The 113,858-nt window shown below is 61.4% G+C and carries 106 protein-coding genes (2 of these 106 cut by a window edge); 58 read left to right on the top strand and 48 right to left on the bottom strand.

The window, feature by feature from the left end:
• The 4 genes in view from gyrB to dnaA are tightly spaced (at most 49 nt apart) and all read right to left on the bottom strand, a layout consistent with a single transcriptional unit that may run on beyond the window.
• Positions 1–725: the beginning of a DNA topoisomerase (ATP-hydrolyzing) subunit B gene (gene gyrB, locus C1949_RS01620; RefSeq protein WP_104736714.1), read on the bottom strand. It extends 1,690 nt beyond the left edge of the window; 725 of the gene's 2,415 nt are visible here — the first part of the coding sequence; its start codon is at positions 723–725; its stop codon lies off the left edge, out of view.
• Between the two features lie 18 nt (positions 726–743).
• Entirely contained in the window at positions 744–1,838 is a 1,095-nt protein-coding gene (recF, locus tag C1949_RS01615) for a DNA replication/repair protein RecF (RefSeq protein ID WP_104736713.1), read from the bottom strand.
• Between the two features lie 6 nt (positions 1,839–1,844).
• Positions 1,845–2,948 (bottom strand): DNA polymerase III subunit beta, encoded by a 1,104-nt coding sequence (gene dnaN / locus C1949_RS01610; RefSeq protein ID WP_104736712.1) that lies wholly within the window; start codon positions 2,946–2,948, stop codon positions 1,845–1,847.
• Between the two features lie 49 nt (positions 2,949–2,997).
• A complete protein-coding gene (gene dnaA / locus C1949_RS01605) occupies positions 2,998–4,485 on the bottom strand; it encodes a chromosomal replication initiator protein DnaA (protein WP_104736711.1) in 1,488 nt (495 codons plus the stop codon).
• A gap of 598 nt (positions 4,486–5,083) precedes the next feature.
• Between dnaA and rpmH the strand changes: the two genes are divergently transcribed.
• The 5 genes from rpmH to mnmE all read left to right on the top strand — a co-directional run bounded on the left by rpmH (position 5,084) and on the right by mnmE (position 9,025).
• Positions 5,084–5,218 (top strand): 50S ribosomal protein L34, encoded by a 135-nt coding sequence (gene rpmH / locus C1949_RS01600; RefSeq protein ID WP_074496262.1) that lies wholly within the window; start codon positions 5,084–5,086, stop codon positions 5,216–5,218.
• A 14-nt stretch (positions 5,219–5,232) separates the two neighbouring features.
• Positions 5,233–5,628, top strand: coding sequence for a ribonuclease P protein component (gene rnpA / locus C1949_RS01595; protein WP_104736710.1), 396 nt, complete (start codon positions 5,233–5,235; stop codon positions 5,626–5,628).
• A complete protein-coding gene (gene yidD / locus C1949_RS01590; protein WP_104736709.1) occupies positions 5,621–5,872 on the top strand; it encodes a membrane protein insertion efficiency factor YidD in 252 nt (83 codons plus the stop codon). The genes rnpA and yidD overlap by 8 nt, the downstream gene beginning before the upstream one ends.
• Positions 5,869–7,581 carry a membrane protein insertase YidC gene (gene yidC / locus C1949_RS01585; protein WP_104736708.1) on the top strand — a complete coding sequence of 571 codons (1,713 nt, stop codon included), beginning with the start codon at positions 5,869–5,871 and terminating at the stop codon, positions 7,579–7,581. Before yidD ends, yidC begins: the two co-directional genes overlap by 4 nt.
• A 73-nt stretch (positions 7,582–7,654) precedes the next feature.
• The gene (gene mnmE / locus C1949_RS01580) at positions 7,655–9,025 is read left to right on the top strand and encodes a tRNA uridine-5-carboxymethylaminomethyl(34) synthesis GTPase MnmE (protein WP_104736707.1); all 1,371 of its coding nucleotides are present in this window, start codon (positions 7,655–7,657) and stop codon (positions 9,023–9,025) included.
• A gap of 3 nt (positions 9,026–9,028) precedes the next feature.
• On the opposite strand, the gene C1949_RS01575 is transcribed toward mnmE, so the two are convergent.
• The 4 genes from C1949_RS01575 to codB form a co-directional block, all read right to left on the bottom strand.
• A complete protein-coding gene (locus C1949_RS01575) occupies positions 9,029–10,366 on the bottom strand; it encodes an MFS transporter (protein ID WP_211287034.1) in 1,338 nt (445 codons plus the stop codon).
• Between the two features lie 86 nt (positions 10,367–10,452).
• Positions 10,453–11,709 (bottom strand): cytosine deaminase, encoded by a 1,257-nt coding sequence (gene codA / locus C1949_RS01570; protein WP_104736705.1) that lies wholly within the window; start codon positions 11,707–11,709, stop codon positions 10,453–10,455.
• Positions 11,706–12,461, bottom strand: coding sequence for a PucR family transcriptional regulator (locus tag C1949_RS01565; protein WP_229744314.1), 756 nt, complete (start codon positions 12,459–12,461; stop codon positions 11,706–11,708). The genes codA and C1949_RS01565 overlap by 4 nt, the downstream gene beginning before the upstream one ends.
• A complete protein-coding gene (gene codB / locus C1949_RS01560) occupies positions 12,458–13,741 on the bottom strand; it encodes a cytosine permease (RefSeq protein ID WP_104736704.1) in 1,284 nt (427 codons plus the stop codon). The genes C1949_RS01565 and codB overlap by 4 nt, the downstream gene beginning before the upstream one ends.
• Before the next feature lie 592 nt (positions 13,742–14,333).
• On the opposite strand from codB, the gene mnmG reads away from it, so the two are divergent.
• From mnmG to C1949_RS01475, 17 genes are all read left to right on the top strand, one after another.
• Positions 14,334–16,232: a tRNA uridine-5-carboxymethylaminomethyl(34) synthesis enzyme MnmG gene (mnmG, locus tag C1949_RS01555; RefSeq protein ID WP_104736703.1), complete on the top strand. Its 1,899-nt coding sequence runs from the start codon at positions 14,334–14,336 to the stop codon at positions 16,230–16,232.
• A 5-nt stretch (positions 16,233–16,237) separates the two neighbouring features.
• On the top strand, positions 16,238–16,873 hold the full coding sequence (gene rsmG / locus C1949_RS01550; protein ID WP_104736702.1) for a 16S rRNA (guanine(527)-N(7))-methyltransferase RsmG: 636 nt from the start codon (positions 16,238–16,240) through the stop codon (positions 16,871–16,873).
• Positions 16,874–16,890: 17 nt separating this feature from the next.
• On the top strand, positions 16,891–17,694 hold the full coding sequence (locus C1949_RS01545) for a ParA family protein (protein ID WP_104736701.1): 804 nt from the start codon (positions 16,891–16,893) through the stop codon (positions 17,692–17,694).
• Between the two features lie 17 nt (positions 17,695–17,711).
• A complete protein-coding gene (locus C1949_RS01540) occupies positions 17,712–18,572 on the top strand; it encodes a ParB/RepB/Spo0J family partition protein (RefSeq protein WP_104736700.1) in 861 nt (286 codons plus the stop codon).
• A 302-nt stretch (positions 18,573–18,874) separates the two neighbouring features.
• Positions 18,875–19,273, top strand: a complete 399-nt coding sequence (locus tag C1949_RS01535) for a F0F1 ATP synthase subunit I (protein WP_104736699.1) — start codon at positions 18,875–18,877, stop codon at positions 19,271–19,273.
• 18 nt (positions 19,274–19,291) lie between these two features.
• On the top strand, positions 19,292–20,167 hold the full coding sequence (atpB, locus tag C1949_RS01530; protein WP_104736698.1) for a F0F1 ATP synthase subunit A: 876 nt from the start codon (positions 19,292–19,294) through the stop codon (positions 20,165–20,167).
• A 71-nt stretch (positions 20,168–20,238) separates the two neighbouring features.
• On the top strand, positions 20,239–20,493 hold the full coding sequence (gene atpE / locus C1949_RS01525; RefSeq protein WP_088275884.1) for a F0F1 ATP synthase subunit C: 255 nt from the start codon (positions 20,239–20,241) through the stop codon (positions 20,491–20,493).
• A gap of 65 nt (positions 20,494–20,558) precedes the next feature.
• Positions 20,559–21,029 carry a F0F1 ATP synthase subunit B gene (locus C1949_RS01520; RefSeq protein ID WP_088275883.1) on the top strand — a complete coding sequence of 157 codons (471 nt, stop codon included), beginning with the start codon at positions 20,559–20,561 and terminating at the stop codon, positions 21,027–21,029.
• Positions 21,030–21,040: 11 nt separating this feature from the next.
• Complete coding sequence (locus tag C1949_RS01515) at positions 21,041–21,577, top strand: F0F1 ATP synthase subunit delta (protein ID WP_104736697.1); 537 nt, start codon at positions 21,041–21,043, stop codon at positions 21,575–21,577.
• 29 nt (positions 21,578–21,606) lie between these two features.
• Complete coding sequence (gene atpA / locus C1949_RS01510) at positions 21,607–23,151, top strand: F0F1 ATP synthase subunit alpha (RefSeq protein WP_104736696.1); 1,545 nt, start codon at positions 21,607–21,609, stop codon at positions 23,149–23,151.
• A gap of 76 nt (positions 23,152–23,227) precedes the next feature.
• A complete protein-coding gene (atpG, locus tag C1949_RS01505; protein ID WP_104736695.1) occupies positions 23,228–24,091 on the top strand; it encodes a F0F1 ATP synthase subunit gamma in 864 nt (287 codons plus the stop codon).
• A gap of 35 nt (positions 24,092–24,126) precedes the next feature.
• Positions 24,127–25,503 carry a F0F1 ATP synthase subunit beta gene (gene atpD, locus C1949_RS01500; RefSeq protein WP_104736694.1) on the top strand — a complete coding sequence of 459 codons (1,377 nt, stop codon included), beginning with the start codon at positions 24,127–24,129 and terminating at the stop codon, positions 25,501–25,503.
• Positions 25,504–25,545: 42 nt separating this feature from the next.
• On the top strand, positions 25,546–25,989 hold the full coding sequence (locus tag C1949_RS01495; protein ID WP_104736693.1) for a F0F1 ATP synthase subunit epsilon: 444 nt from the start codon (positions 25,546–25,548) through the stop codon (positions 25,987–25,989).
• A 209-nt stretch (positions 25,990–26,198) separates the two neighbouring features.
• The gene (glmU, locus tag C1949_RS01490) at positions 26,199–27,560 is read left to right on the top strand and encodes a bifunctional UDP-N-acetylglucosamine diphosphorylase/glucosamine-1-phosphate N-acetyltransferase GlmU (RefSeq protein ID WP_104736692.1); all 1,362 of its coding nucleotides are present in this window, start codon (positions 26,199–26,201) and stop codon (positions 27,558–27,560) included.
• Between the two features lie 110 nt (positions 27,561–27,670).
• On the top strand, positions 27,671–28,855 hold the full coding sequence (gene cfaB, locus C1949_RS01485; protein ID WP_104736691.1) for a C17 cyclopropane fatty acid synthase CfaB: 1,185 nt from the start codon (positions 27,671–27,673) through the stop codon (positions 28,853–28,855).
• A 93-nt stretch (positions 28,856–28,948) separates the two neighbouring features.
• Positions 28,949–29,806, top strand: a complete 858-nt coding sequence (locus C1949_RS01480; protein ID WP_104736690.1) for a flagellar brake protein — start codon at positions 28,949–28,951, stop codon at positions 29,804–29,806.
• Entirely contained in the window at positions 29,803–30,258 is a 456-nt protein-coding gene (locus C1949_RS01475) for a DUF192 domain-containing protein (RefSeq protein ID WP_104736689.1), read from the top strand. Before C1949_RS01480 ends, C1949_RS01475 begins: the two co-directional genes overlap by 4 nt.
• A 1-nt stretch (position 30,259) precedes the next feature.
• Here C1949_RS01475 and C1949_RS01470 read toward each other — a convergent pair whose 3' ends face one another.
• The 10 genes from C1949_RS01470 to C1949_RS01425 all read right to left on the bottom strand — a co-directional run bounded on the left by C1949_RS01470 (position 30,260) and on the right by C1949_RS01425 (position 41,215).
• Positions 30,260–30,613, bottom strand: coding sequence for an NADH:ubiquinone oxidoreductase (locus C1949_RS01470; RefSeq protein ID WP_104736688.1), 354 nt, complete (start codon positions 30,611–30,613; stop codon positions 30,260–30,262).
• Positions 30,614–30,638: 25 nt separating this feature from the next.
• On the bottom strand, positions 30,639–31,610 hold the full coding sequence (locus C1949_RS01465) for a CobW family GTP-binding protein (RefSeq protein WP_104736687.1): 972 nt from the start codon (positions 31,608–31,610) through the stop codon (positions 30,639–30,641).
• Positions 31,611–31,667: 57 nt separating this feature from the next.
• Entirely contained in the window at positions 31,668–32,051 is a 384-nt protein-coding gene (locus C1949_RS01460; protein ID WP_170062976.1) for a DUF3301 domain-containing protein, read from the bottom strand.
• Between the two features lie 31 nt (positions 32,052–32,082).
• Positions 32,083–33,288, bottom strand: a complete 1,206-nt coding sequence (locus C1949_RS01455) for a GGDEF domain-containing protein (protein WP_104736685.1) — start codon at positions 33,286–33,288, stop codon at positions 32,083–32,085.
• Between the two features lie 160 nt (positions 33,289–33,448).
• Positions 33,449–34,150: a tRNA (N6-threonylcarbamoyladenosine(37)-N6)-methyltransferase TrmO gene (gene tsaA, locus C1949_RS01450; protein WP_104736684.1), complete on the bottom strand. Its 702-nt coding sequence runs from the start codon at positions 34,148–34,150 to the stop codon at positions 33,449–33,451.
• Positions 34,147–35,085, bottom strand: coding sequence for an alpha/beta hydrolase (locus C1949_RS01445; RefSeq protein ID WP_104736683.1), 939 nt, complete (start codon positions 35,083–35,085; stop codon positions 34,147–34,149). Before C1949_RS01445 ends, tsaA begins: the two co-directional genes overlap by 4 nt.
• 91 nt (positions 35,086–35,176) lie before the next feature.
• Positions 35,177–35,707, bottom strand: a complete 531-nt coding sequence (locus tag C1949_RS01440) for a DUF3299 domain-containing protein (RefSeq protein WP_104736682.1) — start codon at positions 35,705–35,707, stop codon at positions 35,177–35,179.
• Between the two features lie 78 nt (positions 35,708–35,785).
• Positions 35,786–36,775: an HD domain-containing phosphohydrolase gene (locus C1949_RS01435; RefSeq protein WP_104736681.1), complete on the bottom strand. Its 990-nt coding sequence runs from the start codon at positions 36,773–36,775 to the stop codon at positions 35,786–35,788.
• 4 nt (positions 36,776–36,779) lie between these two features.
• Entirely contained in the window at positions 36,780–40,436 is a 3,657-nt protein-coding gene (locus tag C1949_RS01430) for a PAS domain S-box protein (RefSeq protein ID WP_104736680.1), read from the bottom strand.
• Positions 40,437–40,561: 125 nt separating this feature from the next.
• The gene (locus C1949_RS01425) at positions 40,562–41,215 is read right to left on the bottom strand and encodes a TetR/AcrR family transcriptional regulator (RefSeq protein WP_170062975.1); all 654 of its coding nucleotides are present in this window, start codon (positions 41,213–41,215) and stop codon (positions 40,562–40,564) included.
• Positions 41,216–41,375: 160 nt separating this feature from the next.
• On the opposite strand from C1949_RS01425, the gene C1949_RS01420 reads away from it, so the two are divergent.
• The 3 genes from C1949_RS01420 to C1949_RS01410 all read left to right on the top strand — a co-directional run bounded on the left by C1949_RS01420 (position 41,376) and on the right by C1949_RS01410 (position 44,155).
• Positions 41,376–42,596, top strand: coding sequence for an acyl-CoA dehydrogenase family protein (locus C1949_RS01420; protein ID WP_104736678.1), 1,221 nt, complete (start codon positions 41,376–41,378; stop codon positions 42,594–42,596).
• Between the two features lie 100 nt (positions 42,597–42,696).
• A complete protein-coding gene (locus C1949_RS01415; protein WP_104736677.1) occupies positions 42,697–43,665 on the top strand; it encodes an alpha/beta hydrolase in 969 nt (322 codons plus the stop codon).
• A gap of 88 nt (positions 43,666–43,753) precedes the next feature.
• Positions 43,754–44,155, top strand: a complete 402-nt coding sequence (locus C1949_RS01410) for a hypothetical protein (protein ID WP_104736676.1) — start codon at positions 43,754–43,756, stop codon at positions 44,153–44,155.
• Positions 44,156–44,231: 76 nt separating this feature from the next.
• Here C1949_RS01410 and C1949_RS01405 read toward each other — a convergent pair whose 3' ends face one another.
• From C1949_RS01405 to C1949_RS01385, 5 genes are all read right to left on the bottom strand, one after another.
• On the bottom strand, positions 44,232–45,314 hold the full coding sequence (locus C1949_RS01405) for a 5-(carboxyamino)imidazole ribonucleotide synthase (RefSeq protein ID WP_104736675.1): 1,083 nt from the start codon (positions 45,312–45,314) through the stop codon (positions 44,232–44,234).
• Between the two features lie 10 nt (positions 45,315–45,324).
• The gene (purE, locus tag C1949_RS01400; protein WP_096005017.1) at positions 45,325–45,816 is read right to left on the bottom strand and encodes a 5-(carboxyamino)imidazole ribonucleotide mutase; all 492 of its coding nucleotides are present in this window, start codon (positions 45,814–45,816) and stop codon (positions 45,325–45,327) included.
• Positions 45,817–45,982: 166 nt separating this feature from the next.
• Entirely contained in the window at positions 45,983–46,690 is a 708-nt protein-coding gene (locus C1949_RS01395) for a carbonic anhydrase (protein ID WP_104736674.1), read from the bottom strand.
• Between the two features lie 128 nt (positions 46,691–46,818).
• Positions 46,819–48,630 carry a sodium-extruding oxaloacetate decarboxylase subunit alpha gene (oadA, locus tag C1949_RS01390; RefSeq protein ID WP_104736673.1) on the bottom strand — a complete coding sequence of 604 codons (1,812 nt, stop codon included), beginning with the start codon at positions 48,628–48,630 and terminating at the stop codon, positions 46,819–46,821.
• Between the two features lie 44 nt (positions 48,631–48,674).
• Positions 48,675–50,090, bottom strand: a complete 1,416-nt coding sequence (locus C1949_RS01385; protein WP_104736672.1) for an acetyl-CoA carboxylase biotin carboxylase subunit — start codon at positions 50,088–50,090, stop codon at positions 48,675–48,677.
• 217 nt (positions 50,091–50,307) lie between these two features.
• On the opposite strand from C1949_RS01385, the gene C1949_RS01380 reads away from it, so the two are divergent.
• Entirely contained in the window at positions 50,308–51,258 is a 951-nt protein-coding gene (locus C1949_RS01380; RefSeq protein WP_104736671.1) for a LysR family transcriptional regulator, read from the top strand.
• Here the strand turns inward: C1949_RS01380 and C1949_RS01375 are convergent.
• The gene (locus C1949_RS01375) at positions 51,252–51,458 is read right to left on the bottom strand and encodes a PA3496 family putative envelope integrity protein (protein WP_104736670.1); all 207 of its coding nucleotides are present in this window, start codon (positions 51,456–51,458) and stop codon (positions 51,252–51,254) included. The two genes, C1949_RS01380 and C1949_RS01375, sit on opposite strands and share 7 nt — an antisense overlap.
• A 95-nt stretch (positions 51,459–51,553) precedes the next feature.
• On the opposite strand from C1949_RS01375, the gene C1949_RS01370 reads away from it, so the two are divergent.
• The 3 genes from C1949_RS01370 to C1949_RS01360 all read left to right on the top strand — a co-directional run bounded on the left by C1949_RS01370 (position 51,554) and on the right by C1949_RS01360 (position 56,056).
• Positions 51,554–52,660, top strand: a complete 1,107-nt coding sequence (locus C1949_RS01370; RefSeq protein ID WP_104736669.1) for a sugar diacid recognition domain-containing protein — start codon at positions 51,554–51,556, stop codon at positions 52,658–52,660.
• 892 nt (positions 52,661–53,552) lie between these two features.
• Positions 53,553–54,911 carry a GntP family permease gene (locus C1949_RS01365; RefSeq protein ID WP_104736835.1) on the top strand — a complete coding sequence of 453 codons (1,359 nt, stop codon included), beginning with the start codon at positions 53,553–53,555 and terminating at the stop codon, positions 54,909–54,911.
• Positions 54,911–56,056, top strand: coding sequence for a glycerate kinase (locus C1949_RS01360; RefSeq protein WP_104736668.1), 1,146 nt, complete (start codon positions 54,911–54,913; stop codon positions 56,054–56,056). The genes C1949_RS01365 and C1949_RS01360 overlap by 1 nt, the downstream gene beginning before the upstream one ends.
• A gap of 3 nt (positions 56,057–56,059) precedes the next feature.
• Here the strand turns inward: C1949_RS01360 and C1949_RS01355 are convergent, their stop codons facing one another.
• From C1949_RS01355 to C1949_RS01340, 4 genes are read right to left on the bottom strand one after another with little or no spacing between them, the layout of a single operon-like run.
• Complete coding sequence (locus tag C1949_RS01355; RefSeq protein WP_104736667.1) at positions 56,060–56,365, bottom strand: DUF2149 domain-containing protein; 306 nt, start codon at positions 56,363–56,365, stop codon at positions 56,060–56,062.
• The gene (locus tag C1949_RS01350; RefSeq protein WP_104736666.1) at positions 56,365–56,868 is read right to left on the bottom strand and encodes a MotA/TolQ/ExbB proton channel family protein; all 504 of its coding nucleotides are present in this window, start codon (positions 56,866–56,868) and stop codon (positions 56,365–56,367) included. Before C1949_RS01350 ends, C1949_RS01355 begins: the two co-directional genes overlap by 1 nt.
• 14 nt (positions 56,869–56,882) lie before the next feature.
• Positions 56,883–60,785 carry a cobaltochelatase subunit CobN gene (gene cobN / locus C1949_RS01345; RefSeq protein ID WP_104736665.1) on the bottom strand — a complete coding sequence of 1,301 codons (3,903 nt, stop codon included), beginning with the start codon at positions 60,783–60,785 and terminating at the stop codon, positions 56,883–56,885.
• Positions 60,785–62,737 carry a TonB-dependent receptor domain-containing protein gene (locus C1949_RS01340; protein WP_104736664.1) on the bottom strand — a complete coding sequence of 651 codons (1,953 nt, stop codon included), beginning with the start codon at positions 62,735–62,737 and terminating at the stop codon, positions 60,785–60,787. The genes cobN and C1949_RS01340 overlap by 1 nt, the downstream gene beginning before the upstream one ends.
• 213 nt (positions 62,738–62,950) lie before the next feature.
• Between C1949_RS01340 and C1949_RS01335 the strand changes: the two genes are divergently transcribed.
• Positions 62,951–63,643 carry a DUF1294 domain-containing protein gene (locus C1949_RS01335; protein WP_229744315.1) on the top strand — a complete coding sequence of 231 codons (693 nt, stop codon included), beginning with the start codon at positions 62,951–62,953 and terminating at the stop codon, positions 63,641–63,643.
• A gap of 27 nt (positions 63,644–63,670) precedes the next feature.
• Here C1949_RS01335 and C1949_RS01330 read toward each other — a convergent pair whose 3' ends face one another.
• The 4 genes from C1949_RS01330 to C1949_RS01315 form a co-directional block, all read right to left on the bottom strand.
• Positions 63,671–65,881 (bottom strand): TonB-dependent receptor domain-containing protein, encoded by a 2,211-nt coding sequence (locus C1949_RS01330; RefSeq protein ID WP_104736663.1) that lies wholly within the window; start codon positions 65,879–65,881, stop codon positions 63,671–63,673.
• Between the two features lie 248 nt (positions 65,882–66,129).
• The gene (locus C1949_RS01325) at positions 66,130–67,719 is read right to left on the bottom strand and encodes an ABC-F family ATPase (protein WP_104736662.1); all 1,590 of its coding nucleotides are present in this window, start codon (positions 67,717–67,719) and stop codon (positions 66,130–66,132) included.
• 122 nt (positions 67,720–67,841) lie between these two features.
• Positions 67,842–68,462, bottom strand: coding sequence for a flavin reductase family protein (locus C1949_RS01320; protein WP_104736661.1), 621 nt, complete (start codon positions 68,460–68,462; stop codon positions 67,842–67,844).
• A 135-nt stretch (positions 68,463–68,597) separates the two neighbouring features.
• Positions 68,598–69,686, bottom strand: a complete 1,089-nt coding sequence (locus C1949_RS01315; protein WP_104736660.1) for an NADH:flavin oxidoreductase/NADH oxidase — start codon at positions 69,684–69,686, stop codon at positions 68,598–68,600.
• Between the two features lie 98 nt (positions 69,687–69,784).
• On the opposite strand from C1949_RS01315, the gene C1949_RS01310 reads away from it, so the two are divergent.
• The gene (locus tag C1949_RS01310; RefSeq protein ID WP_104736659.1) at positions 69,785–70,096 is read left to right on the top strand and encodes an ArsR/SmtB family transcription factor; all 312 of its coding nucleotides are present in this window, start codon (positions 69,785–69,787) and stop codon (positions 70,094–70,096) included.
• Between the two features lie 73 nt (positions 70,097–70,169).
• Entirely contained in the window at positions 70,170–70,835 is a 666-nt protein-coding gene (locus C1949_RS01305; RefSeq protein ID WP_104736658.1) for a restriction endonuclease, read from the top strand.
• Here C1949_RS01305 and modC read toward each other — a convergent pair.
• Genes modC through modA form a run of 3 tightly spaced genes read right to left on the bottom strand, consistent with a single transcriptional unit; the run spans position 70,828 to position 73,348 of the window.
• The gene (gene modC / locus C1949_RS01300; protein ID WP_104736657.1) at positions 70,828–71,904 is read right to left on the bottom strand and encodes a molybdenum ABC transporter ATP-binding protein; all 1,077 of its coding nucleotides are present in this window, start codon (positions 71,902–71,904) and stop codon (positions 70,828–70,830) included. The genes C1949_RS01305 and modC overlap by 8 nt on opposite strands.
• Positions 71,901–72,596, bottom strand: a complete 696-nt coding sequence (gene modB, locus C1949_RS01295; RefSeq protein WP_104736656.1) for a molybdate ABC transporter permease subunit — start codon at positions 72,594–72,596, stop codon at positions 71,901–71,903. Before modB ends, modC begins: the two co-directional genes overlap by 4 nt.
• A gap of 2 nt (positions 72,597–72,598) precedes the next feature.
• Complete coding sequence (modA, locus tag C1949_RS01290) at positions 72,599–73,348, bottom strand: molybdate ABC transporter substrate-binding protein (protein WP_104736655.1); 750 nt, start codon at positions 73,346–73,348, stop codon at positions 72,599–72,601.
• A gap of 71 nt (positions 73,349–73,419) precedes the next feature.
• Here modA and C1949_RS01285 point away from each other — a divergent pair, with 71 nt between their 5' ends.
• Positions 73,420–74,181 carry a TOBE domain-containing protein gene (locus C1949_RS01285; protein WP_104736654.1) on the top strand — a complete coding sequence of 254 codons (762 nt, stop codon included), beginning with the start codon at positions 73,420–73,422 and terminating at the stop codon, positions 74,179–74,181.
• A gap of 32 nt (positions 74,182–74,213) precedes the next feature.
• Positions 74,214–74,759 (top strand): DUF1003 domain-containing protein, encoded by a 546-nt coding sequence (locus C1949_RS01280; RefSeq protein ID WP_104736653.1) that lies wholly within the window; start codon positions 74,214–74,216, stop codon positions 74,757–74,759.
• A gap of 9 nt (positions 74,760–74,768) precedes the next feature.
• Here the strand turns inward: C1949_RS01280 and C1949_RS01275 are convergent, their stop codons facing one another.
• The gene (locus C1949_RS01275; protein WP_104736652.1) at positions 74,769–75,929 is read right to left on the bottom strand and encodes a benzoate/H(+) symporter BenE family transporter; all 1,161 of its coding nucleotides are present in this window, start codon (positions 75,927–75,929) and stop codon (positions 74,769–74,771) included.
• A gap of 123 nt (positions 75,930–76,052) precedes the next feature.
• Here C1949_RS01275 and C1949_RS01270 point away from each other — a divergent pair, with 123 nt between their 5' ends.
• Complete coding sequence (locus C1949_RS01270) at positions 76,053–76,634, top strand: helix-turn-helix domain-containing protein (RefSeq protein WP_104736833.1); 582 nt, start codon at positions 76,053–76,055, stop codon at positions 76,632–76,634.
• On the opposite strand, the gene C1949_RS01265 is transcribed toward C1949_RS01270, so the two are convergent.
• Together C1949_RS01265 and arsB are read right to left on the bottom strand one after the other, a co-directional pair.
• Positions 76,622–76,900, bottom strand: a complete 279-nt coding sequence (locus C1949_RS01265; protein WP_104736651.1) for a peptidylprolyl isomerase — start codon at positions 76,898–76,900, stop codon at positions 76,622–76,624. The genes C1949_RS01270 and C1949_RS01265 overlap by 13 nt on opposite strands.
• An 18-nt stretch (positions 76,901–76,918) precedes the next feature.
• Positions 76,919–77,977 (bottom strand): ACR3 family arsenite efflux transporter, encoded by a 1,059-nt coding sequence (arsB, locus tag C1949_RS01260; protein ID WP_104736650.1) that lies wholly within the window; start codon positions 77,975–77,977, stop codon positions 76,919–76,921.
• A gap of 98 nt (positions 77,978–78,075) precedes the next feature.
• Here arsB and C1949_RS01255 point away from each other — a divergent pair, with 98 nt between their 5' ends.
• The 3 genes from C1949_RS01255 to arsJ all read left to right on the top strand — a co-directional run bounded on the left by C1949_RS01255 (position 78,076) and on the right by arsJ (position 80,742).
• Complete coding sequence (locus tag C1949_RS01255) at positions 78,076–78,432, top strand: metalloregulator ArsR/SmtB family transcription factor (protein WP_280527923.1); 357 nt, start codon at positions 78,076–78,078, stop codon at positions 78,430–78,432.
• Between the two features lie 70 nt (positions 78,433–78,502).
• Positions 78,503–79,510, top strand: coding sequence for an ArsJ-associated glyceraldehyde-3-phosphate dehydrogenase (locus tag C1949_RS01250; protein ID WP_104736648.1), 1,008 nt, complete (start codon positions 78,503–78,505; stop codon positions 79,508–79,510).
• Positions 79,510–80,742 carry an organoarsenical effux MFS transporter ArsJ gene (arsJ, locus tag C1949_RS01245; RefSeq protein ID WP_104736832.1) on the top strand — a complete coding sequence of 411 codons (1,233 nt, stop codon included), beginning with the start codon at positions 79,510–79,512 and terminating at the stop codon, positions 80,740–80,742. The genes C1949_RS01250 and arsJ overlap by 1 nt, the downstream gene beginning before the upstream one ends.
• Here arsJ and hexR read toward each other — a convergent pair.
• Complete coding sequence (hexR, locus tag C1949_RS01240) at positions 80,717–81,586, bottom strand: transcriptional regulator HexR (protein WP_104736647.1); 870 nt, start codon at positions 81,584–81,586, stop codon at positions 80,717–80,719. The two genes, arsJ and hexR, sit on opposite strands and share 26 nt — an antisense overlap.
• A 162-nt stretch (positions 81,587–81,748) precedes the next feature.
• Between hexR and zwf the strand changes: the two genes are divergently transcribed.
• The gene (gene zwf / locus C1949_RS01235) at positions 81,749–83,188 is read left to right on the top strand and encodes a glucose-6-phosphate dehydrogenase (RefSeq protein WP_104736646.1); all 1,440 of its coding nucleotides are present in this window, start codon (positions 81,749–81,751) and stop codon (positions 83,186–83,188) included.
• Between the two features lie 6 nt (positions 83,189–83,194).
• Here zwf and C1949_RS01230 read toward each other — a convergent pair whose 3' ends face one another.
• Positions 83,195–86,062, bottom strand: coding sequence for a putative bifunctional diguanylate cyclase/phosphodiesterase (locus C1949_RS01230; RefSeq protein ID WP_104736645.1), 2,868 nt, complete (start codon positions 86,060–86,062; stop codon positions 83,195–83,197).
• Positions 86,063–86,269: 207 nt separating this feature from the next.
• Here C1949_RS01230 and uvrD point away from each other — a divergent pair, with 207 nt between their 5' ends.
• The 5 genes from uvrD (at position 86,270) to C1949_RS01205 (ending at position 91,588) form a co-directional block, all read left to right on the top strand.
• Positions 86,270–88,444: a DNA helicase II gene (gene uvrD / locus C1949_RS01225; protein ID WP_104736644.1), complete on the top strand. Its 2,175-nt coding sequence runs from the start codon at positions 86,270–86,272 to the stop codon at positions 88,442–88,444.
• A gap of 173 nt (positions 88,445–88,617) precedes the next feature.
• Entirely contained in the window at positions 88,618–89,718 is a 1,101-nt protein-coding gene (locus C1949_RS01220) for a TRAP transporter substrate-binding protein (protein WP_104736643.1), read from the top strand.
• 245 nt (positions 89,719–89,963) lie between these two features.
• Positions 89,964–90,641 (top strand): lipopolysaccharide kinase InaA family protein, encoded by a 678-nt coding sequence (locus C1949_RS01215; protein ID WP_104736831.1) that lies wholly within the window; start codon positions 89,964–89,966, stop codon positions 90,639–90,641.
• 26 nt (positions 90,642–90,667) lie between these two features.
• Positions 90,668–91,069, top strand: coding sequence for an MAPEG family protein (locus tag C1949_RS01210; protein WP_104736642.1), 402 nt, complete (start codon positions 90,668–90,670; stop codon positions 91,067–91,069).
• 36 nt (positions 91,070–91,105) lie between these two features.
• Positions 91,106–91,588: a GNAT family N-acetyltransferase gene (locus C1949_RS01205; RefSeq protein WP_104736641.1), complete on the top strand. Its 483-nt coding sequence runs from the start codon at positions 91,106–91,108 to the stop codon at positions 91,586–91,588.
• 15 nt (positions 91,589–91,603) lie between these two features.
• Here C1949_RS01205 and C1949_RS01200 read toward each other — a convergent pair whose 3' ends face one another.
• Positions 91,604–93,277, bottom strand: coding sequence for a 2-isopropylmalate synthase (locus C1949_RS01200; protein WP_104736640.1), 1,674 nt, complete (start codon positions 93,275–93,277; stop codon positions 91,604–91,606).
• A gap of 260 nt (positions 93,278–93,537) precedes the next feature.
• On the opposite strand from C1949_RS01200, the gene C1949_RS01195 reads away from it, so the two are divergent.
• From C1949_RS01195 to C1949_RS01180, 4 genes are all read left to right on the top strand, one after another.
• Positions 93,538–94,344 (top strand): AraC family transcriptional regulator, encoded by an 807-nt coding sequence (locus tag C1949_RS01195; protein WP_104736639.1) that lies wholly within the window; start codon positions 93,538–93,540, stop codon positions 94,342–94,344.
• 95 nt (positions 94,345–94,439) lie between these two features.
• Positions 94,440–94,892 carry an RDD family protein gene (locus tag C1949_RS01190; protein ID WP_104736638.1) on the top strand — a complete coding sequence of 151 codons (453 nt, stop codon included), beginning with the start codon at positions 94,440–94,442 and terminating at the stop codon, positions 94,890–94,892.
• 13 nt (positions 94,893–94,905) lie between these two features.
• Positions 94,906–95,313: a thiol-disulfide oxidoreductase DCC family protein gene (locus tag C1949_RS01185; protein ID WP_104736637.1), complete on the top strand. Its 408-nt coding sequence runs from the start codon at positions 94,906–94,908 to the stop codon at positions 95,311–95,313.
• A gap of 16 nt (positions 95,314–95,329) precedes the next feature.
• Entirely contained in the window at positions 95,330–95,695 is a 366-nt protein-coding gene (locus tag C1949_RS01180; protein WP_229744316.1) for a DoxX-like family protein, read from the top strand.
• Positions 95,696–95,698: 3 nt separating this feature from the next.
• On the opposite strand, the gene C1949_RS19355 is transcribed toward C1949_RS01180, so the two are convergent.
• A complete protein-coding gene (locus tag C1949_RS19355) occupies positions 95,699–95,887 on the bottom strand; it encodes a hypothetical protein (protein WP_170062974.1) in 189 nt (62 codons plus the stop codon).
• On the opposite strand from C1949_RS19355, the gene lepB reads away from it, so the two are divergent.
• On the top strand, positions 95,881–96,741 hold the full coding sequence (lepB, locus tag C1949_RS01175) for a signal peptidase I (protein ID WP_170062973.1): 861 nt from the start codon (positions 95,881–95,883) through the stop codon (positions 96,739–96,741). The two genes, C1949_RS19355 and lepB, sit on opposite strands and share 7 nt — an antisense overlap.
• Before the next feature lie 4 nt (positions 96,742–96,745).
• Here lepB and C1949_RS01170 read toward each other — a convergent pair whose 3' ends face one another.
• The 3 genes from C1949_RS01170 to C1949_RS01160 are packed head-to-tail and all read right to left on the bottom strand — an operon-like array spanning position 96,746 to position 100,147.
• The gene (locus tag C1949_RS01170) at positions 96,746–97,459 is read right to left on the bottom strand and encodes a dual specificity protein phosphatase family protein (RefSeq protein WP_104736634.1); all 714 of its coding nucleotides are present in this window, start codon (positions 97,457–97,459) and stop codon (positions 96,746–96,748) included.
• Positions 97,446–98,189 (bottom strand): phosphatase PAP2 family protein, encoded by a 744-nt coding sequence (locus tag C1949_RS01165; protein ID WP_170062972.1) that lies wholly within the window; start codon positions 98,187–98,189, stop codon positions 97,446–97,448. The genes C1949_RS01170 and C1949_RS01165 overlap by 14 nt, the downstream gene beginning before the upstream one ends.
• Positions 98,186–100,147, bottom strand: coding sequence for an LTA synthase family protein (locus tag C1949_RS01160; protein ID WP_104736633.1), 1,962 nt, complete (start codon positions 100,145–100,147; stop codon positions 98,186–98,188). The genes C1949_RS01165 and C1949_RS01160 overlap by 4 nt, the downstream gene beginning before the upstream one ends.
• A gap of 114 nt (positions 100,148–100,261) precedes the next feature.
• Between C1949_RS01160 and C1949_RS01155 the strand changes: the two genes are divergently transcribed.
• From C1949_RS01155 to C1949_RS01130, 6 genes are all read left to right on the top strand, one after another.
• A complete protein-coding gene (locus C1949_RS01155) occupies positions 100,262–100,939 on the top strand; it encodes a response regulator transcription factor (protein ID WP_104736632.1) in 678 nt (225 codons plus the stop codon).
• Positions 100,936–102,198 (top strand): sensor histidine kinase, encoded by a 1,263-nt coding sequence (locus tag C1949_RS01150; RefSeq protein WP_104736631.1) that lies wholly within the window; start codon positions 100,936–100,938, stop codon positions 102,196–102,198. Before C1949_RS01155 ends, C1949_RS01150 begins: the two co-directional genes overlap by 4 nt.
• Positions 102,199–102,337: 139 nt before the next feature.
• Positions 102,338–103,030, top strand: coding sequence for a class I SAM-dependent methyltransferase (locus C1949_RS01145; RefSeq protein WP_104736630.1), 693 nt, complete (start codon positions 102,338–102,340; stop codon positions 103,028–103,030).
• A complete protein-coding gene (locus C1949_RS01140; protein ID WP_104736629.1) occupies positions 103,027–103,737 on the top strand; it encodes a lipopolysaccharide kinase InaA family protein in 711 nt (236 codons plus the stop codon). Before C1949_RS01145 ends, C1949_RS01140 begins: the two co-directional genes overlap by 4 nt.
• Complete coding sequence (locus tag C1949_RS01135; RefSeq protein ID WP_104736628.1) at positions 103,727–104,131, top strand: diacylglycerol kinase; 405 nt, start codon at positions 103,727–103,729, stop codon at positions 104,129–104,131. The genes C1949_RS01140 and C1949_RS01135 overlap by 11 nt, the downstream gene beginning before the upstream one ends.
• Positions 104,132–104,157: 26 nt before the next feature.
• Positions 104,158–106,221, top strand: a complete 2,064-nt coding sequence (locus C1949_RS01130) for an LTA synthase family protein (RefSeq protein WP_104736627.1) — start codon at positions 104,158–104,160, stop codon at positions 106,219–106,221.
• Between the two features lie 45 nt (positions 106,222–106,266).
• Here C1949_RS01130 and C1949_RS01125 read toward each other — a convergent pair whose 3' ends face one another.
• From C1949_RS01125 to C1949_RS01115, 3 genes are read right to left on the bottom strand one after another with little or no spacing between them, the layout of a single operon-like run.
• On the bottom strand, positions 106,267–107,643 hold the full coding sequence (locus C1949_RS01125) for a TRAP transporter large permease (RefSeq protein WP_104736626.1): 1,377 nt from the start codon (positions 107,641–107,643) through the stop codon (positions 106,267–106,269).
• Positions 107,643–108,203: a TRAP transporter small permease subunit gene (locus tag C1949_RS01120; RefSeq protein WP_104736625.1), complete on the bottom strand. Its 561-nt coding sequence runs from the start codon at positions 108,201–108,203 to the stop codon at positions 107,643–107,645. Before C1949_RS01120 ends, C1949_RS01125 begins: the two co-directional genes overlap by 1 nt.
• 40 nt (positions 108,204–108,243) lie before the next feature.
• Positions 108,244–108,636: an acyl-CoA thioesterase gene (locus tag C1949_RS01115; protein WP_088275800.1), complete on the bottom strand. Its 393-nt coding sequence runs from the start codon at positions 108,634–108,636 to the stop codon at positions 108,244–108,246.
• A gap of 247 nt (positions 108,637–108,883) precedes the next feature.
• Here C1949_RS01115 and C1949_RS01110 point away from each other — a divergent pair, with 247 nt between their 5' ends.
• From C1949_RS01110 to pstA, 3 genes are all read left to right on the top strand, one after another.
• Positions 108,884–109,852 carry a PstS family phosphate ABC transporter substrate-binding protein gene (locus tag C1949_RS01110; RefSeq protein ID WP_104736624.1) on the top strand — a complete coding sequence of 323 codons (969 nt, stop codon included), beginning with the start codon at positions 108,884–108,886 and terminating at the stop codon, positions 109,850–109,852.
• 117 nt (positions 109,853–109,969) lie between these two features.
• Complete coding sequence (locus tag C1949_RS01105; RefSeq protein WP_104736623.1) at positions 109,970–112,246, top strand: ABC transporter permease subunit; 2,277 nt, start codon at positions 109,970–109,972, stop codon at positions 112,244–112,246.
• A 71-nt stretch (positions 112,247–112,317) separates the two neighbouring features.
• Positions 112,318–113,858 carry the 5' portion of a phosphate ABC transporter permease PstA gene (gene pstA, locus C1949_RS01100; RefSeq protein ID WP_104736829.1) on the top strand. 76 nt of this gene lie beyond the right edge of the window, so 1,541 of the gene's 1,617 nt are visible here — the first part of the coding sequence; its start codon is at positions 112,318–112,320; the stop codon falls past the right edge of the window.

Here is a 113,858-nt window from a genome sequence, read left to right as displayed (position 1 = left end):
AAGTGGAACACCGAGTTGATGGTGCTCTTGTTCAGGTTCAGATAGTCGACGAAGGCGCGCAATCCACCTTCGTAGCGGAAAAGCTCGTGCTTGCCGGAGCGCTCGTCACGCAGATTGATACCAACGCCAGAGTTCAGGAAAGACAGTTCGCGCAGGCGCTTGGCAAGAATATCCCAGCTGAATGAGATGCTGCTGAAAGTCTCGGACGATGGTTTGAAGTGGATCTGGGTACCGGTGCTATCGGTATCGCCGACCGCCTGCAATGGGGCCTGAGGAACACCGTGCACATAGGTCTGCTCCCAGACCTTGCCTTCGCGACGGATGGTCAGAACCAGCTTTTCGGAAAGAGCGTTCACCACCGACACACCCACACCGTGAAGACCACCGGAGACTTTGTAGCTGTTATCGTCGAACTTACCGCCGGCGTGCAGAACAGTCATGATGACCTCTGCTGCGGACACCCCTTCCTCGTGCGCATCGACCGGAATACCGCGTCCGTTGTCTCGAACACTGATCGATTCGTCAGTGTGGATGGTGATGTCGATATCGCTGCAGTAACCAGCCAGGGCTTCATCGATCGAGTTATCGACGACTTCAAAGACCATGTGGTGAAGGCCGGTACCGTCATCGGTGTCACCGATGTACATACCGGGACGCTTACGCACCGCATCAAGGCCCTTCAGAACCTTAATACTCGATGAATCATAGGCTTTGTTATCGGTCATCTTAAGTCACTCCAGACTTCATTCGGTCTGCACAATGTGCCCATGTTCCACGTGGAACATGGATAAGGGTGTGTCTGCTTGCCAGCATTCACTCAGCGAATCCGCATCGACGCAGCTGATAAACACCTGACAATCGAGCGATTCGAGCAAGCGGCAAAGCGCTTGCCGGTGGTGACGATCCAGCTCAGAGGGAAGGTCGTCGACCAAAAATACACAATCTCGCTGCCGTTCCATCAGACTAAGCAGGCGTCCCTGAGCAATCTTCATTGCACAGACGACCAGCTTCTGCTGACCGCGAGACAGCACTTCCGCTGCGTTCATCCCGTTCACCCGCAAGCGAAGATCCGCTCGCTGCGGTCCGGCCTGGGTGTGCCCAAGCGCAAGATCGCGGTCGAACTGGGAGTCCAGCACCTCAGCCAACCCTCGTTCGCGGTCCCATCCGCGAAAGTAACTGAGCGTCAACCCATCGATATCAGCCAGTTCCCCCAAAACCGATTCGAACACGGGCTTGAGTTGCTGCAGGTACTCCTGCCGGAAGGCGTCTATCTGCTCGCCAGAGGCGACCAGCTCGGCCTCCCAGGGGGCTAGCAGCGAACGTTCAATTCTACCACGTCGGAGCAGCGAATTCCGTTGTTTGAGGCTCTTTTGCAGACGTTGCCACGCGGGGAGAAAACGATGTTCCACGTGGAACACCCCCCAATCGAGATACTGACGGCGCTGCTTGGGAGCACCTTCGAGCAAGCGGAAGCTGTCGGGGTTGATCAATTGCAATGGCAGTACATCAGCAAGCTCGGAGGTACCACGCGCGTTCTGGCCGTTGATGCGAATTTCGTAGTCTGCCTGGCGATTACGTGAAATGCCTATCTTGCTGACACCACCCGCAACCTGAGAAACCTCGCCAAACACCGTACAGCTGTCCTGTTGATACTGAATGACCGGCTGCAAACGAGTACTACGAAAAGAACGGGCAAGACCCAAAATATGAATGGCCTCAAGCAAGCTCGTTTTGCCACTGCCATTGGGGCCTGAGATGAGATTAATGCGGGGAGAAGGGAGAAGGGTCACCGGGTGCAGATTACGCACCGCGGTGACCGACAAACGAGAGAGCGGCATCGCGCGTCAGAGACGCATCGGCATGACGACGTAGAGGCTTTCGTCCGACTCGGCTTCCTGAACCAGCGCGCTGCTGTTGGCATCAGACAGCACCAGCTTCGCCTGCTCGTGGCCAAGTACGTTCATGACGTCCAGCAGATAGCTGACGTTAAAGCCGATCTCCAGCGGCGCGCCGCTGTAGTCAACCACGACCTCTTCTTCCGCTTCTTCCTGCTCGGGGTTGTTAGCTTGAATCTTGAGCTGACCCGATTCGAGCGTCAGGCGAATACCGCGGTACTTTTCGTTGGAAAGGATCGCAGTGCGGCTAAACGCGTCGCGCAACGTATGACGATCAGCAACAACGATCTTGTCGCCGCCCCGCGGCAACACGCGCTCGTAGTCAGGGAACTTGCCGTCGACCAGCTTGGAGGTAAAGGTAAAGTCGCCGGTTGTAGCGCGAATGTGGTGTGTACCCAGCACCACGTTAACCAGATCGTCAGCCTCGCCGAGCAGGCGCGCCAACTCAAGCACACCCTTGCGAGGAACGATCAACTGGTAGCGCTCCTGGTAATCAATATTGGCGTCTACGGTGCACATCGCCATGCGGTGACCGTCGGTAGCAACTGCACGCAACTGACCGTTGTTAATTTCAAGCAGCAGACCATTCAAGTAATAGCGAACATCCTGCTGGGCCATTGCAAAACTGGTGCGATCGATCAGCCGACGCAGTTTCCCCTGGCTGACGGCAAAGCTCATTGCGCCTGGACCGTCTTCAACATTGGGGAAATCGTTGGCGGGCAACGTGGCGAGAGTGAAGCGACTGCGACCCGCCTTGATCAGAGCCTTGCCGTCTTCAACCTTGAAGTTGAGTGTGGCGTCGTCCGGCAGCGATTTACAGATATCCATCAGCTTGCGAGCAGGTACGGTAATCTCGCCGTCTTCACTGGCTTCTTCCAGTGCGATACGGCCAACCAGTTCGACCTCCAGATCGGTACCGGTCAATGACAGAGTATTGCCATCGACCACGAGCAGAACGTTGGACAGAACTGGAAGGGTCTGGCGGCGTTCCACAACACCCGCAACCAGTTGCAGGGGCTTCAACAGAGCTTCTCGCTGAATGGTGAATTGCATTGTCTTCCTTCGACCTCGTGCTGGTTGGCAGTGATGTGGGCTGACGAACTCAGGTCGTCAGCGTCCTCAACAAATTCTTGTAGTCCTCACGGATATCCGCATCCGTTTCACGCAACTCGGCAATCTTGCGCGTGGCGTGTAATACCGTCGTGTGATCACGCCCGCCAAAGGCATCGCCAATCTCCGGCAAACTGTGATTGGTCAGCTCTTTGGCTAACGCCATCGCGACCTGGCGTGGCCGGGCAACGGAACGTGAACGACGCTTGGACAACACGTCGGCCACCTTGATCTTGTAGTACTCGGCAACGGTACGTTGAATATTATCGATACTGACCAATTTATCCTGCAAGGCCAGCAAATCCTTCAACGATTCGCGAATCAGTTCAATGGTGATGTCGCGTCCCATGAAATGCGCGCTGGCAATCACCCGCTTGAGCGCACCTTCCAGCTCACGCACGTTGGAGCGGATACGCTGGGCAATAAAGAACGCAGCATCGTGTGGCAGGTCCACCCGCGACTGCTCGGCCTTTTTCATCAGAATTGCGACGCGGGTCTCCAGCTCGGGCGGCTCAACCGCAACGGTCAGCCCCCAGCCAAAACGCGACTTGAGACGTTCTTCCAGACCATCGATCTCTTTCGGGTAACGGTCGCTGGTCAGAATAACCTGCTGCCCGCCTTCAAGCAGGGCATTGAAGGTGTGGAAGAATTCTTCCTGAGAACGCTCCTTCTTGGCGAAGAACTGGATGTCATCAATCAACAGCGCATCCACCGAACGATAGTAACGCTTGAAGTCGTTGATTGCGTTCATCTGCAGAGCCTTGACCATATCGGCAACAAAACGCTCGGAATGCAGATAGACGATGCGGGCGGCTGGGTTCTTCTTGAGCAGGTGATTACCGACCGCATGCATAAGGTGGGTCTTACCCAAACCAACCCCCCCATAAAGGAACAGGGGGTTGTAACCATGCTTGGGATTGTCTGCGACCTGCCAAGCTGCTGCGCGCGCCAACTGGTTCGATTTCCCCTCAACGAAGTTCTCAAAGGTAAAGCTGCGATTGAGCAAGCTGGTGTGCTTGATCAGGGCAGGTGGGCTTTGAGGTGGTTCCGAAGGGGTTCCAGCGAGCTCTGCTGCCGCCTGGGCGCTACCGCTGTGATCAACCAGCGTTTGTTGAGGCTGAGACTCAACCACCACCGGCGTCACTGGTGCGGCAACCGGGATAGGTGCCGGTGCTGCTGCCGGTCTGGACGCAGGAGCGCTGGCAGGGGCAGCAGAAGCCGCAGCGGGCGAAGCACGACGGCTGCCAATCAGCAACGACACCATCGGCGCCTGTCCCTGAGACAGGTCATCCATCAGCTCCTGAATACGATTCAGGTACTTGTCGTTCACCCAGTCGAGCACAAAGCGGTTCGGTGCATACAACCGAATTTCAGCTTGATCGCCGTCAACCTGCAACGGGCGAATCCAGGTATTGAACTGTTGAGATGGTAGCTCATCACGCAAAAAATCGATGCATTGCTGCCAAAGTGCAACAGACACTGAATTCCCCCGGGACCACTGACATCAGCGGCTTTTATTGAATACAAAACGGACCGTTGCCAACTGTGGAAAGCGGCGCTGGCAGAGCGCTCTATTCTATCTGCTCCCCCCCTACTTATCCACACGCGTGCCCGTACTAGCGACAAAAAGTCCCGCCTCTGCAAACGGGTCGACGGCGGGAAAGAATCAGGAAAAACCCGTAATCCCACGAAAATAGCGCGCCGTGGACACTGTGGAAAACCTGCCTTCAAGTCTGTTGGCAACAGAGGGGGGAGGCTGGTGATAACTCCGCCTGTGGATAACAGGTCATCTTGTCCACAGGCAAGCCACAGGAGTGCATGCCATCTGGCAACGGCTTCTCAACACCCTTGTGCTTTCGCCAACCTAATGATCCAAAAGGAAAAAACGGGGTTACCCACAGAAAAGGTCGCCCTTATATATAACTATATCTTTAATCTTTCTAAAATTCTCTTTTCATAAATATTTCTATCTTCACGAACAGCAGAAAGGAAATTGACCTTGGGATCCTTTTTCTCTAGAATTGCCGGTCCCTCGAAGGGGCACTTTGCTCTGATGTAACTTACTCAGGTATCTGACGATGAAAAGAACGTTCCAACCCAGCGTACTGAAGCGCAAGCGCAACCACGGTTTCCGTGCACGCATGGCCACCAAGAACGGCCGTGCTGTTCTGGCTCGCCGTCGTGCCAAAGGCCGTGCACGCCTGTCAGCCTAAGACCCGGTAACCAGGTGGATCTCGGATTCGGCCCTGAATACAGGTTACTCAAACCTGCTCAGTTCAAGACCGTATTCGATGGAGCCACCTGTAAAGCCTCAGGACCCAGTCTGCTGCTGTTGGCCAGAGAAAACTCTCTGAGCCACGCGCGACTGGGTTTGGTCATTGCCAAAAAAAATGTCCGGCACGCGGTGGACCGTAACAGGGTCAAACGCATTGCCCGCGAATCGTTCAGACAGCATCGCGCTGAGCTGGGCAATCTGGACATTGTCGTACTTGCCCGCAAGGGAGTAGGCGACTTGGACAATACTGCGTTACATGCCCTGTATCAGAGTATGTGGCGCAGGCTGATCAAATCTGCTGCCAAAAACCGCTCACGTGACCCTGGACTCCCATCATCCAATGCGTAGCATCGCGTTAGGGCTGATCAAGGTTTACCGCTACGCTATCAGTCCCATGATGGCCAGTCACTGCCGTTTCTATCCCTCCTGTTCCTGCTACGCCCAGGAAGCCATCGAACAACATGGTCTTCTCAAGGGAGGCTTGCTCAGTGCTCGCCGCCTTGGACGTTGTCACCCATGGAACCCCGGTGGATATGATCCGGTACCCCCAGCTTCTGCCAACCGACCGACCCGAATGGCCAACAAACCATGAACCTCCAACGAAATATCCTCATTGGTGCTCTGCTGGTTATCACCTATCTGATGGTGGTGCAGTGGAACAAGGATTTTGTTCAGCAGGATCTTGCTCCCGCAGCCCAAACCCAGGTAGCTCCGCAAGACAGTAGTGACCTGCCCGGTGATGACCCTGCTGCTGTTGCTGATCACACCAACAGCGACGTGCCTGAAGCGATCAATGCCGATGGTGAGGCGCTGGCTCAGGTTCCGGTGGCGACTCCGTCCGCCGATGGTCAGCTGGTTCAGGTCGAGACCGATACCCTCAAGCTGAGCATCAACCCGATTGGCGGCGACATCGTCTCGCTTTCGCTGCCCGAGTATCCGACTCGCAAGGACCGTCCTGATCTGCCGTTCCAGTTGCTGGAGCAATCAAGCAACCGTACCTACGTTGCCCAGAGCGGTCTGACTGGCCAACAGGGCCCGGACAAGGCAACAGGCCGCGCGCGCTACAGCGTCGAGCAGAACAGCTACAAACTGGCTGACGGTCAGGAACAGCTGGTCGTTGACCTGAAAACCTCCAGTGACGGCGTTGCTTTCACCAAGCGCTTCACCTTTACCCGCGGCAGCTATCTGGTTGATGTCAGTTATCTGATTGACAACCAGAGTGCACAAGTCTGGAGCGGCAGCCTGTTCGGCCAGCTCAAACGTGACGGCAGTGGTGATCCATCCAGCTCGACCGCAACCGGTATGGCCACCTTCCTCGGTGCTGCTTACTGGAGTGCAGATGGCTCCTACACCAAGCTGAAGCTGTCCGAACTGGACGACATGCAGCAGAAGAACAGCCAGTTGAAGGAATCTGTGACCGGCGGTTGGGCTGCCTGGCTGCAGCACTACTTCGTTAGTGCCTGGATTCCAAGTGCTGATGGCACCCACACCTATCGCACGTTGAAGGATCGCGCGGGTAACTACATCATCGGTTTCACCAGCCCGGCCGTTCAGGTACCTGCAGGCGAACAACGCACCATTTCTGCCGAGTTCTATGCTGGTCCGAAGATTCAGGACGATCTGAAAGCCATCTCCCCCGGCCTGGACCTGACCGTCGATTACGGTTTCCTCTGGTGGATTGCCCAGCCGCTGTTCTGGGTTCTCAGCCTGATCCACGGCTTCGTCGGCAACTGGGGTTGGAGCATCATCCTGCTGACCTGCCTGATCAAGCTGATTTTCTTCCCGCTGTCTGCAACCAGCTATCGCTCCATGGCCAACATGCGCCGCGTTGCTCCCAAGCTGCAGGCGCTGCGTGAGCAGTACGGCGATGACCGTCAGAAAATGTCCCAGGGCATGATGGAGCTGTACAAAAAAGAGAAGATCAACCCGCTGGGTGGCTGCCTGCCGATTCTGGTGCAGATGCCGGTCTTCATCGCCTTGTACTGGACCCTGATGGAAAGCGTCGAAATCCGTCAAGCCGAATGGCTGGGCTGGATCACCGACCTGTCGCTGAAGGACCCGTACTTCATCCTGCCGATCATCATGGGCGCGACCATGTTCCTGCAACAGCAGCTGAACCCGACGCCGCCGGACCCGATGCAAGCCAAGGTGATGAAGATGCTGCCGATTGTCTTCACCTTCTTCTTCCTGTGGTTCCCGGCTGGTCTGGTGCTGTACTGGGTAGTCAACAACTGTCTGTCGATCGCACAACAGTGGTACATTACCCGCCAGATCGAAAAGGGCGCTGCGAGCAAGGACTAAGGTTCGGCACACCGCCAGTCAAACGCCCCGTTTACGGGGCGTTTTGCTATCCACTGAAAACACCGGAGTCGCCATGAGCAAGCCTTATCACGCCGATACTATTGCCGCGCTGGCGACGGCCCCCGGCCAGGGTGGAGTCGGCATCATCCGGGTATCAGGCCCCGCAGCCCGAGACATTGCTCAGCGCATCGCCCGCCGCGACCTGCAACCGCGCTACGCCCACTACGGTCCGTTCTGGTCTACTGAGCAGACACTGGACGAAGGCATCGCGCTGTTCTTCCCCGGCCCGCATTCCTTTACCGGTGAAGACGTGCTGGAGCTGCAGGGCCACGGTGGCCCGGTGGTGATGGATCTGCTGCTCAAGGCCTGTCTGGCCGCCGGAGCACGCCAGGCCAGACCCGGTGAGTTCAGCGAGCGCGCCTTCCTCAACGACAAGCTGGATCTGGCCCAGGCTGAAGCCATTGCGGATCTGATCGAGGCCAGCTCCGAGCAGGCCGCGCGCAATGCACTGAACTCCCTGCAGGGCGCATTCTCACAGCGGGTCCACAGCCTGACCGAGTCGCTGATTGCGCTGCGCATCTATGTCGAAGCGGCCATCGACTTTCCCGAGGAAGAAATCGATTTTCTCGCCGACGGGCATGTGCTCAATCAACTGCAGCAGGTGCAAGCTGAACTCAGCCAGGTCCAGCGCCAGGCCGGGCAGGGCGCGCTGCTGCGTGATGGCATGACGGTAGTGATCGCAGGCCGCCCGAACGCTGGCAAGTCCAGTCTGCTCAACGCGCTGGCCGGGCGCGAGAGCGCCATCGTCACCGACATCGCCGGCACCACGCGGGATATCCTGCGCGAACATATCCACATCGACGGCATGCCGTTGCACATCATCGACACCGCCGGCCTGCGCGATACCGAGGATCAGGTGGAGCGCATTGGTGTGCAGCGTGCCATGGCCGCCATCGGCGAGGCAGACCGGATTCTGCTGATGGTCGACGCCAGTCAGCCGGAAGCGAAGAACCCGGATTTGCTGTGGCCGGAATTCCTCGAACAACGCCCTGATCCGGCCAAGGTCACCTTGATCTACAACAAGGTAGACGTCACCGGCGAGCCGGTTGCGCTCGATACCGCCGCCGACGGCTCAGTGGTGTTGCACCTGTCGGCCCGTCAGGGCGACGGCATCGACCTGCTGCGCGACCACCTGAAGGCCTGCATGGGGTTTGAGCAAACCGGCGAGAGCCTGTTCAGCGCGCGCCGCCGTCACCTGGAGGCACTCGAGGAGGCGGCGAGCTTCCTGCAACACGGCCATGATCAGCTGACTCTGATGGGTGCCGGCGAGCTACTGGCCGAAGACCTGCGCATGGCGCAGCAGGCGCTCGGCAAGATCACCGGCGAGTTCTCCGCCGATGATCTGCTGGGACGGATTTTCTCCAGCTTCTGCATCGGCAAGTAACCGTTACCCCGAGCGCGGCTGCTTTAGTCGCAATGTACTGACAGCCGCCGCAAGGCAGGCAAAGCAACCGGCGGCGATCAACGCGGCATGGGTGCCATTGTCGACGAACAGGTTGAACATCAACGCCACCAGCGCCGCACCGCTGGTCTGGCCAACCAGCCTGGCGGTGCTCAGCATGCCACTGGCGCCGCCGCTGCGGTGCAGGGGGGCGGCGGTGATGATGGTGTGATTGTTGGGCGACTGGAACAGCCCGAACCCGGCGCCGCACAGCACCATCCAGCCGAGTATTGCGCCAGTTCCCGGCTTGTCCGGCAATGCTGCCAACCCCCAAAGACCTCCGGCAAACAGCAGCATGCCAATACCACCCAGCAAGCCCGCGTGAAAACGCTCCAGCAGCCGCCCGGCCAAGGGCGCGCTAACCATGGTCGCTAGCGGCCATGGCGTCATCAGCAAACCGGTTTGCATAGCATTGAGTCCAAGCTGCTGCTGGAAATAGAAGGGGATGGAGACCATCGCCAGCATCTGCCCGGCGAACGCGGTGACCGAACTGCCGATAGACAAGGCAAAGATGGGAATGCGCAGCAGATCCACCGGCAGCAACGGCATGCTGCGGCTCAGCTGTCGACGCACGAACAGCCAACCCAGCGGGCCGCCAATCAACAATGGCCCGAGCAACCACCAGCCGGCGTGGCCCTGGGCTACACCGGTAACAGCCATAAAGAAGCAACCCAGGGTAAGTACGTTGAGCACCGCGCTTGGCAGATCAAAGCGCAGGCTCGGAGCACCTGCATTGGCGGGCAGAAACTTCCAGCCCATCAGCAAGGCTAGCAGGCCGACGGGGGCGCTGACCGCGAACAGCCAGGGCCAGCTGGCGAGCGACAAAATGACCGCTGCTACACTGGGGCCGGCAGCAGCGGCCACCGAGACAATCAGGGTATTGAGCGCCACACCGCGGGCCAGGCGCGCACGGGGATAAATCAGTCGGGTCAGGGCGCCGTTGACGCTCATCACCGCTGCAGCGCCCAGCCCCTGCAGCATGCGCGCGAGGGTCAGCTGCAACAGTGAATCACTCAGGGCGCAAACTATCGACATGGCAGAAAACACCGCCAGCCCGATCAGATAGATACGCCGGTAGCTCCACAGGTCGCCAAGCGAAGCCAGAGGCAGCAAGCTGACCGCAATTACCAACTGGTAGGCGTTGACCACCCAGATGGAATTGGCCGCGCTGGCCCCCAGATCATCGGCGATGGTAGGCAACGCGACATTGGCAATCATGCCGTCCAATACGGCCATGGTGACGCCCAGCGCAATCGCGATGATCGCGCCGAGTCGTCTGGGCATGGGTAAACCGTCGTTGCTGGCAGGTGACACAGCGCGCCTCAAGATCGCAGAACCGACCGGTCACCTTAGCATAGAGGCGTGCGTTATCAGTTCCAGCCGGCCACTTCGTGCACCGGTGCGGCACGCTGTACCAGACAGCGACCATCGCGCATCGACGCAAGAACCGGGCTCTGATTCAGCAGTACCTCATACGGCGTTGTGCCGTTGAGCACCATGCAGCGCGCGGGGTTGCCGACCGCGATGCCGTACTCGGCAAGATTGAGCGCCGCAGCGCCGTTATCGGTAACGATTTCCAGCGCGGTTTCTATCCGCTCCATACCCAGCATGTGGCAGGCATGCAGGCCGACATCCAGCGTGCGCAGGAGATTGCCGTTGCCCATTGGGTACCAGGGGTCACGGATCGAATCCTGACCAAAGCAGACCTTGAGACCGGCATCCAGCAATTCGGGTACCCGGGTGATGCCGCGGCGTTTTGGATACCCATCAAATCGGCCCTGCAGGTGCAGATTCTCGGTCGGCAGTGCCACAAAGCGCAGCCCCGACTTGCCGAGCAGGCGGAACAGCCGGCTGCAGTAGGCGTCTTCGTAGGAGTGCATGGCACAGGTGTGGCTGGCGGTAACCCGGCTGCCGTAATCGCGGCTCAGGGCCTCGGCGGCGAGCACTTCAAGAAAGCGCGACTGCGGGTCATCGATCTCGTCGCAGTGCACGTCCACCAGACAATCGTTGGCTTCAGCCAGATCCATCAGCAACTTGACCGACTCCACCCCGTAATCGCGGGTGAACTCAAAATGCGGAATGCCACCAATCACATCGGCACCCACCGTCACCGCTTCACGCATCAGCTCCTTACCGCCCGGGAAGGACAAAATGCCCTCCTGCGGGAAGGCAACAATCTGCAGATCAACAAATTCCCGCACTCGGTCACGTACTTCAACCATAGCCCGCAGCGCGGTCAGCTGCGGATCGGTGACATCAACGTGGGTACGCACGTACTGAATGCCGTGGGCGGCAAACAGCTTCAGCGTCTGCTCGGCACGGCTGATGACATCATCCCGGCTCAGCGTCGCCTTGCGCTCGCCCCAGCACTCGATGCCTTCGAACAGGGTTCCGCTCTGATTCCAGCGCGGCTGGCCGGCGGTGAGCGCAGCGTCCAGGTGAATGTGCGGCTCGACAAAGGGCGGCAGCAGCAGGTTGCCGGCCGCATCCAGCTCGCCGGCTGCTACCGGGGTAACGTCAGCTTGCACACTGATCCGGCTGAACCGGCCAGCGCTGATCTCAACCCGGTGCAGACCACTCTGGCCGGGCAGGCGCGCATTGATGATGGCAGACAGCGTCTGGGTCATGGGGAATCTCCAAAATCGGGTGTAGTGATGGGCTCGTGCAGTAGCACATGAGCCAGAATCAGGTTGTAGATGTCTGTGGGGTTGGCTGGGTCCAGCCCGGTCTCACGGAACAGACGATCGAGGCGGTTACGCACCGAGTTGCGATGGCTGCCCAGCGCCGCGGCAGCCGCGCTGATGTTGCCGCCATGCCGCAACCAGGCATCAACGGTCGGTGCCAGTTGCTGCAACAGCGTCTGATGCTCGGCAAACCAGGGAGCGATAAACTCAGCTCGTGCTTCTACGTCGCCAATGCGTAGCTGCAGCTTCTCCAGCAGGCTGCTCGCTCTGGCCTCGGTTTCGCGCCAGGCCAACTGCTCACGTTGCACGATGGCGCGACTAATCACTTCAGTCACCGTCACCATCGGCAGCGAATATGGCTGCTCAAGCAGCGGCAGCTGATGCTGATCCGCCAGGCGCAGCAGGGCGGCGGGTAGGCGACCGATGTAGGCATCACCGGTCAGGATAACCAGCCCTGCAACCTTGGCTGCGGCCCCCTCGTAAAGCAGTTCAAACAGGTTATCGACGCTATGGTGACGACCAATCCCAGTGATGAACACAAGCTCGCCCCCCTTGATCCACGGGGTAAACGAACGGTTCTCCGCCACATAAGGCCAGCGGACAATGCGCTGCGCACCCGCGTGGCCGGCACGCAGCTGGATGGCTCCGAGCCCAGGCAACGCTGGTACATCGAGGGTGCGCAGCAGCGAACTCACAGATTGCTCAGCTCGGTAGCTCGACGTTCCTTGACCGCGCTGACCACCAGTGCGATCAGCGCATAGGACGCTGCAGCCACCAGCACACCAACCACCGGCGCAATCCAGTTGGAGGTATACGCCACCAGCGAGCCCAGCGCGTAGGCAATCAGACCAACCACATTGAACGCGGGCAGGGTAGTGGAACCCAGATCTGCGTAGCGGCCGCGCCAGGTTACGAAATAGTTGGCCATGATCACGCCACCGACCGGCGGGATGAAGGTACCCAGCAGGATCAGGAAGGGAATCAGCCACTCATACATGCCCAGCACCGCCAGCAGGGTGCCAATCGCCGCGCCGATGACGGTGATGGTGCGGCGACGTTCGGTGCGCAGCAGGTTACAACCGGCCACGGCGAAGTTGTAGACGGTGTTGTCCTGAGTGGTCCAGAGATTGAGGAACAGCATCAGCACGCCCAGTGTGGCCAACCCCTGTGCTACCAGAATGTCGACGATGTCAGCCTGTTGATAGACCAGCGCGCCAAAAGCCCCCACCAGCGTCATCAGACCGTTGCCGATAAAGAACGCTGCCAGGGTCGCAATGACAGCAGCCTTGCCGGATTTCGCGAAGCGCGTCCAGTTGGTCGCCTGGGTACCACCGCTGACAAAGGTACCGAATACCAGTGTAATCGCCGCGGCCACGCTCAGCTCAGAACTGGGGACGATGGCGCCAAGACCGGAGAGACCGCCAGCGTCTTGAGTGGCGATACCCAGACTGACCGCTATCAGAATCAGCATCGCCGGCACCGCGAAACGCGACAATAAGTCCAGACCGCGGTAGCCAACAAAGGCACTGATGCAGAAGCCGAACCCAAAGACCACCATCAGCGGCAGTGTCAGCCCTTCCGGCAAACCGGTCATTTTTACCAGCAGCAGCGCCATGGTTGCTGTACCCCAGGCGTACCAGCCGATCTGGGTAAAGCCGAGAATGAAATCGGACAGCTTGCTGCCAATCTCACCAAAGGCGTAGCGACTCATCAATGCGGTATTCAGCCCCGAGCGCGCAGCGATGTAGCCCAGGATGGCTGCATAAGTGCCGAGCAGCAGGTTGCCAATTAACAGGATCCACAGAGTAGTCGAGAAATCGAAGGCGGCGCCAACGCTGCCGCCAGCCCACATGGTGGCGCTGAAGAAGGTAAAGCCCAGCAGCACGAAGCTCATTGACCACATGCTTTTGCGCGCTGTTTCCGGCACCGGGCTCAACGGGTAATCCGGGTCCGTGGTGTGCTCTGACTGATTCATTGGGTATCTCCGCATGGTGAAAAGGGCGCCTGCAGCCCTGCAGACGTGCATCACCGGTGATATAGCAACCGCTATGCCAGCACACAGCTTTCCCGGCAATAGGCCGGGAGCGAAGCTGAAAAAGGTGTGCAATCTGCACATGATAGCGAGAGGTGTGCACCTGAACAGCGCGAAATATCAAAAAATCAGGCGAATAAAGTCTGTGGAAAACCCGGCCCCAACCCGGTCGATAACCCTGGGGATAGTCTGGGGCGAAACCACCCTGTGGATAACCAACACCTTTACCCACAGGCTACCCCCGGCTTTTACCCCCATCCAACGACCGCTTTCACACAACCTTTTGATTGACGCAAGATTATGATCTATAAATACTTTTATGACTTACCCACAGAAAAGTGGCTGACTATATACATTAACTAATTCAAGGTTTATATAAATCTTTTTTTTCTTATCTATATCTATCTGTCCGTTTTCTCCCCACTCGACCCGCTGTACAAAAAGTGTTCAGTCAAAGCTGCAATTTTTTCCCCTTGGGCCTATAATCAGCCCCTTTTTTCCGCGTCAGGCACAGGCCTGACAATCGAGGTGACAGGTGGATTTCCCCAGCCGTTTTGACGTCATAGTGGTAGGCGGTGGCCATGCCGGTACCGAAGCTGCACTCGCTGCTGCCCGTATGGGGGTAAAAACCCTGCTGCTCAGTCATAACGTCGAAACCCTCGGTCAGATGAGCTGCAACCCGGCGATTGGCGGGATCGGCAAGAGCCATCTGGTCAAGGAGATCGATGCGCTGGGTGGTGCGATGGCGCTGGCTACCGATAAGGCCGGTATCCAGTTCCGTGTGCTCAACAGCCGCAAAGGTCCTGCCGTGCGTGCCACCCGAGCCCAGGCTGACCGCGTGCTGTACAAGGCTGCTATCCGTCATACCCTGGAGAACCAGGAAAATCTGTGGATCTTCCAGCAGGCCTGCGATGACCTGATTGTCGAACAGCAGCAGGTGCGCGGTGTGGTTACCCAGATGGGCCTGCGTTTTCTGGCTGACAACGTGGTGCTGACCACCGGCACCTTCCTTGGCGGCCTGATTCACATCGGTCTGGATAATTACTCTGGCGGTCGCGCCGGTGATCCGCCAGCCATCGCGCTGGCCCAGCGTCTGCGTGAACTGCCGCTGCGGGTGGATCGGCTGAAAACCGGCACCCCGCCGCGCATCGACGGTCGCAGTGTTGATTTCAGCCAGATGACCCCGCAGCCAGGCGATACGCCGATCCCGGTGATGTCATTCATGGGCAATGCCGCAATGCATCCGGAGCAGGTCAACTGCTGGATCACCCACACCAACGAGCGCACTCACGACATCATCCGCGAGAATCTGGATCGTTCGCCGATGTACACCGGGGTCATCGAAGGCATCGGCCCGCGCTACTGCCCGTCGATCGAAGACAAGATCCATCGTTTCGCCGACAAGGATCAGCACCAGGTATTCATCGAGCCGGAAGGCCTGACTACCCACGAGCTGTACCCGAACGGCATTTCCACCTCGCTGCCGTTTGATGTGCAGCTGCAGATCGTGCGCTCGATCAAGGGCATGGAGAACGCGCATATCCTGCGCCCCGGTTACGCCATCGAATACGATTACTTCAACCCGCAGGACCTGAAGTACTCGCTGGAAACCAAGGTCATCGACGGTCTGTTTTTCGCCGGTCAGATCAACGGCACCACGGGTTACGAAGAGGCCGGTGCCCAGGGCCTGCTGGCCGGTCTGAACGCCGCCTTGCGCTCGCAGGAGCGCGACGCCTGGTGTCCGCGTCGTGACGAGGCCTACATTGGCGTGCTGGTCGACGACCTGATCACCATGGGTACCCGCGAGCCCTACCGCATGTTCACCTCGCGCGCCGAGTACCGCCTGGTGCTGCGTGAGGACAACGCCGATCTGCGACTGACTGAAAAGGGCCGTGAGCTGGGTCTGGTCGATGATGAGCGCTGGGCGGTGTTCAATGCCAAGCGCGAAGCCATCGAGCAGGAAACCCAGCGTCTGCGCAGCACCTGGGTACAGCCCGCCAGCGAACAGGGCAAGGCTTACAGCGCCCAGTACGGTACGCCGCTGACCCACGAATACAGCCTGCTGGATCTGCTGCGCCGCCCGGAAGTGGATTACGCCGCGCTGGTTGAACTGACCGGTGCCAGTGACATTCCGGCCGATGCCGCCGAACAGGTCGAGATTCAGGCCAAATACGCCGGTTATATCGAGCGTCAGCAGGAAGAAATCGAGCGTCTGCGTCAGCATGAGCAGACTCGCCTGCCGGACGATCTGGACTATGCCGGCCTGAACGGGCTGTCGAACGAAATTCGCGCCAAGCTGGCCGATGTGCGTCCGCAGACTCTGGGGCAGGCGTCACGTATCCCTGGTGTGACGCCGGCCGCCGTCAGCCTGCTGCTGATCCATCTGAAAAAACGCAACGCCCTCGGCGATAGCTCGCTGGCCCGGGAGGCGTAAGCGCAATGAGTCAACATGCGGTAGAGCTGGCGCAGGGCGCCAAGCAGTTGGGTGTCGCTCTGACGGAGCAGCAACAGGAAAAACTGCTGGGCTACATGGCCCTGCTGAACAAGTGGAACAAGGCGTACAACCTGACCGCGGTGCGCGACCCGAACGAGATGGTCAGCCGTCACTTGCTCGACAGTCTGAGCATTGTCTCGTTCATCGATGGCCAGCGCTGGCTGGATGTCGGCAGCGGTGGCGGTATGCCCGGCGTGATGCTGGCGATCATGTTTCCCGAGCGTGAGTTCACCCTGCTCGACAGCAATGGCAAGAAGACCCGGTTTCTCACTCAGGTGAAAAACGAGCTGGGGCTAGGCAACCTGCAGGTGGTCAACAGCCGGGTCGAGGCGTTCGAGCCAGGCCAGCCGTTTGACGGCATTACCTCACGCGCCTTTGCCTCGTTGGCCGACTTCACTCACCTGACGCGTCACCTTGGTACGACGCAAACCCGCTGGTTGGCGATGAAAGGCGTGTACCCCGACGAAGAACTGGCTGCCATGCCGGTCGACTTCGAACTCGAGAGCAGTGCACAATTGCAGGTTCCCGGTTGCGTTGGCAGCCGTCATCTGTTGATACTGCGACGGATGAATCAGGGCTGATATCAAGGGGGCTGAACGTGGGCAAGGTGCTGGCAGTAGCCAACCAGAAGGGCGGTGTGGGCAAGACCACCACCACGATCAATCTTGCCGCCTCGCTGGCCGCAACCAAGCGCAAGGTGCTGTTGATCGATCTGGACCCCCAGGGCAACGCGACCATGGGCAGCGGGATCGACAAGGCCAACCTGGATAACTCGGTCTACGAGTTGCTGACCGGTCAATGCGAATTTGCCGATGCGGTTTGCCGTTCGGAGCACGGTGGCTATGACCTGCTGCCTGCCAACGGCGATCTGACGGCCGCTGAAGTCGAGCTGATCAACATCAAAATGAAGGAAAGCCGGCTGCGTTACGCGCTGGTTAATGCCCGTGATCATTACGACTTCATCCTGATCGACTGCCCGCCTTCGCTGAATATGCTGACGGTCAACGGGCTGGTCGCCGCCGATGGGGTGGTGATCCCGATGCAGTGTGAGTATTACGCGCTGGAAGGGTTGTCGGCACTGGTCAACACCATCAGTCGGATCAGCTCGGTGCTGAACCCGAGTCTGCAGATTGAAGGCCTGCTGCGGACCATGTACGACCCGCGTAACAGTCTGACGCTGGATGTGTCGGCGCAGCTCAGTGCCCACTTTGGCGACAAGCTCTATCAGACTGTGATTCCGCGCAACGTACGACTGGCCGAAGCACCCAGTTTTGGCATGCCGGCACTGGCCTATGACAAGCAGTCGCGCGGCGCAGTCGCCTATCTGGCGCTAGCCGGCGAAGTTGTACGCCGCAGCAAACAGGCAGCCAAGGCGGCTGCCGTTACCGATTTGAACGATTGACTACAAGGACATCAGGCATGGCGGGCAAGAAACGCGGCTTGGGACGGGGACTGGACGCATTGCTGGGTGCCAGTGTTGCGCCGACAGCGGACGGCGCAAGCCAGGATCAGATTCTCAAGGAGCTGCCGGTCGACCTGGTGCAGCGTGGCAAGTACCAGCCGCGCCGTGACATGGACCCGCAGGCGCTGGAAGAACTGGCTGAATCGATTCGCGCTCAGGGCGTGATGCAGCCCATCGTCGTTCGTCCGATCGGCGAGGGTCGCTACGAAATCATCGCCGGTGAGCGCCGCTGGCGTGCCAGCCAGCTGGCCGGACTCGACAGCATTCCGGCGGTCATCCGCGAAGTACCGGATGAAGCTGCCATCGCCATGGCGCTGATCGAGAACATCCAGCGTGAAGACCTCAACCCGATCGAGGAAGCAATTGCTCTGCAGCGTCTGCAGCAGGAGTTCGAACTCACCCAGCAACAGGTTGCAGACGCCGTTGGCAAATCACGGGTCAGTATTACCAACCTGCTGCGGCTGATGAGCCTGCCCGAAGACGTGAAACTGATGCTCGAACGCGGCGACCTGGAAATGGGCCATGCCCGCGCTTTGCTTGGCCTGCCGCCTGAGCAACAGACCGGCGCGGCCCGTCAGGTGGTGGCCAAAGGATTGACCGTTCGTCAGACCGAAGCGCTGGTCCGCCAGTGGCTAAGCCCGAAAAGAGATGCGACACAACAGCGCACCAATCCCGATATCGAGCGTCTGCAACAGGACCTGGGGGAACGTTTGGGGGCGGAAGTGAAGTTGCAACATGGGGCCCGCGGTAAAGGGCGCCTGGTTATCAGCTACAGCTCGCTTGATGAGCTCGATGGCATTCTTGAGCACATCCGCTAAGCTCGTTTGAGTGCTCAGCCAGCGCCATTGCTGGCTTGGAGCGAGGTCTCCAATTATTACAAAAGATGACCTCAAGACGTCGCAATTCTGATTCAAACCACAAGATGTAGTGCCTGACTCCGGCGCACAACCAAACGCGCGGGGAATGCCGTGCAGATCAGGCAGCATGCGCCTTCGCGGCGTTTCGCTCAGCACGGGCTTGGTTGCCTCTGCGGGGTCGAACACATATAATCACCGGCGCTTTAGAGGCAGCCCGGTAATTTGTTTCACGCATGCACCACCCGCAGGGGTTTTGAGTACTGATGACGACTGTGAAGACCAATGCCATTCGTCGTCCCCCGCTGATCAAGTGGTTCGCGTTTCAGGCTGTCGTTGTGTTTTTGATGGGGGCGCTTTTCTGGATTAAAAGCCCCGTGGCGGCGTATTCCGCCCTGGCAGGAGGCTTCATCTTCCTCCTGCCCAATGTGTATTTCGCGCTCAAGGCTTTTCGGTATACCGGTGCGCGGGCTGCGAAGCAGATCATGGGTTCTTTTTACAAGGGTGAGGCCGGCAAGCTCATCCTTTGCGCTGTCCTCTTTGCGATAGCGTTCAAAAGTATTAAGCCGATAGACGAATCGGCACTGTTTCTTACATTTGCGATCATGCTGGTCACGAACTGGCTAACACCTGCAGTAATGGGTGGAAAAACGCAGCATAGCTAAAGGACCTGAGAGAACGTTATGGCAGGCGCTACCGCATCAGACTATATCAAGCACCACCTTCAGAACCTGACCTATGGGAAACTCCCGGCCGGTTATGAACGTACCGATGGTACCGTTCTGAGCCAGGACACCTGGACCATGGCCCACGGCGCCCAGGAAGCGTCCGACATGGGTTTCATGGCTATCCACGTAGACACCATGGGCTGGTCCCTGTTCCTTGGTGCACTGTTCCTGTTCTTCTTCCGCATGGCCGCCAAGAAAGCCACCTCCGGTGTCCCCGGTGGTCTGCAGAACTTCGTTGAAATGATGGTCGAGTTCGTCGATCAGAGCGTCAAGGAAACCTTCCACGGTCGCAACAAGGTGATTGCCCCGCTGGCGCTGACCATCTTCTGCTGGGTCTTCCTGATGAACTTCATGGACTTGATCCCCGTCGACTTCCTGCCGCAGCTGTTCCACATGGCTGGCGTCGAATACATGAAGGTCGTTCCGACCACCGACGTCAACGCCACCCTGGGCATGTCGCTGTCGGTATTCGCGCTGATCATCTTCTATAGCGTCAAGGTCAAGGGTGTTGGCGGCTTCCTCGGTGAGCTGACCCTGCATCCCTTCTCCTCCAGCAACATCTTCCTGAAGGTTCTGCTGATTCCGGTCAACCTGCTGCTTGAAGGCGTCAGCCTGCTGGCCAAGCCGGTCTCTCTCGCCCTGCGTCTGTTCGGTAACCTGTACGCCGGCGAGCTGATCTTCATCCTGATCGCTCTGCTGCCCTTCTGGGCTCAGTGGGCTCTGTCCGTGCCGTGGGCTATCTTCCACATTCTGATCATCACGCTGCAGGCATTTATCTTCATGATGCTGACCATCGTGTACCTCAGCATGGCGCACGAAGACAGTCACTGATTCAGGCGATAACGATTTAGTTCTACCCGAAAACCCATAACTTGCAATTAACTGAAAACTGGGAGCTTTAAATGGAAACTGTAGTTGGAATGACCGCGATTGCCGTAGCACTGCTGATTGGCCTGGGCGCACTGGGTACTGCCATCGGCTTTGGTATCCTGGGTGGCAAATTCCTGGAAGGCGCTGCGCGTCAGCCGGAAATGATCCCCGCTCTGCAGGTGAAAATGTTCATCGTCGCCGGTCTGCTCGACGCCGTAACCATGATCGGTGTTGGTATCGCTCTGTTCTTCACCTTTGCCAACCCCTTCCTTGCCCAAGTTGCGTAATGCAGTCGCCGGCAACGGCGACTTCAACTTGAAGGTAATGAATACGACAGGCAAGAGGTGAAGACGTGAACATCAATTTGACGATAGCCGGTCAAGCGATCGCGTTCTTCATCTTCGTGGTGTTCTGCATGAAGTATGTATGGCCTCCGGTCATTGCTGCTCTGCAGGAGCGCCAGAAGAAGATCGCAGATGGCCTTGCAGCCTCTGATCGCGCCGCCAAGGACCTGGAACTGACTCAAGAAAAGTCGGCCCAGGAACTGCGTCAGGCCAAAGAGCAGGCAGCAGCTCTGATTGAGCAAGCTAACAAGCGCGCCAACCAGATTGTTGAAGCCTCCAAAGAGGACGCTCGCAAGGAAGGTGAGAAGATCCTGGCTCAGGCACAGGCCGAAATCGAACAGCAGCGCATCAAGGCCAGAGACGCTCTGCGTGCCGAGATTGCTGCCATCGCAGTCGCCGGCGCCGAGAAGATTCTGGAAACTTCTGTCGACGCTGACAAGCACGGTGACATGCTGAACAAGCTGGTAGCCGAACTCTAAGCGAGGTCATCATGGCAGAACTGATTACGCTGGCCCGCCCCTACGCCAAAGCGGCATTTGAGCGGGCAAAAGCCCAACAGGCCCTGGCCGAATGGGCCGAGGTGCTGAACGCTGCTGGCCAGGTGGCCGCAGACGTGGCAACTCGCCAGCTGCTGACCGATCCGGGTCTGGCGGAACAGAAGAAAGCCGACGTCATCCTCGACTGCACCGGTAAATCGGTGAGCGAAGAGCAACGCAACTTTCTGACGATCCTCGCCGATAATCGCAGGCTTGCCCTGCTTCCCGAGATCGCGACGCTATTTAACAGCTTCCGAGCTGATCTTGAGCGTACCATCGACATCAACGTGAGCTCGGCTTTCGAGCTGACCGCTGAGCAGCAGCAGAAGCTGTCCGAGGCATTGTCCCGCAAGCTGGATCGCAACGTGCAGATCGAAGCGGCTGTGGACAAGTCACTGATTGGTGGACTGGTTGTTCGCACCGGCGACTTGGTCATCGACGCCTCTGTGCGCGCAAAACTGACCAAACTGGCCGAGTCGTTGGGCTCCTGATTTCAGCATAAGGTTTTGAGGATAAAGGCATGCAACAACTGAATCCATCAGAGATCAGTGACATCATCAAGAAGCGGATCGAACAGCTCGATATCGCTTCTCAGGCACGTAACGAAGGTACGATTCTTTCCGTATCTGACGGTATCGTGCGGATTCACGGTCTCGCCGATGTAATGTACGGGGAAATGCTCGAGTTTCCCGAAGGCGTTTTTGGTATGGCACTCAACCTGGAGCAGGACTCCGTTGGTGCTGTAATTCTGGGCGACTACCTGGGTCTGGCCGAAGGCATGACCGTCAAGTGTACCGGCCGCATCCTGGAAGTACCGGTTGGTCCGGAACTGCTGGGTCGCGTTGTCAACACACTGGGCCACCCGATCGATGGCAAGGGCGATATCAACGCCAAGCACACCGATGCGGTTGAAAAGGTTGCTCCGGGCGTGATCTGGCGTAAGTCGGTTGATCAGCCCATCCAGACTGGTTACAAGGCTGTCGACGCGATGGTTCCGGTAGGTCGTGGTCAGCGCGAGCTGATCATCGGTGACCGCCAGACCGGTAAGACTGCCATGGCGGTTGACGCGATCATCAACCAGAAAGGTTCCGGCGTTAAGTGTGTTTACGTTGCCGTAGGTCAGAAGCAATCGACCATCGCCAACGTGGTACGCAAGCTGGAAGAGCACGATGCAATGGCTCACACCGTCATCGTTGCCGCTTCCGCCTCCGACCCGGCTGCCCTGCAGTTCCTGGCTCCGTATGCCGGCTGCACCATGGGTGAATACTTCCGCGACCGCGGCGAAGACGCTCTGATCATCTATGATGACCTGTCCAAGCAAGCTGTTGCCTACCGTCAGATCTCCCTGCTGCTGCGTCGTCCTCCGGGACGTGAAGCCTATCCGGGTGACGTGTTCTATCTCCACAGCCGTCTGCTGGAGCGCGCTTCCCGCGTTTCCGAAGAGTACGTCGAGAAGTTCACCGATGGTGCGGTAACCGGCAAAACTGGCTCGCTGACCGCTCTGCCGATCATCGAAACCCAAGCAGGTGACGTATCTGCGTTCGTACCGACCAACGTGATCTCCATTACTGACGGTCAGATCTTCCTGGAGTCCAACCTGTTCAACTCGGGTGTCCGTCCGGCCGTCAACGCCGGTGTCTCGGTATCTCGTGTAGGTGGTGCGGCTCAGACCAAGATCATCAAGAAGCTGTCCGGTGGTATCCGTACCGCACTGGCTCAGTATCGTGAACTGGCAGCATTTGCCCAGTTCGCATCCGATCTGGACGAAGCTACCCGCAAGCAGTTGGAGCACGGTCAGCGCGTTACCGAGCTGATGAAACAGGACCAGTACGCTCCGATGTCCATCGCCGAGATGGGTATCAGCCTGTTTGCTGCCGAGAAAGGCTTCCTGACTGACGTCGAGCAAGCCAAGGTCGGTGCTTTCGAGAAAGCCATGATCGCCTACTTCAAGTCCGAGCACGCAGACCTGCTTGCCAAGATCAACGAGAAAGGCGATTACAACGACGACATCGAAGCTGCCATCAAGGCCGGCATCGAGAAGTTCAAGGCAACCCAGAGCTGGTAAGCCGACAGCGGGGAGCAGCGTGAGCTGATCCCCGCATCGTGCGACCCGGCCAAGGGCTAACCTGAAAGGGTGTGACATGGCAGGCGCAAAAGAGATTCGCGGTAAGATCGCGAGTATTAAAAGTACGCAGAAGATCACCAGCGCCATGGAAAAGGTGGCGGTCAGCAAGATGCGCAGAGCACAACAGCGCATGGCTGCCAGCCGTCCTTACGCTGAGCGTATCCAGCAGGTGATTGGTCATCTGGCCAACGCCAACCCGGAGTATCGTCACCCGTTCATGCAAGAGCGTGAAGTCAAGCGGGTGGGTTACATCGTGGTGAGCACGGATCGTGGTCTCTGCGGTGGTCTGAACACTAACCTGTTCAAGGCCCTGGTCAACAGCATGAAAGAGTGGCGTGACCGCAACGTTGAAACCGAGCTTTGTGTGATCGGTAGCAAGGGCGCTTCCTTCTTTCGCAGCTACGGCGGAAACGTTGTCGCAGCGATCAGCAACCTGGGCGAGCAGCCTGCGTTGAACGATCTGATCGGTAGCGTCAAGGTGATGCTGGATGGCTACAACGAAGGTCGCATCGACCGTCTGTACCTGGTCAGCAACGGCTTCGTCAACACGATGGTCCAGCAGCCGAAAGTGGATCAGATGATCCCGCTGGTCGCCTCCGAAGAGGGCGACGCACAGACAGGCAACTGGGACTACCTGTACGAGCCCGATGCACGACAGCTGCTGGATGGACTGCTGGTGCGGTACATCGAGTCCCAGGTCTATCAGGCCGTGGTTGAGAACAATGCCTGTGAGCAGGCTGCACGTATGATCGCGATGAAGAACGCGACTGACAACGCCGGTGAACTTATCGGCAACCTGCAGCTTATCTACAACAAGGCTCGCCAGGCAGCGATCACTCAGGAAATTTCGGAAATCGTCGGCGGCGCCGCCGCGGTTTAACGGTAACGGTTTCAACCATTTAGAGGAACCAACAAATGAGTAGCGGACGTATCGTTCAAATCATCGGCGCCGTCATCGACGTGGAATTCCCGCGCGAAGACGTGCCGAAGGTGTATGACGCGCTGCAGGTGACCGACAAGGGTCTGACCCTTGAAGTTCAGCAGCAACTGGGTGATGGCGTTGTACGTACCATCGCCATGGGTACCACTGAAGGTGTGAAGCGCGGTCTGACCGTTGCCAACACCGGTGCCAACATTTCCGTGCCGGTTGGGGTCAAGACCCTGGGCCGTATCATGGACGTACTGGGCAACCCGATCGATGAAGCAGGTCCGATCGGTGAAGAAGAGCGTTGGGGTATCCACCGCGCTGCTCCCAGCTACGACGAGCAAGCTGGCTCCAACGAGCTGCTGGAAACCGGCATCAAGGTTATCGACCTGGTTTGCCCGTTTGCCAAGGGCGGTAAGGTTGGTCTGTTCGGTGGTGCCGGTGTCGGCAAGACCGTAAACATGATGGAGCTGATCCGTAACATCGCGATCGAGCACAGCGGTTACTCTGTATTCGCCGGTGTGGGTGAGCGTACTCGTGAAGGTAACGACTTCTATCACGAGATGAAGGACTCCAACGTACTGGACAAGGTAGCCCTGGTATACGGCCAGATGAACGAGCCGCCGGGTAACCGTCTGCGCGTTGCACTGACCGGCCTGACCATGGCCGAGAAGTTCCGTGACGAAGGTCGTGACGTTCTGCTGTTCATCGACAACATCTACCGTTACACCCTGGCCGGTACCGAAGTATCCGCTCTGCTGGGTCGTATGCCGTCTGCGGTAGGTTACCAGCCGACTCTGGCTGAAGAGATGGGCGTTCTGCAGGAGCGTATTACCTCCACCAAGACCGGTTCCATCACTTCCATTCAGGCCGTATACGTTCCCGCGGATGACCTGACTGACCCGTCTCCGGCAACGACCTTCGCTCACCTTGATGCGACCGTCGTACTGTCCCGTGACATCGCGTCCCTGGGTATCTACCCGGCCGTTGACCCGCTGGATTCCACCTCCCGTCAGCTGGATCCGCTGGTAATCGGTCAGGAGCACTACGACGTTGCTCGTGGCGTTCAGTATGTTCTGCAGCGTTACAAGGAGCTGAAGGACATTATCGCGATTCTCGGTATGGACGAGCTGTCTGAAGAAGACAAGCAACTGGTAGCTCGCGCTCGTAAGATCCAGCGCTTCCTGTCCCAGCCGTTCTTCGTTGCTGAAGTGTTTACCGGCGCACCCGGCAAATACGTCCCGCTGAAAGAGACCATCCGTGCATTCGGTGGCATCCTCAAAGGCGAATTCGATCACCTGCCCGAGCAGGCCTTCTACATGGTTGGTACCATCGACGAAGCGATCGAGAAAGCGAAGAAACTGTAATGGGTGTGCCCTCGAAAGGGGGCACAAGACCGAGGCGATACAATGGCTATGACAGTGCACTGCGATATCGTAAGCGCGGAAGAAGAGCTGTTCTCAGGTCTGGTTGAACGGGTCATTGCACACGGTAACCTGGGTGACCTGGGCATCATGCCCGGCCACGCACCGCTGCTGACCGACCTCAAGCCGGGCCCGGTTCGGGTGATCAAGCAGGACGGTGGCGAAGAGGTGTTTTACATCTCTGGCGGCTTCCTGGAAGTTCAGCCGAAGGTGGTGAAGGTGCTCGCTGACACGGCAATCCGTGCTGGCGACATCGACGAGGCAGCCGCTCTGGAAGCAAAGAAAGCCGCAGAACTCGCCCTCAGCGAGAAAGGCGCAGAATTCGACTACGGTTCGGCTTCTGCCCGTCTTGCCGAGGCCGCGGCCCAATTGCGGACAGTGCAGGAACTTCGCAAGAAGTACGGCGGACCGGCCCTCAACAACCGGTAAGGCCGGCGGCAAGCTCTAAGCCGCAAACTGTAAAAAAACCGCACGGCGCCATGCCGGGCGGTTTTTTTTTACTTCCCGATAGCTGCAACGGCTATCAGGCGTTTTCCTGCACGGCTGTCCCGATAAACCTGTGTGGCTTGTGGCTTAAAGCCTGAGGCTTCCAGCTTTGCTAGAATGCGCGCACTGCCATTTTCACAGGATATTTCCCGATGAATCTTCACGTCGTTGTTCTCGCCGCCGGACAGGGCACCCGCATGCGCTCCAAACTGCCCAAGGTGTTGCATCCGGTCGCCGGCAAACCCATGCTCGGCCATGTGATCGACTGTGCGAGAACACTGTCACCGACGAAGATTCACGTGGTGATTGGCCATGGCGCCGAGCTGGTACGTGAGCGCCTGGATGCGACTGACCTGAACTGGGTGCTGCAGACTGAGCAGCTGGGCACCGGCCACGCGGTTGCCCAGGCGTTGCCTGCAATCGACGGAGCAGACCAGATTCTGGTGCTGTATGGTGACGTGCCACTGCTGCGCGCCGAGACCTTGCAGCAGCTCAGTAAGCAGGCAGGCTCCCAAGCGCTGGGCATGCTGACGGTCAACATGGCGGATCCGACAGGGTACGGCCGTATTCTGCGCGATGGGCTAGGGCAGGTTCAGGCCATTGTCGAGCAGAAGGACGCCACGGCAGAGCAATTGCTGATCTGCGAGGGGAACACCGGCATCATGGCGCTGCCCGGCAGCCAGGCGGCGCGCTGGCTGAACAGCCTGTCCAACCAGAACGCACAGGGCGAGTATTACCTGACCGATGTGGTTGCCATGGCGGTGGCAGAGCAGATTCCGGTCGAAGTCGCGCAGCCGGAAGATGAGCCGGAAGTGCTAGGCGCCAATAATCGGGTTCAATTGGCCGTTCTGGAAGCCGAATATCGTCGTCGGCAGGCTGAGCGGTTGATGACCGAGGGTGTCACCCTTGCCGACCCGTCTCGTATCGATGTGCGTGGTGAGGTAACCGTTGGCCGCGATATCAGTATCGACATCAACGTGGTGCTGGAGGGCAGTGTGGTGATCGAGGATGACGTCATCATCGAAGCCAACTGCGTGCTGCGTAACTGCCGAATTGGCGCAGGAAGTTATATCAAGGCGTTCAGCCATATCGAAGACGCCGTGCTGGCGGCAGACTGCGACGTGGGCCCCTACGCACGCCTGCGTCCGGGCACCAATCTGCAGCGTGGTGCCAAAATCGGTAACTTCGTGGAAACCAAGAAAGCCAATATCGGTGAAGGTTCCAAGGTAAATCACCTGTCCTATATCGGTGATGCCGAGGTCGGCCCGGGGGTAAACATCGGGGCCGGCACCATTACCTGCAACTACGACGGGGTCAACAAGCACCTGACTACCATAGGGGAGGGTGCGTTCATCGGCACCAACACCGCGTTGGTCGCACCGGTAACCGTTGGTGCCCGCGCAACGACTGCCGCCGGTTCGACAATTACTCTGGACGTACCTGCCGACAGCCTGGGCGTCAGTCGGGCACGTCAGCGTAATATCGAAGGCTGGAAACGCCCGACGAAGCAGTAAAGTGTCTGAAATGCGGCGGTCAGCACCCGGTTTTGAGCAGTAGCGCAAAGCGCGTTCACTCGACTGTTCTATAGTGAAGGGAGTTTTGCTCTGCTTGGGGGGATGTCCGTATGCTCGCGCAACTGACCGCTTCTTTGAGTGCGTTGAAACTACCGTTACGGCTCAGCTTGCCCGACGGTGGCAGTGTTGATCTTGGTCCATCGCCTCGGGTTGAACTGACGATTCATGACCCCGCGCTGCTGCAGGAACTGCAGGCGCCGCGTCTCGACCGGCTCGGTGAGGCCTTTGTCCAGCAGCGCCTGGATATCCGCGGCAGCGTGCTGGAAGCTGTCGCGGTTGCTGATCGGCTAAGCAGTCTGCTGGTGCCGGAGCAGGACAATGGCGACGTCCTGCACCAGCCGCATGATCGTCGGACCGACGCTGATGCCATCGCTTATCACTACGACCTCTCCAATGCGTTCTATGCGCTCTGGCTCGATCCGGAGATGGTTTATTCATGTGCCTACTTCCGTCACCCTGACGATTCGCTGGCCAAGGCGCAGGTCCAGAAGCTGGATCACCTTTGTCGCAAGCTGAGATTGCACAGTGGGGAGCGGCTGCTGGATGTTGGATGCGGTTGGGGCGGGCTGGCTCGCCACGCCGCGAGGGAGTACGGTGTTCACGTCCACGGGATTACCCTGAGCAAGCAGCAGCTCAAACTGGCCAGTGAACGGGTGGCGGCGCAGGGGCTCGGTGATCGCGTTCATCTGGAATTGCGCGACTACCGTGACCTTGCTGGCAAGGAAAACTACGACAAGATCATCAGCGTCGGCATGTTCGAACACGTCGGGCATGCAAACCTGCCGGAGTATTTCCGTGTTCTTCAAAATCAGCTGAAGCCGGGCGGGCTGGTCATGAATCATGGCATAACCGCTCACCACGTTGATGGCCGACCAGTGGGACACGGCGCTGGCGCGTTTATCGGTCGTTACGTCTTTCCCCATGGAGAGTTGCCGCATCTGTCGATGGCGGTCGCCGGGTTGAGCGATCAGGGCCTGGAGGTCGTTGATGTGGAAAGTCTGCGTATGCATTACGCTCGCACGCTGGAGCTCTGGAGTAACAATTTGGAGCAAAAGCTGGATCAGGCTGCAGCGCTGGTCGATGAGCGTGCGTTGAGAATATGGCGTATCTATCTCGCTGGGTGCGCCTACGGTTTCTCGCGCAACTGGATGGATATTCACCAGATTCTGGCGGTGAAGCCACTGCCAAACGGCAGCCATTCGCTACCTCTTACCCGCGAAGACATCTACCTTTAGGGCACAGGCGTCATCCGCAGCGAGAGATAGCCGAGGCCCGGCTAGACTGCTACATTGTTGACCACGACCGGGTTGATCTAGCGGAGTGATTGAGTGTCGCTTATTCCATTGACGGAAGAGGAAATTCCCCTCGGCAAGCCCTTGCCGTGGAATATTGTTGATTCCGATGGCAAGGTGCTTTTTCCGCACTCCAAAGTTGTCGATAACAAGCCATTGCTGCTGCAGTTGCTCAAGCTTGGCTTGTTCCGCAACGCCCAGCAGAACAGCGAGAATACGGCTGCCCAGATCGCGGAGCGGCCGGTGTCCAAGCTGGAGCAGATTCAGCTGGCTCCGGGTGACCTGATTCAGCTGCAGACGATGAGCGCCACCAATGCGGAGCGCTATCTGGTACGGATGATTGGATTTCACGCGCCGGTTAGCCTGCTGGTAACCGCGCCGACCAGTCAGGGCAAGCTGGTGTTCGTCAAGGAAGGCCAGCAGCTTCTGGTGCGCGGCTTTGTTGGCAAGGACGCAGTTGCTTACAAGACCCGGGTGCTCAAGTCGAACCTGTCTCCCTTCCCTTATCTGCATCTGGCTTACCCTGATAGTGTGCAGTCGATGCGTATCCGCAGCTCCGCGCGGGTGTCGGTCGATCTGGTCACCGCAATCAATCGCGATAATGGGGCAGCGCAAGCCTCGGCCCGCATGACCGATATAAGCGTTGGCGGTGCGCGCCTGCTGTCTCCGCGACCGGTTGCCAACAAGGACGAGGTGATTAAGGTCTCGTTTCGGATCAACCCGGCTGGGCTGGATGTATACATGACCGTGAGTGCGCGGGTGAGAGCAGTCAGCGCCGATGAGTCGCAGGACAGTCAGATTGCTACCGGGATCGAGTTCATCGATATCAGCGAACAGGATCGGCTCTACCTGACCAACATGGTTTATCAGAACCTTCTGAAAGATACCTTATGAAATCAATTGCTTATGCTCTTGCGGTGGGCGCGCTGCTGGCAACCTCCGTGCCGGTCACTGGCGCCACCCAGACGATCCGGCTGGGCGATACCGAGTTTGCCATGGAGGTCGTTGCTGATCCGGACAGTCGCCGCCAGGGCTTGATGGGGCGCGAGAGTCTGCCCTTTGGCAGCGGGATGCTGTTCGACTTTCCAATAAACACGCGGCCAGCCATCTGGATGCACAATATGGTGATCAGTCTGGATCTGGTGTTTGTTGCCGCCGATGGACGTATCGCCCACGTGTTCCCTGAGGTGCCGCCCTGTGCGGATCTGCCTTGTGCTGTCTATCAGGCAGCGGAACCACTGCGCTGGGTGTTCGAGTTGCCGGCCGGTAGTGTGGATAAGCTTGGTTTGAAGGTTGGGGATAACCTGGACCTGTCTGTACTTCCGGCAACCCCACCGCCGAACTGAGTCAGGGCTGCTCCCAGCGGCCCTGGCTGATCTGCTCGCAGTAGGCCTTGAGGATCGGAGCATCTTCGGCAGCGCTGTAGTAGTGGATATCCTGTTGATAACCTACGCCTTCGGTGTGCGCACCATGACAGATGCCATAGGCGCCGTCAGGGCAACTTTCCTGCATCTGAATGCTGAACTCCCGGCCAGGAATCTGTGGCTGGCAGAACTGCTGCTCGAACAGGGCGGGAGGAATGCTGCCGTTCTGCTGGCACATTCGCACGGGCAGATCCTGATCGGTCGACTCTATCAGGCAGGCACTGGCCAAGAGCTGGGGGCTGATCAGGCAGAGTAGCAGGGCAACGACGCGTGGCATGGTCATTCCGGGCAAAGCGGATACCTTACTGGCTCAGCAGGCAAGCCCGCAAGCCCTGGTCCAGGGCGTCGCAGTCCGGCTTGGTGGCAAGAATCAGTTCCAGTCGGTTGTCACGGCGCCACGGCGTTTGCTGCCAGGAGTCGGGCGTCGGATTCCCGAGCAGGTTGAATGAGCGCCATCCGGCGTCCGTGTTGAGTACCCCTTTGGCGCGAAGAAAGGGATACTGCTTCAGCCAGTACTGTACCGCATCTCTGCGAAACCGTGATTGCGGCGTCACCCGCCATCCGATGCTGTAGGGGGCTTGGGTTAGCTGGCTTTGCCACACCCATGGTGCGTTGTCCCGCCAGATTTGTCCGCCAATGGTCGGTAACGACGGTGTGGGCAGCTCGTGCGTGGCAGCTGCGCTTGAGTTGGCCGAGGCGCCAGGGAGTTGATGCAAAGGGACTGCTGCGTGTTGGCATAGCACTGCGTCCGGCCAGCGAGCCTGCAGCGCCTGTTGCTGCAGGTGATCAAGCTGATCCGCCTTGTTTGCAATCAGCAGGCCCGCCAGCGGGAGCGCCTGTAGCTGCACTGCCGGCAGACTTTCGTCAGTAAGCAGCTGAGAGGCTTCGCAGACCATGATCAGTGGCTGCAGATCAAGAACCCCTTGCCAGGGCGGGTCAGCCAGCTGTTGCAGCAGGCTGACAGGATGACCTAGCCCTGAGCACTCTATCCACAGACGGTCAGGTCGTGCCTTGCGCAGCAAGCGAGTCAACCCGACCTGAAACGGGACGCCGTTGACGCAGCACAGACAGCCACCGGGGATTTCGCTCAAGCTGACGCCGTCGTTGGCGCTAGCGCCCAGCAGGGCTTGGTCTAGCCCAATCTGGCCAAACTCATTGATCAGGATCGCCCAACGCTCTCCGGCGGGTCGTTGCGCGAGAACTGCCTGGAGCAGGCTGGTTTTGCCTGCGCCCAACGGGCCAGCGATAAGGTGAGTAGGGATCTGGCTTAGCATGGCTGACCGGGTTCCACGTGGAACAATTTTCGCCTTTTTTAAATCGACAGTCGTGCTCTAATAGATTCTGTGTATTTTAGCACTGGCGGGCTCTGTGTAGACCGGGGAGTCACCGTCTGCTCTGCCTGGGAAGGGGTGTGGCGCCAGCTCGATATGCAACTGGCGGGTCCCGTGCAGATCCAGGTGTCCGGCGTAACGATGCTCGCCGGTTACAGTGAACTCAAAAGCGTAGCGCCGAACGATACCGTAGCGGCCGCGGTTCAGGCGAGCAAGCCGTATGCCGCTAAGTGCAACGCTGTCGTCCAGCAGTTGCAAGTCATTGCGCTCGCAGTGCTGGCGTACCAGTGCCAGCGCGCGGTCACGTTGGCCAAGGACACGCCATAGCCACCAGACGAAAAAGGTGCCAATAATCAGCAGTGTGGCGTGGCCTAGATTGAACACGTGGGTGAGACTCAGGTTGCTACGGTGCCAGTCAGTATGCCACGGAAGCGGGCGCTGACCACAGTTGCACCTGGTTGCGCCCGGCCTCCTTGGCTTGATACAGGGCAAGGTCGGCCTGGCGCAACAACTGGTCTGGGCTGCCGCTGGTGGCCAGATCGGCGAAGCCGATGCTGACCTGCAGGCGGTAGCTCTGATCCCGGTGGTAAAACTGCTGATCGGCCAGCATCTGGCGGATCCGATCCAACAGCTGTCGAGCCTGGGCCGCGTCGGTTTCTGGCATCAGCAACACAAATTCCTCACCGCCGAACCGGGCAAAGGTATCGGTACGTCGGGCCTGCTGCTGGCAAAGCTGGCAAAAGTGCTGCAGAGCTTCGTCGCCCCCGAGGTGGCCGAGCTGGTCATTGAGCTGCTTGAAACGATCTAGGTCAAACATGGCCAGGCAAAGCGGGCGGTTGTAACGCTGGCTGCGAATGACGTCGGCAAGCAACTGCTGATGGAAGGCACGGCGGTTGAGAACGCCGGTAAGCGGGTCCCGGGTGGCCTGCTCCTTGAGCTGAGCCGCCATCCGGTTGCTGCGTGCCAGCACCCGTTGGGTGGTCATCAGGCTGCAGCCAACAAAGCCGAGCACCAGCGCGGGTATGGCAAAGTTGTAGGACAACAGGTAGCTAAAGGATGCATAGGGCTGCACATAGGGAGCGTCATGCCACCAATCGAGGTAGGCGAGCGTGCCCCGTAGCAGGGTGGTGGCCGAATACAGCAGCAGACTGGCTCCTACCAGCAAGCGGGCAGGTCGGGTCTCCGGATCGCTGCGCTCGCGCAGCAGCAACCAGATTGCCTGCATCGGAAGCAGCCCTGCGATACTGGAGTAAATACCCATCAACAGGTCGGAGTTGCCGTGGGCCAGCCAATAGTGGGTGTTGGCAATAACCATCGCGCCGACGCTGGCGGGAAGTGTCCACCAGGGCAGCGGTCGGCGCATGAACTTGAAAATGCCGAGCAGAAAAAAGGCTTCTCCGGCGAGCTGGGCGGCGTTGCCGAGGACATTGAGTAGCGGACTGCGGGTAACCACGAAGCCCATAAACATGACTACACCGCCAATCAGGGTCCAACCGCTCGCCATCCAGAAGCCGGGACCAGATTCACCAGGCGCCATCAGATACAGCGCGGTAGCGCAGAGCGCGATGGCGACCAGCAGGCAGATACCCAGCAGGATAGGGGAAAAGTAAAGCTGGGCCATGGTGAGAAAAGCCTTCCTTTGGCGAACGCTGGCTAAAGTATATCCCCGGGCTGGTCAGATACTAAACACGTTGGTGCAATTGCGCCGATACCGGGGAGGGTAACCGCTAGGTAGGCGACGCGTGATGTGCGCGCGCTCCGACTCGGTTACCGCGGATATCTCAGGTGAGTGTTGCCTGACGGACGCTCAGTATGCGGATCTGGTCGCTGTGAGGATAGTGCCAGCGAACGTTCACGTCCCACAGTTGCACGCCGTATTCGCGGTCGGGTGCCGGTTGCTGGTAGGCCGGTTTCGGGTCCTGACTGAGGCACTGTTCGATCAGGGCAACGAGGGGTTGCCGGAGACGGTCCTGATGCTGTTGAGCCTCTTCTCGTGCGGCATCGGTCCAGGTTACCGCAATGGCCTCGGGCGGCTGCGGGGCAAGCGGGTTGATCGCGTCATCGATAGCATCGGCATAGGGGACATACGGTTTGATATCCAGCACCGGAGTGCCGTCGAGCAAATCGACGCCGGACAGCAGCAACTGGCCATTCTCGATACCTTCAAGCCGCACCACCGACTGACCAATCGGGTTGGGTCGGTGGGTTGCACGGCTGGCAAACACGCCGATCCGCTGGTTGCCGCCCAGTCTTGGCGGACGCACCCGCAGGTGCTGTGGTCCGCTGGCGGCAGCGTGGAAGACAAAAATCAGCCAGAGATGGCTAACGCCCTGCAGGCCTTCCAGTGCTTCTGGCTGATGGTAGGGTGGCAGCAGTTCGAGCCTGGCGGTTGCTGCCGGTGCCAGCAGTGGCTGGCGTGGAATAGCGAACTTTTCTGCAAAGCAGGAGTGGATGATACCCACCGGTTCGAACTGCCAGCTCATGGTGTCGGTGTCGCCAGTGGCGGTATGCAGTCGGGACGGTCTGCGGTGATCAGGTGGCTGCAGCCATCGATTTCGATGATCTGCAGGCTTTCTGCCTGCTGTGCGCTGCGGAGCATCGCGCGAGGGTCAAGAATACGGTCACGTGAGGGCACCATAATGGCGCCGCGGCGCACATGCTGATAGATATCCGGGGTGTTGTTTTGCATCCAGTCTGCCAGATCAAGAATGTTGCAGACGAAGGTACTGCCGTGCTTAGGATTGAACGGCAGAGCCATGATCAGCTCGCGCTTGCGTGGATCATCGAGCGGGCCAAACAGCTGACGATTGCTGGCTGAAATCGGCTGCTGCTGCCAGGCAAACAGGTAGAACGGCAGGAACCAGCGGAAAAAGCGCGGGACGTCACGGTAGGGCTTGCCCTGGGGCAGGACAGGGGCTTCCAGCACAACCTCAACCTGAGCGAACAGGTCCGGGCGTTGGCGCGCCGCTTCAAGTACCACGGCGCCGCCGCGGGAATGCCCGTGAACCCGCACCTGTTTGCCGTTGGCAAGGTTTTCCAGCGCCTGGTTGAGCACCTCGGCGTCGTAGGCGATGGTGCAGGGTCTGGCTTGTGGTTCGCTGACCCAGCTGGCCTTGCTGAACTGGGGCCGGTTGACCGGCACGTGGTAGTCGGCGCTGGTGAGCAGAATGAGTTGCAGCGACGGATCCTGATAGTGCTCGGTAAAGTAGAGGAAGTTCTCCACAAAGCCGGGCATCACGATGACAGTCTGTTCGGCGTCTTCCGGCCCGCGCCGGGCCACTGTGGCCAGGCCAACCCGGTAGAGCTCCCCGGCAAACTCGACAGCCTGTACCTGGGGTGACTCGCGGCGCAGCAGCCAACGGCGGAGGCTGAAGGCGACGATGAAAAACAGGCCAATCAGCCCAATCAGAAGTTGCATACTGTCTTATCCTGAATGCTGGGGCGGGAGGTCCAGCTTAGCGTACTCGCTGCTGGCCAGGGGCCACCCGGGTGGGGGATTGTAGCTTGGCTTATTCCCCGTCGTAGAGCCAAACGCGTGCCGCTTGCAGTTGGTAGCTAGCGTCTGCCAGCTCATTGCTGGTCTGCTCGACCCGCAGTGTGCCCTGAACCCAGTAGGGTTGGTAAATATCGTCGATGGCAATGCCTGCCGGGTACTCGACCAGAATGATCTGATTGGGCGGCGGTGGTGGCACGTGAATACAGGCGCCGGCATAGGGAACCAGAAAGAAGCTGGTGTAGCGGCCGTTATCGTCGGTTTCCAGCGGCACCGGGTAGCCACCGATACGCAGGTTCTTGCCATCGTACTTGGCGACGACTCTGGTCGAATACATGACTTCTGGCAGGCTGTTGTCCCGTTGGCGCAGGCTGTTGCTGAAGTTGCCCTCTGCATCCAGCCCTGTACCGTGATCGATTTCCGGCATATCGAGCATGGCCTGATAGTCCTCGGCCGGCAGCAGGTCGAGCCAGTCGACGGTCAGAGGCTCGCTGGCATGGACCGGCAGGGCTAAGGCGAGCAACAGTATGGCGGAGCGCAGAAGCATGGGAGTATCCACTCTGGTATCGAATGCCGTTATCGGACCGGCGTTGGCGCGCAGTGTTCCATAGTGCGCGCGCGCTGACTACTCGGCCCAGCGCTCGCGGATATGATTGATATCGTCGAGGCGACGCAGGAAGCAGTCGACCAGATCCGGATCGAAGTGCCGGCCGCTCTGCTCGCGGATCAATGCCACCGCGTCTTCCACGCTCCAGGCCTTCTTGTACGGGCGCACGCTGGTCAGCGCATCAAACACGTCGGCGATCGCAACGATTCGGGCCTCGATCGGTATCGCGTTGCCGGCCAGACCGGCCGGATAGCCGCTGCCGTCCCACTTTTCATGGTGACCGAGGGCAATGCGGTGGGCCATCTTCAGCATGCTGGCGTCGTGTTCACCGATGATCTGCGCACCGATTTCCGGGTGTTTCTGCATGATCTTCCATTCGGCGTCATCCAGCTTCCCCGGCTTTTGCAGTATTGCATCGGGGATGCCGATCTTGCCGACGTCGTGCATTGGCGCGGCGTGCAACAGCTCGTCGGCTTCCTCCGCGCTGAAACCTGCTTCCAGCGCGATGATCCGTGAGAAATGGCTCATCCGAATGACATGCAGGCCGGTTTCATTGTCTTTGTACTCGGCGGCCATACCGAGTGCCTGAACAATGTTGAGGCGGGTTTCGCGCAGCACTTCAGCACGGACCAGCGACAGATGAGTACGCACTCGCGCCTTGACGATGGGGGCACTGACCGGCTTGGTGATGTAATCGACCGCACCCAGCTCGAAGCCACGGATCTCGTCGTCGACGTTGGAAAGCGCGGTAACGAAGATCACCGGAATGTCGCTGGTGTGCGGGTCGCTCTTGAGCTGCGCGCAGACCTCGTGGCCGGTCATGCCTGGCATCATCACGTCGAGTAGAATCAGCTGTGGTCGCTCGGCCGCTGCCAGCTCCAGCGCCCGTTGACCATCGCGGGCAAACAGCAGGCGGTAGTGCTCCTGCAGGATGTGCTTGAGCACGTGCAGGTTGGCGGGCTCATCGTCGACCAGCAGCAGAACCTGGCGGGTGTCCTTGAAAGGCATACAATCAATCTTCTGTAGTGGCAACGCTGCGCTCGGCTTCCAGCAGCGAGATTGCCGTTGCAAAGTCAAAGTCGTCCAGCGCCTTTTCCAGGGCCTGGCGTTGCTCGGGCTGCAGTACTCCAGCCAGCTGTTGCAGCGCCTGTTCATTTACTTCGCTGCGATTGAGCACGGTGATCAGCTTGTCGATCAGTTCATGCCGTTCTTCGGCCGAGAGCGAACCATTGGCCGCCGCGGTGCTGCGCGGTGCCGGGTTCGGCAACGCCGCCCGGGTCTGCTCGGCTGCGGTCAGCAGCGCTTGATGGCAGGCGGACAGCTGGCGCGAGTTACCGTGTTGCAGCTGCTTCTCCAGTCCGGCAGCGGCTTGCTGTAATATCTGCAGAGACAGGTTGCCGGCACTGCCGTTGATTCGGTGAACCTGCGTCCGTGCCTGATCACGATCCTGCTGGATGAGCGCGTGGCCAAGGTCTTCGAGGCGGTCGGGCAATTCGGCAAAGAAGCGCTCAATGGCTTGTGTCAATGCGCTGCGGTTGCCCCAGCGTCGTTCGCCGTCGGCCCAGTCGATCAGTTGTGGGCCAGTCCGGTCGGCAGAGCCCTTTGGTTCGCCACTGCTGACCAGCAGCCCCAGCACCCGGGCGATTTCGCGCTTGAGTGCGGCACGTTCGACCGGTTTGGACGCGAAGCCTTCCATACCCGCTTCACGGGCTGCCTGACGGTCCTTGTCCAGTACGCTGGCGGTGAGCGCGATGATCGGAGTTGGCGGCTTGCCCATATTGGCTTCGTAACGGCGGATAATGCGCGCCGCCTCAAGGCCGTCCACTTCAGGCATCTGCATGTCCATCAGAATCAGGTCGAAGTCTTCTTCGACGATTCGCTCAAATGCATTCAGGCCATTGCTGGCGCTGCGTACACGATGGCCTTCTGCGCGCAGCATTATTTCCATCAGCTGAATATTGTCTGGTACATCGTCCGCCACCAGGATGCGTAGCGGTGGCAGCTCAATGCGACCGGCGTTGTCCTTGTGCAGTCGCACTACCTGATCGTCGAGCGGCTGCAGCGGCAGCGTAACTTCGAAGGTTGAGCCCTGATTGGGTGTGCTTTCGACACGAATACTGCCGCCCATCAGCTCGACCAGCTGGTGGGCGATGGTGGTTCCTAGACCGGTACCGCCGAAGCGACGGCTCATCGAGGCATCGGCCTGGGCGAAGGGCTCAAAAATCTGTTGCAGGCGGTCTGGTGCGATGCCGATGCCGGTATCACTGATGCGGATTCGGACCTGCTGCTGGTCGCTGTCTACCCGCAGTCCGACGCTGCCCTGCTGGGTGAACTTGATCGCGTTACCCAGCAAGTTGGTCATTACCTGACGCACCCGCAAGGCGTCGCCGCGATAGTGCTGCTGTTGCAGGAGGTACTCGAAATTGAGCTGTAGTCCCTTGTAGCCGGCCTCCAGCGAAAAGGCGTTGATCAGTTGCTGGCACAGTTCGTACAGGGAGAAATCCTGCAGGTCGAGTTGCACTGCCCCTTTCTCCAGCTTGGCAGTATCCAGAATATCGTTGAGCAGGCCCAGCAACGAGCGGGCGGACTGGTTGACGGTTTTCAGATACTTGCGCTGAGTGCTGCTGAGTGACTCGTTCAGGAGCACTTCGCTGAAGCCGATGATGGCGTTCATCGGGGTCCGGATTTCATGGCTCATGTTAGCGAGGAAGGCGCCTTTGGATTCGGCTGCCAGCTCTGCGCGGTCTTTTGCTTCGAGCAGGTCGAGCTCCATGCGGTGGCGTTCGCTGAGATCGGTGACCAGCATGATCACCTTGCTGGGATTGCCATAGGCATCCATGATCGGATTGAAGTAGATCTGGACGTGGATGCTGCTGCCACTGGCGTGTTGCAGGCTGTACTCGCCAGCCAGATACTCGCCCTGGCGTACCTGTTGCCATTGCGCCTCGGTAAACTGATCGGACCCCAGCAGTGATTGGTAGTGGTGGTCGTTGAGTTGTTCTGCCGGGTAGCCGCATAGCTCAAGCAGGCGCGGATTGCTAAAGCGGATGCAGCCGTTCAGATCCAGCTCAGCCATGCCCTGGGCCTGGCTGATGGCATGCACAATGCCTTCGAACTCGGCGTTGCGCAGCTTGGTTTCCGTGATGTCGATGATGACCCCATCGATCCACTCCGGGTCGCCGTTGTCGTCAAAGATTGCGCTGGCGTACTCGGTAACCCAGCGTATGCGGCCGTCGCGGTGGATGATGCGGTATTCGAGGTTGTACTTTTCGCGGCGGCCAATCGCGGCCATGACGTGCTCGACGGTGAAGTCGCTATCGGCTGGGTGAATGATGTCGGCGAAACTCAGGTCGTTGCCGGAAAAACGCTCGGTCGGCCAGCCGGTCAGTTGTTCGACGGCATCGCTGATAAACAGCATGCGCCAGTCTTCGCGAGGCAGGCAACGGAAGGTCACGCCAGGGATATTGCTGATCAGGCTGCGGTACTGCTCCTCACGCTCCTGCAGCGAATTTTCCAGCTCCCGGCGCTCGGTGATATCGCTGACAAAGCCGACAAACTGGTCTTCGCCCGCGATTTTGGACTGCCCCATCGCCACTCTGACGGGGAAGATGTCGCCATTGCGGCGGCGGCACCAGCGCTCGATGTTGACAGCAATCCGATCCGGGTAGCGCCCGGCATTGAAATCCTCAAGGAATCCGCGCATCAACTCGGCTGAGTGTTCCGACAGTACCCTGTTCAGGTGCTGGCCGATCAGGTCACTGCGTTGCCAGCCAAACATCTTCTCTGCGGCATTGTTGACGTCGCGAATGATACCGCTGGTGTCCCAACTTACGATGGCGTCGACAGCGGTATCGACGATACCGCGGATTTGCTCCTGGCTGGCCTGTACGCGCTGGTAGAGCTGACTGAAGCGAATCATGCCGTTGATTGCGCCGACCAGGGTGCCAAATACCAGAACCGCGATGGCGATCAACAGGCCGTGATCCTGCTGGTGGCTGTATTGTGGTGTGTAGCCCACTTCAGGCGTGCCGACAAAGCGGGCGGCCGCCATGCCGGTGTAGTGCATGGCAGAGATGGCGAGCCCCATCACAACGGCTGCTACCAACAGGCTTGTATGGCTCTCTTCGAGTAGACCAAAGCGAATCCACAGCGACACTATCGCCAGCACGATAGCGATACCAATCGAGCCGGCAAACCACAGCGGGTCAAACAGCAGCTGCGCGTTCATGCGCATCGCTGTCATGCCCACATAGTGCATAACGCCAATACCGGTACCAATCAGCAGGCCGCCAACCAGCAAGCCCCGAACGCCCAGCTGTGGACGGGAGAGCAGATGGAGGGCAACCAGCGATGCGGCCACCGCCGGCACCATCGACAGCAGCGTGGTCTGAGAATCGTACTCAACGTCCAGCGGCAGGCTGAATGCCAGCATCCCGATGAAGTGCATGGCCCAGATACCGCCACCGAGCGCAACCGCGCCGCTGATCAATGCGCCATGACGGGTCAGCGGGGTAGCCGCCTTGTGGGCGAGCCCCGCAACCTGCAGCCCAAGCCAGGAGGCTGCAATCGCTACCAAGATAGAGACCAGCATCAGGGCATGGTCATGATGACCTTGCAGCAGGGTGCCCTGATGCAAATCAGCGCGATAGAACCAGGAATGGATCGGCATGCTTCGCTCCTGAGAGTGCCCGACACCTGATCGGCGTCAGCAGGTGCGCAGTCATCCCGCATCCGGCGCGTGACAGCACGTTTTTATCATGTCGGCGTGTATTCCGGCTGTCCAGCCAGGAAAACTTAGCGCGCCTTCGCCCCAGTATCGGCGTGCTCAGTGACAACTTTAGGCTTTTGCAACAAGGCCTGCCACTGCTGGCGAATGGTTTGCAGTGCCCGTTCGCCACCGAGTTGACCGCGGAACAGCAGCACGCTGCCAAGCACGGTCGCATATTGGATCATCGCCATGCCGCGGGCGCTGCCATCCGCTACCAGGGGTTCCAGCAACCGCGCGGTCTGTTCGACCCTGGCTTCATCCACCGCAGCGACGATGTCGCGAGCGTAGAGGTCGCGCTGGGCAAAGTCGCGGATGGCGAACTCCACCTTCATGCGTTTGAACTCGACCGCTGGCCCCTCGAACATCAGCAGCAGCACGCGTTCCACTTCCTGCTCGGGGCTCAGCTGCGGGTCCAGCCCAGGCTGCCAGTAGCGCAAGCCCTTCATACGCTGGGCTTGCCACTGATCGAGGAATTGGCGAATGAACTGGGGTAGATCCTCGAAATGCCAGTAAAAGCTGCCGCGGGTCACTTTCAGGCGCTTGGCCAGCGGCAGCACCCGCAATTGGTCGAAGCCACCTTCGAGAATCGCGTCGGTAGCGGCGTTGAACCAGTCCTGTGGGGTCAGCACGGCGCGGCCGGTAGGGCGACCGCGGCGACCGGGTTTGCTGGCGGTGGGCATCTTATGGTTCCGGTGAATGTCTCGGCTAAGCATTATAAGTCGGACGAAGCCTGCGTCATATCTATTTCCATACACAATTGACAATACACATGTGTATTGAGATTTTGTGTCCAGGACGGCTGCCATCGCAACCGCATGATCGACACCTCAGGAGTTCGCCATGTACCACCAGACTGAACGCTCGCTGGATCTGCAAAAGCGCGTTTCCGATTTTATGGACGCGCACGTTTTCCCCAATGAGCAGCGTTACGAAGAGGAAATCCGTGCCAACGAGAAGGCCGGAAACGCCTACACTACCGTGCAACTGATGGAAGAGCTGAAGGCCAAGGCACGCGCCGAGGGGCTGTGGAACCTGTTTCTGCCGGAAGCCGAGCACGGTCCGGGTCTGAGCAACATGGAGTACGCTCCGCTGGCCGAGCTGATGGGGCGCGTGCCGGGTATGTGGGCGTCCGAGGTGTTCAACTGCGGCGCGCCGGACACCGGCAACATGGAAGTGTTGGCTCGCTACGGCACCAAGGAACAACAAGAGCGCTGGCTGACCCCGCTGCTGAACGGCGAAATCCGCTCCGCTTTTGCCATGACTGAGCCACTGGTGGCGTCCTCCGATGCGACCAATGTGGAAACCCGCATCGAGCGTGACGGTGACGAGTACGTGATCAACGGCCGCAAGTGGTATATCTCCGGTGCTGCCAACGAGCGCTGCGAGATCATGGTGGTGATGGGCAAGAGCGACCCGGACAACCCCAACCGCCACCAGCAGCAGTCGATGATCCTGGTGCCGATGAACACCCCTGGCGTCACCGTGCTGCGTGATATGGGCTGCTACGGCTATATGGACCCGCCGTATGGCCACCCGGAAATCGTCTTTGACAATGTGCGCGTGCCGGCCAGCAACATGCTGCTGGGCGAAGGCCGCGGCTTCGAGATTGCTCAGGGCCGCCTTGGCCCGGGTCGTATCCATCACTGCATGCGCGTGATCGGTCAGGCCGAACGGGCGCTGGCGCTGATGTGTGAACGTTTGAGCAAGCGTGTGGCGTTCGGCAAGACGCTGGCCGAGCAGGGCGTGTGGCGTGAACGCATCGCCGAGTCGCGGATCATGATCGATCAGGCGCGCTTCCTGGTAATGAATGCCGCGCACCTGATGGATACCGTCGGCAACAAGGTCGCGGCCAAGCAGATCGCGATGATCAAGGTGGCAGCGCCGAACATGGCTTGTCAGGTGATCGACTGGGCCATTCAGGCGCACGGCGCCGGCGGCTTCTCTTCCGACTTCCCGCTGGCCCAGCTGTACGTTTATGCGCGCCACCTGCGCACTGCTGACGGCCCGGACGAAGTCCATCGCAACGCCATCGCCAAGGCCGAGCTCAAGCGCTTCCTCTGAGCCTGGCCACGCACCCGGCGTGCATCGAAAGGTGCACGCCGGGTGTTTTCGTTTCAGTATTGGTCGGCAGCGCACAACAACAAGAACGCAGGAGGTCATGATGACCCGAGTTAATCAGGTATTGGCGGGGTTGAGCCTCGGCCTGCTGCTGGCCGCGCCGATCAGTGCGGCTGAGCAGGTCAGCGTGGACTACGACCTGGTCTACGGCCGGGGGCTGATCGGCGGCGATACGCCCGTCGAACGGGATCTGCGCATGGACTGGTACCGCCCGGCAACCGCGGACGACACGCCGCGGCCGGCGGTGATCATGGCTTTTGGCGGCTCTTTCGTGCGGGGCAGCAAGGGTGATGAGCGCTTCACTGAAAATGGGGCGCAGGACTCCTCCATGGCCGAATACTGTCAGGTCTTCGCCCGGCAGGGCTTCAACTGTTTCTCCATCGAATACCGACTGGCGGGCGAGCGGCCGCTGCTGGCCAAGCCGATTGACGCCGAGCGGCTGATGCCGGAGGCGCTGGCCGTCACCCCGCAGACCACCGCGCGTATCGACATCGCGCGTCAGGCCATCGGTCTGCCGCCGATGGATGACCGGCTGCGTGCCGAGTTCTGGCAGGCGCTGCTGAGCGCCAGCGAGGATATGGAAACCGCCGTCAGTCACGTCCGCAGTCAGGCCGTGCGCTATGGCGTAGACCCTGAGCGAATAGCGCTGGGCGGCTTCTCGGCCGGCGCCATCACGGCGATCAATACCGCCTACGGCCGGCACGTCCCCGTGAAGGCGGTAGTGTCGCTGTCGGGCAGTACCTGGGGATACCTGCTGCCGGGCCATCTGCCCGCGCAGCCGCCAGCACTGCTGCAGTTGGTCGGTCAGGACGACTTGCCTGGAGTCATCCGTGGCAGCGGCGTCGTCGCACGGGCCCTCGACAGCGCCGGTGCAGTGCGTCGGCAGGCTTGGGTGCCGGGCTTTGGTCACTTTTACCCGATGGGCGCGGTCAGTCTGGGGGACGACTTCAGCAGGCTGTCGGTCGAGCAGCGGGTTGTGGGATTCCTGCGCGAGCAGTTGATGGCGGATTGACCCCCGGATACCAACTATTGGGGATGTCCCCCGTCAGCTCATCTGGCAGGCTGCTGGCTGGATTCAAGACGAAAGAGGACGTATTCCGATGACCCTGCGATTTGGCACTGCACTGCTGGTGTGCGCTGTTACGCTGTCCGCTGAGGCGATGGCCGATCAGCCGACTTATGTACTGATGACCGGCCTGTCCGATGGCTATTACGGTTACTCCAATCGCACACCCGAGCAATACCGCTTTATCGCTGTCAGCAATGGCGTGCCAACGTTGTACATGCCGGCTGGCAGCGCCTGTTCATCGAATACGCTTTACTTCAAACAGAGCGAGCGGGGTGATATCTGGGTGCATGAAGGCTCCCCAAACCGGATGGGAAGCCCCTACAGTCAGAACAAGGCATCGCTGCGCGCAGACGCCTTGCTGGCGCGGCCGGACAAGGTCACTACCGCGAACCATCTCGCTTGCCAGGGCGCCGTGCAACGGGGAAATGGCTAGACGAGCGCTGGCGGTAAATAAAAAAGGCGTAGCACTCGGTGCTACGCCTTTTTTCGTTGCCTGCTCGACGCCTGACTCAGTTGCCGATCAGCGCCTCAACCTCGGCAATGCGCGCTTGCAGCGCCTCCATATCCGGGCAGCGCAGGGTGGCGTGGCCGACTTTGCGACCGGCTTTGAAGGCCTTGCCGTAGTGGTGCAGGTGACAGTGCTTGATGGCGCTGACAGCCTCGACGGCCGGTACTTCGCCGATAAAGTTGAGCATCGCGCTTTCACCGACCTTGGCTGTCGAGCCCAGCGGCAGGCCGGCGATGGCGCGCAGGTGGTTTTCGAACTGGCTACATTCGGCGCCTTCGATGGTCCAGTGGCCGGAGTTGTGCACGCGCGGGGCGATCTCGTTGGCTTTCAGGCCACCGTCGACCTCGAAGAATTCGAAGGCCAGCACGCCGACGTAATCCAGTTTGTCGAGCACGCGGCTAACGTAGTCTTCGGCCAGTGCCTGCAACGGATGGGCGGTGCTGGCGACGGACAGCTTGAGGATGCCGTTTTCGTGGGTGTTGTGCACCAGCGGGTAGAAGCGGGTTTCACCGTCGCGGGCACGCACGGCAACCAGCGACACCTCGCCAGTGAAGGGCACAAAGCCTTCCAGAATGCAGGGCACGCTGCCCAGTTCGGCGTAGGCGCCAACCACATCGTCGGGGTGGCGCAGTACTTTCTGGCCCTTGCCGTCATACCCCAGGGTGCGGGTTTTCATCACCGCCGGCAGGCCGATGCGCTTGACCGCGGCATCGAGGTTTTCCTGCGACTGGATGTCGGCAAACTCCGGGGTCGGGATGCCAAGGTCCTGAAACATCGACTTCTCGAACCAGCGGTCGCGGGCGATGCGCAGCGACTCGGCGTTCGGGTAGACCGGGACGAACTGCGCCAGGAAGGCGACGGTTTCGGCCGGGACGCTTTCGAACTCGAAGGTCACCACGTCCACTTCATCTGCCAGCTGGCGGAGGTGATCGGTGTCGCTGTAGTCGGCGCGGATGTGCTCACCGAGGGCCTGGGCACAGGCATCCGGGGCTGGGTCGAGAAACGCGAACTGCTGGCCGAGCGGGGTGCCGGCCAGTGCCAGCATGCGACCCAGTTGTCCACCACCGATGACACCGATCTTCATATCCGATTCCTCAAGCCTGACGCGGGTCTGGGTTGTTCAGCACGTTGTCGGTCTGCTGACTGCGGAAATCCTGCAGCGCCTTGCCGAACTGCGGGTGCTTGCCGCCGAGGATACTGGCCGACAGCAGTGCGGCGTTGACCGCACCGGCCTTGCCGATGGCCAGGGTGGCGACCGGGACGCCAGCCGGCATCTGGACGATCGACAGCAGCGAGTCGACACCGGAGAGCATGGACGACTGGACCGGCACGCCGAGCACCGGCAGATGGGTCTTGGCCGCGCACATACCCGGCAGGTGGGCTGCGCCACCGGCGCCGGCAATAATCACCTCGATCCCGCGGTCGGCCGCTTCTTCAGCGTATTGGAACAGCAGATCAGGCGTGCGGTGGGCAGAAACCACCTTCACTTCGTAGGGAATGCCTAGCTGCTCAAGCATATCGGCCGTATGGCTCAGGGTGGACCAGTCGGACTTGGAGCCCATGATCACGCCAACCAGTGCGGTCATCTGTAGGTGCCTCGCTCATCAGGGCCGCCGTGGCGGCAGAAACCAACAAGCCACGGCAGCGGACTGGCGTGGCTTGCTTGGAGAGTGCAGACCCCGTGGGGTCTGCCGCTAAAACAGACGGCGCAGTATACCCGTAATTGGGCAAATGCAGTAATGCGCCTGTCGGTTAGCGTGTGTTGCGTCCGGGGTAGCGCGCGCGGGGTGTAGCCATTGGCACGGGGCCTTCACCGATCTGGCGGAACTCATTGGTTTCCGCGTCGTAGGCGCGAATATGCGCGGTCTCGATTTCGTATACCCAGCCGTGGATAAACAGTTCGCCGCGGGCCAGCCGTGAGGCTACCGAGGGATGGGTTGCCAAGTGCTGCAACTGGGCGATGACGTTTTCCTCGGTCATCATGGTCAGCTTGTCGTCGCAGCAGTCGCAATTGTCTTCCACCACGATCTTGGCGACCTCCGCGTGGCGCAGCCAGGCCTTGACGGTTGGCAGCGAGTCGAGTGTTTCCGGATTCAGTACTGCCTTCATCGCGCCGCAGTCTGAGTGACCACAGATAATGATGTGTTGTACGTTCAGCGCCAGTACTGCGAACTCGATGGCGGTGGAGACGCCGCCCATCATCTGGCCATAGGGTGGTACCACGTTACCCACGTTGCGGGAGACGAACAGGTCGCCAGGTGCGCTTTGGGTGATCAGCTCCGGCGCGACGCGGGAATCGGCGCAGGTAATGAACATGGCCCGTGGAATCTGTTCGTGGGCCAGTTGTTTGAACAGTTCCTGCTGGGCGGGATAAACCTCGTTACGGAAACGGTTGAAGCCGTCGACGATTTGTTTGAGCGCTTCTTCGGCGCTTTCATTGCGTCTGGAGTCGTTATTCATGTCGCAGTCTCAATCATCAGTTGGGCTGTACGGATAGACGATCAGTTTCTTGGTGACGACACCGGTGCCGGGAGGCACCGGTGCAGTTAAATGTCAGCGGGTGTTTCCACCCGTATCAGAGCAGCACGTCAGGCTTCGATTTCGACCAGAATCTCGCCCGGGTTAACGCGGTCGCCTTTGGCGACGTTAACGGCCTTGACGGTCCCAGCGATGGCCGCCTGGATTTCGCTTTCCATCTTCATGGCTTCGCTGACCAGCACGGCCTGACCGGCCTTGACGGTGTCACCGACCTTGACCAGGACGTCGACCACATTGCCCGGCATGCTGGTGGTGACGTGGCCCGGCTCGCTGGCCTGCTTGCGCTTGCTGCCACCCTCACCGACGAAGGCGTTGAGCGGCTCGAACACTACTTCTTCCGGCATGCCGTCGAGGCTGAGGTAGAAGTGGCGTTTGCCGTCGCCCTTGACGCCGACACCGGTGATATCAACCCGGTAGGACTCGCCGTGCACGTCGATGATGAACTCGGTCGGTACGCCTTCGCTGGTTGCGGCCGGTGAGCCTTCACCCGGCGCCGGCAGCAGCTGCTCGGGTTTCAGGGTACCGGCTTCGCGTTCTTCAAGGAACTTGCGGCCAATGTCCGGGAACATGGCGAAGGTCAGCACGTCTTCTTCTGATTTGGCCAGGGCGTCGACTTCACCGCGCAGGCGGTCCATTTCCGGCTTGATCAGGTCGGCCGGGCGGACGTCAATGACCTCCTCACCGCCGATGGCCTGACGGCGCAGCTTCTCGTTGACGGTACCCGGTGCCTGACCGTAACGGCCCTGCAGGTAGAGCTTCACTTCGTTGGTGATGGTCTTGTAGCGTTCGCCAGCCAGCACGTTGAACACCGCCTGGGTGCCGACGATCTGCGAAGTCGGGGTGACCAGCGGCGGGAAGCCGAGGTCTTCACGTACGCGCGGGATCTCCGCAAACACGTCCTGGATGCGATCCAGTGCGCCTTGCTCCTTCAACTGGTTGGCCAGGTTGGACATCATGCCGCCCGGCACCTGGTTGACCTGTACGCGGGTGTCTACGCCGGTGAAGTCGCTTTCGAACTGGTGATACTTCTTGCGCACGGCGTGGAAGTACATGCCGATTTCCTGCAGCAGTTCCAGATCCAGGCCGGTGTCGTACGGGGTGCCTTTCAGCGCGGCAACCATCGACTCGGTGCCCGGGTGGCTGGTGCCCCAGGCCATCGAGGAGATGGCGGTGTCGATGTGGTCAGCGCCATTTTCGATTGCCTTGAGCTGACACATGGAGGCCAGGCCGGCGGTGTCGTGCGAATGGATGAACACCGGCAAGTCGAGCTCGGCTTTCAGCGCCTTGACCAGCTCGCCGGTGGCGAACGGGGTCAGCAGACCAGCCATGTCCTTGATGGCGATGGAGTCGATGCCCATCGCCGCCATGTCTTTCGCCTGTTTGACGAAGGTGTCGACGGTATGCACCGGGCTGGTGGTGTACGCGATGGTGCCCTGGGCGTGCTTGCCGGCCGCCTTGACCGCTTCGATGGCGACCTTGAGGTTGCGTACGTCGTTCATGGCATCAAAGATGCGGAACACGTCGATACCGTTCTCGGCTGCCTTGGCGACGAAGGCGCGAACCACGTCGTCGCTGTAGTGACGGTAGCCAAGCAGGTTCTGGCCGCGCAGCAGCATTTGCAGACGGGTGTTTGGCAGCGCCTTGCGCAGGGTGCGCAGGCGCTCCCACGGATCTTCTTTCAGAAAGCGGACGCAGGCGTCGAAGGTCGCGCCGCCCCAGACTTCCAGCGACCAGTAGCCGACCTGATCCAGCTTGTCGCAGATCGGCAGCATGTCTTCGGTACGCAGACGGGTGGCCAGCAGGGACTGGTGGGCGTCGCGCAGGATGGTATCGGTAACGGTAATTTTGCGTGTAGTGCTCATTCTCTGTTCCTCGTCAGCGGCAAGCCATCAGCTGGCCGCCAGTGTCATAGTCCGGCGTGGGCGGCAATCGCGGCAGCGATGGCGAGCGCCAGCTCCTCGGGTTTGCGTTTGATCGAGTAGTTCAGCAGCTCGGGGTGGGCTTCCACGAAGCTGGTGTTGAACACGCCGGAGCGGAACTCGGCATTACGCAGGATCTCCTGGTAGTACGGGGTCGTGGTCTTGACCCCCTGCAGGCGCATGTCGTCCAGCGCGCGCAGGCCACGGTCCAGCGCCTCTTCCCAGGTCATGGCCCAGACAATCAGCTTCAGACACATGGAGTCGAAGTTCGGCGGAATGGTGTAACCGGTGTAGATCGCGGTATCGACCCGCACGCCCGGACCGCCCGGTGCGTAGTAGCGGGTGACCTTGCCGAAGGAGGGGAAGAAGTTGTTCTTCGGGTCCTCGGCGTTGATCCGGAACTGGATGGCAAAACCCTGATGCTGAACGTCTTCCTGCTTGATCGACAGCGGTAGGCCGGAGGCGATGCGGATTTGTTCGCGAACGATGTCGACGCCGGTGATCTGCTCGGTAATGGTGTGCTCGACCTGAACCCGGGTATTCATTTCCATGAAATACACTTCGTCGTCGGCCAGCAGGAACTCGACGGTGCCCGCGTTCTCGTAACCGACCGCCTGCGCGGCCTTGACCGCCAGGTCGCCAATGTAGGCGCGCTGTTCCGGGGTCAGCTGCGGGCTGGGCGCGATCTCGATCAGCTTCTGGTTGCGGCGCTGGATCGAGCAGTCACGCTCGAACAGGTGCACGGTGTTGCCGAAGCTGTCGGCGAGAATCTGCGCTTCGATGTGTTTCGGGTTGACGATGCACTTCTCGAGGAAGACTTCCGCGCTGCCGAAGGCCTTGGTGGCTTCGGAGATGACCCGCGGGTAGGCCGATTGCAGCTCTTCGCGGTTGTTGCAACGACGGATACCGCGACCACCACCACCGGACGTTGCCTTGAGCATGACGGGGTAGCCGACGCGCTCGGCTTCGCGCAGCGCCTCGTCGAGATCCGCCAGGTTGCCTTCGGTACCGGGGGTGACCGGTACGCCGGCGGCAATCATGCTGCGGCGGGCCTCGGTCTTGTCGCCCATGCGGGTAATGACCTCGGCCGCCGGGCCGATGAACTTGATGCCGCGCTCGGCGCAGATCTTCGCCAGCTCGGCATTCTCGGAGAGAAAACCGTAGCCCGGGTGCAGGGCGTCGCAGCCGGTTTCTACCGCCAGGTTAACCAGCTGGCGCGGGTTGAGATAACCCGCCAGCGGGTCGCTGCCGACGTTGTAGGATTCGTCCGCACGCTTGACGTGCAGGGCATAGCGATCGGGATCGGTGTAGACCGCGACCGAGGTGATGCCCATCTCCGCGCAAGCGCGGACGATGCGAACGGCAATCTCGCCCCGGTTGGCAATCAGAATTTTCTTGATCACGTACGCGTTCCTCGTGTGGGTGATCGAGTGGATGCGTTGAACATTTTGCGTACCGCGACCGGAATGCGTGGTCCCGGCGCGACACATTGCAAAATGTTTCCCGCATACCCTAAGCGGACGCCTCTATTCTGTGAAATGAATAATACTTGGCTTATGTATAAGTAATTACTTATATATACTGCAGCCATGCAAAGCGGCTTCCCATTCAAGGTAGACCATGCGCAAATCCTTGCTACGAATGACCCTCCGTCAACTGCAGGTGTTTCGGGCGGTTTGTGAGCACCGCTCCTATAGCCGTGCGGCCGAAACCATGGCGCTGACTCAGCCGGCGGTCAGCCTGCAGATACGCCAGCTTGAAGAGCAGGTTGGCCTGCCGCTGTTCGAGTATGTCGGCCGCAAGCTGTACCTGACCGAAGCCGCTGAATCGCTGCTGGAAACCACGGCTGATATCTTTGACCGTCTCGATAGCCTCGACATGAACCTGTCGACGCTGGAGGGCAGCCTGCGTGGCGAGTTGCGTCTGGCGGCGGCGAGCAGTGTGCAGTACGTGCTGCCACATCTGCTGGCGGCGTTTCGTCAGCGCTATTCACAGGTTACCTTCCGCCTGGACGTGGCCAGCCGCGCACAGATCATTCAGCGCCTGGCCGACAACCGCGATGATCTGGTGATCATGGGGTTGGTGCCGGCGGACCGCGCGCTGGAGTTCTTCCCGTTCCTCAACAACCCGATCGTGGCAGTGGCGCGAGCGGATCATCCGCTCGCGCGGCAGAGTCAGATTCCGCTGGCTAGACTGGAAGAGGAAATGGTCCTGCAGCGCGAGAGCGGCTCGGGCATCCGCAAGGCCTGTGACGAGTTTCTTCAGCTCAAGCGGGTGCATCTCGGACAGACCATGCAGCTCGGGTCGACCGAAGCGCTGGTGCAGGGTGCAATTGCCGGGTTGGGGGTAGCGCTGGTGCCGGGGCATGCAGCGGCGGCCTGGATACGACAGGGGGAACTGGTCTGCCTCAATATCAGCGAACTGCCGCTCAAGCGCAGCTGGTGTGCGGTGCACGCCCGGGGCAAGCGCCTGAGCCCGGTGGCCGAAGCCTTCCTCTCCTTCTTGCGCGAGGAGAAGGCTCTGATTCGGCAACTGGCAGAACCCTTCGAACCGCCGCTTGCGGCTCAGTAGTGGCGCTGTGAGCGATGGAAGTCGGTCTGCCCGAGCAGCTCGGGAAAGTCGCTGAAGGAGGCCTGCAGCGCCTGACTTTCGCGGTAGTCTTCGATCGCACGGCGATAGGCCATGCGCTTTTTGTCTTCGTTGCGACGGCGTTCGCGACGTTGGTCCGCGGCGGAGTTGAAATCACCTGCAAATTCCGGATCAAAGGCCATGTTGGCAGCTCCCGAGTCAGTGGTGTTCTGGCTTCACGAGCTAAGCATGCGACCACAGCATGACGCGGTGATGACAGCCGCTGAGGAGTACAACCATGTTTGAACTGGACCGTCATCTGGCTCAGCAGATCGTCGACCGGGCGATGGCCATCCTGCCCTACAACGTCAATGTGATGGACCGCCAGGGGGTGATCATCGGCAGCGGTGACGTCGAGCGCATCGACAGCCGGCACGAGGGCGCGCAACTGGTACTCGCCAATCAGCGGGTGGTGGCGCTCGACACGCAGGCCGCCGCCTGTCTGCAGGGCGTCAAACCAGGCATCAATCTGCCTCTGCTGCACGCCGGTCGACTGGTCGGTGTGTTGGGCATTACCGGTGAACCTGAGCAGGTGCGGCCGTTTGCCGAGTTGCTGCGCATGACCGCCGAGATGCTGGTCGAGCAGAGTGTGCTGCAGGCCGAACAGCATTGGCGCGGACAGCAGCAGGAGGCCTGGCTGGTCAACCTGCTGGAGCGCGGCTACCCGGTGGCCAGTCTGGCGGATGACGCCGAGCGGTTGCGTATGCGCTGGAAGTGGCCGCTACAGGGCTGTCTGTTGTGTCTGGCAGCGGAAAGCGATCATCAGCATTCCCAGGGACAGCTGGTGACCCAGATGCGCGCCCGCCACCCGCACGACATCATCTTGCCGTTGGGGCTGCACGAGGTGCTCTGGCTGCGCAGCGGCAAGCCGCAAGCGCCCCGCCCCAGCTGGCTGGAGCAGGCCGATCAGCGCGACTGGCCGGTGGGGCGGATACTGCTGGCCGAGGCAGTTGAATCGCTGGCGGATCTGCGCGAGGCGACCGAAGCGCTAATCAACCTGCGTGACTATGTGCAGGAGATGCGGGTGTCCGAAAGGATGGTCAGTCTGGCGGAGTTTCGGCTGGCGGTGCTGCTGCATCAGCAGCAGGGCAGCTGGACGGTGCAGCAGCTGTTGGCACCGATTCAGCCGCTGCGTAGGGCTGATGCAAACGGCCAGTTGATAGCGACCTTGCGCAGTTGGTTGCAGCACAACGGTCATGCGCAAGCCTGTGCCGCGCAGCTGCAGGTGCACCGCAATACCCTTCGCTATCGACTTGATCGCATCGCCGAGATTACTGGCCTGGAGCTGGATCGCATGAACGATCGGATGCTGTTGAGTATTGGGTTGGCGTTGTTTCCGGAGTAGCTGGGCGGCGGCTGCTGCTCCGTTGATGATCGTTCCCTCGCTCTTGCGTAGGAACGCCTGCATGGACGCTCTGCGTCCGGTTTGGTGTTGTCTTTCTTGCTGGGTTTTTGCCTGATAACTCGCTTTTCGCCTTTTACGGCGAGCCAAGGGGGGCCGCTTGCCCGGCCCCCCAGGGGAAGCGCTATCCCATTCCACACGCCCTCTGCGAGCGCTCAAGCATGTAGATGCAAGGCGCGATGTGCAGCCAATAGTGGTTCTATTGGCAAGCAGCGCAACGCAGTCAGATGCATGCTTGAGTACTCGCCCTGCGGGGTGTTCAGGCCGGTCCGCACTCTGCGTTGTGATTTCTCGACAGGTCCCGACATGCCTTCGAAACCACGCCTTGATTGCGGCCCGGCCTGAACGCCAGAGGGCATGTGGAATGGGATAGCGATTCCCTGAATCCCCCCGGGCACCCGACTACGCGGCCCTTCGGGTTCGCTGCGTTGCTCGGGCTGACGGGGATCGGCAGAACTCGTCGCTGCGCTCCTCAGACATGCTGCCGCTCTTTTTCCCGTCATCCCTGCGCTACTCGCCCGCGTAAACGGGACGAACCCCGGGTGCACACTTCACCATCCAAGTACTGATCGTTCCTACGCTCCCGCGTGGGAGCGCTTGTCAGGACGCTCTGCGTCCTGTTTGCTCTGGATGCTCGCCTTGCGCTCTAGGGCCGCTAACCAGAGCGGATCTACCCGGTTTCAGGTTCATTGCTATTGGGCGGGTGAACAAGAATGCATTGCTAATTCCCGTCTATTGTTGTGCGTGGGCATAAGGCTTTTGTCCCGCAGGCTGGGTGACAATGGCCGTTGTCATCGCCGCCCATCGCGGCAAACACAATAAAAAGGAGTTCAGCATGGGTCTGGTACTGATTCTGGTCGCCCTGATTGCCTTTATCGTTCTGGCGACATCGCGCCTCAAGTTACACCCCTTTCTTGCCTTGCTGGCCGCTGCGCTGCTGGCGGGTTTCGCCTATCAGGTGCCGGCCATGGAGATCGTCAAAACGATCACCGGTGGTTTTGGCGGCATCCTTAGTTATATCGGCATTGTCATTGTGCTGGGTACCATCATCGGCGTGATTCTCGAGCGTAGCGGTGCCGCAATCACCATGGCGGAGACGGTGATCAAGCTGCTGGGGGAGCGCTTCCCGACGCTGACCATGTCGATCATCGGCTATCTGGTTTCGATCCCGGTGTTTTGTGATTCGGGCTACGTCATCCTCAACTCGCTAAAGAATGCCCTGGCGGCTCGCATGAAGGTCTCGGTGATCGCCATGAGTGTGGCGCTGGCGACCGGGCTCTATGCTTCCCATACCTTTGTGCCGCCGACCCCCGGCCCGATTGCGGCGGCGGGTAATTTGGGCCTGGAAAACAATCTCGGCCTGGTGATTCTGGTCGGTCTGGTGGTGTCGCTGGTGACGGCTTTTGCCGGCATGTGGTGGGCCAACCGGTTCATCGGCAAGGACATTCCGCTGGAAGACAATGGCGCCCACGTGATGGACGCTGAAGACTACGCCCAGATCCGTGCCAAATACGGTGTGTTGCCGAGCGCGACCAAGGCCTTTGCGCCGATCTTTCTGCCGATCGGCCTGATCTGTCTGGGCACCCTGGCCAATCTGCCGGCCAAACCGGTGGGCGAGGGCTTCGTCTACACTCTGCTGGCGTTCCTCGGCCAGCCGGTGGTGGCACTCGCGGTTGGCCTGGCTCTGGCCTGCACACTATTGCGCTCGGACAACAAACGTCAGGAGTTTCATGATCGCGTCGTTGAGGGCATTCAGGCGGCCGCACCGATCCTGTTGATCACCGGTGCTGGCGGTGCCTTTGGCGCGATGCTCAAGGTGACGCCGCTGGGTGACTATCTGGGAGCGACCCTGTCGGCGCTCGGGATCGGCCTGTTTATGCCGTTTGTGGTCTCTGCCGCGCTGAAGTCGGCACAGGGCTCGACCACGGTGGCGCTGGTGACTACCTCGGCGCTGGTTGCACCGCTGCTGCCGGAGCTGGGTTTGGATAGTGAAATGGGCCGGGTGCTCTGCGTGATGGCCATTGGTGCCGGCGCGATGACCGTGTCCCACGCCAACGACAGCTTCTTCTGGGTCGTGACCCAGTTCAGTCGCATGAGCGTGGGCACCGCTTACCGTGCACAAACGCTCGGCACCCTGATGCAGGGAATTGCCGGGATCATTACTGTTTGGCTGCTGAGCCTGGTACTGCTCTGATGAAAGTGTTGATTGCCCCTGATTCCTTCAAGGAAAGTTTGAGCGCCCGTGCCGTCGCCGAAGCCATTGCGGCGGGTTGGGCGCGGGTCTATCCCGATGCCGAGCTGCGGCTCTGTCCGATGGCCGACGGCGGTGAAGGAACGGTGGACGCGGTCTTGGCTGCCACCGGGGGGGAGCGTCAACAGACCGAGGTTGCCGGTCCGTTGGGTGATCGGGTCGTCGCCACCTGGGGGTTGTTGCCTGGCCAGCGGGCAGTGATCGAGATGGCTGAGGCCAGTGGCCTGCATCGGGTCGAGCCGGCGCGACGCGATGTGCTGAGCGCGAGCAGCTTTGGCACCGGTGAGCTGATCCGCGCCGCGCTGGATGCGGGGGTACGGCGCATCGTGCTGGGCCTTGGCGGCAGCGCTACCAATGATGGTGGTGCCGGTCTGTTGTGCGCACTTGGTGTGCGCATGCTGGATATTGACGGCCAGGAGTTGCCGCCGGGTGGCGCCGCACTGGCGCAGTTGCGACATATTGACCTGACCGGACTCGACACCCGGCTGGCCCAGGTCGAAGTGTTGGTTGCCGCCGATGTGGATAACCCGTTATGTGGGCCGCGTGGCGCTTCGGCGGTATTTGGCCCGCAGAAGGGCGCGAGCCCGGCGCAGGTTGAACAGCTGGATGCTGCGCTGGCGCATTACGCCGACGTGATGGCGGCAACCCTGGGTGAGGATCTGCGCGATCAGCCCGGTGTCGGCGCTGCCGGTGGTCTCGGCTTTGCCGCTCGTGCGGTGCTCAAGGCAGCGTTCCAGCCGGGGGTGCAGCTGGTTGCCGAGCTGGCCGGTCTGGTTGAGGCGTTGGAGGATGCCGACCTGGTGATCACCGGCGAAGGCCGACTGGATGGCCAGAGCCTGCATGGCAAGACCCCGGTTGGTGTGGCGCGTCTGGCCAGGGCCGCCGGTGTGCCGGTGATTGCTCTGGCCGGCAGTCTTGGCGAGGGTTACCAGCGGCTCTACGCCGAGGGCATCGGTGCCGCCTTCAGTCTGGCTCCTGGCCCGTTGAGTCTGGAGCAGGCCATGGCCGAAGCCGGCCTGCAGCTCAGCGCCCGCGCCGCCGACCTGGCTCGGTTGTGGCAGATTGCCGGGCGGGCACCGAATGGGTGAGTCTTAGCCTTCTGGCACGTAGATCATGCGTCCGTCATCCAGCCGGTAGGTAACACCGGCGCGTGCGCCCTGACCCTCGCCCATTTCCCCGCTGGACTCGTACCGGGTCAGCTCCTGTCCGTCCTTGACGGTAATGCGCATATTGTCCTCCCCCGGATTTTCGACCACCACTACCCGCTCCTCGGAGAAGGGGTTGAGCGGATTCTGCGCGATCACCACCATCAGCATACCGATGATCACCAGAAACAGGTCGATCAGGTTGACCACCGAGAGCATCGGATCGTCGTCATCTTCGTCCAGGAAGCGCATCAGTTTGCCCCTTGGCGGCTACGCTGCTGCTCCAGCTGGCGCAGGTCTTCCAGCAACCAGCGACGGCGTACGGTGAGCATGAAGTAGCAGAGGCTGGCGGCCAGCAGGGCGAGGATCACCGCCGAGAAGGCCGCGACCATGTTGCGGCCGACCGCCTGCGCATCATTGTTACCCAGTGCCAGTAGCGCCGGCCCCATGGGAATCATGGTGGCGATCAGCCCGAGCATGGGGGCGGTACGGGAGACCACACGCAGCCATTCCAGCCGGCGCATGATCCACAGCTCCAGATCATCGCTCGCCACCGGCGTGCCATCGGCTGCGGTGGCCTGTTGCAACAGCGCAGCCTGATGACGGTTACGGCTGCGTTGCCAGGCCTCGACGGCAAAGGCGCCGAGGGTCACCAGTGCGTAGGCCAGGGCCAGGGCGATGAGCAACATGACCGGGGCAAGAAACAGGCGGGATACGGCGTATAACAGGTGTTCAATGTCGGTAAAAAAGCTCATGTCGGTCAGTCTTGTCAGAGGTTGTAGGAAGTGCGTGGGCGGCGCGTCTGCTGCAGGGCGCCGCCGCCGATCAACAGCAGCATGAACGCGAGCGCCCAGTAGGCGGTGTAGTCCGGCTCTGGCTCCTCGCCGACGGCTTCGAGCACCTGGCCTTGCACCGGCTGGGTCGCTGCGGGTTCGCTGGCGGCAGCGGGCTGCTCGGGCTGCTCGGGCAGCTCGGGGCGCGCTGCCGACGGCTCGTTGCTGGCGGGTGCCTCGAAGCCTGCGCCGCGCGCCAGCTCGGCGATAAAGGCGCTGGTCACCGGGTTGCCGGGTGCCACGTCAAATTCGTCCTGCAGCTGTTGCCAGCGCTCGGCCAGCTGCGCGCGGGTCTGCTCTGAGGCGTTCCAGTAATCCTTGCGAATGGCCTCGGCCATGCGTTCCAGCATCTGTGCCTGGGCGGTGGGGTTGTGCTGCTCGAACCATTCTTGGGTGCCCAGCGCCTGGCTGTCGTTGACGTAGGTGTCGAACAGCGCCTGCCACTGGTCGTCGCGCACGGTCGACGGGTCCACTGCCTGCCAGCCGAACAGGTTGTTGGTGACCTTCAGCACTTCCAGCGTGCCGGCATAACCTTCGGCCTGCATGCCTTCGATCCACTGCGGGTTGAGGTAGCGCACGCGCAGTTCATCGGCAAGGAAGCGCTCCAGACCGGTGGTGCGGGTCTCGCTGCTGCGCAGGTCAGAGATCAGCAGTTGGGGCGCGGCGCCATCGAGGTGACGCACGGCAGCCGACAAGCCGCCGAGAAACTCGAACGGGTGGTCGGTGGACAGCACGCCATGCAGGTTGGAGGAGCGTGACATGATGGCTGCCTGGGTGCCGCGCAGCTGCGATGCCAGTAAATTGGTGTTGCCACTGGCCTCACCCCATTGCCGATTACCAAAGGCGTAGCCGTTGCTGGCGAGGAACTGCTCGGCCAGCACGGCATCGTCATCCCACTCGGTCGAGGCCATGGTCAGATCAGGCACGCCGGTACCGTATTCGCCGGGGGCGTTGCCAAAAATGCGGTAGCCGGCGGCTTCAGCGGCCTGTTCGACGCTCATGCCCTGGGCTTGCAGCTCGGCGGCGATGCGGCGGTTGTTGGCGGCAATCGGGTTGCCCGGCTCGTCCAGCTCGGCCAGCCGGACGATGGCGTCGTCGAGCAGGCGCATGAAGTGGTCAAACTGGTCGCGGTAGACGCCGGTGACCTGTACCACCACATCGCTGCGTGGGTGGCCCAGCTCGCTGGCCGGAATGATCTCCAGCGCGGTGACCCGGCCGCCGTCATCCCAGATCGGTCGCAGCCCCAGCGCGTGCAGCACCTGGGCTTCGGTCACGCCGAGGTGGCGGATGGCCTCCGATGACCAGAGGCTGAAGGCCAGCTTTTCGGGCCAGGCGCCGTCGTGTTCAGCGCGGAAAGCGTCGACCAGCTGCTGGTAGGCGACAGCGCCGCTGTCCCAGGCGGCGCGGGCCGGAATCTTGTCGGCCTCGAAGGCATAGAGGTTGCGGCCGCTGGGCACATCCGGGTTGCGGATCGGGTCGCCGCCCGAGCCCGGCGCGACAAAGCGACCGGCCAGCCCGGCCAGCAGCGCCTCATTCTCGCCAGTATTGCGCAATTGCCGGTCCAGCTGGCGCGCGCGTTCGGCAAAGGCGGCTACTTCGGGGGGCAGGTAAGTGCTCGCCTGTTCATCCAGCAGCTGCTCGACCGCGCGGTAGGCCGGAGTGGCGGTGAGCGCCTCGTGCTCGACCGCAAACAGCTCCAGCCGATCGGTACCCAGTGCCGCATAGAAGGGCGCGCCCAACTGCTGCATCAGGGTAATCATGCGGTGTTCGGTGCTGGCCGGTTGACCGAAGGTATGCAGCCCGAGGGGCATGGCGGTGCGCGCCAGCTCGTGCAGATGATCGTGCAGGGCCTGCAGAAAGCCGTCGAAATCGGCGGTGGTTTGCTCCTCGCTCCAGCCCAGGTCTGCGTGCATGTTGGCCTCGATGGCGCTGCTGCGGATCTGCTCGCGCACGGTGTCCCGCACCTGACCTTCATCCAGCTGTTCGTGCTCGTGGATCAGGTGGTGCAGGTCGCGCATCTGGTCATACAGGCCGGCCGGTGCAAAGGGCGGGGTCTGGTGGCTGATGGTCACGGCGCGGCCGCGGCGCTTGGCCTGGATGGCTTCACCGACGTTGTCCTGAATGTAGGGGTAGAAGATCGGCAAATCGCCCGCCGCCAGCCAGGGATAGTCATCCGCTGCCAGGCCGCGGTCCTTGCCCGGCAGCCACTCCTGGGTGCCGTGGGTGCCCAGATGGATCAGCGCATCCGTGCCGGCGCGGGTTTGCAGGTAGCGGTAGGCGGCCAGATAGCGGTGATCGGGCGTGCTGTCCTGGCTGTGATAGTTGCCGGGTTCGCCGCCACGCGGCATTTGCGGCATCAGCAGCAGGTGGCCCAGCTGCCAGGCCGGCAGGATAAACGCAGGCTCGCCGTTCACTTCACGCACGGCCGGGTGTTGCGCGGGCGGGCCTTGGGCGGCCAAGGCCTGCTGGCGCCGGGCGGGCAGGCTGTCCAGCCAGGTTTGGTAGTCGGCAACCGGATAGCTGACGGCCAGCCCCTCGGCCAGCAACTGCTCGGGGGTGACACTGCCGTACAGGGCGCCGAGCAGGCGCTGGGCATGCTCGATCACCTGTTGCTCGCTGGCTGGCTCGCCTACCTGATACCCCTCGGCCCGCAGCGCCTGCTGGATCGAGACGATGCTGCGCGGCACATTGAGGTTGGAGGCGCCGAGATTCTTCTCCCCGGCCGGGTAGTTCCAGAATAGTAGTGCCAGCTGCTTGTCCGCCGCCGGGGTATGGCGCAGGGCAACCAGCCGCTGCAGTTTGGCGATCAGTGCGTCGGCCTGCGCGGGCAGCAGGTCGTCGACACCGTCGGTGGTGGCCGACAGCACCAGCGGATCGCTGACGCCCCAGCCTTCAGGCCCGGCCAGAAACACCGCCGTGGTGCGCGCAGCGACACCGCTGACCGCGTCAGGCCAGTCGGCTGCTTCGCCCTCGCGAAAACGCAGGGTCTGGATGACCGGCACGTCGAGGGCGAGAAAATCGGCGCTGCGCGCCGAGCCGTTCTGCATGTGGGTCAGGTTGACCAGTGCGTCGATCGACTGGCCGGCGAACAATTCGGTCAGGCCGCCCTCGGCGTTGCCGTCGAACCAGAACATCACCGGCTGCAGACCGGCGGCCTCGCTGCGGGCGATCAGTTGGTCCAGCTCGCGGGTCAGCATATCTCCGACCATGCCCGAGTGGATCAGGTAAGCGATGCGTCCCTTGGCATTGGGAAGCCGCTGATCAGCCCAGTCAAGATAGTCGGCCAGGGTGCTGAACAGCTCGGGTGCCTGCGGGTGATAAAACCCGGTGGACGGCAGCTGCTCGGGCGGGGCAAGTAACTCAGGCGTGACCGGCGCGCCGCGTTGAATGGCGGCAGCCAGGGCAAAGAAGCGGGTGTAGTTGGACTCGCCGCCCGCGGCGTAGAGCGCCACCAGCGGGCCAGCCACTCTGGGTGGTAGCTGCTCCCAGAGTGGGCGGCCACCGCCGATGGTCAGCTGTGGCGGCAGATCTTGCCGGGCTTCAAGTGCCCGACTGACTTGTGCACGATCACTGGGGCGAGGCACGTCCAACACCACCAGCGCACTGTTCTCTAGCGCCTGTTGCAGCGCCTCGCTGTCTGCATTCTCGACGTTCAGGTGCTGCAGCGCGACATCGCGCTGCGCCGCCAGAGGTTGCAGCAGTTGGAATTTCTCGCCGGAGACAAAGCTGTTGTGCAACACCAGGACGCTGGCGCCCTGTGTTTGTGCTTGCGCCATGCCCGCCACCAGCAACCACAGCAGCGCGCAGAGGCTGCGGCGGATTGGGTAGTCGCCGCGCATCAGAAGCTGACCGTCAGGCCGGCGAAGTAACGGCGGCCGCTGTCGACGCGGTCATAGTCGTCCGGGTCGTCGTTGGCCAGCCGCTCATCGCCGATGTTTTCGATGCCGGTGTGCAGGCTCAGGTTGCGGGTGACGGCGTAGTCTAGGTACCAGTTCACCAGCGTATAGCCGGGGCTATCCGGCTCACTGGCCGAGCGGAATTGCGAGCTGTGGTATTGGGCCTGTAGTCGGGTGCCGATTGTCGGCGTCAGGTCCCAATCCAGGCTGGCGTTGGCGCGGTGGCGGGAACGGTCAGCCAGACGCTCACCGGTGACCCGGTTTTCGGCGTCCAGATAGGTGTAGTTGGCGCTCAGGCTAAGCGGGTCGAGCAAGGTGACGCGGCCGCTCAACTCCAGGCCCTGCAGGCGCGCTTCGGCGATGTTGTCGTACTCCAGGCAGACGCGGCCCGGTACGTCGCAGGTAGGCAGACGAATGGTCTCGATCAGGTTGTCGACGTCGTTGCGGAACAGGGTGGCGGCGACCATCCAGCGGCCCTGATCCAGCTCGGCGCCCAGCTCAAAGGACTGGTTGGTTTCCGGCTCCAGCTCGGGGTTGCCGCGGATGATGCCGCGCCCACCCATGGCCGCGCGCGACTCGTACTCGGGCGACAACTGCTTCAGCGTCGGCGCCTTGAAGCCGTGACCCACGCCGGCGCGCAGGGTCAGGGCATCGCTGGGGTGGAACATCAGATAGCCGCGCGGGCTGGTTTCCCAGCCGAAGTCCTCGTGGCGGTCGACGCGTGCGCCCAGCACCAGCTCCCATTGTTCGTTGAACCAGATTTCATTCTGCGCGAAGGCGGCGTAGTGGTCCTGCTCGGCCTTGCCACCCCGGTTGACGGTCGGGTCTTCCAGTTCCTCGCGGCGGGTTTCTGCCCCGAAGGTCAGCAACTGGTGCTCGCCCAGCGCAAGACCGATGCGCCCATCCAGCACGGTGTCGGTGAAGGTGTTCGGGCCGCTGGCGTCGGCGCCATCGCTGCGATAGGCCTTGCGTTCCAGTTCCGCCCGGTACAGCCGCAGCTGGCTGTCACCCCAGCTCCAGTCACCCTTGTGCGCCAGCGAGTAGCGGCGGCGGTCGACGTCGTAGTGGGTTTTGTATAGCGGGCTGGCGCTGGAGCTGCGGTCGCCGTCCTGCTCTTCGTTGCCGGCGTCGACCGAAAGGTCGATGCGCTGGTTGTCCAGCGGCGTCCAGCTCAGGCCGAGGTGACCGCTGCGCGCGTCCTGCTCGTCGAGCTGGCTGAGCGTCGGGTTGGCGGCGTCATGTAGCGCATCACGCTGGCGGAATTCGCCCCACAGGTTCAGCCCCAGCTTGCCATCGACCAGCGGGCCGCCCAGATAGAAACCGGTCTTGCGCTGCTCGCCGTCCAGGCTACTGTCGCTGAAGGTGGCGTTGCTGCTGAGCGAGCCCTGCCACTCATCGGTGGCGGCGCGGGTGATCACGTTGACCACGCCGCCAAGGGCTTCGGAGCCGTACAGCGAGGACATGGGCCCACGCACGATCTCGACTCGTTCGATGGCTTCGGTGGGCACCCAGCCCAACTCGAAATCCGAGTGGGCGATACCCGAGGCTGAGGCGCTGATGCGCTGGCCGTCGACCAGCATCAGGGTTTGCTCGGAATTCATACCGCGGATGGAGACGCCGCGGCGCCCGAGCCCGAGGTCTTCCAGATCGACACCGACGGTATTGCGCACCGCGTCGGCCAGGTCATTGACCGGCCTGCTGCGCAGGTCATCGCCGGCAACCACACTGACACTGGCCGGCGCATCGGCGGTGCTGCGCTCGGTGGTGGTGGCGGTGACCACCAGGGTGGGCAAAGCCGTTGAGTTGGTGTCTGCGAGGTTGTTTGCCGAGGCGCTGCTCCCCAGCAGCGCAAGCGCGAACAGACCGCAACTGGCGGCCCCTGAACGGTTTTCCATGTTTGTTCCTTGCTGTTTGATTTCTGGCCAACGCAGATGCGTGTGGCTGGAGAGGTGTCTGCAGAATATTTTTTTGTCGTTATAACATAACAAATAAATCAAAGTCAGTGGCTTAAATAAACCGGCTATGATGACGTCACGCGCAATCAGTCTGGTTTGTGGCAGCTGCGCTGGGCAGTATTGTTACGAATGCTGGGGAACAGGAGCGCGGCAATGGAGCAGGGCGGCAAGCTGGTTAACTGGAACGACGCCAAAGGCTTTGGCTTTATCCAGCCAGATGACGGCAGTGAACGGGTGTTTGCCCATATTTCGGTCATGCGTGGTGATGCCCGTCCAGCCACCGGCATGGTGGTGCGCTTTGTTGCTGTCGCCGACGAACAGGGGCGCCGACGGGCCGAGCACATGCGCGGTGAGGGGCTGGCGCTGGACCGTCCGGCCATTCGCCGCAAGCCGCGCGAGCGTAGCGCGCCGACGCCGACGCGCGGGTCCGCGCGCCGTACCGGACGGCACCGTCATCGGGTACACAATCGGGGTGCCAAGTTGGTGGTGCTGGCGCTGCTCTGCGTGCTGCCGCTGGTCGGCAGTCTGCAACTCTGGCTGGACCAGGGGCAGCCCTGGTGGCTGCTGGCGTACGGGGTGATCAGCGTTATCAGCTTTGTTCAGTACTGGCTCGATAAACGCAGCGCCGAGACAGGGCGCTGGCGCACGCCGGAGAATACCCTGCAGATAACCGCACTGTTGGGCGGCTGGCCGGGCGCGCTGGTGGCCCAGCAGTTGTTTCGCCACAAGACCCGCAAGGTGTCCTTTCAGGTGCTGTTCTGGCTGATTGTTGCCGTGCACCAGCTGGTCTGGCTCGACCGACTGGTGCTGGACAGCAGCCTGCTGGGCGGGCTGCTGCCAACCTGAGCAGCACCCGCACGACCGGCCTGGCGGTTAGAACGTCAGGTTGGCTGACAGCCAGAGCCGGCGTCCTTCCTCAAGCACACCGGTAGTCGATCGACCGCTGACAATGTAGTCGCTGCCAAAGGCGGTGCCGTCCACGGCGCCAGCGTTGGTGTAGGTGGTGTAGGTCTGGCCCTTGAGGAAGTCCTTGTCGAACAGGTTGTAGATGCTTGCGTTCAGGGTCAGGTTGTCGGTTGCCTGGAACGAGCCACCCAGATGGAACAGGGTGTAGGCCTTGGTCTTCGCACCCAATGCGTCGTACAGCGACTGGTTGCTGGAGTAGCTGCCGTTGCCGTTGGCCAGGTTGGCATAGCTGGACGAGAAGCGCGCACGTTCGCCGCGATACTCGCCGCGTAGCCACAGGTTCAGGCGGCTGTTGGTCTGCCAGTCGAGCTTGGCGTTGGCCAGATGCTCCGGTGTGTTGGTCAGCGGCTGACCCTTGTCCGCGCCACTTTTTTGCTCGCTGTCGGTATACGTGTAATTGCCGCTCAGCGTCCAGGCGGGAATGAATTCCCAGCGGGCTGCTAGCTCCAGACCGCGAGTGACCGCCTCGTCGATATTCACCAGCTGTGAGCAGGTGCCACCCGCGTTACCGGCGCACAGCGGATCGGCAACCGGGTTACCGCTGGCGATCTTGTCCTCAAACTTGTTGTGGAACACCGTGGCATTGGCACTGAGGCCATCGTAGCTGTCGTAGTACACGCCAAACTCGGTGCTGGTGGTGGTTTCCGGGTCCAGGTCCGGGTTGCCGATGGTGACCACGGTGCCCTGACCACTGATACCGTTGATGCCGTCGTGCAGTTCGTTCAGGTCCGGGGTACGGTAGCCGCGGCTGACACCACCCTTGATAGTCCAGCTGTCAGCGGCGTTCCAGACTAGGTAGGCGCGCGGGCTGATATGGCCGCCAAAGGCATCGTGATCGTCATAGCGGGCGCCCAGGGTCAGTGCCAGGTCGTCGCGTAGCATCCATTCGTCTTCGGCAAACAGCGCCCAGGTTTTCTGCTCGAAGTCCTCGGTCGCAATGCCATCGGTCATCTCGGCTTTCCACCATTGCGCACCCACGGTGGTCATGTGGTTATCGCCGACCGGCGCGACCAGCTTGGTATCAAATACCAGGTTGGTGGTTTCCAGCTCGCGATCGTCACCGGCCAGGCTGCCGGGAATACCGGAGGGGCTGCCGATAGGATCGCCGGGCAGGGTACGGCCAATGGTTTCGGTCTGGTTGCGCATCAGGCTGGAATCCAGCGTGCCAACGCCCAGACGGGCGGTGTGCGTCAGCGCAATCTGCTCGCGCTCAAAGCGTAGTTCGTCGGCATAGCCGTTGGCCGCAGTGGTCGGCACGGTGCAGGCGCGGTTGAGGCCATCCAGTGTGCCCAACTGGCATTCGTCGTTGTTGTAGCGCTGGCGGCCACGCTCGAAGTCCAGGCTGAAGTCGTGGTTCTCGTGAGGCGTCAGGGTCAGGCGTGCGCCCAGGGTATGGTTGCGGCCATCGACCGGGGACGGGCCGCGCTTGCTCACATCGCTGCCGTCGCCGAAGCTGAGATCCGACTCTTGGCGGTCAAACACACTGGCGCGCAGCTGCAGGCCAAGCAGGTCTTCCACCAGCGGGCCGCTGGTGTACAGGCTGGCATTGCTGGTGGCGCCGTAATCGCTGTTTTCCTGGAAGGTGTGGTCCAGAGTCAGGGAGCCGGTCCACTCGTCAGCGACCTTGCGGGTAATGATGTTGATCACGCCGCCCATGGCATCCGAGCCGTACAGGGTCGACATCGGGCCGCGAATGACTTCGATGCGCTCGATGGCCGACAGCGGCGGCATGAAGCTGGTCGAGGTTTCGTTGAAGCCGTTTGGTGTGACATTGCCGGCGGCATTCTGACGGCGGCCGTCGATCAGAACCAGGGTGTACTCGCTGGGCATGCCGCGAATGCTGATGTTGAGGCCGCCGGTTTTGCCGGTGCCCTGGCCGATGTCGATGCCTTCGACGTCACCCAGCGCATGGGCCAGGCTGTTGTAGCGCTTCTGCTGTAGGTCTTGCTGGCTGATGACGCTGATGCTGGCGGGGGCATTGGTGAGCTTTTGCTCAAAGCCCGAGGCGGTCACGACCAGGTTGTCGAGAGTAACCACTTCGTCGGCTTGCAGAGAGGGTGCCGAGGCGACCAGGGCAACAGCGCTGGCCAGCAGTGTGCGGCGGCGGAAGGGAAACATACACGATCTCCATCGGAAAATATCCATGGATGATAATCATTTGCAAATGAGATTGTGTCGTGCAGAGTGTGTCCAAGTGTGTACGTATCCTGCCGGCCCCGTAGTTAAGGACCTGGACGGGTGTGTAAATTCTGTAAAGGCGACGGGCAAACGTGCCTTCATGGCAGGTCTGCACTGCGAATACATCAGTGGGAAGTAATCAGGCGGCGCGCCCGCCAATCACCGGCAGTGGTTGGCGGCCGGTCGGATCAGACCAGCACGCCCTGACTGCGCAGGTAATCGTCGTAGCTGCCGGAGAAGTCGGTCACGCCATTTTCCGACAGCTCGATGATGCGAGTGGCCAGCGAGCTGACGAACTCACGGTCGTGGCTGACGAAGACCAGCGTGCCCGGGTAGTTCTCTAGGGCCAGGTTGAGTGCTTCGATCGATTCCATGTCGAGGTGGTTGGTCGGTTCGTCCATCAACATGACGTTGGCCTTGCCGAGGATCAGCTTGCCGAACAGCATGCGGCCCTGTTCACCCCCGGAAATCACCTTCACCGATTTGCCGATTTCGTCGTTGGAGAACAGCATGCGGCCGAGGGTGCCGCGCACCAGCTGCTCACCGCCCTGGGTCCACTGCGCCATCCACTCGAACAGGGTGCAGTCGTCCTTGAAGTCGTCGGCGTGATCTTGCGCGAAGTAACCGATGTCGGCGCTTTCGGCCCATTTTACTTCACCGGCCATTGGCGGCATTTCACCGACCAGGGTACGCAGCAGGGTGGTCTTGCCGATGCCGTTGGGGCCGATAATGGCCACGCGCTCGCCCGCTTCGATCTGCAGGTTCAGACCCTTGAACAGCACTTCGCCGTCGTAGCCCTGGCTGACGTTCTGCAGGGTTACCGCCTGACGGTGCAGTTTCTTGAACTGCTCGAAGCGGATAAACGGGCTGACGCGGCTGGACGGTTTGACTTCCTCCAGCTGGATTTTGTCGATCTGCTTGGCGCGACTGGTTGCCTGCTTGGCCTTGGAGGCGTTGGCCGAAAAGCGGCTGACGAAGGTCTGCAGCTCGGCGATCTGGGCTTTCTTCTTGGCGTTGTCCGACAGCAGACGCTCGCGCGCCTGGGTGGCGGCGGTCATGTACTCGTCGTAGTTGCCGGGGAACAGGCGCAGCTCGCCGTAATCCAGGTCGGCCATGTGGGTGCAGACCGAGTTCAGGAAGTGACGGTCGTGGGAAATGATGATCATGGTGCTGGTACGCGCCTTGAGTACGTCTTCCAGCCAGCGGATGGTGTTGATATCCAGGTGGTTGGTCGGTTCGTCCAGCAGCAGCACATCCGGATCGGAGAACAGCGCCTGGGCCAGCAGCACACGCAGCTTCCAGCCGGGGGCGACTTCGCTCATCGGGCCAAAGTGCTGTTCCAGCGGAATGCCGAGACCGAGCAGCAGTTCACCGGCGCGGGATTCGGCGGTGTAGCCGTCCATTTCCGCGAACTCGCCCTCCAGTTCGCCGACTTTCATCCCGTCTTCTTCGCTCATTTCCGGCAGCGAGTAGATGCGGTCACGCTCGGCCTTGACCTTCCACAGCTCCTCGTGACCCATGATCACAGTGTCGATCACGCTGAACTCTTCGTAGGCAAACTGGTTCTGACGCAGCTTACCCAGACGCACGTTCTGTTCGAGCATGACCTGGCCGCCGGAGGGTTCCAGCTCGCCGCCGAGGATCTTCATGAAGGTCGACTTGCCGCAACCGTTGGCGCCGATCAGGCCGTAGCGGTTGCCGTTGCCGAACTTGACGGAAACGTTTTCGAACAGCGGCTTGGGACCAAACTGCATGGTGATGTTGGCGGTGGCGATCACGGAAAAATCCTGGCTGAGCAAATGAGCGGACGAAAAGGACAGCCGCGAGGGGCGGCGCAAAGCCGCGCATTGTAGCGGTTGCGTCGACGCGGCGACAGGGCCGCGCCGACCGAAGGTCCGGCTCAGCCCGGCCGCTGCATGCGGAACAGGGCGTCCGGCTCGATGCGGAAATAATCAGCCGGGCCGCCGCCGCGCAGGATCGGTTCGGCAGCGGCGGTCTGGTAGACGCCGTCGACCAGCAGGCGTCGGTCGATATGAACACCAATGACTTCACCGAGTACCAACCAGGTATTTACCGCATCCCCTGCGGCGCTCTGCAGCTGGATAATCTGGGTCTTGCGGCACTCAAAGGAGACCGGACTTTCGGCTACCCGGGGGACCTCGATCAGGTTTGATGGCGCCGGCGTTAGGCCGGCCAGGGCAAACTCGTCAACCTCCGGTGCGACCGCGGCGCAGCTTTGGTTCATCGCCTCGGCCAGCGGCAGGGTGGCCAGATTCCAGACAAACTCGCCGGTCTGCTCGATATTGCTCAGGCTGTCCTTGTGACCAATGCTGGCAAAGCCGATGATCGGCGGTATGTAGTTGAATGCGTTGAAGAAACTGTATGGCGCCAGATTGAGAATGCCGTCGGCGCTGCGGCTGCTGATCCAGCCGATCGGCCGGGGGCCGACGATGGCATTGAACGGATCGTGGGCCAGCCCGTGGCCCTGCGCGGGTTCATAGTAGTAGCTGTCGTCCTGCATGCTGTTCCCATCCGGTTGCGTGATTGGCTGCTCTCCATTGCAGCGCGCCGAAGCGGCGCGCGCAAGGGGCGAGGGAGACACGGCTCAATGCTACACGCCCTCGCAGAGAGCATGCGGATTTGGCCAACGCTTTCCTTAATAGCGCTCCAGCCAGTGGGCGTAGGGCGCTGGCAGGACCCAGGAGGGGCGCTCGACCTTCAGCTCGCGGGCGGCGTGGTAGGCCCAGTGCGGGTTGGCCAGATGGGCCTTGCCGACCATGACCAGATCCAGTTGGCCGTCCTCTACCGCCTTCTCGGCGATATGCGGCTCGCCAAAGCCCCATGCCGAGGAGACCGGTACGCTGGCTTCATCACGAACCCGTTTGGCAATCGGGCCCATAAATGCCGGTGCCCAGGGAATCTGCGCGGTCGGGGTGTTGAAGCCCATGCTGACGCTCATCATGTCCATACCTGACGCCTTGAAGCGGCGGGTCAGATCGATCGATTCGGCCATGGTCTGTTCGTCGTTGCCGTCGAACTCGATGACGCCAAAGCGGATGGTCAGTGGCAGATGCTCTGGCCAGACCTCACGCACGGCCGCCAGGGTTTCCAGCAGGAAGCGACCGCGGTTGTCGGCGCTGCCGCCGTAGGCGTCGGTGCGCTGATTGGCGTGCGGTGAAAAGAAGCTCTGGGCCAGATAGCCGTGGGCGAAGTGCAGCTCCAGCCACTCGAAGCCGACCGCCAGGGCGCGGCGGGCGGCGGCAACGAAGTCCGCCTTGACCCGCTCGATGTCCTGCAGGCTCATGGCCTCAGGTACTTTCGGCAAATGTGCACCGAAGGGAATGGCCGACGGTGCGATAGTCTGCCAACCGTTGGCGGCCTCATTGGGGATGTGGTCGTCGCCTTCCCACGGGCGGTTGGCGCTGGCCTTGCGACCGGCGTGGGCAATCTGGATGCCCGGCACCGCGCCATTGGCCTTGATGCCGCGCACGACCGGAACGAAGGCCTCGGCCAGTTGATCGTTCCAGATACCGGCGCAGCCGGGGGTGATGCGGCCTTCCGGCGAAACGGCGGTGGCCTCGACGATGACCAGTCCGGCGCCGCCCCGGGCCATGCCGGTGTAGTTGGCGACATGCCATTCGTTGACCAGGCCGTCGGTGGCCGAATACTGACACATTGGCGGTACCGCGATGCGGTTGCGCAGGGAAATGTTCTTGAGGGTAAAAGGTTGAAACAGGGCTGACATGGATGACCTCCGGCAGCGTGGGAGAATGTGTTTATTCAATTGTTCGATAATATTGGAACTATAGATCGGAAGTAAACCTCTGTGTATCATCGGGTGGTATGAGACCCTTCAAACACCCGCCTGCCAGTGAGCTGATTCTTGAACGCGTGCTGTACGCCTTGAGCGATCCGGTGCGGCTGGAAATCGTTCAGCGCCTGGCCAACGTTGCTGAAGCCAGTTGCGGCGAACTGGATGGGGGCCGCCCGAAGTCGAGCATGTCGCATCATTTTCGGGTACTGCGTGACGCTGGTCTGGTAATGACCAAAAGTGTCGGCACAACTCATATGAATTCGTTGCGCCGGGCTGATCTGGATGCGCGTTTCCCCGGTCTGCTGGACGCTATTCTGGCTCAGCGCAGCCTGGGTCGGTAACGCCTTTACCTGATCGGTTGCAGCAGCTATCGTTTCGTTGAGGTGGCATGGAGCCATCTTTCAGGAGTCAAGGATGCCTCGTCGTCAGACTGTTTCTCCGCTTGAGCAGGTGTTGCTGACCCGGCACGTGGTGCCGTGGTGGCTTTATTTTTTGCTGGCCATCATTACTTGGTTGGCCCTTCACTATATAGCGCAGTCGGTTCGGCCCTTCAGCCAGCGCGGCAGCGAGATGGTTACCCTGCTGCACAGCTTTGCTCTTGTCGGCCAAGTGTTGGTGCCGCTGGCATTACTGTGCACGGGCGTGGCGGAGCTGTTCAACCGCTTGTCACGTCGGCGGCGACTGGATCGACTGCAGCACGAGGGAACATCGGAATGCTTGCTGGAGCAGCTCAGCTGGCAGGAGATGTATGATCTGGTCGAGCTGGCTCTGCACGGCGAAGGCTATCGATCGGTTAGCGGAGCGGCGAAGGACACAGAACTGATGTTGCAGCGCGGTGAACTGCGGGCGCTGCTGGTGACCGAGTACTGGCGTCGCCCGACGCTGAAAACGGCGATGCTGCAGCATGCGCTGGAGCGAGCGCAGGCGCTGGATGCCGAAGCCACCATTGTGGTCTGCAATGGCCGCATCAATAACGACACGCGGGCCTTCGCCCGCCGCAACGCGATTCGCCTGATTGACCGCGGACACATGCAGCAGTGGCTGCAGCGCGCGGCAAAGCAGGGCGGCGCCCTCAGCTGAGTACAGCGACCGCTTTGATCTGCGCCCACAGCTGCTGACCGATTGCCAAGCCAAGCTGATCTGCCGAGTAGCGGGTCACCCTGGCCAACAGCGGTTGCCCTCCCACATCCAGCCGAATCAGCACCTGTGCAGCGCTACTGGCGGGTTCGACAGCACAGATGGTTGCCGGCAGCAGGTTCAGCATGCTGCTGTGCTGCGGCTTGTCCAGTGCCAGACTCACATCCCTTGCCTGTATTGCTACCCGCACCGTGCGGCCCTGCGGCAACGCGCTGTGGATAATCTGCAGTTGTTGGGCACCGGCCAGTTGCAGGCTAAGCAACTGGTAGTGTGGCTGATAGCCATTGACCACGCCGTCCAGCACAACGCGGGCGTCATCGCTGTGGGCCAGGGGCAGGTCGAGCCTTGGCAGTAGCGCATGCAACGGGCCGTTGGCTTGTAGCCGCCCGTTGTCCAGCAAGACCAGGTGGTCGGCCAGCCGGGCGACTTCATCCGGCGAGTGGCTGACGTACAGCAGCGGAAGTGCCAGTTCGGCGTGCAGCCGCTCCAGATACGGCAGGATCTCGGCCTTGCGCTGCGGATCAAGGGCAGTCAGCGGTTCATCCATCAATAGCAGACGCGGGTTGCCGAGCAAGGCTCGGGCGATGCTGACGCGCTGGCGCTCGCCGCCAGACAGGCTGCCGGTGTCGCGTTTGAGTAGATGGCCAATGCCCAGCAGTTCGATGATCTGCGCTGTCTGACTCTCGCTGGCCGGGGCGTGGCTGCGTCGCCGACCGTAGTGCACGTTGTCCTGCACATTGAGGTGGTCAAACAGGCTGGCTTCCTGAAACACGTAGCCGACTGCACGTTTGTGCGGCGGCAGCCAGATATTGCGCTGGCTGTCCTGCCAGCAGCTGCCATTGATCTCCACCAGTGCCTCGGCTGCGTGTTCCAGCCCGGCGATGCAGCGCAGCAGGGTGGTCTTGCCGGAGCCAGAGGGGCCGACGATGGCACTGACCCCGCGTGCGGGCAGTGTCAGGTCCAGATCGAGCGTGAAATCCGCCAGCCGCTGTTTGAGTTGCAGCCGGATCATGGTTGTCCCCCCGGCATCACCCGCAGCTGACCACGGCGGTTGAGCAGCAGCAGAATCAGAAACGAGCAAACCAGTACGCCGCCGGCCAGCCAGTGGGCGCTGGCGTAGTCCATTGCCTCGACGTGGTTGAAGATCTGCACCGAGACCACCCGGGTGCGTTCGGGAATGTTGCCGCCAATCATCAGTACCACGCCAAACTCGCCGAGGGTGTGGGCAAAGCCGAGTACGCTGGCGGTGATGATGCCGGGGCGGGCCAGCGGCAGGGCGACAGTGAAAAAGCGGTCCAGGGGGCTGGCGCCGAGGGTTGCTGCCACTTCGAGCGGCCTTTTGCCGATGGCTTCGAAGGCGTTTTGAATGGGCTGCACGACAAAGGGCATGGAATAGCATACCGAGCCGATGACCAGGCCACTGAAGCTGAATGCCAGAGTGCCCAGCCCTAGTTGCTCGGTTAGTGCGCCAATCGGACCGCTCGGCCCCATCGCGACCAGCAGGTAGAAGCCGATCACCGTCGGCGGCAGTACCAGCGGCAGGGCCACCAGCGCGCTGATTGGCCCCTTCAACCGAGAGCGGGTATGCGCCAGCCACCAGGCCAGCGGGGTGCCAACCAGCAGCAATAGTGCAGTGGTCAGGGCTGCCAGTTTGAGCGTAAGCCAGACAGCGGCGAGGTCGGCGGCGTCGAACGGCAGGCTCACGCTCAGTGACCGTAGCCGTAGCTGCTGATGACTGCGGTAGCACGCTCGCTTTTCAGATAGGCGAGCAGGGCCGTGGCGGCGGGGTTGTCGGCACCCTTAGTCAGCAGCACCGCGTCCTGACGAATGGGCTCGTACAGCGCTGCCGGTACCGGCCAGGTTGATCCGCTGGTGATCTGGCCGTGGCGGGAAATCTGCGACAGTGCAACGAAGCCCAGCTCGGCGTTGCCGCTGGCGACAAACTGATAGGTCTGGCCGATGCTCTGGCCTTCGACCAGCTTGGGCTTCAGTGTGTCGCTCAATCCGAGGCGCTGCATTACCTGCGTGGCAGCCAGGCCATAGGGTGCGGTTTTTGGGTTGGCGATGGCGAGATGGCGGAAGGCACCGCTGCGCAGCAGCGATTCGCCGTCGTGGATCAGGTTGGCGTCAGTCGACCACAGCGCCAGCGCGCCGGTGGCGTAGGTGAACCGCGAGCCGGCAACGCCGAGCCCTTCCTGTTCGATGCGCGCCGGGGTGCTGGCGTCGGCTGCAAGAAAGACCTCGAAGGGCGCGCCGTGGCTGATCTGGGCATACAGCTGGCCAGTCGAGCCAAAGGCGGCAACCACGCGGTGGCCGGTGTCTTGCTCGAAAGCGGCGGCGATGTCCTGCATTGGTGCGGTAAAGTTGGCCGCAACCGCGACCTGTACCTCAGCCGCCTGCAGCGGGCTGCCAACAATCAGGCAGGCAATGGTGGTGACGAGCAGTGATAGACGCATGGGAGTCCTTGCTAACGGGGGCGGTAACAACCGTTATATTATTCGTTATATAGCGTATGGGGTAGTGTGCAATGAAACTCGAAGGACAGGTCTGGTTCTCCCATCAGGGTCGACCGCTGGCGGGGCAGGATCGCATCGAATTGCTGGTCTGCATTGCTGAGACCGGTTCGATCAGCAAGGCGGCGAGCGCCGCCGGCATGAGCTACAAGACCGCCTGGGATGCGGTCGATGCGATGAACAAGGCGTCGGGCAGTCCGTTGGTGGCGCGTTCGGTGGGTGGGCGCGGCGGTGGCGGCACCCGGCTGACGGCGGCTGGTGAGCAACTGGTGGCCGCCTTTCGCCGCTATCAGCAGGAACACGCGGCTTTTCTGGCGCGGCTCAGCGAAGACGACAGTCTTGATCCCTACCTGCAGGTCATGAACCGGCTGCGCCTGCGCACCAGCGCGCGTAATCAGCTGTTTGCCCGGGTCGCCGCGCTGCACCCTGAGGGACTTAATGACCGGGTCGAGTTGGAGCTGGATGGTGGCCAGTGTCTGGCCGCGGTGATTACCCGCAGTAGCAGTGAGCGGCTAGGGTTGCGTCCTGGCGCAGAGGTGTTTGCCCTGATCAAGGCGCCGTGGGTGAAGCTGGCGGGCGACGTGATGCCTGGTAACCGACTGACCGGCACGGTGGTGGGCCGTGAGCAGGTTGGTGACCAACTGGCGCTGGAGGCAGAGCTGGCCGGTGGCGTGCTGCTGGTGGCGTCGCTGGTGGGTGATCCGGCTGTGCCGGGGCTTGGCGAATCGATAAGCCTGTGGATTGACCCTGAACAGATTATCCTCTGCGCACTATAGTGCCTGTATCCCGTTGGCCAAGGAGTGAGTTGATGACTAAGTCTGAGCAAGGCAAGACCGAATCCGTAGCGGCGACAGGCAAGCCCGCCACGCACCATTTCCGTTTCCACCGCCCGAATATGCATCTTGACTCGGTGTTCGGCGATGGCTGGTTTGCCCTGCGCGCCGAAGCCTTTGCTCGCTTCTTCGGCACCCCGGTGTTCCTGATTGCGCAGACCTTGATTGTCGGCCTGTGGATTACCATCAACGTGACTGACCTGGTCAGCTTCGACCGCTACCCGTTCATTCTGCTGAACCTGGCGTTCAGTCTGCAGGCGGCCTATGCCGCGCCGCTGATTCTGCTGGCGCAGACCCGCCAGGCTGACCGGGACAAGGCCTCGGCGCAGGCCGATGCGCTGCACCGCGAAGCGCTGGCCGAGGCCAGTGAGCAACGCGCCGCTCACGCTGCCGAGCAGACCGAGCACCTGTTGCAGTTGATGGAGCAGAACACCCGGTTGACCGAAACGGTGCACCAACTCAGCCAGCGGATCGAGACCCTGACCAGCGAAATCCACAGTGGCATCTGCGACCGCCGTTGAGCGCCGTATTCAGCCGTGGCGACGGTACAATCGCAGTACCAGCAGGCCGAGCAAGAGCCCCCAGAAGGCGCTGCCAATGCCCCATAGCGCCAGTCCTGATGCGGTCACCAGAAAGGTCAGAAACGCCGCTTCGCGCTGCTGGTCGTCGTGCAGTGCGGTAGCCAGCGCGTTGCCGATGGTGCCTAGCAACGCCAGTCCGGCAATCGCCATCACCAGCGCCTGCGGGAAGGCGGCGAACAGACTGGCGACGGTCGCGCCGAACAGACCGGTCAGTAGATAGAAGAACCCGCCCCAGGCACTGGCCCGAAAACGCTGGCTCGGGTCGGCGTCCGCATCCTTGCCAGCGCAGATGGCGGCGCTGATTGCCGCGAGGTTGAAGGTGTAGCCGCCAAAGGGTGCCAGCAGCAGACCGGTGATCCCGGTGGTGGTCATCAGCGGCGAGGCGGGCAGCTGATAGCCGTTGGCGCGCAGCACGGCCATACCCGGCACGTTCTGCGAGGCCATGGTGACGATAAACAGCGGGATGCCGACCCCGAGCAGTGCCGGAATCGACAGTGCGGGGGTCGTCCAGACCGGCTGAGCCAGTGACCACTCGAGCTGCTCCAGATGCAGTTGCCCGGCCAAGGCGGCAACCAGCACGCCGACCAGTAGGGTCAGCGGAATCACGTAGCGCGGGAGCAGCAGCTTTCCGGCCAGGTAGCAGGCCAGCATCACACCGACCAGCAGGGTTTGCTCCTGCAGTGCGCCAAACAGGTTGAGCCCGAAGGGCAACAGTACGCCGGCCAGCATGGCGCCGGCCAGTGATGCGGGCACCAGGCGCATGATGCGGTCGAACCAGCCAAGCAGGCCGCAGAGGGTGATCAGCGCAGCGTTGAACAGGAACACGCCGATGGCCTCGTTCAGGCTGAAACCGGGCAGCCCAGTAGCCAGCAGCGCGCCGCCTGGCGTACTCCAGGCGATCAGTACCGGCGCGCGAAAGCGCAGCGACAGGCCGATACTGGTGACCGCCATGCCGATGCCCAATGCCCACAGCCAGGAGCTGATCTGCTCCGGCGAGGCGCCAGCGGCCTCGGCGGCCTGGAAGATGATCACGGCCGAGCTGGTATAGCCCACCAGCACGGCGATAAAGCCGGCGGCAATGTGGGATGGGTTGAACCAGGCCTTCAGCATGTGGCGATCCTCAATCGGCGGTATGTGCGTTATAGCGCACGGTTGGCCGATCCTAGCACTGTGCGCTATAACGCACAAAAGGAAATTGCTATGCTGTGCTGCCCCCAACCGACCGGACCCTTGATGCAGGAAATCAACCAGTACCTTGCCGTTACCCTCAGGCAGTTGCGCAATGACCGCGGCTGGAGCCTGGACCGCGCTGCCAGCGAGTGTGGTGTCAGCAAGGCAATGCTGGGGCAGATCGAGCGCGGTGAGTCGAGCCCGACGGTGGCCACCCTGTGGAAGATTGCCTCGGGCTTTGGTGCTTCACTGTCCAGCTTTCTGGAGCCGCCGGCGGCCGAACAGAGCGGTGTGACCCTGCGCAGCGCCGACGCTCTGCGCCAGCGGCCGGCCGCCGATGCCATGTTGATCGCGCCGTTGTTTCCGTTTGATGCACGCTACGGCTTTGAGCTGTTCGAGTTGACCCTGTTGCCGGGTTACGAGCGGCTGTCAGAGCCGCACAGGCCGGGCGTGGTCGAGCATGTGATGGTGGTGCGCGGCGCTGTGGAGCTGCTGGTGCAGGGCGCCTGGCAGCCGCTGAACGAGGGTGAGGCGGTGCGCTTTGCGGCGGACCAGCCGCATGGTTATCGCAATCGGGGTAGCGTGCCGGCGGTGTTTCACAACCTGATTTACTACCCGCCGGGCAGCAACGCTCAGTCGCGATAGAACACCTGCACCAGGTGGTAGCCGAACTGGCTCTTTACCGGGCCGTGCACCACTTTCAGCGCTTTCTTGAAGATGATCTGGTCGATGGCGCGGACCATCTGACCCGGCCGTACTTCACCCAGATCACCGCCGCGCTTTTTTGACGGGCAGGTCGAGTACTTCTTTGCCAGCACATCGAAGGCTTCGCCGGCGGCGATGCGTTTCTTCAGCGCGGCGGCTTCGGCTTCGGTCTTGACCAAAATATGGCGGGCCATGGCGACGGGCATGACGGGTTCCTCTCGGGTTCAGCGGGATTCGTACCAAGGGCGGCTGCGGTTGATCATACTGACCAACCAGAGCATCAATGGTACTTCAATCAGCACGCCAACGACCGTCGCCAGTGCCGCACCGGAGTTGAATCCATACAGGGCGATGGCCACCGCAACCGCCAGTTCGAAGAAGTTGGAGGCGCCAATCAGGGTAGAGGGTGCGGCCACCTCGTGGCGTACCCCGAAGCGGCGGTTCAGACCATAGCCGAGCGCGGCGATAAACAGCGTTTGCAGCAGAATCGGGATGGCCAGCAGGGCAATCACCAGCGGTTGCTGCACCAGCGCCTCGCCCTGAAACGAGAACAGCAGCACCAGGGTCGCCAGCAGCGCGCCCATCGACAAGGGTGCAATGGCGCTCAGCGCCTGCTCCAGGGCCGCCTTGCTGCGGTGCAGCAGCAGATAGCGTGCGGTCTGGGCAATGGCCAGCGGCAGCACGATATACAAGCCGACCGACAGCAGCAGGGTATCCCAGGGCACGACGATATCGCTGACGCCGAGCAGCAGCGCGACAATCGGCGCAAACGCGATCACCATCACCGCATCGTTCAGCGCCACCTGACTCAGGGTGAATTGCGGGTTGCCGCGGCACAGGTTGCTCCAGACAAACACCATCGCCGTGCAGGGCGCAGCACCCAGCAGGATCAGACCGGCGACATAATGATCCAGTTGCTCGGCGGGCAGCCAGCCAGCAAACAACTGGCGGATGAACAGCCAGGCAAACAGCGCCATCGAGAACGGCTTGATCGCCCAGTTGACCAGCAAGGTGATGGCAATACCGCGGGTTTGCTGCCTCACTTCGCCGAGCGCGGCAAAGTCGACCTTCATCAGCATCGGGATGATCATCACCCAGATCAGCAGGCCGACCGGCAGGTTGACGTTGGCCACACTGAGCGAGCCCAGTGCCTGCATGGGGGCTGGCAGCAGCACGCCGAGCAGCGTGCCGAGGGCAATGCAGAGGGCCACCCAAAGCGTCAGGTAGCGTTCAAAACGGCCCATGGGCGAGGGTTGGCGGGTGGATTCAGCGCTGCTGTGCATGGGCGGACCTTGTCTGGTGTCACGAAATATTCACTTTCCCGCATATGCGGAATTTCATATATATTGCCCGCAGGCTGATTGCACAAGTGAATTTTATGTTGAGTGACCCTCTGACGCCGCCGGCGCTGTTCAAGGCGCTGGCCGATGACACCCGCGCGCGCATCTGCGCGCTGCTGGTCGACAGCCCGGAACTCTGCGTCTGCGAGCTGACCGGCGCGCTGGCCCTGTCTCAGCCGAAGATATCCAGACATCTGGCGCTGCTGCGCAAGCTGAATGTGCTGATGGATGAACGGCGCGGGCAGTGGGTCTATTACCGGCTGCACCCGGATTTGCCCGTCTGGGCGAGCGAGGTGCTCAGGCAGGCGGCGCACAGCCAGCCGTGCTGGCTGGAGGCCGAGCGCGCGCGTTTGGCGGGCGCTGCCGCCACCTGCTGTGAGCCTCCCGCGCGCCGCTGAGCCGCGCCAGGGGCTATTCTGAGAACAAGGATCCGCCGCAACCCGAGCGGGCCAATCGGAGGTACGCATTATGAGCATAAAGGTAGGCATCAACGGCTTTGGCCGCATTGGCAAACTGGCGCTGCGCGCTGCCTGGGACTGGCCGGAACTGGAGTTCGTGCAGATCAACGACCCGGGCGGGGACCCGGCAACCCACGCCCATCTGCTCAACTTCGACTCGGTGCATGGCCGCTGGCAGCACGAGGCACAGGCCGATGGTGATGCGATTGTCATTGCCGGCCGTCGAGTACCGCTGACCCGCAACCGGGCGATTGCCGATACCGACTGGTCTGGTTGCGATCTGGTGATCGAGGCCAGCGGCGCCAACAAGACCAGCACCGCGCTGCAGCCCTATCTGGACCAGGGTGTACGGCGGGTGGTGGTGAGCGCGCCGGTCAAGGAGCCGGGCGTGCTGAATATTGTGCTGGGCGTCAACGATCAGCTGTTCGATCCGGCAACACATCCGATCGTGACCGCCGCCTCCTGCACCACCAACTGCCTAGCCCCGGTGGTCAAGGTGATCCACGAGGCGCTGGGCATTCGTCACGGCTCGATCACCACCATTCACGACCTGACCAACACCCAGAGCATTCTTGATCAGCCGCACAAGGACCTGCGCCGCGCCCGTGCCTGCGGCATGAGCCTGATCCCGACCAGCACCGGCTCGGCAACCGCGATTGCTGAAATCTTCCCCGAGCTGCGCGGCAAATTGAATGGCCATGCCGTGCGGGTGCCGCTGGCCAACGCCTCGCTGACTGATTGTGTGTTCGAGGTCGAACGCGCGACTACGGTTGATGAGGTCAACGCGCTGTTCAAGGCCGCCGCCGAGGGCCCGCTGGCTGGGATTCTCGGTTACGAGGAGCGGCCGTTGGTGTCGATCGACTACCGTACCGATCCACGCTCCTCGATCATCGACGCGCTCAGCACCATGGTGGTCAACGGCACCCAGGTGAAGCTCTACAGCTGGTACGACAACGAGTGGGGTTACAGCAACCGCCTGGTCGAGTTGGCGCGTAAGGTGGGGCAGGCGGCATCTTGATTGAGCGACTGACGCGGCTGCCGGCGGAGGTTCGGCAGTATCTGGTGGTCACCGGTAACTACTGGAGCTTCACCCTGACCGACGGCGCGTTGCGCATGCTGGTGGTGTTGCACTTCCACCAGTTGGGCTACAGCCCGCTGCAGATCGCCGGCCTGTTCCTGTTCTACGAGTTCTTCGGTGTGGTGACCAACCTGCTCGGCGGCTGGCTTGGCGCACGCATCGGCTTGAACCGCACCATGAACATCGGTCTGGCATTGCAGGTGCTGGCGCTCGGCATGCTGGCGGTGCCGACCGGCTGGCTGACGGTGGGCTGGGTGATGGCGGCGCAGGCGCTGTCGGGCATCGCCAAGGACCTGAACAAGATGAGCGCCAAGAGCGCGGTCAAACTGCTGCTGCCGGACGAGCAGCAGGGCGCACTGTACCGTTGGGTGGCACTGCTGACTGGCTCGAAGAACGCGCTCAAGGGCGTTGGCTTCTTCCTCGGCGCGGGGCTGCTGGCGCTGCTCGGGTTCCGGGGTGCGGTGCTGGCGATGGCTATCGCGCTGGCGCTGGTCTGGCTGCTCAGCCTGCGGATGCTGCGCCGGGATCTGGGCCGCGCCCGAGCCAAGGCGAAGTTTCGTGATCTGCTGTCCAAGAGTCGCTCGATCAACCTGCTGTCCGCCGCTCGGCTGTGCCTGTTTGCCTCGCGCGATATCTGGTTTGTGGTCGCCCTGCCGGTCTATCTGTCGGCGGTATTCGGCTGGGATGTCTGGTCGGTGGGCGCCTTTATGGCGCTCTGGGTAATTGGTTACGGCGTGGTGCAGGCCCGCGCACCGGCCTTGACCGGGCGACGGAGTGGTCGCCAGCCGGGCGGACGCGCAGCGGCCGGCTGGGCGCTGGCGCTGGCGGTGGTGCCGGCGCTGATTGCGCTGGGCCTGATGCTGGATGATCAGTCGCGTTGGGTGCTGCTCGGCGGCTTGCTGGTGTTCGGCGTGGTGTTTGCGCTGAATTCGGCGCTGCACAGTTACCTGATCGTATCCTGGGCTGCGCGCAATGCGGTGTCGCTGGATGTGGGATTTTACTACATGTCCAACGCAGCGGGGCGGTTACTTGGCACCTTGTTGTCCGGCTGGATCTATCAGCAGTACGGGCTAGTGACCTGCCTGTGGCTGTCGGCGGTGCTGGTGCTGACCGCTGGGCTGGTCTCGCTGGCGCTGCCTGAGGCGGCTACTCGCCCAGCTCGCTGCGACTAGCCTTGTTCGACAGGCGCAGGCCGCGCAGGCTGCGCTTGACGCTCTTGAGGTGGTTGACCAGCTCGGGGCCGCGGCGCATGGCCATGCCCATCGCCAGCACATCAATGACCACCAGATGGGCGATGCGCGAGGACAGCGGGGTGTAGATGTCGGTGTCTTCCGGCACGTCGATCGGAATGTGCACCTGCCCCAGTTCGGCCAGCGGCGTGCGGCTCGGGCACAGGCTGATCAGGGTCGCGCCGGTTTCCACCACCAGGCTGGCCGAGTGCAGCAGGTCCTTGGTGCGGCCGGTTTGCGAGATCGCCACCGCCACATCCTCCGGCCCCAGCGTCACGGCAGACATGGCCTGCATGTGCGGATCGGAATAGGCGGCGGTCGATACCAGCAGGCGGAAGAACTTGTGCTGAGCATCGCTGGCGACGGCGCCGGAGGCGCCGAAGCCGTAGAACTCGACGCGGCGGGCGTGGGTCAGTGCGCTGATGGCCTGTTCGATGGCGTTCGGGTCGAGGCGTTCGCGCACATCCATCAGGGTCGCCAGGGTGGTGTCGAAGATCTTGTGCGACAGCGCATCCACGCTGTCGTCCTCACTGATCGAGAACTGACCGAAGCTGGCACCGGCAGCCAGACTCTGGGCCAGTTTCAGCTTGAGATCCTGAAATCCGCTGCAGCCAATCGCGCGGCAGAAGCGTACGATGGTGGGCTCGCTGACACCGACCTGCTGCGACAGGTCGGCCATTGATGAGTGCATCACCTGCGCGGCCTGCGCCATAACAAAATCGGCGACCTTCAGCTCCGACTTTCTGAGCTGGTCGCGGTTGGCAGCGATGTGCTGGAGCATGTTCATGATGGCATCATGTCTGGCAGCGAATGAGTGGCAGCGAAGCTGCCGTATCTGGGATGGTTCGAACACCCGTGGTGTAGTAGCGCTTGTAGTTATACTACAAAAACGGCCGGGGTGTGGCGCGCAGGAGGATTTGACGTGGCTCGGGCGGGAATCAGTTGTGACATGGTGGTGTTTGGCGGCACCGGTGACCTGGCCATGCGCAAGCTGTTGCCAGCGCTCTATTACCTGCATCGCGATGGTCATCTGCACCCGGACACCCGCATCCTGGCGCTGGCCCGTGCCCAGCACAGCCTTGAGAGCTATCGCAAGCTGGTCAAGCGCCACGTTGGCCAGCATGTCCCGCGCCGTGACTTTGATCAGAGCGTCTGGGAGCTATTTGCCGAACGCCTTGACTACCTGTCGCTGGATGTCAGCCAGCGGGTTGCCTTTCCCCGTCTGACCAAGGTCCTTAAGCCGGGCACCGGGCGGGTCCGGGTGTTCTATCTGGCGACCCTGCCCAGCCTGTTTGCGCCTACCGTGCAGCATCTGGCCGCCGTCGGCCTGACCGACGAGCACGCCCGTGTGGTGCTGGAGAAACCGCTGGGTGAAAGCCTGCAGACCGCGACCCGGATTAACGAGCAGATCGGTCAGGTGTTTGATGAGTCGCGGGTATTCCGTATTGATCACTACCTCGGCAAGGAAGCGGTGCAGAACCTGCTGGCGCTGCGTTTCGGCAACGCGCTGTTCGAGCCGTTGTGGCGCAACGCGCACATTGATCATGTGCAGATCAGCGTGCTGGAGAGCGTCGGCGTGGAAAACCGCGGCGACTACTACGACCGCGCCGGGGCGATGCGCGACATGGTGCAGAACCACCTGCTGCAGCTGCTCTGTCTGGTGGCGATGGAAGCGCCGGTGCATTTCGAGCCTGAGGCGGTGCGCAACGAGAAGCTGAAGATTCTGGAGGCGCTGCGGCCGATCACCGGCATGGACGTGCAGGATCGCACCGTGCGTGGTCAGTACGCTGCCGGTGAGCACGCTGGTGAGCGGCTGCCGGCCTACTACTTTGAAAAGAGTGTCGACCACGACAGCAACACCGAGACCTTTGTCGCCCTGCAGGCCGAGATCGACAACTGGCGTTGGGCTGGTGTGCCTTTTTACCTGCGCACCGGCAAGTGTATGGCGCAACGCAAGTCCGAGATCGTCATCCAGTTCAAGCCGGTGCCGCACAAGCTGTTCCCGCACCACGGCGACAGCCCGGAAAACAACCGGTTGATCATCAGTCTGCAACCGGACGAGGGAATCCGCCTGTCGCTGATGGCCAAGTCGCCCGGCCGCGGTATGGGCCTGCAGCAAGTGGAATTGGACCTGAATTTCGACGAGGCCTTTACCCGCCGGCGCTGGGACGCCTACGAGCGGCTGCTGCTGGATGTCATCGAAGGGGACGCGACCCTGTTCATGCGGCGTGACGAGATCGGCGCAGCCTGGCGCTGGGTCGATCCGATCATTGACGGCTGGCGTGACTGCTACCGCTCCCCCAAGCGTTATCCCGCAGGTAGCTGGGGGCCGGAAGCCGCCGACAGTCTGCTCGAGCGGCGTGGTCACCGCTGGCTGGATCAGCGCTAGGCTGAGTCAGCGGCCGAGTGTATCGAGCAGGTCGCGGGGAGGCTGGTTCTGCTCGAGCAGGGCGGAAAAGGCCTCGGCGTTGATCGGTCGGCTGATCAGGTAGCCCTGAACGTCGTCGCAACCGTTTTCCTTGAGGAACTGCAGCTGGGCTTCGGTCTCTACGCCTTCTGCCACGACCTGCAGTGACAGGCTGTGGGCCATCGCGATCACGGCACGGACAATGGCGTCATCGCCGGGCGCGTCGTTCAGCGCCGCGATGAAGGCCCGGTCGATCTTCAGGGTGCTGATCGGGAAGCGCTTGAGGTAGGCCAGCGATGAGTAACCGGTACCGAAGTCATCGACCGAGAGGCTGACACCCAGTGCCTGCAGCTCGTTGATGTTGTCGACAATCGCCTCACTGTGCTCGGCCAGCATGCTCTCGGTGAGCTCCAGCTCCAGCAGGCGGGCCGGCAGATTGTGGCGTTGCAGGGTTTGCCGGACGCGGCTGGCAAAGCCTTCCTGTCGCAGCTGCTGAACCGACAGGTTGACCGATACGATGACCGAGGCTGGCCCATGATGGCACCAGTGGCTGGCCTGGGCACAAGCCGCGTTCAGCACCTGTTCACCAAGGGCGACGATCAGCCCGGTTTCCTCGGCAATACTGATGAATTCACCGGGCATTATCAGCCCACGTGTCGGGTGCTGCCAGCGTACCAGGGCCTCGGCGCTGCGGATGCAGTCGCTGGCCAGGTGTAGCTTCGGCTGGAAATAGACAATTAGCTGCTGTTCCTCGATTGCCTTGCGCAGCTGGTTTTCCAGTTGCAGGCGGTCGAGGCTGTAGGCGCGCAGCTGCGGTGTATAGAACTGCAGCCGGTTGCCGCCAAGGTGCTTGGCGTGCTGCATGGCCTGGTTGGCCTGGGTAATCAGCTGCAGGCTGTCGCGTGCGGTTGCCGGGAACAGGCTGATACCGATGGAGGCGGTGACCACTAGTTCGTGATCGGCGATCAGCATGGGTTCGCGCAGGCGCTCAAGGATATGGTCGGCCAGCGTGCCCAGCGTTTCGCTGCAGTTGGCGTGCTCGACGATGACGACGAACTCGTCGGCGGACAGCCGCGCCAGGCCGTGTTCGTCGCCGAGCAGGGCGCTGAGACGGTGGGCGACCTCTTGGAGCAGGGCATCGGCGACGGCATGGCCCAGGGTCACGTTGATGTGCTTGAAGCGGTCCAGATCAATATGCAGCAGCGCCAGCTGGCTGTCGCTCTGGCGTGCGCGGGCGGTCGCCTCCTGCAGGTTCTCACTGAAGCGGCGGCGGTTGGCCAGTTGGGTGAGCGGGTCGTAATTGGTCAGATACTGCAGCTGCTCCTCGGTTTGCCGATGGGTGGTCAGGTCGGCGAAGAACCCGACGTAGTGGGTGATCTGCGCCGCCGGGTTACGTACCACGGTGACTTGCAGCCAAATCGGGAAAGACTCACCACTGCGACGGCGGGCGGTCATTTCACCCTGCCAGCGATCCTTGTTGTTGAGCATGCTCTGCAGGTGCAGGAATTGCTGACGCAGCTCGTCCGAACCACTCAGCTCCAGCATGTTGCGGCCCACGGCGTCCTGTTGCTGCAAGCCGGTGATGACGCTGTAGGCCTGGTTTACCGCGAGGATATCCAGCGTCGGGCTGAGGATGAAGATGCCCTCGCTGGAAGCCTCAAACACGGTCGCCGACAGCTGGGCCTGTTCATCCTGCAGCTTGCGGGCGCTGATGTCGCGGCGGGTACCGATCATCCGCAGAACCCGACCGCTGGCGTCGCGCTCGACTGCCCGGCCGCTGTCTTCGACCCAGAGCCAGTGGCCATCGGCATGGCGTACCCGGTACTCCATGCGGTAGGCGTGGGTCTTGTTCTTCATATGCTGGACGAGGGTCTTGCGGACCATCGTCAGGTCGGCTGGATGAACCAGTGGCCGCAGGTCTTCCAGCATGCTCGGCACCGCATCTTCAGGCATGCCGAACAGCGGTTTGAGGCGCGAGTGGTAGACCTTGTCGGTCGTCAGGTCCCAGTCCCACAGGCCCAACTGACTCGCCTCCATGGCCAGACTCAACTGGGCTTCGCTGGCGCGCAGGTTGTGGGTGGCTGCTTCCAGCTCGGCGGTTCGTTGCCGGACCCGCTCTTCCAGTGCGATATGGCTGTCACGCAGCGACTGTTCTGCCTGTCGGCGCTGCATGATCTCGCGGGTCAGTTGCTGGTTGAGTTCTTCAGTACGCTGGTGGGCACTGCCCAGATTGGCCAGCAGGCTTTCATTGCGCAGGTTACTGATCATCGCTTGCCGCATGATGCGGTGGATCAGTACGGCGGTCAGTACGATGAAGAAAAACAGCAGCATCCCCATCGTTGCCCAGCCTTTGCTGCTGGCGCTGCCGTCGTGCAACAGCCAGGCCAGCGGGGGTAACCAGGCAGGCAGCAGGAACGAGATAAAGGCACTGAAACGGGTAGCGTAGAGCACGCCTACGCACAGGCTGACGCCTCCGGCAATGCTGTACGTCAGCGCTTGCTGGGCAAAGTTGTCGAGTGGTGTCAGCGCAATGTAGACCCAGCTCAGGCATAGGCCCGATGCCAGGTTGCCAAGGTGGAAGAAGAAGCTCCAGCGCCGGCGCAGGCGGTCCTGGGAGGGGGTTTGCCAGTAGCGACGAACCAGCATCTGGCGCAGCACCGCCAGCAGGGCGAGGGCACCCAGCCAGCTGAACAGGTGGAATGCGGACGCCTGGTTCCAGACGAGGGGCGTGACCAGCAGCGCGGTGAACAGCAGTAGCCATTGCGGTAGCCGCGATCGGGCATACAGCTGGTCCATCTGCGGCAGGCGCAGATCGCTTTGCGAGATAGGGCTGAACGCGGCTCGGCTGCCAGTCATGGCTTTTTTGCGCTCCGTTGGCCCGTGATTGTTATTGTTATCATGCGCTTTACGTCGGGTGTTACAGTCGAATCAGGCTCTTCACCTTACACCAGCCCTGTCCTGCGGCACAGTCCCTCAGCCGCAAAATATCACATCCGAGGCGTCTGGTCCGGGGCATGGCTGCGTGGCTTCCGGCGCAGGACAACGGGCTGTTAGAATGCCGCGATGGATATCTCCCACCTGCTTAATTCTCTCAATGATGCTCAACGTCAGGCTGTGACCGCCTCAGTCGGCCAGCAACTGGTGCTGGCCGGTGCCGGCTCCGGTAAGACCCGAGTGCTGGTTCACCGTATCGCCTGGCTGGTCCAGGTCGAACAGGCCTCACCCTGGAGCATTCTTTCCGTCACCTTTACCAACAAGGCCGCCTACGAGATGCGCGCGCGGATCGAGCAACTGCTCGGCATTGCGCCGCAGGGCATGTGGGTCGGCACCTTCCATGGCCTGGCACATCGATTGTTGCGAGCGCACTGGCGTGAGGCCGGGCTGGCCGAACAGTTCCAGATTCTCGACAGCGACGACCAGCAGCGGCTGGTCAAGCGGGTTATCCGTGAGTTGGGGCTGGACGAGAACCAGTGGGCGCCCAAGCAGGCCCAGTGGTGGATCAACGCGCAGAAAGACGAAGGTCTGCGCCCGCAGCACATCCAGCCGGCCGGTGATCTGTACATGAGCACCATGGTGCGCATCTACGAAGCCTACGAGCAGGCCTGCAGCCGGGCTGGCGTGGTCGATTTTGCCGAGCTGCTGCTGCGCTCGCTGGAATTGTGGCGTGACAACCAGGCCCTGCGCGAGCAGTATCGGGCCCGCTTCAAGCACATTCTGGTCGACGAGTTCCAGGATACCAACGCGGTGCAGTACGCCTGGTTGCGGCATCTGGCCGGCAAGACGCCAAGCTTGATGGTGGTTGGTGACGATGACCAGTCAATCTACGGCTGGCGCGGTGCGCGGATTGAAAACATCCAGCAGTTCCAGACCGATTACCCGAATGCCGAGATGATTCGCCTGGAGCAGAACTACCGCTCCACCGCGACCATCCTCCAGGCCGCCAACGCGCTGATCGGCAATAACTCGGGCCGACTCGGTAAGGAGCTGTGGACCGACGGCAACGAAGGTGAGCCGATTGCCCTCTACGCTGGCTTCAACGAGCAGGATGAAGCGCGCTTTATCGTCGAACGGATCGAGCAGGGCATTCGCGACGGCTTGGCGCGCAGCGAGATGGCCATTCTCTATCGCTCCAACGCCCAGTCGCGGGTGCTGGAGGAGGCGCTGCTGCGCAGCGGTATTCCCTACCGTATCTACGGCGGCCAGCGCTTCTTCGAACGTGCCGAGATCAAGAACGCTATGGCCTACCTGCGGCTGATGGCCAACCGCGGCGACGACGGTGCGCTGGAGCGCATTATCAATCTGCCGACCCGCGGTATCGGCGACAAGACCGTCGAGCTGCTGCGCCAGCAAGCGCGCGAGCGAGATGTCTCCATGTGGCAGGCCGCCTGCGATCTGATCGACAACAAGGGGTTGCCGGGCCGGGCGGCCAACGCGGTGCAGGGCTTTTTGGTACTGATCGAGGAAATGGCCGAGCGCGCCGAAGGGCTGCCGCTCTACAGCCAGACCCAGATTGCCATCGAGCACAGTGGTCTGCTGCGCTTCCATGAGCAGGAAAAGGGCGACAAGGCGCAGGCGCGGGTCGAGAACCTGGAAGAGCTGGTGTCGGCCGCGCGCGGTTTCGAGAACGACATGGCCGACGAGGAAGAGGAAGGCGACGTGCTGCTGGCCTTCCTTGCCCACGCGTCGCTGGAAGCGGGTGAAACCCAGGCTGACCGCTTTGAAGACAGCGTCCAGTTGATGACCCTGCACAGTGCCAAGGGTCTGGAATTCCCGCTGGTATTTCTGGCCGGGGTAGAAGAGGGGTTGTTCCCGCACAAGATGAGCCTGGAAGATCCGGGCCGGCTGGAGGAGGAGCGCCGACTGGCCTATGTGGGTATTACCCGGGCGATGCAGCAACTGGTGATCACCTGGGCGGAGACCCGCCGACTGTACGGCAGTGAAACCTTCAACAAGGTGTCGCGCTTTGTCCGTGAAATTCCGCCGGAACTGATTCGTGAAGTACGTCTTGGCAGTCAGGTCAGTCGACCCTTTGGTCCGGCCAAGGGCAACCTGTTCTCCAGTGAGGCGACCGAAAGCACCGGTTTTGCCCTCGGCCAGCGCGTCGAACACGCCCTGTTCGGTGAAGGGGTAGTGCTCAACTACGAAGGCCATGGCGCGCAGGCACGGATTCAGGTCAATTTTGATGATGAAGGCAGCAAGTGGCTGATGGTGGCGTATGCCAAGCTACAGGCGCTTTAGCGCTTTAGCGCTTGGAGCTGCAAGCTTCAAGCTATAAGCGGCAAGCGGTCTGGGCGTGCGTGAGGCATTGTGCGAAGTGAGAGTGTTAGAGCGGCTGTCGGCGCTTGGGGATTCAGTACAAAATCAGACGCGGACAGCTTGTAGCTTGCCGCTTACAGCTTGGAGCTAAAAGAATGGATAGACGTGAATTGTTGACGGCCGCAGGTCTGGGCCTGGGGGCTGCGGCGCTGGCTGGCTGCAAGGATGACAGTGCAGCTGCCGGCACTGCGGCAGCGCCGGCAGAGCAGCGCTTTCGCTGGAAGATGGTGACCTCCTGGCCGGAGAACTTTCCTGGTCTGGGTACCACCGCCCAGCACTTTGCTGACACTGTGGCGCGGCTGTCCAACGACCGTCTGACCATTCAGGTGTTCGCCGCTGGCACCCTGGTTCCGGCGCTGGAAGTGTTTGACGCCGTTTCTGGCGGCACCGCTGAACTGGGTCACAGCGCAGCCTATTATTGGAAGGGCAAGAGTGCCGCGGCGCCGTTCTTTACCGCTGTGCCGTTCGGCATGAATGCCCAGGAAATGAACGCCTGGCTATATGAAGGCGGCGGGCTGGAGCTGTGGCAGAAGGCCTATGACCCGCTCGGCGTGGTGCCGCTGCCGTGCGGCAATACCGGCGTGCAGATGGCCGGCTGGTTCAATAAGGAAATCAATAGCCTGGACGACCTGCAGGGCCTGAAAATCCGTATGCCGGGCTTCGGCGGCGAGGTGCTGTCGCGTGCTGGCGCGACTACGGTCAACCTGCCTGGCAGCGAAATCTTTACCTCGCTGCAGACTGGCGTGATCGACGCCACCGACTGGGTCAGTCCCTACAACGATCTGGCCTTTGGTTTGCACAAAGCGGCCAAGTTCTATTACTACCCGGGTTGGCAGGAACCCTGTGCGGTGCTGGAGTTGACCATCAACAAGCAGAAGCTGGCAGAGTTGCCGGATGACCTGCGCAGTATCGTCATCGAGGCTGCCCGTTCAACCAATCAGGCCATGCTGGATGAGTATGGCCGCCGTAATGCCGACGCGCTACACACCCTGATCGACGAATATGACGTTCAGCTACGTCGGCTGCCGGACTCGGTGCTGGACCGATTGCGCGACATCAGTGCTGATGTGCTGGAAGAGACCGCCGCGATGGATCCGCTGAACCGCGAAGTGTGGGATTCCATGCAGGCGTTCCGCGAGAAGATCCAGGCCTGGCACGCGATCAGTGAAAAGGCGATGTACGATCTGCGCACCTGAACGGCCCCGCCCCGCACTCCTGCGGGGCACTTTGCTTGTCCTTCGACTGCCCTCGCGGGTTGACCACCTCGCTGGATGCCGTCTAATGTCTTCGCTACTGGCACTCTGCCTGATAATAACAAGATCAGCCAAACCTCTGGCGCAGTCCTTGCACCGCACGGGACAGCAGAGCGTATTGGCAGCGAGGTTTCCATTTGAAGCAGGCAGAACGGCACTACCCACAGGGTGATTTCGCCTACTGGTGGATGCAACAGGGCGACTGGGTTGAAGCCCCCAATCAGCGTCGCGATGGCAATAGTGGCGTACAGCGCCTGACTATCGGCAACGACTCTCTTCTTTATCTGAAACGACAGGTCGGTCATCTCAGTCGTTCCGTGCGCTATCCACTCGGACGTCCTACGGTGGCGCGCGAGGCGCGAGCACTGGCAGCCTATCGCGCTGCCGGGGTTCGGGTGCCGGAAACGGTATTCTCTGCGGTGCGCAAGGTGCAGGGGCAGTGGCAGGGGTTGCTGGTGACACAAGCACTGAGTGGTTACGTCAGCCTTGATCAGTGGTACGCCAGCGACGCGCCAGTGCGTCATGGCGCTGCGGTACATCGGCACATGCTGCGTGAACTGGCCGCTACGCTGAGCCGAGCCCATGCTCATGGGCTCCAGCATGGCTGCCTGTATGCCAAGCATGTGTTCATTCGGGTGCATAGCCATGGGGTCGAAGTGGCCCTGCTGGACCTGGAGAAAAGTCGCCGGCGCTGGCGTCGCAGTGCGGCGGTACGTCATGATCTGACGCAGCTGTATCGCCACCGTGACGGCATGCCTCAGGCGGACTGGTTTCAGATGCTGGATGATTACCGTCGGGTCGCCACAATTGCCCCCAGCGAGCAACTGCTCGGTCGCAAAACGCCGGTGAAGCCAAAGCAGGTCTGAGTCAGGACTGGCAGGGAAGGCAAGTGATGGACTCGAGTGCGTTGTTATATCCCATGGTGTTCCACGTCGGCTGGACAGCACTGCTGTATGTTGCCCTGACCGTGCTGCGGGCGCCGACGATCTGGGGGCTGGATACCCGCTCCGGCAGGCTGGCTCGCCGGGCCGCCTGGGAGCCACGGGTCAGCGCCAACCTGTCCAATCAGTTTGAATGGCCGCTGCTGTTTTACGTCTGTTGTGTGTTACTGCTGCAGACGGGCAAGGTAGATCCTGGCCTGGTGCTGCTGGCCTGGATCTTTGTGGCGGGGCGCGTCGTTCACAGTTTTGTCCAAATACTGACGGGTAATATTCGGCTGCGTGGTCTGGTGTTTACCATCAACTTTCTGGCTGTGCTGCTGATGTGGGGTTGGTTGCTTGGTGCAACACTCTGAGGGCCAACCTCCAAACGATCAACGAGGCTTTGGCCTATGACTTCTTTCCGTATTTCTCTGGCAACCGCCGCTGACGCCGAGCAGGTTGGCGTGCTGTTCGACCTGTATCGCCAGTTTTATGAACAACCGACAGACCCCGCCGGCGCAACCGCCTATCTGCGTGCCCGTTTGCAGCGTGGTGAATCCATCGTACTGATGGCGCAGACCGCTGGGGGGGAGCTGGCCGGCTTCTGCCAGCTTTACCCGACTTTCTGCTCGGTGGATATGGCGCCGATCTGCATTCTCTACGATCTGTTCGTGGCTGCCGATTACCGTCGTCAGGGCGTGGCCGAGTTGTTGCTGGCAGCGGCCGGCCAGCAGGCACAGGCGTATGGCGCGGTGCGGATGGAATTGGCGACGGCGGTTACCAATACTTCGGCGCAGCGGCTCTATGAGTCGACTGGCTGGGTTCGCGATGACGCTTTTTTTCATTACGCCAAGGTCATTGCGGGTTCCACAGAGACGCTGCCGCACGGCTGAGGTGCGGCGTCCTGATCAACGGGCTGCCGGGGTTTCGGAGAACCGGGCCGCCGCACTCAGTACCGCCAGAATCGAGGCCGTGGTGATATTCGCGTGCCGGCCGACGCCAAAACGCGAGCCGGGGACATTCGGCATGGCGGCCTCTACGATCGCCACTGCAGCGGCATCCGACCCTGCTCCCAGGCTGCGCTCCTCGTAGCTGTCGATGCGCAGCGGCATACCCAGTGCCGCGACCGTTGCAGCAATGGGCCCGTTGCCTGACCCCGACAAAGCCTTGAGGGCACCATCCGCGTCAGCCAGCTCCAGGGCAATGCCCTGGCCGTCCGCATGCTCGAACAGGCGATGGCTGCGATAGATGAAGGGCGACTGCTCCCGGGTCGGGGCAAGGTAGGTTCGCTCGAAGAGCTCCCAGATCTGCTCGCTGGCCAGCTCCGTTTCGCTGGCGTCGGCCTGTGCCTGCACGATCGAACTGAACTCGACCTGCATGCGGCGCGGCATGCTGATGCCGTTGTCGCGCTGCAGCAGAAAGGCAATACCGCCTTTTCCCGACTGGCTGTTGACGCGCACGATGCTGTCATAGGTGCGGCCCAGGTCTTTTGGGTCAATCGGCAGGTAAGGCACGCGCCAGGTCGCGTCGGGCTTCTGTGCAGCAAAGCCCTTGGCGATGGCATCCTGATGCGAACCGGAGAATGCGGTGAACACCAGGTCGCCAACGTAGGGGTGGCGCGGATGAATCGGCAGTGCGGTGCACTCTTCGGCCACCCGGGCAATCGCCGCAATGTCGGAAAAATCCAGGTCTGGCGCGATGCCCTGGGTGTACAGATTCAGTGCCAGCGTTACCAGATCGACATTGCCGCTGCGCTCACCATTGCCAAACAGACACCCTTCGACCCGCTGCGCGCCCGCCAGTATCGCCTGTTCGGCGCAGGCGACGCCGGTGCCCCGGTCGTTGTGAGGGTGCACCGACAGGGTTATGTGCTCGCGTCGCTCCAGCCGCCGGTCCATCCACTCGACCTGATCGGCGAACACATTGGGGGTGGCGACTTCCACGGTAGTCGGCAGATTGATGACCATCCGGCGTTGTGGCCCGGCGTCCCAGGCGCGGATGGCGGCGTTGCAGACGGCGAGTGACACCTCAAGCTCAGCCATGCAGAAGGTCTCCGGCGAATATTGCAATACCCACTCGGTTTCGGGGTGGGCCGCCGTCAGCCGTTTGAACAGGGCGATATGGTGCTCAACCATGGCGGTGATCTGTGGCACGCTCATGCCGAACACGACCTCGCGCCAGACGGGGGCCACTGCGTTGTAGAGATGAACGATGACCCGGCGGGCACCTGCGACGCTGCGCACAGTGTCGGTGATCAGGTCTTCGCGCAATTGAGTCATGACCATCGGAGTGACGTCATCAGGGATCTGATTCGTGTCGATGAGGGTGCGAACGATCGCGAAATCCGTGCTTGATGCGGCGGGAAAGCCCAGTTCTATTTCCTTAAACCCGATGCGTACTAGGGTATCGAACAGACGTAACTTGCGTTCACGGTTCATCGGTTCAAACAGCGCCTGGTTGCCGTCGCGCAAGTCGGTGGACAGCCAGATCGGCGCTTGCTTCATGGTCCGTGACGGCCATTGGCGGTCGCTGAGATCGACCTGAGAGGCCGCGTGGTATTTCCGGGAAGGGTCGGTCAACATGAACAGCACTCCAGCGAAATTGTTATCTGCCTGATTCCCGTTGTCTGGCTCACGCAGATAATGGCCGGGTCAGGTGAATTGAGGGCGGGTCACGACACGCACGATCATGCGACCATCAGCGGTAGCCGCCGTTGGGCAAACGCGCGCACCAACCAGGTGAATAGCCCCAATGGATGTGTCACTGATGCTAGGCTTGCGGCATTTGTCTATCTACATAAAAATAGACAGATTATTTATCCATATGGACATATTGCCTCGGCATGGGCTTTCACTCTCCTGAATACGGTGGTCATGCACTTGATCCGAGTGTCGACACCTGGTCGGTATCCGGCGTGGCGGTTCGCTACCCTGCGGGCCATGTCGTACCTGCACACCAGCACCCGCAGGGGCACCTGATCTATGCCGACCGCGGACTGCTGCGGGTGGAAGCCGAAAGCGGGCAGTGGCTGGTGCCGCCCACGGCGGCGGTCTGGTTGCGGGCGGGTGTGCAGCACCGGCTGGTGGTTCCGGTCGCGTTGCAGGCTCACGGGTTGTTCGTACGGGAGGATGTGTGCGCGCGTTTGCCAGCGGCCGACTGCGTGGTGCATGTCTCGGGTTTGCTGCGTGAGCTGATCATGGCGCTGACCCGAGCCGATAACGCGGCTGTCGGCGACAGGCGGATGGCGCTGCTGGGTGAGCTGCTGGTTGAGGAGTTGCATGCGCAGCCCGTTCTGCCGCTGCACCTGCCGTGGCCGACGGGCGGAGCCGCCAACCCGATTCAGCAGGTGTGTCAGGCGCTGGTGGACAATCCGGGCGATACCGGCACCGCTGCCGTGTGGGCCGACAGACTGGCAGTTGGCATCAAAACATTCCACCGGCGCTTCCAGCAGTCTACCGGCATGACCTTTGGCAGGTGGCGTCAGCAGTTGCGGCTGATGTCGTCGCTGACGCTGTTGCTGCAGGGCGTGCCAATCACCCAAGTTGCACTTGCCAGCGGCTACGATAGCCATAGTGCTTACACTACGGCGTTTCGCAAGCAGTTCGGGCAGCCACCCTCGGCATTTACCGCGAGCAGACCGGTGTTGTAACCCAACGGCGTGTTCAGTCCCGCCAGCGCAGCGCACATTTTGCGAGTCAGGCCTGATATGCTTTCGGGGATTTTCATTTGCCCAAAGGACTGACCATGAGTGAACCCCAATACGCCGGTTTCTGGCTGCGTTTCGGCGCTACCCTGATTGATTCTGTGGTTTTCGGCGTGGTGCTGATGGTGCCGCTGGCGCTGATCTACGGTGAAAGCTACTGGGTCGATGAAACCCTGGTGCACGGCTTTTGGGATGTGTTGCTCAGCTACGTTGTGCCCTTTATCGCCACCCTCTGGTTCTGGCGCCGCTTTCTCGGTACACCGGGCAAGATGCTGCTGCGTTTGCGGGTGGTCGATGCGCGTACCGGTGAGCCGTTGCCGCTGGGCCAATGTATCCTGCGCTATGTCGGTTACTTTGTGTCGGCGCTGCCGCTCTGCCTGGGTTTTCTCTGGGTGGCCTTCGATGCTCGCAAGCAGGGTTGGCATGACAAGATTGCCGGCAGCGTGGTGATTGTCGAGCCCCGTGAGCCAGTGCGCTTCGCAGGCCGGGAATAGGGCAGGCGCACAGATGGACGAGCCAACACCCGTGATCCTGTTCGATGGTGTGTGCAAACTGTGCAGCGCCTGGGCCAACTTCATTATCGAGCACGATATTGATCACCGGTTTCGGCTCTGCAGCGTGCAGTCACCGGCCGGACAGCGACTGTTGGCACGACACGGCTATCCCACCGATACCTTTGAAACCATGCTGGTGGTTGATGGCGAACGCTGCTTCGAAAAAAGTGCGGCGTTCTTTGTTGTCATGGCTCGGCTCGGCTGGCCGTGGCGCGGACTGTGCCTGTTTCGGCTGATCCCGCGCCCGCTGCGCGATTGGCTCTATGACCGTATTGCGCTGAATCGTTACCGGCTGTTTGGTCGTTATGAACTGTGTCGCTTGCCGGCGGCCGACCACGCGGGGCGCTTTGTTGATGAGTAGGCAGGAGACGTTGAGGGTGGCACGCTGGTGTCGCTGGATGCTGGCGTTTGTTTTCATCTACCACGGCCTGGTGCCCAAGCTGCTGTTTCTCAGCCCGGTCGAAGTGCAGATGGTCGAGGCGTCAGGTCTGGGCCTGAACGCACAGGTGATTTCGCCGCTGGCCGGAGCGGCTGAGGTTTTGCTCGGCTTGCTTATTCTGTCTGGCTGGTTCGGCCGCTGGCCGGTAGTCGCCGCCGGGTTCGGGCTGGTCGGCTTGCTTGGCTACGTTGCCTTGTTCGCCCCGATGCTGTTGATCGAGGCGTTCAATCCGGTGTCGACCAATCTGCCGGTCTTGCTGCTTTGCCTGCTGATATGCCATCTGGAGCGCACTGCAGACAGCTGACGTTCAGGTAAAACCGCCGTTGACCCAGCCACCGTCCTTGCTGCACAGGAATGCGACGGTGCCAGCGATATCGGCCGATTCACCCAAACGTTCCAATGGGCTTATCGCCGCCAGCTGCAACCTTGAAACAAAGCGATGGTCAATCAAGGCATGGCCTGCTCGGGTCTCTAGCGCAAGGAGAGGTTGTGTCATCACCGTGGAAACCCCGTCTCTGGCTGACGGTGCTGCTTGGCATCGTGCTGCAGCCGTTTGTGTTTCTCTATGTCAACCGGCCCCGCTTGTTCTGGGGTTACCTGCTGGTCTCGCTGGTGACCGCGGGAATCGACTGGTATTACGAGCTGGCGTTGACCTTGCTGTTCAGCCTGATCTGCCCGCTGCACGCGGTGATGATTGCGAGGCGTTACGACCCGCAGACGCCGCGCCGCTGGTTCAATCGTGCCAGTGTGGCGGTTGGCCTCTATCTCGCGGTGATGGTGAGTATTTTGGGGGCGCGGACCTTCCTCTATGAGCCCTATCAGGTGCCGTCTGCCTCGATGCGCCCGACGCTGATGGAGGGGAATCTGTTTGTTGCGCAGAAGCGGGGCTTTGCCCATCGCAGCCTGTTCGGTTTCACCTTGCCCGGTAGCGATCAGCTCGATACGGCGCGCCTGCAGCGCGGTCAGATTTACGTGTTCTATCCTCCCGGACACGATGCGCTGTATGTGAAGCGGTTGATGGCACTGCCCGGTGATGTGATCGCGCTGACCCCGGACGGCGTCGTCATCAACGGCGAGCGTCTGCCCCGGGAGCTGCTGTCGGACAGCGAGGGGATACGGATCTACCGTGAGCGAAATGGCGGCCAGTCCTACCGGATTCAGCAACTGGACGCTGCTGCGCCGCAGCCGATCCAGACGTTCAAGGTGCCGCAAGGGCACTACTTCTTTCTGGGTGACAATCGCGACAATTCCAACGATAGCCGTTACTGGGGATCGGTGTTGGCCGAGCGGGTGGTGGGCGAGATGGTCTGGCTGGTGAACAAGACAGACCCGGCAGCATCCACGCCCTGACGGCTCAGTCTTCCAGTTGCGCTACCCGCTGGTCAATCTCACCTGTCTGGCGGCGCCACCAGTCGCTGACCTGACACAGTGCCAGCGCCTGGGTGCTGCAGCGGCCCTCATCCATCGCCGTGCGCACGGCCTCCACGTCGACCCGATTCAGGTAGCCGACCGCATCGGTCATCAGCTCTCCGTCGCCGAAGCCGCCTTCGAGCATCTCGGCCAGCGCCTGTTCGCGGCTCCAGCCCTCGAACACCATGCGGTACATGGCGGTCATCAGCCCGGTGCGGTTCTGGCCGTGCTTGCAGTGGATCAGCACACCACCCTGTTGCTGGCCGGCGCGGATCGCGCGCAGCACGCGGATCACGTCGGTGTCGGTTACCCGGTCGGCGTGCAGTGGTTCGTGGATGGCGGTCAGCTCGCTGCCTGCCAGCCAGTCGTCGTTGCGCTGGTAGAAATTGATCACGGTATGGATACCTTGCGCCTGCAGCGTCGACAGGTCCCCGCTGTCCGGCAGGGCGCTGCGATACAGGTTGGGTGCCATGCGATACAGACGCAGCTGCGGATCAATCGGGGTTGCCCAGTTGGCCGGACGCGCCTGCCCGGCGCTGAGGGTGGGTGCCGGCATGTCGACGTGGTCGCTGCGCAGGACGTCGGGTCGGGCCAGCGCGATGACACCCAGCAGTGCCAGCGGCAGGCCGGCCACGAGCAACAGATTACGCGGCTTCATGACGGAGCTCCCCAGCCTGGCTGACGTTACGCGCTGCGACGGCTGGCCGATACAGCAGTAGCCGGTAACAGAGCAGGCAGATGCACCAGTCGAACAACAGGGTCCAGACGTTGTGCGAGAGGAAATGTGCGCCCTGCATGGTGCGCCCGAGTGACAGCACGGTGCCTAGCGCCAGTGCGCCGATCAGGGCGCCGCGGGCGGCCCGCGGAAAGCGGTCACGCAGGGCAAAGAACAAGGCCAGCAGCGAGAACCCGGAAGAGGCATGACCGCCGGGCCAGCAGCGTCCGGGTTTGTTGCTGTCGGGGCGGACTGATAGCAGCGGCGTGTGAATCTCCGTGCCGCCGTATTGCACCAGACTCCAGGGGCAGGGCACGTTGGTCAGCTGCTTGAGCGGGGTGACCAGGCTGGTAGCCAAGGCCAGCGACAGCACCAGATAGCCCAGTTCCGGCCGCCAGCGCCTCAGCCGGGTCGGCAGCAGGCTGAGCACAAACCCGATGATCGCCAGTACGCCGATGACAATCACCGCCTGCTTGACCCGGTCGTGCAGGATGTCTTCGAGGAAGAAGCTGTGGCGACCGACGAAGCCGTCGCCCGGTACGTAGAACAGGTCGGAGAACCAGAAATCCAGCGCGCTGGTGTCAAACATCAGCATCAGCGCCATGACTGCTGCCGGAATCAGCAGCCAGCGACCAACAGGAAAGGGGCGCGACACCCGCGCAGGGCTGCTCATCGCTGGCTGACCTGACGGACCGGGTGGCTGCTGGAGGGCTGCCAGGCCAGCAGTCGGTGGCCGTAGTCGTAGCTGGCGCCTTCGTAGTAGGCAATGGCGCGGCGGACCAGCGGATCAGTTGCCTGCGCCGCCTTTTCCACGCTCAGTCCCATGGCGTCGTCGTGCCGGCGGATCAGGCCGCGCGGGCTCAGGATCGCCAGATCCTGACCGTCAAACAGACCCAGATGCTGGTAGTTACCGATCAGCGCCCGTCCCGGGCCGGTATCCGGGCGCAGCAGGTTATGGCCGAAGAAAGTCGAGGTGTAATCCATGTTCAGCAGGCCCATCAGCGTCGGTGCCAGATCGATCTGGCTAGCCACGCGGCTGTCCTCGCGGGCGTCGATCAGGCCTGGGGCGTAGACGAACAGCGGGATGTGGTAGTTGTGCACCGGCAGGTCTTCCTTGCCGGCGCTGCCGGCGGTGTGGTCGGCAACGAACACGAAGACGGTGTCCTTGAACCAGGGTTTCTCACGCGCCTGCGCGAGGAACTGGCCGATGGCGTAGTCGGTGTATTTCACCGCGCCTTCGCGGCCGGTGCCGGACGGGATGTCGATGCGGCCTTCCGGATAGCTGTAGGGGCGGTGGTTGGAGGTGGTCATCAGCTGCAGCAGGAACGGCTTGCCCGCGGCGGCATCGGCGTCGGCCAGCTTCAGGGTCTGGTTGTAGAGGTCTTCGTCGCTCATACCCCAGGCGTTGGTGAAGGTGACTTCCTCGTCAGGCACGCTGGCCTGATCGACTACTCGGTAGCCGTTGCCGGCGAAGAAGGCGTTCATGTTGTCGAAGTAGCCGCGGCCACCGTAGACAAACACGCTGTCGTAGCCCTGCGCGCCGAGTTGCTGGCCAAGACTGGCAAACCCGGTTTCGCGGCCGATGCGCTTGACTATCGAGCGGCCGGGGGTCGGCGGGATCGACAGGGTGATGGCTTCCAGGCCGCGGGTGGTGCGGGTGCCGGTGGCGTAGAACTGGTTGAAGTAGAGGCTCTGCTGGCGCAGGGCGTCGAGGTTAGGGGTCAGATTGCGCGCATCGCCTTCGCTGCCCATGTACTTGGCGCTGAGGCTCTCGACGGTGACCAAAATCAGGTTCAGCTTGCGCGGCTGGCCGGGGTTGTCGATCTGCCGGCGAACGCCCATCGGGTCGGTGTCGACAAAGCGGGCATTGGCTTCACTGACCTCATCACGCAGGGTGGTGGCGGCGGTCGTTTCGGGCAGTTGCGGGTAGAACTGGGTGTAGTCCAGTTCGTTGTTACGGAAGGCGGCGAAGAACTGGTACGGGCCGTTGCTGGCCAGTTCGTGCTGATAGGCGTTTCCGCCGCTGCTGCGCGGGAAGTCCTGACCGACCACCAAAATGCTCAGGGCGACGGCCGTAACTGCGCCTGCCAGGCTGATGCCGCGTTCGGGCCAGCTTAGCAAGGGGGCGGCGGCGATGCGGCGAACCCGTGGTTGCAGCAGCGCGGTGGTGATCACGGCGATGACGGTCAGCGCTGCCAGCAGCGGATAGACCGGGTAGGACTCGAGGATGTTGTTGATCACCTCGTCGGAGTAGACCAGATAGTCGACCGCGATGAAGTTGAAGCGCACCCCGAACTCGTCCCAGAACAGCCATTCGGCGACCGCAGTGAACAGCATCAGGAAAACGCCGAAGGTCATGGCTACCTGCAGCAGGCGCAGGTGCCAGCGCTTGCGCCATAGCCAGGCCGGACACAGCAGCAGGTACAGTGCCAGTGGCGCGAGGGCGTAGAGCAGGAAGGTCAGGTCGTAGATCATTCCTTCGCCGTACAGGCGCAGCACACCGCCGGCGCTGAGTTGCGCTTCGCCCAGGTGGGTCAGCAGCAGGATCGAACGGGTGACAACGAAAACACCGAGCCAGAGGCTGGCGAGCAAGCCTAGGAAACGGGCCTGGGCGGATTTGAGCAGGGGCATGTGACGGTCCATGGTTGAAATCGACCGTCGCAGTGTGGTGATCTTGCTGTCGGCGCTGCGTCAACGCGCTGTGAAAATTTCGTCAAGCCGAGTGGTTTTTTGGAGAGCACCTGCATGCGTATTCTGGTCATTGAGGATAACCGCGATATCCTCGCCAACGTGATGGACTACCTGCAGCTCAAGGGCTACACGGTGGATTGTGCGCAGGACGGTGTATCCGGTCTGCATCTGGCGGTCAGTGATCACTATGACCTGATCGTGCTGGATATCATGTTGCCCGGCATGGACGGCTATCAGCTCTGTCAGCGGCTGCGTGATGACGCCGGTCGCGACACGCCGATTATCATGTTGACCGCGCGCGACGCGCTGGACGACCGACTCAAGGGGTTGAAAGTCGGCGCTGATGATTATCTGCTCAAACCCTTTGCACTGTCCGAACTGGTGGCGCGCATCGAAGCCATTCTGCGCCGCAGCAGCGGCGGTGGCCGTCACCGCCTGCAGGTGGGTGATTTGAGCTATGACCTCGATACCCTGCAGGTCAACCGTGCCGGCAAGGCGCTCAAACTCAACCCAGTCGGGCTCAAGCTACTGGAAGTGCTGATGCGCAAAAGCCCGGCGGTGATTCGCCGCAACGTGCTGGAAGAGGCGCTCTGGGGCGACGAGCTGCCCGACAGCGACAGCCTGCGCAGCCATATCCACCAGTTGCGTCAGATCGTCGACAAACCCTTTGAAACGCCGCTGATTCACACCGTGCACGGGGTTGGCTACAGCCTGGCGGAGCCAGCGCAATGATCCGTAAGCAGCCGCTGCGGCGGCGGATCGTAATTGCCTTCACCTTGATGACGTTGGCAGTCAGCGGCGTGTTTTCGCTGGGGATCGTCGCCATTGTGCATTTCGTTGAAGAGCACCTGGTGTCACAAGAGATGAGCGAAGAGCTGGACAGCGTGCTGGAGCAGGATCTGGCGCAAGGCCTGCCGCCCCGCCTTGATGCCAAGACCCGGCTGTATGCCTCGCACATGCCTGGCTACGAAATACCGCAGCCGCTGCGTGACCTCGATGAGGGCTTCAGCGAGCTGGTGGACGACGAATTTGCTGCCTACGTCTACATTCGCCAGATTGGTACTCAGCGGTTTGTGCTGGTGCAAGAACAGGCCGAGTTTGAGGCGCGCGAGAAGGTACTGTTCGCGGTGGTGTTTGCCGGCTTCATGCTCAGTGTCCTGCTCGGTTGCCTGCTGGGCTGGCTAATGGCACAAAAGATTCTCGCCCCGATCATCCGGCTGGCGGGCCAGGTGCGCCATCGGGATCAATTGCTGCTGCTGGCGCCGCCGTTGGCACCGGACTACCCGGATGATGAGGTGGGGCATTTGGCCGAGGCTTTCGATTCGACCCTCAGTCAGCTGCGCCGCTCGCTGGAGCGTGAACGGCTGTTTACCGGAGACGTGAGCCATGAGCTGCGTACGCCGTTGATGATTATTGCTACCTCCACGGAACTGCTGGAGGCAGCGCAGCTGGGTGAGCGTGAGCAGCGGCAGGTTGACCGCATCGCCCGTGCAGCGGAGGAAATGCGCGAGCTGGTCGGCACCTTCCTGCTGTTGGCGCGGGCCAAGGGCCAGCCGGTGAAGATGACCGGCAATGCCTCCCTGCTGTCGGTTGCACAGGAACAGACCGAGCGCTGGCATAGCGCTTTCGCTGAAAAGGGTCTGAGCTTTGAGCTGATCGTCGAGGCAGAGGACGCTGGCCAGTATCATCCGGGGCTGCTGGGGACGGTGATGTCGAATCTGTTGCGCAATGCGCTGCACTACACCGAGCAGGGGCAGGTCCGGTTGCTGCTGGGTGCCGGCTGCTTCCGGGTGGAGGACACCGGGCCCGGGGTGCCGAGGGACCAGCAGAGCGACATTTTCGAACCCTTTGTTCGTGGTAGCCAGGCCCGAGGTGAAGGGCTGGGGCTGGGTTTGTCGCTGGTCAAGCGGATCTGTGCCCATCAGGGCTGGTCGGTAACCATGTACTCTCCGGCAGCGGGGGGCAGCTGTTTTGAGGTGCGGCTGGGGTGAGTCCCGGCTGCGCTCGGTCGGCAAACGCCGGCTGACGTCCTGTTGTCCGGCTCTTTCACGAAATTTTGACATTGCTTTGACGCGACCTTGATGCCTTGGCGCCTAGTCTGGCGGCAACTTCCTCATCAGGATCACCGTCATGTCTGAAGCCAAGCCAATTGAACTCGCGTTCTCCGACAAGTACGACCGGGATCACTCCCAGCAGTATTTCAGTAAGCATCAGAGCGGCCTGTCGCGCCGTCTGTCCAACTGGCGTGACATGCAGCTGGCCCGCCGTGCCCTGAAAGACGCCGGTGAGCCCAACCTGGTGCTGGATCTGCCCTGTGGCGCCGGCCGTTTCTGGCCGCTGCTGGCCGAGGCGCCGAATCGGGTGATTCTCGCTGCCGATAACTCGGCGGACATGATCCAGACCGCGCTGGCTGGCCAGCCAGCGGACGTGGTGGGACGGGTCAAGGCGTTCCAGACCTCTGCCTTTGACATCGATCTGGGCGATAACGCGGTCGACAGCATCTTCTGTATGCGGCTGATTCACCATGTGGCCGATCATGAGCACCGCCTTGCCTTGCTGCGCGAATGTGCCCGGGTCACCCGCGACACCCTGATCATCTCGTTGTGGGTCGACGGCAACTACAAATCGTGGAAACGCAGCCGTCTGGAGGCGCGTCGCGCCAGCCAGGGGCGGGCAGGTCAGAATCAGAACCGCTTTGTGGTCGCGCGTGACGTGATCGAAGCCGAGTTCCGTGAGGCGGGATTCAATGAGCTTAGCCATCACGATTTTCTGCCGGGTTACGCCATGTGGCGGGTCTACGTGCTGCGCAAGGTGGACGCATGAGCGCGGTCATCTCGGCCCAGGGCCGCCTGCCGTCGTTTATTCAGGCGCGTTTTGAGCGCTGGTGGTATATGGATGGCGAGTGGGTTGAGGAGCCCAATCAGCGGCGCGGAGGTCAGAGTGGCGTGAAACTGCTCCCCGCTCAGGGCCGCGGCCAGCCGAGGCTCTACAGCAAACGTCAGGCGGGTCATATTTACCGTAGCTGGCTGCATCCGCTTGGCCGGCCGACCGTGCTGCGGGAAGAGGAGGCCTTGCGCGCCTGCGAGCAGCTCCTGGTACCCGTGCCCAAACTGGTGTTCTGTGCCGCCAGGCGTGAACAGGGGCGTTGGCAGGGGCTGCTGGTAACCGAGGAACTGAGCGGTTATGTCAGTCTGGGGCAGTGGTACGCCGGCACGGCGACAGCAACCCAGCGGCGCGCGGTGTTGCAGCAGCTGGCTGTGGTACTGCGGCGCTTGCATGGCGGTCGACGCCAGCACGGCTGCCTGTACGCCAAGCACATCTATGTTCGGGTAAACGGCGACCATGCCGAGGTCGCCTTGCTGGATCTGGAGAAGAGTCGTCGTCGCCTGCTGCGCAGTCGTGCGGTGCGGCATGATCTCGACCAGCTGCGCCGCCGTCGTGAGGGCATGCCGGAGAGTGACTGGCAATATTTCCTGGGCTGCTATCACAGCCTGCAAGGGCGCACTGGAGACAGCCGCCATGCAGCCTGAGTCGATATCCGAAGCAGCGGATGCGTTGAAGCTGAAGAGTCGCGGCGGGTTCATCCGGGTGTTCAAGGCGACGGGATACTCGCTCGCCGGTCTGCGTGCGGCCTTTACCTTTGAGGCCGCGTTCCGTCAGTTGCTGTTTCTGGCGGTGGTGTTGATTCCGCTGGCGTTCTGGCTGCCGGTCAGTGGTGTGGAGCGTGCCCTGATGGTCGGGGTGGTGCTGCTGGCGCTGATCGTTGAGCTGATCAATTCGGCCATCGAGGCCGTGGTGGATCGTATTTCGCTGGAGCTGCACCCGCTATCCAAGCGCGCCAAAGATCTGGGCAGTGCGGCGCAGATGCTCGCGCTGTTGCTGATCACCAGCGTCTGGAGCCTGATTCTTTTCTCGCCCGCCTGAGCGGGCTTGCCTGTGGAAACTGTTTGATGACCCTGTCTACTGCCTCGGCCAGCCGGCCGGTGGTTGGCCTGCGCGGCCAGCTGTTGTTCATCGTCGGTGCGCTGGCAGCGCTGACTCTGATGTTGACCCTGTTGCGTGGCGCCTTGCTGGTATGGAACTGGGAGCTGGCTGCGGAAGTAACCCGTGGCGACCTGTTGGAGGCCTTTTTCAACGGCCTGCGCTTTGACCTGCGGGTCGTCGTCATCGTCGGCGCGCCGTTGATGCTCACCGTTCTCAGCGCGCGGCTGATGGCCATGCGCACGTTGCAGTGTTTGTGGCTGACGCTGGCGACCCTGCTGTTGTGTCTGCTCGGCACCATCGAGCTGAGTTTCTACCGGGAGTTTCACCAGCGTTTGAACACACTGGTATTTCAGTATCTGCAGGAAGATCCGGCGACCGTACTGAGCATGCTCTGGTATGGCTTCCCGGTGGTACGACTGCTGCTTGGCATGGCTCTGGTCAGCTGGCTGATGTACCGCAGCTACCGCTTGCTGGATCGTCACACCCGCCTGCCGGACAGTGCCGCCAATCGGCAGCATAGTCGGCTGGGGGCGCTGACGGCGCGGGTTTCGGTGCTGTTGCTGTTGCTAATCAGTTCGACCGTGCTGGCGCGCGGCACTTTGCGGCAGGGGCCACCGCTGCGCTGGGGCGATGCTTTCACCACCGAATCGACGTTTACCAATCAGCTTGGCCTGACCCCGGCGCTGACGTTGTATTCAGCGGCCAAGGCGCAGTTTTCCGATCACCGCAACAATGCCTGGCTTGGTTTGATGGATGACAGCAAGGCAACCGAAGTAACCCGTCATCTGCTGCTGACCGCGAACGATCAGCTGATCGATGCCGAGCAGGCGCCGGTCCGCCGGAAGTCCGAGTCCCCGGCTGAGACCGTGCTGCCGGTGCGCAATGTGGTGGTGGTGTTGATGGAGAGTTTTGCCGGCTACTACACCGGTGCGCTGGGTTCGCCGCTGGGGATTACCCCGGAGTTCGACCGGCTGAGTAAAGAGGGTCTGCTGTTTACCCGTTACTTCTCCAACGGCACTCACACTCATCAGGGCATGTTCGCGACCATGGCCTGTTTCCCCAATCTGCCCGGTTTTGAATACCTGATGCAGGAGCCGGAGGGTGGCCATGCGTTTTCAGGTCTGCCGCAGTTGCTGAGCAAGCGTGGTTTCGACGACCTGTATGTCTATAACGGCGACTTTGCCTGGGACAACCAGAAGGGCTTTTTCGGCAAGCAGGGCATGCGCCATTTCATTGGTCGTAACGAGTACGTCAATCCGGTCTTTTCCGATCCGACCTGGGGCGTGTCCGATCAGGACATGTTTGACCGAGCTGTCACTGAACTGAATGCGCTGGATCATACGCGCCCGTTCTACGCACTGCTGCAGACCCTGTCCAACCACACGCCTTACGCGCTGCCAGACCCGCTGCCGGTGGATGCCGTGAGCGGGCAGGGTGTTAACGACGAGCACCTGACCGCCATGCGCTATTCCGACTGGGCGCTGGGCCGGTTCTTCGATCAGGTACGCAACGAGCCCTGGTACAAGGACACCCTGTTCGTGGTGATTGGCGACCATGGCTTTGGTACGCCGCGCCAACTGACCGATCTCGATCTGCTGCGGTTCAACGTGCCCATGCTGCTGATCGCGCCCGGTATCACTGAGCGCTTTGGCCAGCGCAATGACATTGTCGGCACTCAGGTGGATGTCGTGCCGACCATCATGGGGCGCCTCGGCGGCGAGGTGCAGCAGCAGTGCTGGGGCCGCGATCTGCTCGCGTTGCCGACGGAGGACAAGGGGTTTGGTGTGATCAAGCCCTCGGGCGGCGGGCAGACCGTGGGCTTGCTGCAGGGTGACCAACTGGTGGTCCAGCCGCGCGGCGAGCAGCCCCGTGCCTATCGCTATCAGCTCGGCCCGGAGGCCGCTGTGACGCCGCTGCCGCAGGTGCCGACGGAGTTGGATGAGCAGCTCAAGGCCTATGTGCAGACCGCGACCACGGCGCTGCTGGAGAACCGGGTCGGGGTCGAGCTTGCCACCGGCAAGGGCGATTGAGAGAGGGCAGGCAGCCAACCGGGCGGCTGCCCGGTTGTGCCGGTGTTAGCGCGCAAGCAGTGTGGGCAGCCAGGTCACCAGACCGGGCCAGCAGGCCGCAATTGCCAGCATCAGCAACTGAATGACGATAAACGGCAGCACGCCTCGGTAGATGGCCGAGGTTGGCACGCTGGGCGGGGTAACCCCGCGCAGATAGAATAGCGACAGGCCGAAGGGTGGGGTGAGGAATGAGGTCTGCAGGTTCAGCGCGATCATCACCCCGAGCCAGACCGGGTCGATACCCATGCTCAGCAGCACCGGGCCAACAATCGGTACGACCACGAAGGTAATCTCGATAAAGTCGAGGATAAAGCCGAGCAGGAAGATCACCAGCATTACCACCAGCGTGGCGGTGAAGGCTCCGCCCGGCAGCGAGTGGAACAGCTCGTGGATCAGCTCGTCACCGCCGAACCCGCGAAATACCAACGAAAAGATCGATGCGCCAAGCAGGATCATGAACACCATGGCGCTGATCTCGGCGGTAGCCTGAGCCACCTCGCGCAGCTTGCCAATGTTCAACTGGCGCTTGAACAGAGCCAGCAGGCCGGCACCCAGCGCCCCGACTGCGGCGGCCTCGGTCGGCGTGGCAACGCCACCCAGAATCGACCCCAGCACGGCCATGATCAACAGCAACGGTGGCAACAAGCTGCGCAGCAGTTGGGCGATCGATACGGAGCTACGCTCCTCCGGCGTCGGTGCCGGCAGTTTTTCTGGCTGGCGCCAGGCGACAAACGCCAGATACAGCAGATACAGCAGCACCAGCAGGAGCCCCGGCAGCAGTGCGCCGACGAACAGGTCGCTGACGGTCACGGTCTTCGGCGAAAAGATGCCAAGCTTTTGCTGCGCCTGTTGATAGGCATTGGACAATACGTCGCCCAACAGCACCAGAATGATCGACGGCGGAATGATCTGTCCCAGCGTGCCGGTCGCCGCCAACGTGCCGGTGGCCAGTGCCGGGTCATAGCCGCGCCGCAGCATGGTCGGCAGCGCCAGCAGGCCGAGGGTGACCACGGTGGCGCCGACAATGCCGGTGCTGGCGGCGAGCAGCGCCCCGACGATGCAGACCGAGAAGGCCAGGCCGCCGCGCAGCCCGCCGAACAGTCGGGCCATGGCGTCGAGCAGATCCTCGGCGATGCGGGATTTTTCCAGCATGACGCCCATACATACAAACAGCGGCACCGCCATCAGTGTCTGATTGGTCATGGTGCCGTACAGGCGGCTCGGCAGGGCGCCCAGGAAGCTCGGCTCAAACAGGTCAAACAGGATTCCGATACCGGCGAACAGCAGCGAGATACCGCCCAGGGTGAAGGCCACCGGGTAGCCGGCCATCAGTGCCAGGCAGAGGCAGACGAACAGCGCAATCGCCATGAATTCTCCGCCCATTACAGGTGCTCCTCATGGCTGGCCGGCAGATGCCCGGGCTGTACACCGCTCAGGACCGCCAGGGTCTTGAGGAGCTGCGCCACGGCCTGCAGCAGCAGGCTGACGACCAGTAGCAGGATAAAACTCTTGTGCAGATAGACCCACGGCAACCCGCCGGCATCGGCGGAGCGCTCCTGCCGCTGCCACGACATGCTTACATAGTCCCAGCAGTTCCACGCCAGAAACAGGCACATTGGCAGCAGAAACAGCAGGCTGCCGGTCAGGTCAACCAACGCTTTGCCACGGTTTTGCAGTCGGCGGAAGAAAATGTCGACGCGAACATGGGCATCCCGCTGCAATGCCCAGGCTGCAGCGCCGAGAAACACCAGCGAGTGGGCGTAGAGGACGACTTCCTGGGTTGCCGTTGCGCCAATGTTGAAACCGTAGCGCAGCAGCACCACGGCGCAGGTCAGCAGCACCATTAGTAACGTCAGCCAGGAAACGGCGCGGCCGAGCAGGCTGGTTGCACGGTCGATGGCGCAGGCCAGCGTCAGGCCCGCGGAGGTAAGGCGTTGGAACATGTGGCAGCAGTCCGTCAGGGCCGCCGGGTGACCGCCTTGATCAGGACGGGATTACCCGGGTACGGCCGCGGTCGTCGATCGCGACAAAGACGAAGGTGGCTTCGGTCACCTTGCGGCTCTCGTCATGGGCCAGGTCTTCGCTCCAGACCTCGACCAGAATCTTGATCGAGCTGCGGCCGATGTCCAGTACTTCGCCGTGAAACGCCAGCTGGGCGCCAACTGGCACCGGGACCATGAAGCCCATGCGGTCGATGGCGACAGTGGCAACACGACCGCGGGCGATGCGGGCGGCGATGCTGGTGCCGGCGGTGTCCATCTGGGCAACCAGCCAGCCACCGTAGATGTCGCCAAAGCTGTTGCAGTCTCGCGGCAGGGCGGTGATCTTGAGCGCAAGCTCGCCCTGTGGCACGGGATCGGTATCTAATTCGTGCATTGGTAGACTCGGTAGTGGTCTATTGTATTTGTTGTGCCGGGCCGTGGCCGAACGCGGACCTAGCGGAAAGCCGCCTATGTTAAGGGATTGGCGGCAGCCTCTCAATCTTTGTATGACGGCTTTGCGCCGCCGGTCTCGTTCGTTCTGTGGGGGTTCACGCAATTGTCATAATTCGTGAATAGAGTTGTCACAAGCCGCTCTGATACTGAGTCGCGTGTTGCAAACACTACCTCAACAGGAGAATGACATGAAACTCAAGCGCTTGTTCGCTGCTGTGACCTTCGCTGCCGCCGGCGTCGCCGCCAGCTCCAGCTTTGCCGCCGTTGACCAGACTCTGGAAGACTACCAGCGTGTTGGCGGTGTATCCGGCAACCTGTCCAGCGTCGGCTCCGACACTCTGGCCAACATGATGACGCTGTGGGCTGAAGAGTTTAAGCGCATGTACCCCAACGTCAACATCCAGATCCAGGCTGCAGGCTCTTCCACTGCGCCGCCGGCTCTGACCGAGGGTACCTCCAACCTGGCTCCGATGAGCCGCATGATGAAAGACAGTGAAATCCAGGCATTCGAAGAGCGCTATGGCTACAAGCCGACCGCTGTGCCGGTTGCTATCGACGCCCTGGCTGTCTTCGCGCACAAGGACAACCCGATCGAAGGCCTGACCATGGCTCAGGTTGACGGTATTTTCTCTGCTACCCGTCTGTGTGGTGGCGAGGATCTGGACACCTGGGGCAAGCTGGGTCTGACTGGCGCCTGGGCTGACCGCGACATTCAGCTGTACGGCCGTAACTCGGTATCCGGTACCTACGGTTACTTCAAAGAGCACGCGCTGTGCAAAGGCGACTTCCGCAGCGGCGTTAACGAGCAGCCGGGCTCTGCTTCCGTTGTTCAGTCGGTCAGTCAGTCGCTGAATGCGGTTGGTTACTCCGGTCTGGGCTACAAGACTTCCAGCGTTCGCGCTATCCCGCTGGCAGCAGAAGAAGGCCAGCCGTTCATCGAAGCTAACGAAGAAAACGCCATCGCCGGTACTTACCCGCTGTCGCGTTTCCTCTACGTTTACGTGAACAAGGCGCCGAATGGCGAGCTGGCTCCGCTGGAGCGTGAGTTCGTCAAGATGATGCTGTCCAAGCAGGGTCAGGAAGTGGTCTTCAAAGACGGTTATGTGCCGCTGCCCAAGCGTGCAGTGGACAACGTCCATCAGGAACTGGGCTTCTAAGTTCGCAGCTGTCGGGCACGGATGCCTGAGCTTGGAGGGGTGTGTCGATGACACGCCCCTTTTTGCCGTCACCAGGCTGTAATGAATTCGTCATATTGACCCTGTAGGGTGTGCGCCATGACTACGCAATCCCCATCCAAGACGTCCCGCGTCGATTTTGATACCCCAGCGATGCAGCGCCACCGAGCCATGCGTCACTTCAAGGACCACTTTACCCGCTGGTACGTTGCGGTCGGTGGACTTGGCGTCATTGTCGCTGTCCTGCTGATTTTCCTCTATCTGCTGTTCGAGGTATTGCCGCTGTTTGGCGGTGCCGAGATCGAGGAGCGCGAGCGTTACAGCGCAAGTTGGGTGCAGCCCGATGATCCGCCGCTGATGCTGGCGATGGAAGAACAGGGCGAAGTGGCGATTCGCGTGGCCCGGAGCGGTCAGGTGAGCTTCTTCAACACCCATGACGGCAAGCCGGTACTGGAACAGCAGCTACCGATTCCGGCCGATGCGAAGATCACCAGCTTCAGCGTCGAAACCCCCAATTCCCGTCGCTTTGTCGTGGGCCTGAGCAATGGTCAAGTGCTGATTGCCCAGCACAACTACAAGGTGACTTACCCGAACGATGTGCGCCTGATCACGCCGAGCCTGATGTTCCCCTACGGTCAGGAGCCGATCACCCTGGATCCGCAGGGGCGCGCCCTGGATCAGGTGGCCATGAGTGCCGACAGCAATGGCCTGACGCTGGCTGGCAGCATCGGCCGTGAGTTGACGGCGATCAGCGTTAGCGTCAAACGCAACATGATCACCGGCGAAGAGACCCGTAGCGAAGCGCGGCTGGCGTTGAATCCGGCCGAAGGCGTGGTCAAGCAGTTGCTGATTGATCCGCTGCGCCAGTGGATGTACGTGGTTAATGGCGAGCAACACATTGATGTCCTGGCGCTGCGTCACAAGGGTGAGCTGAACGGCCGCTACAAGGTGGTCGAAGGTACTGGCAAGTCGGTCACCTCGGTTAACCTGATGCTCGGTGGCATCTCGTTGATCGTCGGTGACAGCAGCGGTGATCTGAAGCAGTGGTTCATGGTCCGCGGCAATGGCAATCCTCAGCTGACCGAGATACGTGACTTTGATCAGCAGCAGGGCGAAGCCATTGCGCTGATCCAGCCTGAAGAGCGCCGCAAGGTCTTTCTTACTATTGATGCTGCCGGCCAGCTGGGTGTCTATAACTCAACGGCACACAACAATCTGCTGATCGAACCGCTTGGCGACGACAAGGTGCAGGCCTTCGCCATTGGCCCGCGCGCCGACCACTTGCTGGTTGAACATGACAGTGGCGAAATGAGCTTCTGGGACGTGCACAACGAACATCCGGAGATTTCCTGGAGTTCGTTGTGGGGCAAGGTCTGGTACGAAAGCTACCCGGAACCGGACTATGTCTGGCAGTCGACCTCGGCGACCTCCGAGTTCGAACCCAAGCTGAGCCTTGCGCCGTTGACCTTCGGTACCTTGAAGGCGGCCTTCTACGCGATGCTGCTGGCCACTCCGCTGGCGATTGCCGCTGCGGTCTACACCGCCTACTTCATGGCACCGGCGTTGCGCCGCAAGGTTAAGCCGATCATCGAACTGATGGAGGCACTGCCGACCGTTATTCTCGGTTTTCTCGCCGGTCTCTGGCTGGCGCCGATGCTGGAAGACAATCTTCCGGGTATCTTCTCGCTGCTGATTCTGACGCCGATTGTATTTATCGCCTTCGCCTATGGCTGGAGCCGCCTGCCGGCGCGCATCCGTCTGCTGGTGCCCGAGGGCTGGGAAGCGGTGCTGCTGATCCCGGTCATTATTTTGCTGGGCTGGGTCTGCTTCGCCATGAGCGTGTATGTCGAGGCTTGGTTCTTCGGTGGCGACATGCGCGTGTTCCTGACCCGCGACATGGGCATCAACTTCGACCAGCGCAACTCGCTGGTGGTTGGGTTGGCCATGGGCTTTGCGGTGATACCGACCATCTTCTCGATTGCCGAGGACGCCGTGTTCAGCGTGCCGCGTCACCTGACCCAGGGTTCGCTGGCGCTTGGCGCCACACCCTGGCAGACCTTGAGCCGGGTGGTCATTCTGACCGCCAGTCCGGGCATCTTCTCGGCGGTGATGATCGGTCTGGGTCGCGCTGTAGGCGAAACCATGATCGTGCTGATGGCAACCGGCAACACACCGATCATGGACTGGAACATCTTCGAAGGCATGCGCACGCTGTCGGCCAACATTGCGGTCGAGATGCCGGAATCGGAAGTGGGCAGTACGCACTATCGGGTGCTGTTCCTGGCCGCGCTGGTGCTGCTCAGCTTTACCTTCCTGATGAACACGGCGGCGGAGCTGATTCGTCAGCGCCTGCGCAAGAAATACGCCTCTCTCTGACCACAGGACTCTAGACAGTGAAACAAGGCAACTTCACAACCTGGTTCAAATCGGGCAGCCCCTGGGTCTGGATGAATGCAGGCGCGGTCGCCATCGCGGTGATCATGACCCTGGGTCTGCTGATGCTGATCGCGGTGCGCGGCCTGAGCCACTTCTGGCCGGCTGATGTCATCGAGGCGGAGTACACCATTCCGGGCCAGCCGACCATTACCCTGATCGGCGAAGTCACTACCCGCGAGCAGGTGCCGACCGAGCGTTTGCACGGTGCAGGCCTGCCGGTGGATCCGGAAAAGACCGAGTTTATGGATCGCGAACTGCTTAAAGTGGGTAACCGTGATCTGTATGGTGCGGACTTCCGCTGGATTGTCGCCGATTGGCTGGAAAACGAACGCCATCCTGAGGATATCGTCGTTATCGAGCGCCGCGAATGGGGCAACTTCTACGGCTATCTGCAACAGGTCAAGCAGGACGGTAAGGTGATCGCCGAAGGCGACCAGGCCTGGACCGCGCTGCAGCAGGCGGTAGACCGCGCATTGGGGATCTACGATGAAATTCACGCCCTGGAAACCGGTGCCATCGGCAAGATCAACAACGAGTTGGAACGCATTCGTCTGCGCGAGCGTGGCTTCGAACTCGACAACGCGTTGACCGAACAGCGCAAGGCCGAGCTGGAAGCCGAGCGCAAGGTGCAGCATGACCTGTACGCCGAGCTGGAGGGGCAGCTGGTCGGGCTCTACAAGGAATTCAACCGCGACAGCATTCACGTCAAGGCGATGGACGGTCGTGAGCTCGATATCAGCCTCGGCAAGGTTGTGCGCGTGTTCCAGCCCAATGCCATGGGCCCGATGCAGAAGGTGGGTCACTACTTCAGCAAGCTGTGGGAGTTTGTCAGCGACGAGCCCCGTGAGGCCAACACCGAGGGTGGTGTGTTCCCGGCGATCTTCGGTACCGTGATGATGGTGCTGCTGATGTCGATCATCGTCACTCCGTTTGGCGTGCTGGCTGCGGTCTATCTGCGCGAATACGCCAAGCAGGGCGCGGTGACCCGGATTATCCGCATCGCGGTGAACAACCTCGCCGGTGTCCCGTCCATCGTTTATGGTGTGTTCGGCCTCGGTTTCTTCATCTATCTGCTCGGCGGCAATATCGACCAGCTGTTCTTCCCCGAAGCGCTGCCGGCGCCAACCCTGGGTACCGGCGGTCTGTTGTGGGCCTCGTTGACCCTGGCGCTGCTGACCGTGCCGGTGGTGATCGTTGCCACCGAGGAAGGTCTGACCCGCATTCCGCGTTCGCTGCGCGAAGGCTCGCTGGCGCTGGGTGCGACCAAGTCGGAAACCCTGTGGAAGGTGATTCTGCCGATGTCCAGCCCGGCCATGATGACCGGTCTGATTCTCGCCGTGGCCCGCGCCGCGGGTGAGGTCGCACCGCTGATGCTGGTGGGTGTGGTCAAGCTGGCACCGACCTTGCCGCTGAATGCCAACTACCCGTATCTGCACCTGGACCAGAAGTTCATGCACTTGGGCTTCCATATCTATGACGTCGGCTTCCAGAGCCCCAACGTCGAAGCAGCGCGACCGCTGGTATATGCCACTGCGCTGTTGCTGGTGGGCGT

Source organism: Halopseudomonas oceani, assembly GCF_002903165.1.
Lineage (GTDB): Bacteria > Pseudomonadota > Gammaproteobacteria > Pseudomonadales > Pseudomonadaceae > Halopseudomonas > Halopseudomonas oceani.
The sequence above is the reverse complement of the archived record's forward strand: the minus strand, read 5'-3'. Positions and strand labels throughout refer to the sequence as shown.

Bases quoted from the DNA above. Each gene is read 5' to 3' on its own strand.
- C1949_RS01340 (WP_104736664.1), bottom strand. From the start codon at position 62,737: ATGGAAAACCGTTCAGGGGCCGCCAGTTGCGGTCTGTTCGCGCTTGCG.
- C1949_RS01160 (WP_104736633.1), bottom strand. From the start codon at position 100,147: ATGCCCCTGCTCAAATCCGCCCAGGCCCGTTTCCTAGGCTTGCTCGCC.
- C1949_RS01155 (WP_104736632.1), top strand. From the start codon at position 100,262: ATGCGTATTCTGGTCATTGAGGATAACCGCGATATCCTCGCCAACGTG.
- atpA (WP_104736696.1), top strand. From the start codon at position 21,607: ATGCAACAACTGAATCCATCAGAGATCAGTGACATCATCAAGAAGCGG.
- modC (WP_104736657.1), bottom strand. From the start codon at position 71,904: ATGATCCGGCTGCAACTCAAACAGCGGCTGGCGGATTTCACGCTCGAT.
- C1949_RS01445 (WP_104736683.1), bottom strand. From the start codon at position 35,085: ATGCAACTTCTGATTGGGCTGATTGGCCTGTTTTTCATCGTCGCCTTC.
- hexR (WP_104736647.1), bottom strand. From the start codon at position 81,586: ATGAACATGCTCCAGCACATCGCTGCCAACCGCGACCAGCTCAGAAAG.
- C1949_RS01435 (WP_104736681.1), bottom strand. From the start codon at position 36,775: ATGCCTTTCAAGGACACCCGCCAGGTTCTGCTGCTGGTCGACGATGAG.
- C1949_RS01465 (WP_104736687.1), bottom strand. From the start codon at position 31,610: ATGCTAAGCCAGATCCCTACTCACCTTATCGCTGGCCCGTTGGGCGCA.
- C1949_RS01170 (WP_104736634.1), bottom strand. From the start codon at position 97,459: ATGAAGCCGCGTAATCTGTTGCTCGTGGCCGGCCTGCCGCTGGCACTG.
- C1949_RS01495 (WP_104736693.1), top strand. From the start codon at position 25,546: ATGGCTATGACAGTGCACTGCGATATCGTAAGCGCGGAAGAAGAGCTG.
- C1949_RS01270 (WP_104736833.1), top strand. From the start codon at position 76,053: ATGCAGGAAATCAACCAGTACCTTGCCGTTACCCTCAGGCAGTTGCGC.
- C1949_RS01330 (WP_104736663.1), bottom strand. From the start codon at position 65,881: ATGTTTCCCTTCCGCCGCCGCACACTGCTGGCCAGCGCTGTTGCCCTG.
- codA (WP_104736705.1), bottom strand. From the start codon at position 11,709: ATGACCCAGACGCTGTCTGCCATCATCAATGCGCGCCTGCCCGGCCAG.
- C1949_RS01135 (WP_104736628.1), top strand. From the start codon at position 103,727: ATGCAGCCTGAGTCGATATCCGAAGCAGCGGATGCGTTGAAGCTGAAG.
- C1949_RS01350 (WP_104736666.1), bottom strand. From the start codon at position 56,868: ATGAGCTTTTTTACCGACATTGAACACCTGTTATACGCCGTATCCCGC.
- purE (WP_096005017.1), bottom strand. From the start codon at position 45,816: ATGACCGCACTGGTTGGCGTGATCATGGGCTCCAAGTCCGACTGGTCC.
- C1949_RS01575 (WP_211287034.1), bottom strand. From the start codon at position 10,366: ATGCCCAGACGACTCGGCGCGATCATCGCGATTGCGCTGGGCGTCACC.
- atpD (WP_104736694.1), top strand. From the start codon at position 24,127: ATGAGTAGCGGACGTATCGTTCAAATCATCGGCGCCGTCATCGACGTG.
- C1949_RS01470 (WP_104736688.1), bottom strand. From the start codon at position 30,613: ATGCCACGCGTCGTTGCCCTGCTACTCTGCCTGATCAGCCCCCAGCTC.
- recF (WP_104736713.1), bottom strand. From the start codon at position 1,838: ATGCCGCTCTCTCGTTTGTCGGTCACCGCGGTGCGTAATCTGCACCCG.
- C1949_RS01195 (WP_104736639.1), top strand. From the start codon at position 93,538: ATGGGCTTTCACTCTCCTGAATACGGTGGTCATGCACTTGATCCGAGT.
- C1949_RS01210 (WP_104736642.1), top strand. From the start codon at position 90,668: ATGGACTCGAGTGCGTTGTTATATCCCATGGTGTTCCACGTCGGCTGG.
- C1949_RS01200 (WP_104736640.1), bottom strand. From the start codon at position 93,277: ATGTTGACCGACCCTTCCCGGAAATACCACGCGGCCTCTCAGGTCGAT.
- C1949_RS01230 (WP_104736645.1), bottom strand. From the start codon at position 86,062: ATGACTGGCAGCCGAGCCGCGTTCAGCCCTATCTCGCAAAGCGATCTG.
- C1949_RS01415 (WP_104736677.1), top strand. From the start codon at position 42,697: ATGACCCGAGTTAATCAGGTATTGGCGGGGTTGAGCCTCGGCCTGCTG.
- rsmG (WP_104736702.1), top strand. From the start codon at position 16,238: ATGAGTCAACATGCGGTAGAGCTGGCGCAGGGCGCCAAGCAGTTGGGT.
- C1949_RS01380 (WP_104736671.1), top strand. From the start codon at position 50,308: ATGCGCAAATCCTTGCTACGAATGACCCTCCGTCAACTGCAGGTGTTT.
- C1949_RS01140 (WP_104736629.1), top strand. From the start codon at position 103,027: ATGAGCGCGGTCATCTCGGCCCAGGGCCGCCTGCCGTCGTTTATTCAG.
- oadA (WP_104736673.1), bottom strand. From the start codon at position 48,630: ATGAGCACTACACGCAAAATTACCGTTACCGATACCATCCTGCGCGAC.
- atpE (WP_088275884.1), top strand. From the start codon at position 20,239: ATGGAAACTGTAGTTGGAATGACCGCGATTGCCGTAGCACTGCTGATT.
- C1949_RS01165 (WP_170062972.1), bottom strand. From the start codon at position 98,189: ATGAGCAGCCCTGCGCGGGTGTCGCGCCCCTTTCCTGTTGGTCGCTGG.
- C1949_RS01275 (WP_104736652.1), bottom strand. From the start codon at position 75,929: ATGCTGAAGGCCTGGTTCAACCCATCCCACATTGCCGCCGGCTTTATC.
- C1949_RS01265 (WP_104736651.1), bottom strand. From the start codon at position 76,900: ATGCCCGTCGCCATGGCCCGCCATATTTTGGTCAAGACCGAAGCCGAA.
- glmU (WP_104736692.1), top strand. From the start codon at position 26,199: ATGAATCTTCACGTCGTTGTTCTCGCCGCCGGACAGGGCACCCGCATG.
- C1949_RS01425 (WP_170062975.1), bottom strand. From the start codon at position 41,215: ATGCCCACCGCCAGCAAACCCGGTCGCCGCGGTCGCCCTACCGGCCGC.
- C1949_RS01420 (WP_104736678.1), top strand. From the start codon at position 41,376: ATGTACCACCAGACTGAACGCTCGCTGGATCTGCAAAAGCGCGTTTCC.
- C1949_RS01305 (WP_104736658.1), top strand. From the start codon at position 70,170: ATGCCTCGTCGTCAGACTGTTTCTCCGCTTGAGCAGGTGTTGCTGACC.
- cobN (WP_104736665.1), bottom strand. From the start codon at position 60,785: ATGCGCGGCGACTACCCAATCCGCCGCAGCCTCTGCGCGCTGCTGTGG.
- C1949_RS01375 (WP_104736670.1), bottom strand. From the start codon at position 51,458: ATGGCCTTTGATCCGGAATTTGCAGGTGATTTCAACTCCGCCGCGGAC.
- C1949_RS01535 (WP_104736699.1), top strand. From the start codon at position 18,875: ATGACGACTGTGAAGACCAATGCCATTCGTCGTCCCCCGCTGATCAAG.
- C1949_RS01370 (WP_104736669.1), top strand. From the start codon at position 51,554: ATGTTTGAACTGGACCGTCATCTGGCTCAGCAGATCGTCGACCGGGCG.
- codB (WP_104736704.1), bottom strand. From the start codon at position 13,741: ATGAATCAGTCAGAGCACACCACGGACCCGGATTACCCGTTGAGCCCG.
- C1949_RS01360 (WP_104736668.1), top strand. From the start codon at position 54,911: ATGAAAGTGTTGATTGCCCCTGATTCCTTCAAGGAAAGTTTGAGCGCC.
- C1949_RS01515 (WP_104736697.1), top strand. From the start codon at position 21,041: ATGGCAGAACTGATTACGCTGGCCCGCCCCTACGCCAAAGCGGCATTT.
- C1949_RS01205 (WP_104736641.1), top strand. From the start codon at position 91,106: ATGACTTCTTTCCGTATTTCTCTGGCAACCGCCGCTGACGCCGAGCAG.
- C1949_RS01110 (WP_104736624.1), top strand. From the start codon at position 108,884: ATGAAACTCAAGCGCTTGTTCGCTGCTGTGACCTTCGCTGCCGCCGGC.
- tsaA (WP_104736684.1), bottom strand. From the start codon at position 34,150: ATGAGCTGGCAGTTCGAACCGGTGGGTATCATCCACTCCTGCTTTGCA.
- C1949_RS01150 (WP_104736631.1), top strand. From the start codon at position 100,936: ATGATCCGTAAGCAGCCGCTGCGGCGGCGGATCGTAATTGCCTTCACC.
- C1949_RS19355 (WP_170062974.1), bottom strand. From the start codon at position 95,887: ATGACACAACCTCTCCTTGCGCTAGAGACCCGAGCAGGCCATGCCTTG.
- C1949_RS01475 (WP_104736689.1), top strand. From the start codon at position 29,803: ATGAAATCAATTGCTTATGCTCTTGCGGTGGGCGCGCTGCTGGCAACC.
- C1949_RS01190 (WP_104736638.1), top strand. From the start codon at position 94,440: ATGAGTGAACCCCAATACGCCGGTTTCTGGCTGCGTTTCGGCGCTACC.
- C1949_RS01105 (WP_104736623.1), top strand. From the start codon at position 109,970: ATGACTACGCAATCCCCATCCAAGACGTCCCGCGTCGATTTTGATACC.
- yidD (WP_104736709.1), top strand. From the start codon at position 5,621: ATGCGTAGCATCGCGTTAGGGCTGATCAAGGTTTACCGCTACGCTATC.
- C1949_RS01405 (WP_104736675.1), bottom strand. From the start codon at position 45,314: ATGAAGATCGGTGTCATCGGTGGTGGACAACTGGGTCGCATGCTGGCA.
- arsB (WP_104736650.1), bottom strand. From the start codon at position 77,977: ATGCACAGCAGCGCTGAATCCACCCGCCAACCCTCGCCCATGGGCCGT.
- C1949_RS01115 (WP_088275800.1), bottom strand. From the start codon at position 108,636: ATGCACGAATTAGATACCGATCCCGTGCCACAGGGCGAGCTTGCGCTC.
- C1949_RS01185 (WP_104736637.1), top strand. From the start codon at position 94,906: ATGGACGAGCCAACACCCGTGATCCTGTTCGATGGTGTGTGCAAACTG.
- C1949_RS01440 (WP_104736682.1), bottom strand. From the start codon at position 35,707: ATGCTTCTGCGCTCCGCCATACTGTTGCTCGCCTTAGCCCTGCCGGTC.
- modA (WP_104736655.1), bottom strand. From the start codon at position 73,348: ATGCGTCTATCACTGCTCGTCACCACCATTGCCTGCCTGATTGTTGGC.
- atpB (WP_104736698.1), top strand. From the start codon at position 19,292: ATGGCAGGCGCTACCGCATCAGACTATATCAAGCACCACCTTCAGAAC.
- C1949_RS01285 (WP_104736654.1), top strand. From the start codon at position 73,420: ATGAAACTCGAAGGACAGGTCTGGTTCTCCCATCAGGGTCGACCGCTG.
- C1949_RS01130 (WP_104736627.1), top strand. From the start codon at position 104,158: ATGACCCTGTCTACTGCCTCGGCCAGCCGGCCGGTGGTTGGCCTGCGC.
- C1949_RS01365 (WP_104736835.1), top strand. From the start codon at position 53,553: ATGGGTCTGGTACTGATTCTGGTCGCCCTGATTGCCTTTATCGTTCTG.
- C1949_RS01455 (WP_104736685.1), bottom strand. From the start codon at position 33,288: ATGGCCCAGCTTTACTTTTCCCCTATCCTGCTGGGTATCTGCCTGCTG.
- atpG (WP_104736695.1), top strand. From the start codon at position 23,228: ATGGCAGGCGCAAAAGAGATTCGCGGTAAGATCGCGAGTATTAAAAGT.
- mnmE (WP_104736707.1), top strand. From the start codon at position 7,655: ATGAGCAAGCCTTATCACGCCGATACTATTGCCGCGCTGGCGACGGCC.
- C1949_RS01310 (WP_104736659.1), top strand. From the start codon at position 69,785: ATGAGACCCTTCAAACACCCGCCTGCCAGTGAGCTGATTCTTGAACGC.
- yidC (WP_104736708.1), top strand. From the start codon at position 5,869: ATGAACCTCCAACGAAATATCCTCATTGGTGCTCTGCTGGTTATCACC.
- uvrD (WP_104736644.1), top strand. From the start codon at position 86,270: ATGGATATCTCCCACCTGCTTAATTCTCTCAATGATGCTCAACGTCAG.
- C1949_RS01120 (WP_104736625.1), bottom strand. From the start codon at position 108,203: ATGTTCCAACGCCTTACCTCCGCGGGCCTGACGCTGGCCTGCGCCATC.
- C1949_RS01540 (WP_104736700.1), top strand. From the start codon at position 17,712: ATGGCGGGCAAGAAACGCGGCTTGGGACGGGGACTGGACGCATTGCTG.
- C1949_RS01430 (WP_104736680.1), bottom strand. From the start codon at position 40,436: ATGCCGATCCATTCCTGGTTCTATCGCGCTGATTTGCATCAGGGCACC.
- C1949_RS01215 (WP_104736831.1), top strand. From the start codon at position 89,964: ATGCAACAGGGCGACTGGGTTGAAGCCCCCAATCAGCGTCGCGATGGC.
- C1949_RS01315 (WP_104736660.1), bottom strand. From the start codon at position 69,686: ATGTCAGCCCTGTTTCAACCTTTTACCCTCAAGAACATTTCCCTGCGC.
- dnaN (WP_104736712.1), bottom strand. From the start codon at position 2,948: ATGCAATTCACCATTCAGCGAGAAGCTCTGTTGAAGCCCCTGCAACTG.
- zwf (WP_104736646.1), top strand. From the start codon at position 81,749: ATGGTGGTGTTTGGCGGCACCGGTGACCTGGCCATGCGCAAGCTGTTG.
- rpmH (WP_074496262.1), top strand. From the start codon at position 5,084: ATGAAAAGAACGTTCCAACCCAGCGTACTGAAGCGCAAGCGCAACCAC.
- cfaB (WP_104736691.1), top strand. From the start codon at position 27,671: ATGCTCGCGCAACTGACCGCTTCTTTGAGTGCGTTGAAACTACCGTTA.
- C1949_RS01220 (WP_104736643.1), top strand. From the start codon at position 88,618: ATGGATAGACGTGAATTGTTGACGGCCGCAGGTCTGGGCCTGGGGGCT.
- C1949_RS01395 (WP_104736674.1), bottom strand. From the start codon at position 46,690: ATGAATAACGACTCCAGACGCAATGAAAGCGCCGAAGAAGCGCTCAAA.
- C1949_RS01320 (WP_104736661.1), bottom strand. From the start codon at position 68,462: ATGCAGGACGACAGCTACTACTATGAACCCGCGCAGGGCCACGGGCTG.
- C1949_RS01125 (WP_104736626.1), bottom strand. From the start codon at position 107,643: ATGGGCGGAGAATTCATGGCGATTGCGCTGTTCGTCTGCCTCTGCCTG.
- C1949_RS01335 (WP_229744315.1), top strand. From the start codon at position 62,951: ATGGAGCAGGGCGGCAAGCTGGTTAACTGGAACGACGCCAAAGGCTTT.
- C1949_RS01410 (WP_104736676.1), top strand. From the start codon at position 43,754: ATGACCCTGCGATTTGGCACTGCACTGCTGGTGTGCGCTGTTACGCTG.
- C1949_RS01355 (WP_104736667.1), bottom strand. From the start codon at position 56,365: ATGCGCTTCCTGGACGAAGATGACGACGATCCGATGCTCTCGGTGGTC.
- C1949_RS01280 (WP_104736653.1), top strand. From the start codon at position 74,214: ATGACTAAGTCTGAGCAAGGCAAGACCGAATCCGTAGCGGCGACAGGC.
- C1949_RS01250 (WP_104736648.1), top strand. From the start codon at position 78,503: ATGAGCATAAAGGTAGGCATCAACGGCTTTGGCCGCATTGGCAAACTG.
- C1949_RS01145 (WP_104736630.1), top strand. From the start codon at position 102,338: ATGTCTGAAGCCAAGCCAATTGAACTCGCGTTCTCCGACAAGTACGAC.